Origin of the sequence: Aurantiacibacter sp. MUD61 (assembly GCF_027912455.1) — a bacterium.
In the GTDB taxonomy this organism is placed as follows: Bacteria; Pseudomonadota; Alphaproteobacteria; order Sphingomonadales; family Sphingomonadaceae; genus Alteraurantiacibacter.
In genome coordinates, this window is record NZ_CP115446.1 from 2,497,427 (window position 1) to 2,608,209 (window position 110,783).

At 59.9% G+C, this 110,783-nt stretch carries 120 protein-coding genes and 2 tRNA genes (2 of these 122 running past the window's edge); 76 read left to right on the top strand and 46 right to left on the bottom strand.

Going from position 1 to position 110,783, the window contains the following annotated elements; genetic code table 11:
- The 4 genes in view from O2N64_RS12005 to O2N64_RS12020 are tightly spaced (at most 25 nt apart) and all read left to right on the top strand, a layout consistent with a single transcriptional unit that may run on beyond the window.
- A protein-coding gene (locus O2N64_RS12005; RefSeq protein ID WP_271077825.1) for a YraN family protein crosses the window boundary here: on the top strand, positions 1-227 show its 3' portion. Its footprint begins 124 nt before the window's first position; 227 of the gene's 351 nt are visible here — the last part of the coding sequence; its start codon lies off the left edge, out of view; it ends in the stop codon at positions 225-227.
- A gap of 9 nt (positions 228-236) precedes the next feature.
- A complete protein-coding gene (gshB, locus tag O2N64_RS12010; RefSeq protein WP_271077826.1) occupies positions 237-1,196 on the top strand; it encodes a glutathione synthase in 960 nt (319 codons plus the stop codon).
- A 20-nt stretch (positions 1,197-1,216) separates the two neighbouring features.
- On the top strand, positions 1,217-1,537 hold the full coding sequence (locus O2N64_RS12015; RefSeq protein WP_271077827.1) for a hypothetical protein: 321 nt from the start codon (positions 1,217-1,219) through the stop codon (positions 1,535-1,537).
- 25 nt (positions 1,538-1,562) lie between these two features.
- Positions 1,563-2,177, top strand: a complete 615-nt coding sequence (locus O2N64_RS12020; RefSeq protein ID WP_271077828.1) for a DedA family protein — start codon at positions 1,563-1,565, stop codon at positions 2,175-2,177.
- Here the strand turns inward: O2N64_RS12020 and O2N64_RS12025 are convergent.
- Genes O2N64_RS12025 through rph form a run of 4 tightly spaced genes read right to left on the bottom strand, consistent with a single transcriptional unit; the run spans position 2,174 to position 5,573 of the window.
- Entirely contained in the window at positions 2,174-3,073 is a 900-nt protein-coding gene (locus O2N64_RS12025) for a tyrosine recombinase XerC (RefSeq protein WP_271077829.1), read from the bottom strand. The genes O2N64_RS12020 and O2N64_RS12025 overlap by 4 nt on opposite strands.
- Entirely contained in the window at positions 3,070-4,221 is a 1,152-nt protein-coding gene (gene hemW, locus O2N64_RS12030) for a radical SAM family heme chaperone HemW (RefSeq protein WP_271077830.1), read from the bottom strand. The genes O2N64_RS12025 and hemW overlap by 4 nt, the downstream gene beginning before the upstream one ends.
- Before the next feature lie 12 nt (positions 4,222-4,233).
- Positions 4,234-4,863: an RdgB/HAM1 family non-canonical purine NTP pyrophosphatase gene (gene rdgB / locus O2N64_RS12035; protein WP_271077831.1), complete on the bottom strand. Its 630-nt coding sequence runs from the start codon at positions 4,861-4,863 to the stop codon at positions 4,234-4,236.
- Positions 4,860-5,573 carry a ribonuclease PH gene (gene rph / locus O2N64_RS12040; RefSeq protein ID WP_197921314.1) on the bottom strand — a complete coding sequence of 238 codons (714 nt, stop codon included), beginning with the start codon at positions 5,571-5,573 and terminating at the stop codon, positions 4,860-4,862. Before rph ends, rdgB begins: the two co-directional genes overlap by 4 nt.
- Positions 5,574-5,627: 54 nt before the next feature.
- Between rph and hrcA the strand changes: the two genes are divergently transcribed.
- The gene (gene hrcA / locus O2N64_RS12045) at positions 5,628-6,671 is read left to right on the top strand and encodes a heat-inducible transcriptional repressor HrcA (RefSeq protein ID WP_271077832.1); all 1,044 of its coding nucleotides are present in this window, start codon (positions 5,628-5,630) and stop codon (positions 6,669-6,671) included.
- A gap of 9 nt (positions 6,672-6,680) precedes the next feature.
- Positions 6,681-7,283, top strand: coding sequence for a nucleotide exchange factor GrpE (grpE, locus tag O2N64_RS12050; RefSeq protein ID WP_271077833.1), 603 nt, complete (start codon positions 6,681-6,683; stop codon positions 7,281-7,283).
- Between the two features lie 75 nt (positions 7,284-7,358).
- Here the strand turns inward: grpE and O2N64_RS12055 are convergent, their stop codons facing one another.
- The 5 genes from O2N64_RS12055 to O2N64_RS12075 form a co-directional block, all read right to left on the bottom strand.
- The gene (locus tag O2N64_RS12055) at positions 7,359-8,192 is read right to left on the bottom strand and encodes a hypothetical protein (RefSeq protein ID WP_271077834.1); all 834 of its coding nucleotides are present in this window, start codon (positions 8,190-8,192) and stop codon (positions 7,359-7,361) included.
- Positions 8,193-8,506: 314 nt separating this feature from the next.
- Positions 8,507-9,673 (bottom strand): indoleamine 2,3-dioxygenase, encoded by a 1,167-nt coding sequence (locus O2N64_RS12060; RefSeq protein WP_271077835.1) that lies wholly within the window; start codon positions 9,671-9,673, stop codon positions 8,507-8,509.
- Between the two features lie 85 nt (positions 9,674-9,758).
- Positions 9,759-10,340 (bottom strand): hypothetical protein, encoded by a 582-nt coding sequence (locus O2N64_RS12065; RefSeq protein ID WP_271077836.1) that lies wholly within the window; start codon positions 10,338-10,340, stop codon positions 9,759-9,761.
- Positions 10,337-10,762, bottom strand: coding sequence for a vgr related protein (locus O2N64_RS12070; RefSeq protein WP_271079659.1), 426 nt, complete (start codon positions 10,760-10,762; stop codon positions 10,337-10,339). The genes O2N64_RS12065 and O2N64_RS12070 overlap by 4 nt, the downstream gene beginning before the upstream one ends.
- A 77-nt stretch (positions 10,763-10,839) precedes the next feature.
- Positions 10,840-11,355 (bottom strand): copper chaperone PCu(A)C, encoded by a 516-nt coding sequence (locus O2N64_RS12075; RefSeq protein WP_271077837.1) that lies wholly within the window; start codon positions 11,353-11,355, stop codon positions 10,840-10,842.
- A gap of 169 nt (positions 11,356-11,524) precedes the next feature.
- On the opposite strand from O2N64_RS12075, the gene dnaK reads away from it, so the two are divergent.
- Positions 11,525-13,465, top strand: a complete 1,941-nt coding sequence (gene dnaK / locus O2N64_RS12080) for a molecular chaperone DnaK (RefSeq protein WP_271077838.1) — start codon at positions 11,525-11,527, stop codon at positions 13,463-13,465.
- A 71-nt stretch (positions 13,466-13,536) separates the two neighbouring features.
- Positions 13,537-14,673, top strand: coding sequence for a molecular chaperone DnaJ (gene dnaJ, locus O2N64_RS12085; RefSeq protein ID WP_271077839.1), 1,137 nt, complete (start codon positions 13,537-13,539; stop codon positions 14,671-14,673).
- 23 nt (positions 14,674-14,696) lie between these two features.
- Here dnaJ and O2N64_RS12090 read toward each other — a convergent pair whose 3' ends face one another.
- The gene (locus O2N64_RS12090; protein ID WP_271077840.1) at positions 14,697-17,009 is read right to left on the bottom strand and encodes a patatin-like protein; all 2,313 of its coding nucleotides are present in this window, start codon (positions 17,007-17,009) and stop codon (positions 14,697-14,699) included.
- Between the two features lie 109 nt (positions 17,010-17,118).
- Here O2N64_RS12090 and radA point away from each other — a divergent pair, with 109 nt between their 5' ends.
- From radA to O2N64_RS12150, 12 genes are all read left to right on the top strand, one after another.
- Complete coding sequence (gene radA, locus O2N64_RS12095) at positions 17,119-18,486, top strand: DNA repair protein RadA (RefSeq protein WP_271077841.1); 1,368 nt, start codon at positions 17,119-17,121, stop codon at positions 18,484-18,486.
- 12 nt (positions 18,487-18,498) lie between these two features.
- Positions 18,499-19,020 carry a CvpA family protein gene (locus O2N64_RS12100; protein ID WP_271077842.1) on the top strand — a complete coding sequence of 174 codons (522 nt, stop codon included), beginning with the start codon at positions 18,499-18,501 and terminating at the stop codon, positions 19,018-19,020.
- Positions 19,017-19,448, top strand: coding sequence for an iron-sulfur cluster assembly scaffold protein (locus O2N64_RS12105; RefSeq protein WP_271077843.1), 432 nt, complete (start codon positions 19,017-19,019; stop codon positions 19,446-19,448). Before O2N64_RS12100 ends, O2N64_RS12105 begins: the two co-directional genes overlap by 4 nt.
- Before the next feature lie 30 nt (positions 19,449-19,478).
- Entirely contained in the window at positions 19,479-21,110 is a 1,632-nt protein-coding gene (locus O2N64_RS12110) for an MFS transporter (RefSeq protein ID WP_271077844.1), read from the top strand.
- A gap of 47 nt (positions 21,111-21,157) precedes the next feature.
- Positions 21,158-22,417: a hypothetical protein gene (locus tag O2N64_RS12115; protein ID WP_271077845.1), complete on the top strand. Its 1,260-nt coding sequence runs from the start codon at positions 21,158-21,160 to the stop codon at positions 22,415-22,417.
- Complete coding sequence (gene alr, locus O2N64_RS12120; RefSeq protein ID WP_271077846.1) at positions 22,414-23,469, top strand: alanine racemase; 1,056 nt, start codon at positions 22,414-22,416, stop codon at positions 23,467-23,469. The genes O2N64_RS12115 and alr overlap by 4 nt, the downstream gene beginning before the upstream one ends.
- Positions 23,470-23,546: 77 nt before the next feature.
- Positions 23,547-24,125: a polyhydroxyalkanoate synthesis repressor PhaR gene (gene phaR, locus O2N64_RS12125; protein ID WP_271077847.1), complete on the top strand. Its 579-nt coding sequence runs from the start codon at positions 23,547-23,549 to the stop codon at positions 24,123-24,125.
- Positions 24,126-24,227: 102 nt separating this feature from the next.
- Positions 24,228-25,769: a proline--tRNA ligase gene (gene proS, locus O2N64_RS12130; RefSeq protein ID WP_271077848.1), complete on the top strand. Its 1,542-nt coding sequence runs from the start codon at positions 24,228-24,230 to the stop codon at positions 25,767-25,769.
- A gap of 29 nt (positions 25,770-25,798) precedes the next feature.
- Positions 25,799-26,389, top strand: a complete 591-nt coding sequence (locus O2N64_RS12135; RefSeq protein WP_271077849.1) for a DUF805 domain-containing protein — start codon at positions 25,799-25,801, stop codon at positions 26,387-26,389.
- A gap of 62 nt (positions 26,390-26,451) precedes the next feature.
- Positions 26,452-27,900: a M28 family peptidase gene (locus tag O2N64_RS12140; protein ID WP_271077850.1), complete on the top strand. Its 1,449-nt coding sequence runs from the start codon at positions 26,452-26,454 to the stop codon at positions 27,898-27,900.
- Between the two features lie 18 nt (positions 27,901-27,918).
- The gene (rnr, locus tag O2N64_RS12145; RefSeq protein WP_271077851.1) at positions 27,919-30,201 is read left to right on the top strand and encodes a ribonuclease R; all 2,283 of its coding nucleotides are present in this window, start codon (positions 27,919-27,921) and stop codon (positions 30,199-30,201) included.
- A 45-nt stretch (positions 30,202-30,246) separates the two neighbouring features.
- A complete protein-coding gene (locus O2N64_RS12150; RefSeq protein WP_271077852.1) occupies positions 30,247-30,762 on the top strand; it encodes a peroxiredoxin-like family protein in 516 nt (171 codons plus the stop codon).
- A 114-nt stretch (positions 30,763-30,876) separates the two neighbouring features.
- Here the strand turns inward: O2N64_RS12150 and O2N64_RS12155 are convergent, their stop codons facing one another.
- The gene (locus O2N64_RS12155) at positions 30,877-31,329 is read right to left on the bottom strand and encodes a universal stress protein (protein WP_271077853.1); all 453 of its coding nucleotides are present in this window, start codon (positions 31,327-31,329) and stop codon (positions 30,877-30,879) included.
- A gap of 144 nt (positions 31,330-31,473) precedes the next feature.
- Here O2N64_RS12155 and O2N64_RS12160 point away from each other — a divergent pair, with 144 nt between their 5' ends.
- From O2N64_RS12160 to O2N64_RS12185, 6 genes are all read left to right on the top strand, one after another.
- The gene (locus O2N64_RS12160) at positions 31,474-32,775 is read left to right on the top strand and encodes a pyruvate dehydrogenase complex dihydrolipoamide acetyltransferase (protein WP_271077854.1); all 1,302 of its coding nucleotides are present in this window, start codon (positions 31,474-31,476) and stop codon (positions 32,773-32,775) included.
- 20 nt (positions 32,776-32,795) lie between these two features.
- A complete protein-coding gene (locus O2N64_RS12165; RefSeq protein WP_271077855.1) occupies positions 32,796-32,984 on the top strand; it encodes a hypothetical protein in 189 nt (62 codons plus the stop codon).
- Between the two features lie 131 nt (positions 32,985-33,115).
- On the top strand, positions 33,116-33,487 hold the full coding sequence (locus tag O2N64_RS12170) for an acyl-CoA thioesterase (protein ID WP_271077856.1): 372 nt from the start codon (positions 33,116-33,118) through the stop codon (positions 33,485-33,487).
- Positions 33,488-33,664: 177 nt separating this feature from the next.
- The gene (gene lpdA, locus O2N64_RS12175; protein ID WP_271077857.1) at positions 33,665-35,080 is read left to right on the top strand and encodes a dihydrolipoyl dehydrogenase; all 1,416 of its coding nucleotides are present in this window, start codon (positions 33,665-33,667) and stop codon (positions 35,078-35,080) included.
- Positions 35,080-36,012: an aminotransferase class IV gene (locus O2N64_RS12180; RefSeq protein WP_271077858.1), complete on the top strand. Its 933-nt coding sequence runs from the start codon at positions 35,080-35,082 to the stop codon at positions 36,010-36,012. The genes lpdA and O2N64_RS12180 overlap by 1 nt, the downstream gene beginning before the upstream one ends.
- Positions 36,012-36,746, top strand: coding sequence for an HAD family hydrolase (locus O2N64_RS12185; RefSeq protein ID WP_271077859.1), 735 nt, complete (start codon positions 36,012-36,014; stop codon positions 36,744-36,746). The genes O2N64_RS12180 and O2N64_RS12185 overlap by 1 nt, the downstream gene beginning before the upstream one ends.
- Positions 36,747-36,785: 39 nt before the next feature.
- Here the strand turns inward: O2N64_RS12185 and O2N64_RS12190 are convergent, their stop codons facing one another.
- Together O2N64_RS12190 and O2N64_RS12195 are read right to left on the bottom strand one after the other, a co-directional pair.
- Entirely contained in the window at positions 36,786-37,229 is a 444-nt protein-coding gene (locus O2N64_RS12190; RefSeq protein WP_271077860.1) for a potassium channel family protein, read from the bottom strand.
- A 99-nt stretch (positions 37,230-37,328) separates the two neighbouring features.
- Positions 37,329-37,418, bottom strand: a tRNA-Ser gene (locus tag O2N64_RS12195).
- Between the two features lie 135 nt (positions 37,419-37,553).
- On the opposite strand from O2N64_RS12195, the gene O2N64_RS12200 reads away from it, so the two are divergent.
- From O2N64_RS12200 to mazG, 10 genes are all read left to right on the top strand, one after another.
- Positions 37,554-38,588, top strand: coding sequence for a lytic murein transglycosylase (locus O2N64_RS12200; protein WP_271077861.1), 1,035 nt, complete (start codon positions 37,554-37,556; stop codon positions 38,586-38,588).
- Between the two features lie 67 nt (positions 38,589-38,655).
- Positions 38,656-39,609 carry an SPOR domain-containing protein gene (locus O2N64_RS12205; protein ID WP_271077862.1) on the top strand — a complete coding sequence of 318 codons (954 nt, stop codon included), beginning with the start codon at positions 38,656-38,658 and terminating at the stop codon, positions 39,607-39,609.
- Positions 39,610-39,666: 57 nt separating this feature from the next.
- On the top strand, positions 39,667-40,800 hold the full coding sequence (locus O2N64_RS12210; RefSeq protein ID WP_271077863.1) for a D-alanyl-D-alanine carboxypeptidase family protein: 1,134 nt from the start codon (positions 39,667-39,669) through the stop codon (positions 40,798-40,800).
- On the top strand, positions 40,800-41,432 hold the full coding sequence (gene tmk / locus O2N64_RS12215; protein ID WP_271077864.1) for a dTMP kinase: 633 nt from the start codon (positions 40,800-40,802) through the stop codon (positions 41,430-41,432). The genes O2N64_RS12210 and tmk overlap by 1 nt, the downstream gene beginning before the upstream one ends.
- The gene (locus tag O2N64_RS12220) at positions 41,429-42,385 is read left to right on the top strand and encodes a DNA polymerase III subunit delta' (RefSeq protein ID WP_271077865.1); all 957 of its coding nucleotides are present in this window, start codon (positions 41,429-41,431) and stop codon (positions 42,383-42,385) included. Before tmk ends, O2N64_RS12220 begins: the two co-directional genes overlap by 4 nt.
- A gap of 12 nt (positions 42,386-42,397) precedes the next feature.
- On the top strand, positions 42,398-43,954 hold the full coding sequence (gene metG, locus O2N64_RS12225) for a methionine--tRNA ligase (RefSeq protein WP_271077866.1): 1,557 nt from the start codon (positions 42,398-42,400) through the stop codon (positions 43,952-43,954).
- A complete protein-coding gene (locus tag O2N64_RS12230) occupies positions 43,954-44,742 on the top strand; it encodes a TatD family hydrolase (RefSeq protein WP_271077867.1) in 789 nt (262 codons plus the stop codon). Before metG ends, O2N64_RS12230 begins: the two co-directional genes overlap by 1 nt.
- Positions 44,739-45,506 (top strand): MBL fold metallo-hydrolase, encoded by a 768-nt coding sequence (locus O2N64_RS12235; RefSeq protein ID WP_271077868.1) that lies wholly within the window; start codon positions 44,739-44,741, stop codon positions 45,504-45,506. The genes O2N64_RS12230 and O2N64_RS12235 overlap by 4 nt, the downstream gene beginning before the upstream one ends.
- Before the next feature lie 13 nt (positions 45,507-45,519).
- Complete coding sequence (locus tag O2N64_RS12240) at positions 45,520-45,696, top strand: hypothetical protein (RefSeq protein WP_271077869.1); 177 nt, start codon at positions 45,520-45,522, stop codon at positions 45,694-45,696.
- A 138-nt stretch (positions 45,697-45,834) separates the two neighbouring features.
- Positions 45,835-46,596, top strand: coding sequence for a nucleoside triphosphate pyrophosphohydrolase (gene mazG / locus O2N64_RS12245; protein WP_271077870.1), 762 nt, complete (start codon positions 45,835-45,837; stop codon positions 46,594-46,596).
- On the opposite strand, the gene hflX is transcribed toward mazG, so the two are convergent.
- The 7 genes from hflX to dusB form a co-directional block, all read right to left on the bottom strand.
- Positions 46,593-47,864, bottom strand: a complete 1,272-nt coding sequence (gene hflX / locus O2N64_RS12250; RefSeq protein ID WP_271077871.1) for a GTPase HflX — start codon at positions 47,862-47,864, stop codon at positions 46,593-46,595. The two genes, mazG and hflX, sit on opposite strands and share 4 nt — an antisense overlap.
- A gap of 68 nt (positions 47,865-47,932) precedes the next feature.
- The gene (hfq, locus tag O2N64_RS12255) at positions 47,933-48,499 is read right to left on the bottom strand and encodes an RNA chaperone Hfq (RefSeq protein WP_271077872.1); all 567 of its coding nucleotides are present in this window, start codon (positions 48,497-48,499) and stop codon (positions 47,933-47,935) included.
- Positions 48,500-48,674: 175 nt separating this feature from the next.
- Positions 48,675-50,051, bottom strand: coding sequence for a nitrogen assimilation response regulator NtrX (gene ntrX, locus O2N64_RS12260; protein WP_271077873.1), 1,377 nt, complete (start codon positions 50,049-50,051; stop codon positions 48,675-48,677).
- A 16-nt stretch (positions 50,052-50,067) separates the two neighbouring features.
- The gene (locus tag O2N64_RS12265; protein WP_271079660.1) at positions 50,068-52,218 is read right to left on the bottom strand and encodes a sensor histidine kinase; all 2,151 of its coding nucleotides are present in this window, start codon (positions 52,216-52,218) and stop codon (positions 50,068-50,070) included.
- A gap of 145 nt (positions 52,219-52,363) precedes the next feature.
- On the bottom strand, positions 52,364-53,773 hold the full coding sequence (locus O2N64_RS12270; RefSeq protein WP_271077874.1) for a sigma-54-dependent transcriptional regulator: 1,410 nt from the start codon (positions 53,771-53,773) through the stop codon (positions 52,364-52,366).
- A complete protein-coding gene (locus O2N64_RS12275; RefSeq protein WP_271077875.1) occupies positions 53,770-54,864 on the bottom strand; it encodes a two-component system sensor histidine kinase NtrB in 1,095 nt (364 codons plus the stop codon). Before O2N64_RS12275 ends, O2N64_RS12270 begins: the two co-directional genes overlap by 4 nt.
- Complete coding sequence (gene dusB, locus O2N64_RS12280) at positions 54,861-55,883, bottom strand: tRNA dihydrouridine synthase DusB (protein WP_271077876.1); 1,023 nt, start codon at positions 55,881-55,883, stop codon at positions 54,861-54,863. Before dusB ends, O2N64_RS12275 begins: the two co-directional genes overlap by 4 nt.
- 74 nt (positions 55,884-55,957) lie before the next feature.
- On the opposite strand from dusB, the gene O2N64_RS12285 reads away from it, so the two are divergent.
- Both O2N64_RS12285 and O2N64_RS12290 read left to right on the top strand, forming a co-directional pair.
- Positions 55,958-57,118, top strand: coding sequence for a bifunctional 2-C-methyl-D-erythritol 4-phosphate cytidylyltransferase/2-C-methyl-D-erythritol 2,4-cyclodiphosphate synthase (locus O2N64_RS12285; protein WP_271077877.1), 1,161 nt, complete (start codon positions 55,958-55,960; stop codon positions 57,116-57,118).
- A gap of 4 nt (positions 57,119-57,122) precedes the next feature.
- Positions 57,123-57,620, top strand: coding sequence for a CinA family protein (locus tag O2N64_RS12290; RefSeq protein ID WP_271077878.1), 498 nt, complete (start codon positions 57,123-57,125; stop codon positions 57,618-57,620).
- Here O2N64_RS12290 and O2N64_RS12295 read toward each other — a convergent pair.
- Both O2N64_RS12295 and lipA read right to left on the bottom strand, forming a co-directional pair.
- Positions 57,581-58,042, bottom strand: a complete 462-nt coding sequence (locus O2N64_RS12295; RefSeq protein ID WP_271077879.1) for a type II toxin-antitoxin system RatA family toxin — start codon at positions 58,040-58,042, stop codon at positions 57,581-57,583. The two genes, O2N64_RS12290 and O2N64_RS12295, sit on opposite strands and share 40 nt — an antisense overlap.
- Entirely contained in the window at positions 58,042-58,992 is a 951-nt protein-coding gene (gene lipA, locus O2N64_RS12300; protein ID WP_271077880.1) for a lipoyl synthase, read from the bottom strand. The genes O2N64_RS12295 and lipA overlap by 1 nt, the downstream gene beginning before the upstream one ends.
- 83 nt (positions 58,993-59,075) lie before the next feature.
- Here lipA and O2N64_RS12305 point away from each other — a divergent pair, with 83 nt between their 5' ends.
- The 4 genes from O2N64_RS12305 to O2N64_RS12320 all read left to right on the top strand — a co-directional run bounded on the left by O2N64_RS12305 (position 59,076) and on the right by O2N64_RS12320 (position 61,586).
- The gene (locus O2N64_RS12305) at positions 59,076-60,059 is read left to right on the top strand and encodes a sodium-dependent bicarbonate transport family permease (RefSeq protein ID WP_271077881.1); all 984 of its coding nucleotides are present in this window, start codon (positions 59,076-59,078) and stop codon (positions 60,057-60,059) included.
- A complete protein-coding gene (locus tag O2N64_RS12310) occupies positions 60,056-60,364 on the top strand; it encodes a P-II family nitrogen regulator (RefSeq protein ID WP_271077882.1) in 309 nt (102 codons plus the stop codon). The genes O2N64_RS12305 and O2N64_RS12310 overlap by 4 nt, the downstream gene beginning before the upstream one ends.
- The gene (locus O2N64_RS12315) at positions 60,364-61,002 is read left to right on the top strand and encodes a carbonic anhydrase (RefSeq protein ID WP_271077883.1); all 639 of its coding nucleotides are present in this window, start codon (positions 60,364-60,366) and stop codon (positions 61,000-61,002) included. The genes O2N64_RS12310 and O2N64_RS12315 overlap by 1 nt, the downstream gene beginning before the upstream one ends.
- Before the next feature lie 77 nt (positions 61,003-61,079).
- Positions 61,080-61,586, top strand: coding sequence for a hypothetical protein (locus O2N64_RS12320; protein ID WP_271077884.1), 507 nt, complete (start codon positions 61,080-61,082; stop codon positions 61,584-61,586).
- Here the strand turns inward: O2N64_RS12320 and O2N64_RS12325 are convergent.
- Positions 61,583-62,206 (bottom strand): ferric reductase-like transmembrane domain-containing protein, encoded by a 624-nt coding sequence (locus O2N64_RS12325; RefSeq protein WP_271077885.1) that lies wholly within the window; start codon positions 62,204-62,206, stop codon positions 61,583-61,585. The two genes, O2N64_RS12320 and O2N64_RS12325, sit on opposite strands and share 4 nt — an antisense overlap.
- Before the next feature lie 29 nt (positions 62,207-62,235).
- Between O2N64_RS12325 and O2N64_RS12330 the strand changes: the two genes are divergently transcribed.
- Both O2N64_RS12330 and O2N64_RS12335 read left to right on the top strand, forming a co-directional pair.
- Complete coding sequence (locus O2N64_RS12330; RefSeq protein ID WP_271077886.1) at positions 62,236-62,946, top strand: NYN domain-containing protein; 711 nt, start codon at positions 62,236-62,238, stop codon at positions 62,944-62,946.
- Positions 62,947-63,005: 59 nt separating this feature from the next.
- Entirely contained in the window at positions 63,006-63,815 is an 810-nt protein-coding gene (locus O2N64_RS12335; RefSeq protein WP_271077887.1) for a DUF1206 domain-containing protein, read from the top strand.
- Positions 63,816-63,827: 12 nt separating this feature from the next.
- Here O2N64_RS12335 and O2N64_RS12340 read toward each other — a convergent pair whose 3' ends face one another.
- Both O2N64_RS12340 and mutL read right to left on the bottom strand, forming a co-directional pair.
- Positions 63,828-64,328, bottom strand: a complete 501-nt coding sequence (locus tag O2N64_RS12340; RefSeq protein ID WP_271077888.1) for a hypothetical protein — start codon at positions 64,326-64,328, stop codon at positions 63,828-63,830.
- The gene (gene mutL, locus O2N64_RS12345) at positions 64,328-66,142 is read right to left on the bottom strand and encodes a DNA mismatch repair endonuclease MutL (protein ID WP_271077889.1); all 1,815 of its coding nucleotides are present in this window, start codon (positions 66,140-66,142) and stop codon (positions 64,328-64,330) included. The genes O2N64_RS12340 and mutL overlap by 1 nt, the downstream gene beginning before the upstream one ends.
- Positions 66,143-66,325: 183 nt before the next feature.
- On the opposite strand from mutL, the gene O2N64_RS12350 reads away from it, so the two are divergent.
- From O2N64_RS12350 to O2N64_RS12395, 10 genes are all read left to right on the top strand, one after another.
- Entirely contained in the window at positions 66,326-67,372 is a 1,047-nt protein-coding gene (locus O2N64_RS12350) for a rod shape-determining protein (RefSeq protein WP_197921264.1), read from the top strand.
- A gap of 31 nt (positions 67,373-67,403) precedes the next feature.
- Complete coding sequence (mreC, locus tag O2N64_RS12355; RefSeq protein ID WP_271077890.1) at positions 67,404-68,300, top strand: rod shape-determining protein MreC; 897 nt, start codon at positions 67,404-67,406, stop codon at positions 68,298-68,300.
- The gene (gene mreD, locus O2N64_RS12360; RefSeq protein ID WP_271077891.1) at positions 68,300-68,854 is read left to right on the top strand and encodes a rod shape-determining protein MreD; all 555 of its coding nucleotides are present in this window, start codon (positions 68,300-68,302) and stop codon (positions 68,852-68,854) included. The genes mreC and mreD overlap by 1 nt, the downstream gene beginning before the upstream one ends.
- 4 nt (positions 68,855-68,858) lie before the next feature.
- Entirely contained in the window at positions 68,859-70,886 is a 2,028-nt protein-coding gene (gene mrdA, locus O2N64_RS12365; protein WP_271077892.1) for a penicillin-binding protein 2, read from the top strand.
- A complete protein-coding gene (rodA, locus tag O2N64_RS12370; RefSeq protein WP_271077893.1) occupies positions 70,883-71,995 on the top strand; it encodes a rod shape-determining protein RodA in 1,113 nt (370 codons plus the stop codon). Before mrdA ends, rodA begins: the two co-directional genes overlap by 4 nt.
- Before the next feature lie 123 nt (positions 71,996-72,118).
- A tRNA-Lys gene (locus tag O2N64_RS12375) sits at positions 72,119-72,194 on the top strand.
- 58 nt (positions 72,195-72,252) lie between these two features.
- Positions 72,253-72,738, top strand: a complete 486-nt coding sequence (locus tag O2N64_RS12380; protein WP_271077894.1) for a DUF6680 family protein — start codon at positions 72,253-72,255, stop codon at positions 72,736-72,738.
- Between the two features lie 97 nt (positions 72,739-72,835).
- A complete protein-coding gene (locus O2N64_RS12385) occupies positions 72,836-73,066 on the top strand; it encodes a hypothetical protein (RefSeq protein ID WP_271077895.1) in 231 nt (76 codons plus the stop codon).
- A gap of 136 nt (positions 73,067-73,202) precedes the next feature.
- Complete coding sequence (locus O2N64_RS12390) at positions 73,203-74,024, top strand: hypothetical protein (RefSeq protein ID WP_271077896.1); 822 nt, start codon at positions 73,203-73,205, stop codon at positions 74,022-74,024.
- Positions 74,025-74,083: 59 nt separating this feature from the next.
- Positions 74,084-74,437 (top strand): thermonuclease family protein, encoded by a 354-nt coding sequence (locus tag O2N64_RS12395; RefSeq protein WP_271077897.1) that lies wholly within the window; start codon positions 74,084-74,086, stop codon positions 74,435-74,437.
- An 82-nt stretch (positions 74,438-74,519) separates the two neighbouring features.
- Here O2N64_RS12395 and O2N64_RS12400 read toward each other — a convergent pair whose 3' ends face one another.
- The 9 genes from O2N64_RS12400 to O2N64_RS12440 form a co-directional block, all read right to left on the bottom strand.
- Positions 74,520-75,086, bottom strand: a complete 567-nt coding sequence (locus O2N64_RS12400; RefSeq protein ID WP_271077898.1) for a hypothetical protein — start codon at positions 75,084-75,086, stop codon at positions 74,520-74,522.
- A 233-nt stretch (positions 75,087-75,319) separates the two neighbouring features.
- Complete coding sequence (locus O2N64_RS12405; RefSeq protein WP_271077899.1) at positions 75,320-76,609, bottom strand: phage major capsid protein; 1,290 nt, start codon at positions 76,607-76,609, stop codon at positions 75,320-75,322.
- A 135-nt stretch (positions 76,610-76,744) separates the two neighbouring features.
- Positions 76,745-76,963, bottom strand: a complete 219-nt coding sequence (locus tag O2N64_RS12410; RefSeq protein WP_271077900.1) for a hypothetical protein — start codon at positions 76,961-76,963, stop codon at positions 76,745-76,747.
- A 117-nt stretch (positions 76,964-77,080) separates the two neighbouring features.
- Complete coding sequence (locus O2N64_RS12415; protein ID WP_271077901.1) at positions 77,081-78,433, bottom strand: AAA family ATPase; 1,353 nt, start codon at positions 78,431-78,433, stop codon at positions 77,081-77,083.
- Positions 78,430-78,720: a hypothetical protein gene (locus tag O2N64_RS12420; protein WP_271077902.1), complete on the bottom strand. Its 291-nt coding sequence runs from the start codon at positions 78,718-78,720 to the stop codon at positions 78,430-78,432. Before O2N64_RS12420 ends, O2N64_RS12415 begins: the two co-directional genes overlap by 4 nt.
- A 167-nt stretch (positions 78,721-78,887) precedes the next feature.
- Positions 78,888-79,085: a helix-turn-helix transcriptional regulator gene (locus O2N64_RS12425; protein ID WP_271077903.1), complete on the bottom strand. Its 198-nt coding sequence runs from the start codon at positions 79,083-79,085 to the stop codon at positions 78,888-78,890.
- 63 nt (positions 79,086-79,148) lie between these two features.
- Entirely contained in the window at positions 79,149-79,562 is a 414-nt protein-coding gene (locus O2N64_RS12430; RefSeq protein WP_271077904.1) for a hypothetical protein, read from the bottom strand.
- Positions 79,555-80,715, bottom strand: a complete 1,161-nt coding sequence (locus O2N64_RS12435) for a tyrosine-type recombinase/integrase (protein ID WP_271077905.1) — start codon at positions 80,713-80,715, stop codon at positions 79,555-79,557. The genes O2N64_RS12430 and O2N64_RS12435 overlap by 8 nt, the downstream gene beginning before the upstream one ends.
- The gene (locus O2N64_RS12440) at positions 80,705-80,917 is read right to left on the bottom strand and encodes a hypothetical protein (protein ID WP_271077906.1); all 213 of its coding nucleotides are present in this window, start codon (positions 80,915-80,917) and stop codon (positions 80,705-80,707) included. Before O2N64_RS12440 ends, O2N64_RS12435 begins: the two co-directional genes overlap by 11 nt.
- 390 nt (positions 80,918-81,307) lie before the next feature.
- Between O2N64_RS12440 and O2N64_RS12445 the strand changes: the two genes are divergently transcribed.
- Positions 81,308-82,264 carry a M48 family metallopeptidase gene (locus O2N64_RS12445; RefSeq protein WP_271077907.1) on the top strand — a complete coding sequence of 319 codons (957 nt, stop codon included), beginning with the start codon at positions 81,308-81,310 and terminating at the stop codon, positions 82,262-82,264.
- Positions 82,265-82,270: 6 nt separating this feature from the next.
- On the opposite strand, the gene O2N64_RS12450 is transcribed toward O2N64_RS12445, so the two are convergent.
- Positions 82,271-82,789: a flavin reductase family protein gene (locus tag O2N64_RS12450; protein WP_271077908.1), complete on the bottom strand. Its 519-nt coding sequence runs from the start codon at positions 82,787-82,789 to the stop codon at positions 82,271-82,273.
- 104 nt (positions 82,790-82,893) lie between these two features.
- Here O2N64_RS12450 and ribB point away from each other — a divergent pair, with 104 nt between their 5' ends.
- Complete coding sequence (gene ribB, locus O2N64_RS12455) at positions 82,894-84,144, top strand: 3,4-dihydroxy-2-butanone-4-phosphate synthase (protein ID WP_271077909.1); 1,251 nt, start codon at positions 82,894-82,896, stop codon at positions 84,142-84,144.
- Positions 84,145-84,150: 6 nt separating this feature from the next.
- On the top strand, positions 84,151-84,570 hold the full coding sequence (ribH, locus tag O2N64_RS12460; RefSeq protein ID WP_271077910.1) for a 6,7-dimethyl-8-ribityllumazine synthase: 420 nt from the start codon (positions 84,151-84,153) through the stop codon (positions 84,568-84,570).
- A gap of 118 nt (positions 84,571-84,688) precedes the next feature.
- Here ribH and eno read toward each other — a convergent pair whose 3' ends face one another.
- Positions 84,689-85,978, bottom strand: coding sequence for a phosphopyruvate hydratase (gene eno, locus O2N64_RS12465; RefSeq protein ID WP_271077911.1), 1,290 nt, complete (start codon positions 85,976-85,978; stop codon positions 84,689-84,691).
- Positions 85,979-86,124: 146 nt separating this feature from the next.
- Here eno and O2N64_RS12470 point away from each other — a divergent pair, with 146 nt between their 5' ends.
- From O2N64_RS12470 to O2N64_RS12490, 5 genes are all read left to right on the top strand, one after another.
- A complete protein-coding gene (locus tag O2N64_RS12470) occupies positions 86,125-86,679 on the top strand; it encodes a hypothetical protein (RefSeq protein ID WP_271077912.1) in 555 nt (184 codons plus the stop codon).
- Between the two features lie 27 nt (positions 86,680-86,706).
- Positions 86,707-87,153, top strand: coding sequence for a phage holin family protein (locus O2N64_RS12475; protein ID WP_271077913.1), 447 nt, complete (start codon positions 86,707-86,709; stop codon positions 87,151-87,153).
- Positions 87,146-87,559 carry a hypothetical protein gene (locus O2N64_RS12480; RefSeq protein WP_271077914.1) on the top strand — a complete coding sequence of 138 codons (414 nt, stop codon included), beginning with the start codon at positions 87,146-87,148 and terminating at the stop codon, positions 87,557-87,559. The genes O2N64_RS12475 and O2N64_RS12480 overlap by 8 nt, the downstream gene beginning before the upstream one ends.
- Positions 87,556-88,059, top strand: coding sequence for a hypothetical protein (locus O2N64_RS12485; protein ID WP_271077915.1), 504 nt, complete (start codon positions 87,556-87,558; stop codon positions 88,057-88,059). Before O2N64_RS12480 ends, O2N64_RS12485 begins: the two co-directional genes overlap by 4 nt.
- A 90-nt stretch (positions 88,060-88,149) precedes the next feature.
- The gene (locus tag O2N64_RS12490) at positions 88,150-88,383 is read left to right on the top strand and encodes a DUF4170 domain-containing protein (RefSeq protein WP_271077916.1); all 234 of its coding nucleotides are present in this window, start codon (positions 88,150-88,152) and stop codon (positions 88,381-88,383) included.
- A 73-nt stretch (positions 88,384-88,456) separates the two neighbouring features.
- Here the strand turns inward: O2N64_RS12490 and greA are convergent, their stop codons facing one another.
- From greA to carA, 5 genes are all read right to left on the bottom strand, one after another.
- Positions 88,457-88,924 carry a transcription elongation factor GreA gene (gene greA, locus O2N64_RS12495; RefSeq protein WP_197921249.1) on the bottom strand — a complete coding sequence of 156 codons (468 nt, stop codon included), beginning with the start codon at positions 88,922-88,924 and terminating at the stop codon, positions 88,457-88,459.
- Positions 88,925-89,020: 96 nt separating this feature from the next.
- Positions 89,021-92,350: a carbamoyl-phosphate synthase large subunit gene (carB, locus tag O2N64_RS12500; RefSeq protein WP_271077917.1), complete on the bottom strand. Its 3,330-nt coding sequence runs from the start codon at positions 92,348-92,350 to the stop codon at positions 89,021-89,023.
- Positions 92,350-92,922 carry a hypothetical protein gene (locus tag O2N64_RS12505; protein WP_271077918.1) on the bottom strand — a complete coding sequence of 191 codons (573 nt, stop codon included), beginning with the start codon at positions 92,920-92,922 and terminating at the stop codon, positions 92,350-92,352. The genes carB and O2N64_RS12505 overlap by 1 nt, the downstream gene beginning before the upstream one ends.
- Entirely contained in the window at positions 92,923-93,657 is a 735-nt protein-coding gene (locus tag O2N64_RS12510) for a hypothetical protein (RefSeq protein ID WP_271077919.1), read from the bottom strand.
- Positions 93,657-94,835, bottom strand: coding sequence for a glutamine-hydrolyzing carbamoyl-phosphate synthase small subunit (carA, locus tag O2N64_RS12515; protein WP_271077920.1), 1,179 nt, complete (start codon positions 94,833-94,835; stop codon positions 93,657-93,659). Before carA ends, O2N64_RS12510 begins: the two co-directional genes overlap by 1 nt.
- Before the next feature lie 155 nt (positions 94,836-94,990).
- On the opposite strand from carA, the gene O2N64_RS12520 reads away from it, so the two are divergent.
- The 6 genes from O2N64_RS12520 (at position 94,991) to O2N64_RS12545 (ending at position 101,403) form a co-directional block, all read left to right on the top strand.
- On the top strand, positions 94,991-95,440 hold the full coding sequence (locus O2N64_RS12520) for a GatB/YqeY domain-containing protein (protein ID WP_197921244.1): 450 nt from the start codon (positions 94,991-94,993) through the stop codon (positions 95,438-95,440).
- 117 nt (positions 95,441-95,557) lie between these two features.
- On the top strand, positions 95,558-96,292 hold the full coding sequence (locus O2N64_RS12525; RefSeq protein ID WP_271077921.1) for a hypothetical protein: 735 nt from the start codon (positions 95,558-95,560) through the stop codon (positions 96,290-96,292).
- Between the two features lie 31 nt (positions 96,293-96,323).
- Positions 96,324-98,213: a DNA primase gene (dnaG, locus tag O2N64_RS12530; RefSeq protein WP_271077922.1), complete on the top strand. Its 1,890-nt coding sequence runs from the start codon at positions 96,324-96,326 to the stop codon at positions 98,211-98,213.
- Positions 98,214-98,223: 10 nt separating this feature from the next.
- Positions 98,224-100,245: an RNA polymerase sigma factor RpoD gene (gene rpoD / locus O2N64_RS12535; RefSeq protein WP_271077923.1), complete on the top strand. Its 2,022-nt coding sequence runs from the start codon at positions 98,224-98,226 to the stop codon at positions 100,243-100,245.
- Between the two features lie 31 nt (positions 100,246-100,276).
- A complete protein-coding gene (locus O2N64_RS12540) occupies positions 100,277-100,834 on the top strand; it encodes a hypothetical protein (protein ID WP_271077924.1) in 558 nt (185 codons plus the stop codon).
- A gap of 20 nt (positions 100,835-100,854) precedes the next feature.
- Positions 100,855-101,403: a pseudouridine synthase gene (locus tag O2N64_RS12545; RefSeq protein ID WP_271077925.1), complete on the top strand. Its 549-nt coding sequence runs from the start codon at positions 100,855-100,857 to the stop codon at positions 101,401-101,403.
- Here the strand turns inward: O2N64_RS12545 and O2N64_RS12550 are convergent.
- Both O2N64_RS12550 and O2N64_RS12555 read right to left on the bottom strand, forming a co-directional pair.
- Positions 101,400-102,638 (bottom strand): aspartyl protease family protein, encoded by a 1,239-nt coding sequence (locus O2N64_RS12550; RefSeq protein WP_271077926.1) that lies wholly within the window; start codon positions 102,636-102,638, stop codon positions 101,400-101,402. The two genes, O2N64_RS12545 and O2N64_RS12550, sit on opposite strands and share 4 nt — an antisense overlap.
- 70 nt (positions 102,639-102,708) lie before the next feature.
- Positions 102,709-103,161, bottom strand: coding sequence for a methyltransferase family protein (locus O2N64_RS12555; RefSeq protein WP_271077927.1), 453 nt, complete (start codon positions 103,159-103,161; stop codon positions 102,709-102,711).
- A 110-nt stretch (positions 103,162-103,271) separates the two neighbouring features.
- On the opposite strand from O2N64_RS12555, the gene rpiB reads away from it, so the two are divergent.
- From rpiB to O2N64_RS12595, 8 genes are all read left to right on the top strand, one after another.
- Entirely contained in the window at positions 103,272-103,703 is a 432-nt protein-coding gene (rpiB, locus tag O2N64_RS12560; RefSeq protein WP_271077928.1) for a ribose 5-phosphate isomerase B, read from the top strand.
- An 11-nt stretch (positions 103,704-103,714) separates the two neighbouring features.
- Positions 103,715-105,022, top strand: a complete 1,308-nt coding sequence (gene glyA, locus O2N64_RS12565; RefSeq protein WP_271077929.1) for a serine hydroxymethyltransferase — start codon at positions 103,715-103,717, stop codon at positions 105,020-105,022.
- A 2-nt stretch (positions 105,023-105,024) separates the two neighbouring features.
- Complete coding sequence (locus O2N64_RS12570; RefSeq protein WP_271077930.1) at positions 105,025-105,255, top strand: hypothetical protein; 231 nt, start codon at positions 105,025-105,027, stop codon at positions 105,253-105,255.
- Positions 105,256-105,261: 6 nt separating this feature from the next.
- Positions 105,262-105,753, top strand: coding sequence for a transcriptional regulator NrdR (gene nrdR, locus O2N64_RS12575; RefSeq protein ID WP_271077931.1), 492 nt, complete (start codon positions 105,262-105,264; stop codon positions 105,751-105,753).
- Positions 105,737-106,468, top strand: coding sequence for an RNA methyltransferase (locus O2N64_RS12580; protein ID WP_271077932.1), 732 nt, complete (start codon positions 105,737-105,739; stop codon positions 106,466-106,468). The genes nrdR and O2N64_RS12580 overlap by 17 nt, the downstream gene beginning before the upstream one ends.
- Positions 106,469-106,530: 62 nt before the next feature.
- The gene (locus O2N64_RS12585) at positions 106,531-106,848 is read left to right on the top strand and encodes a hypothetical protein (RefSeq protein ID WP_271077933.1); all 318 of its coding nucleotides are present in this window, start codon (positions 106,531-106,533) and stop codon (positions 106,846-106,848) included.
- 155 nt (positions 106,849-107,003) lie between these two features.
- Complete coding sequence (gene rpsD / locus O2N64_RS12590; RefSeq protein ID WP_271077934.1) at positions 107,004-107,618, top strand: 30S ribosomal protein S4; 615 nt, start codon at positions 107,004-107,006, stop codon at positions 107,616-107,618.
- Between the two features lie 112 nt (positions 107,619-107,730).
- The gene (locus O2N64_RS12595) at positions 107,731-107,904 is read left to right on the top strand and encodes a hypothetical protein (RefSeq protein ID WP_271077935.1); all 174 of its coding nucleotides are present in this window, start codon (positions 107,731-107,733) and stop codon (positions 107,902-107,904) included.
- A 6-nt stretch (positions 107,905-107,910) separates the two neighbouring features.
- Here O2N64_RS12595 and O2N64_RS12600 read toward each other — a convergent pair whose 3' ends face one another.
- The 3 genes in view from O2N64_RS12600 to tgt are tightly spaced (at most 60 nt apart) and all read right to left on the bottom strand, a layout consistent with a single transcriptional unit that may run on beyond the window.
- Complete coding sequence (locus O2N64_RS12600; protein ID WP_271077936.1) at positions 107,911-108,183, bottom strand: chorismate mutase; 273 nt, start codon at positions 108,181-108,183, stop codon at positions 107,911-107,913.
- Between the two features lie 60 nt (positions 108,184-108,243).
- Entirely contained in the window at positions 108,244-110,223 is a 1,980-nt protein-coding gene (locus tag O2N64_RS12605; protein WP_271077937.1) for an alpha/beta hydrolase family protein, read from the bottom strand.
- Between the two features lie 31 nt (positions 110,224-110,254).
- On the bottom strand, positions 110,255-110,783 hold the end of the coding sequence (tgt, locus tag O2N64_RS12610; protein ID WP_271077938.1) for a tRNA guanosine(34) transglycosylase Tgt. Its footprint extends 614 nt past the window's final position; the window shows 529 of its 1,143 coding nt (coding positions 615-1,143); the start codon falls outside the window, past its right edge; its stop codon occupies positions 110,255-110,257.

Sequence of the window (110,783 nt, forward strand, 5' to 3'; positions counted from 1 at the left end):
TCATCGCGAAACGCGCCGGAATAGTGGCCTTCGTTGAGGTCAAATGGCGCACGAAGAAAGCCGATCTCGATCATGCGATCGACGAATACCGCCTTGCTCGCGTGGCTGCCGCCGTTGAAGCAGTGGCTCACAATTATGCGACAGAGGGTGAGGACATCAGGCTCGATGTAATCCTGCTTGCACCCGGCTCCATGCCGCGCCACATCGTGAACGCCTGGCAACCCTGAGGAACCCGCATGTCATTACGCGTCGCCGTCCAGATGGACCCGCTCGAAAGCATCAATATCGCCGGGGATTCCAGCTTCGCGCTGATGCTTGCGGCGCAGGCGCGCGGCCATTCGCTGTGGGAATATGACGTCAAGACGTTGAGCTGGGAGGACGGCAAGGTCTGCGCCTGGGCACGGCCGGTCACCGTTCAGCGGGTGGAGGGAAACCACTTCGACGCTGGCGAGCGCACCAAGCTCGATCTGGCCGAGGATATCGACGTGATCCTGATGCGGCAGGACCCACCGTTTCACCTCGGCTATATCAGCGCTGCGCTGCTCCTTGATCGGCTCAAAGGCAAGACGCTCGTCAGCAATGATCCGCGCGAAGTGATCAACGCGCCCGAGAAAATGTACGTGCTCGATTACGCGCATTTCATGCCGCCGACACTGATCACTCGTGTGCTCGACGATGTGCGCGATTTCCAGAAGAAGCATGGCGCTGTGGTGGTCAAACCGCTGCACGGCAATGGCGGCAAGGCAATCTTCAAGATCGATGCCGATGGCACCAACATTTCGGCCCTGTTCGAAGTGTTCAACCAGACATGGCCCGAACCGCACATGGTGCAGCCATTCCTTCCCGGCGTATCCAAAGGCGACAAGCGGATCGTGCTAGTGGACGGCGTGGTGGCGGGCGCGATCAACCGCAAGCCGGGCGAGGGCGAGTTTCGCTCCAACCTCGCACAGGGCGGCTCAGCCGAAGCGACCGAACTCACCGCGCGCGAGCAGGAAATCTGCGATGCCATGGGGCCAGACCTGAAGCGCCGCGGTCTGACTTTCGTTGGCATCGACGTAATCGGCGGCGAGTGGCTGACCGAGATCAACGTAACCTCTCCTACCGGCATTGTCGCCATCGACAAATTCAATAACACCGACACCGCCGCGATGATCTGGGACGCATTGGAAGCACGTCACGCCACGATGACATCGTGAAAAGGGCGTTCTGCAGCTCTTTGACATTCATCCTTTTGTTGTCTGGATGTGATCGCGTCGATCCCCTTGCCGTGGTCGCGCAACCAACCGGGCAGCACAGCTATCATCATTATCTGGTGGGAAACGACAGCCGGATTATTTGCGTCCTGCCTGACGGGGATACGAATTGCAGCGTGGCGTCGGCCGATGTGATCGTCACCTCGATTGAAAATGTGGATGACGTGCAACCGAACTGGGCGGCGCAAGACAAATTGGAAATAAGGGTGAGAAGTGGGGTCGTCGAACAAAGACGTACTGCGTCAACTGACGGTTCCATACGTATCGTTGTGAGGGAGAACTGATCGGCTTCCTGCGCGTTGGTCACCCATGCACGAGCTCGTCATCGATCTGATTGCCCGGAGCGGCTATTTCGGCATCTTCCTGCTGATGGTGCTGGAAAACGTCATTCCACCCGTGCCCAGCGAAGTCATCATGGGCATCGGCGGTTTGCTGGTCGATCGCGGAGACATGGAATTCTGGCCACTTTTGCTGATCGGCACGACCGGCACAGTCGTTGGCAATTACTTCTGGTATTGGTTGGGCGATAAATATGGTTACGAACGGCTCGAGCCCTTCGTCGACAAATGGGGCCGCTGGCTGACCGTCGATTGGGAACACATCGCCAAAGCGCAGGTGTTCTTCGCCCAACGCGGACATTGGGTTGTCTTCGCTTTGCGCTTCAGCCCGTTTCTCCGCACGATCATCTCGCTCCCTGCGGGACTGGTCCACATGCCCAAGTGGAAATTTATCAGCTTTACCTTCGCCGGATCGCTGATCTGGAACGCGGCCCTGATCGGCGGCGGCGCGTGGCTGGGAAGCCAGCTGCGCGAGTCACAGGACGTGCTGGGATGGATCATTATCGGCCTGATTGTCCTGACAATCGTCGGCTATGTCTGGCGCGTGATGACCTGGGTTCCGCGAGCAGAGCGGGACGAGAGTTAATCGCTCTCGCGCGGATGGGCTGAGCGATAGGCATCGAGCATCTTGGCCGCGTCGACCTTCGTATAGATTTGCGTAGAGCCAAGGCTCGCGTGGCCGAGCAATTCCTGAAGGCTCCTGAGGTCAGCTCCCGATCCCAGGAGATGCGTTGCGAAGCTATGCCGCAAGGCGTGGGGCGTCGCAGTGTCTGGGAGGCCGAGCCCTTTGCGGGCGCGCGCCATCGCCTTTTGCACCATGCCCTGGCTCAGCGCACCGCCTTTGACGCCGCGAAAGAGCGGTCCATTATCGACTAGATCGAACGGGCATTCGCGGGCGTATTTCTCCACCTCGTCACGCACGATGGGGAGCAATGGCACGACGCGCTGCTTGTTGCCCTTGCCGGTGACCACCAGCGTTTCACCCAGCGGCAGATCGCTCCCCTGCAGCGAAAGAGCCTCGGCAATCCGCAATCCGGCACCATACATCAGCAGCAGCACGGCGGCATCGCGAAAACCCGTCCAGCCATCCTCCGCCATATCGGCAACGGTTTCGACCATTGCCGTCGCTTCATCGGGAGTTACGGGACGCGGCAGACCCTTCTTGATACGCGGGCCACGAATGCGGGGGGCAGTGCCGGGATCGGCACCCACCTGCTCGCGTGCATAGGCGACGAAGCTCTTGAGCGCCGACAATTCGCGGGCAGCAGAAACGTTGCCGAGGCCTTCGGCTCTCCTGCTCGCCAACTGACCGCGCAAATCCCGCGTGGTGAGCGTGGCGACGCCGTCCCAATCGTTAAGTTGCAAGCGTCCGGTCAGCCGCGCCGCTGCGCTGACATAGGCGCGGACCGTATGCGGAGATTTACGCTGTGCGACCGCAAGATGCGCGCGCCATTCCTCGATCAGGTCCGGCGCGTCGCTCATGCCGCTACCAGATCGTCCGCGACGATCCGCGCGAGCAACGCATCGAGGACGATCATCCCGTCCATCGTCACCCTGATCCGCTCACCATCGCGCTTGAGGTATTCGAGCTTCTGATATTTTGCGATCTCATCCTGATTGACGAGAGCGTCCACGCTTAGACCGAACCGGGCCGAAAGCTCTGAAAGATCCACACCTTCGGCAAGTCGCAGCCCCATCAGCAAAGCTTCGGAAGCCTGCTCACGAACACCAAGCGCGCGCTCCTCCTGCAACCCGCTGGCATTGCGCGATATGGCGGACAGAAAATTCTCCGGCTTGCGGTGGCGCGTCGTGGCAAAACCGCCGCGCCGCCCATGTGCGCCGGGCCCGATGCCGACATAGTCCTGGTAGCGCCAATAGGTGAGGTTGTGCTGGCTTTCTTCACCCGGCCGCGCGTGATTGCTGATCTCATAAGCCGGAAGGCCTGCATCGCTGAGGACTTCGCCTGTCAGGATGAACAGGTCGGCAGCCTCGTCATCATCCAGCGGAGTGAATTCACCGCGCCGTACCATGGTCGCAAAACGCGTATTGGGTTCGATTGTGAGTTGGTAAACCGAGAGGTGCCCGGTTCCCAAATCGAGCGCCTTGCAGAGCTCGTAGTTCCATGTGTGATGATTGTGGCCGGGAAGGGCATAAATCAGGTCAAAGCTGACGCGGTCGAAGGCCTTCTGTGCCGTCTGGAGCGCTTCAAGCCCCTCCTCGGCGCTGTGCATTCGCCCCAGGAATTGCAGCGATTCATCACGAAGAGACTGCACACCGAGCGACACGCGATTGACGCCAGCAGCCGCAATGTCGGCAAAATTCGCGGCCTCTACCGAAGACGGGTTCGCCTCCAGCGTAATCTCGATATCGTCCTCATATCCCCAGAGCTTTTCCGCTTCTGATAGCAGCGCATCGACAAGGGCAGGCGGCATCAGCGAAGGCGTGCCACCGCCGAAGAAGATCGACCGCAGCTTTTCTCCGCCAGCAAGCGCGGCCTCATGCCGCATGTCTGCCAGCAGCGCATCGCGCCAGACGGTGTGATCGACCTGCTCCCGGACATGCGAGTTGAAATCGCAATAGGGGCACTTTGAGACACAAAACGGCCAGTGAATGTAGAGTGCGCGCGCCATCAGGCAGCGATACTAGCTGCCGAACTGGTCCGCGACCAGTTTCGCAAAGGCGTCGGCGCGGTGGCTCATCGCGTGCTTCTGCTCAGGCTCCAGCTCGGCAAACGTCTGCTCGTGGCCCTTGGGCACGAAAACCGGATCATAGCCGAAGCCGAGCGTCCCACGCGGAGGCCACGTCAGATCGCCATCGACGCGGCCTTCATAAACCGCATGCTCGCCATCGGGCCAAGCGAGCGCAAGCACGCAGGAAAACCACGCATCGCGCGGCGTATCGGCACCCTTTGCCTGAAGCAGCCCTTCGACCTTGCCCATCGCCATGTACCAGTCACGGCCCGGCTCGCCTTCGAACCACTGCCGCTCGGCCCAATCGGCGGTGTAGACACCAGGACGGCCATCGAGGGCTTCAACCGACAGACCACTATCATCGGCCAGCGCCGGTAGTCCCGCAGCCTCCGCCGCTGCACGTGCCTTGATGAGGGCATTGGCGACGAAGGTCTTGCCGGTTTCCGGTGGCTCCGGCAGCCCGAGCGATCCGGCGGAAATACATTCCAGCCCAAAAGGCGCGAGGAGGGCGGAAATCTCCTTCAGCTTGCCCGCATTATGCGTGGCAATCACCAGTTTTCCGCCTCCAAGCTTGCGGCTCATTTCACTGCCTCATCCTGTGCCTTGAAGATTTCGTCGCAACCCATCTGGGCGAGACGGAGCAGTCGCAGAAGACCTTCCTCATCATATGTCGCGCCTTCTGCCGTGGCTTGCACTTCAGCGATCTGGCCGCCTTCGATCAGCACGAAATTGGCATCGGCATCAGCATTGGAATCCTCGGCATAGTCGAGATCGGAAACCGGCGTGCCCTGATAGATGCCGCAGGAAATCGCGGCGATCTTGGCGGTAATCGGGTCTTCCTTGATCGCACCTTCTGCGAGCAGCTTGTTCACTGCGAGGCGAAGGGCGACCCATGCCCCGGAGATCGATGCTGTACGCGTGCCCCCATCGGCCTGGATGACATCACAATCCAAAGTGATCTGGCGTTCACCGAGCTTTTCCAGATCGACCACTGCACGAAGGCTCCGGCCAATCAGGCGCTGGATTTCCTGCGTCCGGCCGCTCTGCTTGCCACGTGCGGCTTCGCGCGAGCCACGCGTGTGGGTGGCGCGCGGAAGCATGGAGTACTCACCGGTCACCCAGCCAGTACCCTTGTTGCGCATCCACGGCGGGACGCTCTTTTCGACACTGGCCGTGCACAGGACGCGCGTATCGCCAAAGCTGATCAGGCAGCTACCCTCGGCGTGCTTGGTAAAGCCGGTTTCAATCGTAATGGCGCGCATTTCATCAGGCGCGCGGCCGGAAGGTCGCATGAGAATCTCCAAAAGTTTGCGAAGCGAGCCCTAGCGACTAGATAGGGCCGTGTCATGACTTCCCCGCCAATCTCAGAAATTACGGACCGTGCCCGCGATATTTTCCGTCTCGTCGTGGAGGATTATCTGGCGAGCGGCCAGCCGGTGGGCTCGAAAGCGCTGGCGCAGCATGACGGTGTCAATCTTTCGCCCGCATCGATCCGCTCTGTCCTGAGCGAGCTGGAGCAACTTGGCCTCCTCGCCGCGCCGCATACCAGCGCCGGGCGGATGCCAACGACGCATGGCCTGCGGATGTTCGTCGATGGCATCATGCAGGTTGCCGAGCCCAGCGCCGAAGAGCGCGCTGCCATCGAGAAGCAGTTGGCGCAGCCCGGGCCGATCGAGGAAGCGCTCGAGAAAACCAGCTCTATTCTGTCGGACATCTCCGGGGCCGCCGGGATGGTCATGGTGCCCAAGCGTGAACCGCGTCTGGCGCAAATGCGGCTCGTTTCGCTCGATGCGCGTCGCGCGCTTGCGGTGCTGGTGGGCGAGGACGGCCAGGTCGAAAACCGCGTGCTCGATATCGGTTCGGCGGTCTCTGCCAGCAGTCTTGAAGAGGCAAGCAACTATATCTCCGCGCATCTCGCCGGTCGCACACTCGCAGAATCCGCAGCGGCGATGCAGCAGGAAATCCGTTCCGGCAAAAGCGCGCTCGATGAAGCGTCGGCCAGCCTCGTCGAAGCGGGGATCGCGGTGTGGAGCGAAGACAGCGCCAATCGGCCCGTTCTGATTGTTCGCGGTCAGGCGAATTTGCTCGATGAGAGCGCGCTTGGCGATCTCGACCGCGTACGGCAATTGCTAGATGACCTCGAAAACAAGCAGTCTATCGCAGAACTTCTCAATTCTGCGAGGGAAGCGCAGTCCGCGCGAATCTTCATCGGATCGGAAAACCGGCTTTTCGCCCTTTCCGGTTCCAGCGTCATCGCTTCACCCTATCGCGATCGCGACGGCAAAGTGGTGGGAGTTCTGGGTGTCATCGGGCCTACGCGGTTGAATTATGCGCGCGTCGTTCCCATCGTGGATTTCACCGCCCGATCGCTGGGCAAGAGAATCGGTTAGCAAGGCACAATGACAGACAACGACAACGCGAAGAACGGCAAACATCATGACGAAGCGGTCGAAAAGGAACTGGAGGGCGTGCCCGAAGAGTTCCTGTCGGATGACGACGACGCTGATGATGACGAAGCTGAGGGCAGCATTGCCGATGCGCTGGCTGCACTGAAAGCCGATCTGGAGGCGGCCAAGCAGGATGTGCTCTACGCAAAGGCCGAAGCGCAAAATGTGCGCCGCCGTTCGGAGAAGGAAGTTTCCGATGCGCGCAATTATGCCGCCACCGGTTTCGCGCGCGATATTCTCAGCGTTGCTGACAATCTCGGCCGCGCGATCGATGCCGTGCCGAAGCAATTGCGCGAAGACGACAAGTTCAAAGGTCTGGTAGCCGGTATCGAAGCAACCATGCGAGAGCTGGACAAGGCCTTTGCCAATCACGGTATCAGCCGCATCGCGGCGATGGGCCTTCCGCTCGATCCCAACCAGCATCAGGCGATGCTGGAAGTACCAACCGACGACGCCGAGCCGGGCACGATCGTTCAGGAAATGCAGGCCGGATACATGATCCGCGACCGCCTGCTTCGTCCAAGCATGGTCGGGGTGGCGAAGAAGCCGGACTGATTCCATCATATTAGCAAGCAAAAAGGGCGGCTCTCCCTTTGGAGGCCGCCCTTTTTGTATCGGTGAGACTTGCGCCTATTCGGAGTAGAGCTCCGAAATATTCAGCTCTGCCGATTCCATGTCGGTGCTGCCGTAGGTGCCCACCCAAATCTGGTAGCGGCCAGAAAGTGGAGTTTCGAAACGAACGCTGGGGTTCAGGCCTTCGCCGCTATCGTCATCGCAGTAATAGCTGCCGTTGGGGGCGCGGATGACGAGCGTCGTATCGGCCATCGAGTCGACCGACAGGTAGAGCGGGAAGGTGCCCGAAGTGTAATCAAGGTTCACGTCAGGAGACGATGCGATATAGCCTCTGCAGCCCGATGCAATCTGCGATGCATCGCGGCTACCGCCGGAGGAAAGGCGAACAGTGTATGGATCGGGAGCGAAGCCCGCCGACAGACGGACAGTTTCGTAAATCGCGTCGGAACCGCCGGACTGCGGTCGCGTAATGGGCCGCGTGGTTGTGCCGGAGCCACCACCCGAACTCAGTTCAGAGATGTGGATTTGCGCTTCGTAATTCGCCGCTTCGCCGTAATTGCCGACCCAGATTTCGTAGCGTCCCGACATGGCCGGATCGAAGCGGAGCATCGGGTCGAGCCCGTCGCCGGAGTCATCGTCGCAATACCAGCTTCCGTTCGGCGCATTCACGACAAGCGTCGTGTCCGAGTCCGATGTTGCCGAGAGGATCAGCGGCAACGTTCCTGCTTCGAAATGCAGCCGCACATCCGGACGCGTCGCAATATAGCCGCGGCACCCATTGCCCAGGTCACGGGCATTGGTCTGGCCACCGGACATAATGGGGATAGTGTACGGATCTGGCGTAAAGCCACCATTGAGCCGCACCGTCTCGTAAGTTGGATCAGCGCTCACATCCTGTGCCTGTACGGCAGTGGCGCCAAGCGAAAGCGCCAGCGCTGTCGCCGTTGAAAAGGCAAGTGCGGATTTTGAAGCAGAAATCATCATATCCCCCAATCAGATAAGTCTAACGATATATGCGCCCTTACGCGCCAGCATAACCATCATGTCGGCTGACGCAATCCGGGGGTTAACCAAAAATCGGTTAGCCGCGTATGAACCAGATTTTGCGCGAATTGCCTCTGAGAGTTTGAGAGCAATTGCCTGTGACTACCGTCCCAGCTTGAAGGGAATGGGCGGACCAGAAACGCCCGCCCAGCACCTTGATCCTATCTTACAAGTTGCGCCGCATTTTCATCGCGGTGCTTCTTCAGATACCGCATGAACGGTGTGCCGCCCGTGCCCACATCCGGATCGTTCCCTACAATGCTGCCAGCCTGCTTGTTGATGTAGCTCGCCGCATATTCGAGATGGCGTGTGCGGAAGCGGGCGGATTGGTTGAGGCACGCGTTGAAGGCGTCCTTCAGGCTTTGCTTGCCCGATTTGCCGACAAAATCCCGCAAGGTCGATTGCGCAGCCAGATCCTCGATAAACTTGCGATGCTGGACCGGACGATAGGCGTGAAGCTCGTCGAGAAAGTGCTTCAGCGGATCATCGCTATGGCCAACCTGGAACAGCGCATCCATTGCCGGAACGATGGAGCTTTGCGAGCCGGTCTGGCCACGCAGGGCCTGCGGTTTCTCGCCAAGCTTCTCGACACCCTCATAGATAAGACCGCCACTCTCCAAAGCGGGATTGTTCGCCCAGCCATGGATATAAGGGCGCACACGATGGAAATAGACATACGGGTCACAGCGCTCGGTCATCCGCGCGAAATGGGTGTAGATGCGCTCCCACGCTTCATCCATTTCAACAAGCAATCGCTCGGCTTCGGCTTCATCGCCTTGTTTAGCGACAGTCACCAGCCTCGCTGCGTTGTCGAGGAGGACACCCGCCTCGGCTTCGATGGCGACATGGATCATGACAAACCAGTTCTCGTCATCGCCGCCGGCAAAGTTCTGATACATGTAGATGTTATCGAGCGTAATCGGGCCCGACTTGTCGAGCCGCGCCCAATTGTCGAGTACATAAGCGGAATAGGGGAGCAACGGAGCTTGACCCAGGCGATCCGCAATGGCGACCATCGGTCGGGCGAGATTGGCCGGAAGATGCGGGGGAGGGGTGGCTTCGCCCCATACATAGGCCTGCACGAGGAAGGAGTAGTGCACCATCGCGGTGCGGACTTCTTCTTCGGGGGCTTCCTTGGACCAATCTTCCAGGCCCGGATCATCCAGCTGGTCCAGCCAGTGTCGTACGCGGCCGGTCGATAGCAGGCCGGAGAGGTTTCCGGCGGCCTCGACTACGCTCGCGAGCTGCGAGGGAAGAGTGACCTGATCGATTTCGTAATGCGAAAGATAGCCGCGCTCGCGCGACATGCCGTAGTGTTCAAGCTCCATTGTTGTGACTCATGGGCCGGGCGCGGGTTGGGCCGCCCGGACACCAAGTTGGTATCAATTGAAACCGGTGCTCTCAAGAGAGCGGCTAGATGATCAGGTAGAGAACCAGATATCGCCCAATCAGGGCGACGAGCAGCACCGCCTGTATGTGCCTGTTTCTGAAAATCATTGCAGCGCCCATCATTGCAACGAAGAAAATCGTCAAAGACGCACTTCTGGTGGAAAAAAGCACCTCTCGGATTTCAGAAATCGTGATGAGATAGGCCCATTGGACGAAAACAAGGGCTATCAGGATGCCAAAAATAGTGCGCGAGACGCGGAAGTAGTGCGTGTCGAGATCGCGAAACCGCTCCGGATCGGCGGGAAAGACGAGCCGCGCGGCAAGATAATATGCGCTCGCAAATGCCATTACGCCCAACAGCATTTGCGGGGACACTGTGACAAGCGGCCTGACTGTCCATGCGAACATCCAGAAGCTCATCAGATCGACCATCACGAAGATGGCCATCAAGGGCGTGAGCCAGCCGATGCGAAAGCCCGCATCGTCACCTTCGGCATCACGGGCGAATTCATATTCGAGCGCGCGTCCAAGCCCGCCCAGCAGTTCGACCAGCGAGAGCCCGAGGATAAGCGCGTAGAGTACGAAGATGAATTCGAAATCGGTCATGCAGCAGTCGCGCCGGGGAAGTTTACCAGCGCATCATATGCGCCTTTGCTCGCCACTCCGGGCAGCTTGGCACCGCGCCTGAGAAGGAAAGCATGCTCGACGATGCGCGCCTGCTGCTCGATGCCGTATTGCTCCAGCTTCCAGCCGGGCTTCAGCGCGTAATCGTATCGCGCCCAAGGCATGCGGCGGGTGACGAGATACCAGTCGCCGCGCGTCTGTGTCTGCCAGACATGCGTCATCTCATGAATAAACAGCGCCTGCCGGTAGAGCGGGGCAGTTGCGAAATCATCGCAATAGACATCGCCCAGCGGGTGGAAATGAATGTGGCCGCGTGGAGCCATGGTCACCCGCTTGGGCTGGAAGAAAGCCCATTTGCGACGGCGGATCAGGACTTTGGAATAGTCGATCGCCGTGCCGAACATGCTGCGGGCAAGATCAATCTCGCCCGGAGTGAGGGGGCGCTCGCCGCCTACAGGGCAGGCCTGCGCCCCCGCAATGCTCAAGCCTCTTCCTCTTCCTCACGCGGATCGGTGCCGGCCGCGTAAAGCGTAACGGGGAAGCTGCACTTGTCACCGCCCACAAAGGTGAGAGTGATTTCGCTTTCACTGCCGGCTTCTAGTCCATCAGACATGCCCATGATCATCACGTGCTTGCCGCCCGGTGCAAATTCCAGATCTTCGCCCGGCTCGACACGCTGGGTGAAAAGCTCCTGCATGTCTTCTTCCATGCTCCATTCCGCGGTTTCGTGCAGCATGGCGCTTTCCGAACCGATCATTTCGGCAGACCGGATGGTCACTGCGTCCTCGTTAGTATTGCTGATCGTGAAATAGGCCGCAGCCGGATTTCCAGCCACTGCAGGCATGGCCAGCCAGCCATCGGCCACCGAGACGCCGGGAGGGCAATCGCTCTCGGCCACTTCGGTCGCAGGTTCTTCGGTTTCGCCGCCGCAGGCAGCCAGGCTCAGCACGGCGAGCGAGGCGGTAAGGGCGGGCAATATACGTTTGTGGTTCATCATGATCCTCTCCTGAACTTTGCCGAATTTCTAGGGCCTCAGGTCCCTTGTGCCAAGCAAAAGCGCACCTATATCCGCCCTCGTTACACAGCTTTTTAGAGCTGCCGAGTGGCTTTGCCGGACTGGCGGGAGGCCGAGCGTGCAGCGTCCAATATGAAAGAGATGGGGAATTATGAGTAAGATTATCGGTATCGACCTCGGTACGACCAACAGCTGCGTTTCCGTAATGGAAGGCGGCAAGCCCAAAGTTATCGAAAATTCGGAAGGTGCGCGCACCACGCCTTCGATCGTTGCATTCACCAAGGATGGTGAGCGCCTGATCGGCCAGCCTGCAAAGCGTCAGGCCGTCACCAATCCGGACAATACGCTGTTCGCAATCAAGCGCCTGATCGGCCGCCGTTTCGACGATCCTACCACCAAGAAGGATATGGACATCGTCCCCTATGACATCGTCAAGGGCAAGAATGGCGACGCATGGGTCAAGGCGGGTGGCGAAGAATATTCGCCGAGCCAGATTTCGGCTTTCATCCTGCAGAAGATGAAGGAAACCGCTGAGAGCTATCTTGGCGAAACGGTTTCCAAGGCCGTGATCACGGTTCCGGCATACTTCAACGATGCGCAGCGTCAGGCAACTAAGGACGCAGGCCAGATCGCAGGTCTGGAAGTCGAGCGTATCATCAACGAGCCGACCGCTGCCGCACTTGCCTATGGCATGGACAAGGAAGACGGCAAGACGATCGCCGTTTATGACCTTGGTGGCGGTACTTTCGACGTCTCCATCCTCGAAATCGGCGATGGCGTGTTCGAAGTGAAGTCGACCAATGGCGATACCTTCCTTGGCGGTGAAGACTTCGACAACGCGATTGTCGAATATCTCGCAGACCAGTTCAAATCCAAGGAAAACATGGATTTGCGCAAGGATAAGCTCGCGCTGCAGCGTCTGAAGGAAGCTGCTGAAAAGGCCAAGATCGAGCTTTCCAGCAGCCAGCAGACCGAAGTGAACCTGCCGTTCATCACGGCACGCATGGAAGACGGCACCTCCACGCCGCTGCACCTTGTCGAAACCATCACCCGCTCGAAGCTCGAGCAGCTGGTAGGCGATCTGGTGAAGCGCACGCTCGATCCGTGCAAGAAGGCTATCGAAGATGCTGGCGTTTCCAAGGACCAGATCGACGAAGTGATCCTGGTCGGCGGTATGACCCGCATGCCCAAGGTCCGCGAAGTCGTGGAAGAATTCTTCGGTTCCAAGCCGCACACCGGCGTGAACCCTGATGAAGTCGTCGCCATGGGTGCTGCCATCCAGGCCGGCGTCCTCCAGGGCGACGTGAAGGACGTGCTGCTGCTCGACGTGACCCCACTTTCGCTGGGTATCGAAACGCTGGGCGGTGTGTTCACCCGCATGATCGATCGCAACACGACGATCCCGACAAAGAAAACGCAGGTCTATTCGACGGCTGAAGACAATCAGAACGCCGTGACCATCCGCGTTTTCCAGGGTGAGCGTGAAATGGCGGCGGACAACAAGCTGCTTGGCCAGTTCGACCTAGTCGGCATTCCGGCTGCTCCGCGCGGTGTCCCGCAGATCGAGGTCACCTTCGATATCGACGCCAATGGCATCGTGAACGTGTCCGCCAAGGACAAGGGCACGGGCAAGGAACAGCAGATCCGCATTCAGGCCTCGGGCGGTCTCAGCGATGCTGACATCGACCAGATGGTGCAGGATGCCGAGAAGTTTGCCGATGAAGACAAGAAGCGCCGCGAAAGCGCCGAGGTCCGCAACAATCTCGACAGTCTCGTCCATGCGACCGAAAAGCAGCTCGAAGAAAACGGCGACAAGGTTGACGCCGCGATCAAGAGCGATGTCGAAACGGCTGTTGCCGAAGCCAAGACTGCGCTGGAAGGCGACGATGTCGAGGCGATGAAGGAAAAGAGCCAGAAGCTCACGGATGCCGCCATGAAAATGGGTCAGGCAATCTATGAGAAGTCTCAGGCTGAAGGTGCCGATGCCGCCGCAGATGCCGCTACATCCGGTGACGACACGTCCAAGCCCGCAGAGGACGAGGAAGTTGTCGAAGCCGAGTTCACCGAAGTGGATGACGAGAACAAGTCCTAATCGGACGATGGAAAAGCTGACCGCCACCGTTGCATCCTGCAGCGGTGGCGGAACGCTTTGGGGACGGGACTATGTCAGCCGCTGAAATCGATTTTTACGAACTGTTGGGCGTTGATCGAGGTGCCGATGGCGCAACGATCAAATCCGCCTATCGCAAGCTCGCCATGAAGTATCACCCGGATCGCAATCCGGGCGATGCCGAGGCCGAAGCGCATTTCAAGGCCATCAGCGCAGCCTATGACATCCTGAAGGATGATCAGAAGCGCGCGGCCTATGATCGCTATGGCCACGCCGCCTTCCAGAATGGCGGACCGGGCGGCGGCGGAATGGGCGGCCAGGATTTCAACGATCTGGGCGATATTTTCGAAACGATTTTCGGCAGTGCCTTTGGCGGCGGTGCAGGTGGCCCCGGTGGCCGTGCGCGCCCGCGCCGCGGTGCGGATCTGCGTTACGACATGCAGGTCAGCCTTGAAGAGGCATTCGACGGCAAGAACACCCAGATCGAAGTCGAAGTCTCCAGCACCTGCGACACCTGCTCCGGCTCGGGCGCAGAGCCGGGCACATCGCGCCGCCGCTGCGAGCTGTGCCATGGCGCCGGAAAGGTCCGCGCCAAACAGGGCTTTTTCGTTATCGAGCGCCCGTGCCCCAATTGCAGCGGCGCTGGCGAAGTGCTCGAAAGCCCGTGCAAGCCCTGCCGGGGCGAAGGCACGGTCGACAAACTTCAGACGCTCGATGTCGATATTCCGCCCGGCGTCGACAATGGCACCCGCATCCGCCTTTCCGGCAAGGGCGAAGCAGGTCCGCGCGGTGCGCCATCAGGCGACCTCTACATTTTCGTGCATGTAAAACCGCATCCGGTTTTCGAACGCGAAGGCACTGCACTTTTCACCCGCGTTCCGATCAGCTTCACCAGCGCTGCACTCGGCGATACGATCGATATTCCCGGTCTCGATGGCGAGACCCACTCCATCGATATTCCGTCAGGCATCCAGTCGGGCAAGCAATTGCGCAAACGCGGGGCAGGCATGCCGGTGCTTCAGGGCAGGGGGCGGGGCGATCTCGTCGTGGAAGTGCAGGTCGAAACACCGACCAAGCTTTCGGCTCGTCAGAAGGAAATCCTATGCGAATTCCGCGAGACCGAGACCGGCGATGAATGCCCGCAAAGCCGTGGTTTCTTTGAAAAGATCAAAGAGGCGTTCGGAGGGTAAATCTTCGCCGTATCGGGGGAACATCACCCCAACTTGGCCAGAATTTCCTCGCGCATCGCTCGCACCAGTCCTGATCGGACCAACCCGCGCTCCTCCTCCTCATCGCAGATTGCCAGAAAGGCATCGCGCTTGAAGGCGAGGCATTCGGTTGCGTCGAACCCCCCGGGCACGGTTGAGCAAACGAGATCGATCATCCGCTCCGCGCCGTGGAAGCGGCCCCACAGATAATCGTTCTCTCGATAAAACCGGCTGAAAAACGCGCCGAAATTGAAGAATTCTGTCCCGCGCAAAGTCGCCTCAGCCCCCCCTTCACGGAGGCTTGTAGCATCGTCCGGACTGATGCGATCGACTTTCACCGGATCGAATTCGTTGAGCCCTTCATTGCGTAGCAGAGGAAGTGTGGCGACGTCGTAGAACGGAAAACCAAGATAGGTAAGGAGAGCCTTGCGCCGCAAATCCTTGGGCATGGCCTCCAAGGCATCGGCCAGGATCTGCTCCGCCTGAATGTCGACTTCGCGCAATGATCGCCTGCGCGCCAACTCATCCAGGACCCGGTCGGGATCGCTCATTGCCGTGTCGGCAATCTCGACAAAGTCCGCGCCAAGGCTGTCCGGGTCTTCCCGTTCATAATACAGGGCGAGCGCGCGGTAGACTTCCTCGCGCGCGCTCTCGAGATCAGCGTCGGGGATATCGGGATCGGCGTCCCATTCGCGGGATAGTCGCCTTGCCAACAAACGTAGGCGCCGCACGCGGAATGCCAGATCGTGATCGCGCAAGAAGGCGATCGCTTCCGGACTTGCGCCTTTTCCGGGACCGTTCAGATTCGCGAGGCCGCGCGCCTCGATCGCCTGACGCAGGCGGATTGCGATGTCATCGGCGTCCGGATGATCCGGTTGCGGCGCGATATCGTGCACCAGATCCGCGATACGATCGATAATGCCGGAGAGCTTCGCCTGCGCGTAGGAGTGGAAAGCGTAATCCGCCCGCTCTGCTGCCGCCTGCTGCGCTTTCGCGCGCCAATTCGCGAGGCGTTTCAGTGTGGGCTTGTCGAAGAAAAGCGTGCGGCCAAACAGCTTCTCGACCACCGCCTCCACTTCAGGGCGTAGCGCTGCGACCATTTTCTGCAAGCGAAGCGCCTCACGCGATTGCGCCTCCAGTTCTTCGAGATTGTCCCTGATCGGCTGCTCACGCGGGATAGTGCTGAGCGAGCCAACGATGGCCGCGAAAAACCCGATGGGCCGCACAGTCTCATCCCGCTTTGCAAGCTTCCGGCGCGGGGTCGGGTCGATATAGACGAAGCGTCGGTCGACTTCCCGTTGCGCAGGGCGCTTGTCCAGACCCGCCATTGCGCCTGAAAAGGGAGCGTTTACCAGCACAGACCCGTCGATCAGCGCCGCATGGTGCGTCGTGCCCTGTTCTACATGGCTAGGCATGATCCGTGACAGAAAGGCGTCGCGATTGGTCCAGTCATCGCCAGCGAGACGATCAATCTCACCGACTTCAAGCGGAGGAAACGCGCCCGGAAAGCTCGCCGTTGCGCGCGCCGCGAATGTCAATTCGTAAAGCTGCGCCAAATCCTCGCCGCCAGCAAAAGGTGTGTGCGCGCGAAAGCTGATCGGCATGCGATGCTCGCTTTCCTCGACCATCGGCGGGCTGTTCAAGCGCAGCAATTCGCGTCGACCGCGATAGTCCGTTGCGGTGACCAGCAGATCCAGCGGGTGATAGGGCGGCAGGAGCGGCTCTTCCGCTGGCAGAGCGTTCATCGCCTTCAGCGCGTCATGCAAAAGCTTCGTAAAACCAGGCCCTGAAAATGGCGGTTCGAACCAGCGGCCGCGCACCAGCGAAGAGAGTTTGCGCCGCACTTCAGAGCGCGTCTCTTTCGCGACGCTTTCGTTCACCGCATTGCCGGGCCTATTGGTGAGGTACCAGACGAGCGGGCGCATGAAGGGCTTTGCACCCAAATCGGACCACGGCCGCGCCTCCTCGGCCACCAGCTTCTCGACGTCGGCATTCTCCAGCCACAGCTCGGTCAGCGGCTCCAGACTGCGCCCGGAATGGATCGCCTGCGCCAGGAACACGGCATTGATCCCGCCAGCACTCGCACCGGTGATGATGTCGGCAAGCATGCGCAGGCGCAGCCCTTCATCGGCCTCGATCCGTTCAAGCAGGCGTTGGTAGACGCCCTCCACCCCGCCAGAAGAACCATTCCCCGCCGCATGATGCGCGCGGCTGGCGCGGGCAAGCTTCCAGATTTCCTTGGTAACGCCGTGCATATAGACGGCCAGACTGACCCCGCCATAGCACACCAGCGCGATCCTGAGTTCCTTCTGCCGCATCGGAGGCTTTGTGGCAGAAGCCAGACGCATTTCAAAGGGGCTGGACGAAGCTATCCGCCACTGCGCCGCACCTCTTGCGTTCCACTTCTGTTCTGCTTAAACGAATCCCATGGCAAAGCCCAAAAAACGCTTCATCTGTACCGAATGCGGCAGCATTTCCCCGCGCTGGCAAGGCCAATGCGGCGACTGTAGCGAGTGGAATACTCTGGTCGAAGATGCGCCGGAAACGAAGTTCGCTGCCAAGCATGATTTGTCGAGCGGCGGGCGCTCGATCCAGTTCGAAAGCCTGGATGCGTCGACCAAACCGCTCGATCGCCGGACGACCGGCCTTGCCGAATTCGACCGCGCGCTCGGCGGAGGACTGGTGCCCGGATGCGCCATCCTGATGGGCGGTGAGCCGGGAATCGGGAAATCGACACTTTTGCTTCAGGCTGCGGCGGCGATCGCAAAGACCGGCGGCGATGTCGTTTATGTCAGCGGTGAAGAGGCGACGGGGCAGGTGCGGATGCGCGCGAAGAGGCTTGGCCTTGCCGATGCTCCGCTCAAATTGGCGGCAGCCACCTCGGTTCGCGATATTCTGACTTCGCTGGGCAAGAACGGCACGCCCGATCTGCTGGTGGTCGATTCCATCCAGACGATGCATTCGGACATGATCGAAGGTGCCCCCGGAACGGTTAGCCAGGTCCGCGCGAGCGCGTTCGAGTTGATCCGCTACGCCAAGGAGACGGGCACCTGCCTCGTGCTGGTCGGCCACGTCACCAAGGACGGAAACATCGCAGGGCCACGTGTGCTGGAGCATATGGTCGACACGGTCATGAGCTTCGAGGGTGAGCGAAGCCATCAATATCGTATCTTGCGCAGTCTCAAGAACCGCTTCGGCGCAGTCGATGAAATCGGCGTGTTCTCGATGGAAGGGCAGGGGCTGGCCGAAGTGTCCAACCCGTCCTCGCTATTCCTGTCGGGCCGAGAAGAGCCGATTGCGGGCAGCGCCGTTTTCCCCGCGATTGAAGGCACGCGCCCGGTGCTGGTCGAGATACAAGCACTGATCGTAAGGTTGCAGTCGGGTGCGACACCGCGCCGCGCGGTGGTCGGCTGGGACAATGGCAGGCTCGCCATGCTGCTTGCCGTGCTCGAATCGCGCTGCGGGCTGAGTTTTTCCACGGCAGAGGTCTATCTGAATGTCGCGGGCGGCTACCGCCTGAACGATCCGGCAGCCGATCTCGCGGTTGCCGCAGCTCTGGTTTCTGCGCTGGCTGATAAGCCACTGCCTGCCACGACAATCTGGCTCGGCGAAGTTGCGCTTTCCGGTGAAGTGCGGCCGGTCGCGCACTCGTCCTTACGCCTTCGGGAGGCGGCGAAGCTTGGCTTTACCCATGCCAGTGGCCCGCTGGATGGAGGCCATGACGTCAAAACACTGAACTACACGAATGTTGGCGGCGTCAGCTCACTCGTTGACCGGGTTATGGCATCAGCCTAAATCGGCGGCACTATGACGGGTTTTGATATTATTGTGTTGCTCATTGTGGGGGTGGGCGCGATCGGCGGCTTCATGCGCGGTTTCGTGCAGGAAGTGCTTTCGCTTGCGGCGTGGTTTCTCGCGGTATTTGCCATCCGCTATCTGCACACCGACCTGACGGCCGCAATCCTCAACTTTATGGGTTCGCCTGTCACCGCGAGCATTTTCGCCTTCGCGCTGCTGCTGCTGATTCCCTATGCGGCGATGAAGCTGATTGCGCGTGTCGCAGGCCGCAGCTCGCGCAATTCGGTGCTCGGCCCGATCGACCGCGTGCTGGGCTTCGGGTTCGGAGCGGTGAAAGGTGTCGTGATCGTCGTCATCGGTTTTTCTCTCTTCGTGCTGGGCTTCGACAGCTATTGGGGCGCGCAGGGCAGGCCGCTGTGGATTTCGGAAGCGCGCACTTACCAGCTCGTCGATTCGAGCTCTCGCGCAATGGTCCAGATCGTAGCCGAACGGCGCGCACGGTTGCTGGGTGAGGGAGAAGAGGCCGAGTGAGCGCGGAAAAGCTCTATACGCCTGCGATGCTGGCCGCCGCCGTACAGCTTGCCGATTATCCGCCGATCGCCGGCGCCAGCCTTCATGGCGAAGCGCGTTCGGCCACCTGTGGCTCTGAAATTGTGCTCGACGCTGAAACGGACGCGGATGGCGCGATTTCGGCTGTGGGCCTGAAGGTGCGCGCCTGCGCGGTGGGACAAGCGGCTGCCTCACTCTTTGCTCAGCATGCGCAAGGTCGAGGCCTGGCCGATATCGAGCGCACCCACACGGACCTGACGCGTTGGCTGAAAGATGGTGTTGCGATGCCGGAATGGCCGAGCCTTTCGCTGATTGCAGCCGCGCGGGATTACCCCGCCCGGCACGACGCCATGCTCTTGCCGTGGAAGGCGGCCATTGCGGCTCTTTCCAGTGCCCCCGCATCAAGCTAATCCACCGGGCAAACAGTTTTGGGGGTCCGCATGGCCGACGCAGCCGCAATCGAACAACACGAACCGAGCGCGAAGGAAATTCGCCTCGTCATTGCCGCCAGTTCCGCTGGCACTGTCTTCGAATGGTATGATTTCTTCATCTACGGCACGCTCGCCTACATCTTGAAGGACGCGTTTTACGACGTCGACAATGATACGCTGGGCCTGCTGCTGGTATGGTCGACCTTTGCGGTCGGCTTTGCCTTCCGACCCATCGGCGCAATCCTGTTCGGCTACCTGGGCGACAAGCTGGGGCGCAAATACACCTTCCTTGTCACGGTGACGCTTATGGGAGTTGCGACAGCGGGGGTCGGTTTGATCCCAACGGTAGCGACCATTGGCGTGGCTGCCCCGATCATCGTCATCTGCCTGCGCGTATTGCAGGGGCTTGCTCTGGGCGGCGAATATGGCGGCGCAGCGATTTACGTCGCGGAACATGCACCGCCGGAAAAGCGTGGCTTCTACACGAGCTTCATTCAGGCAAGCGTCGTCGGTGGCTTTGTCCTGTCGATTATCGTCGTGCTCGCCTGCCGCGCGCTCATTTCGGAAGCGGATTTTGTCGAGTGGGGATGGCGCATTCCCTTCCTGCTGTCGATCCTGCTGCTCGTCATCTCGCTGTGGATGCGATTGATGTTGTCGGAAAGCCCGGTCTTCCGCGCCATGAAGGAAGCTGGCGAGACGGCCGGCAACCCCTTCGTTGAAAGCTTCACCTATCCGGGCAACAAACGGCGCATTTTCATCGCCCTGTTCGGCGTAACAGGGGTGCTCACCACGATCTGGTACACCGCCTTCTTCTCCAGCCTCTCGTTTCTGCGCGGTCCGATGCGGCTTGATCCCGGACTGGTGGAGTGGATCCTGCTGATTGCCGGCAGCATCTCGATGGCGTTCTACATCGTGGTTGGAAAATGGTCGGACAGGGTGGGACGTAAGAAGCCGATCATCATCGGCGCGCTGGCGGCACTTGCACTGCTGTTCCCGATTTTCTGGACCATGGGCTCGCTCGCCAATCCGGGGCTGGCGCAAGCGTCCGAGGACAATCCCGTCGTCGTCACCGGCACCGCATGCACCACCGACCCGTTTGCCGACCTGTTCGATCGCGAGCAAAGCGACTGCGGCAAGATCCTCGAAACCCTTACCGCAAGCGGCGTGAGCTATAATGTGGAGGAAGGTGGCGAACTTGGTCTCAGCGTGTCTGGCGATCCTGTAGCGATTGCGCCCGAATGGCTGGAAAGCGGCAATGCGCGGCGCGATGGAATCATCGCCGAACTCGGCCAGCGCGGCTTCGATTTTGAATACCAGACACCGCCAGTTGCAAACATTCTCGGCATCATCGGGCTGCTGCTCGTTCTGGGTGTACTCTCGGCGCTGACCTATGGCTCGGTTGCCGCGCTGCTGACCGAGATGTTTCCTGCGAAAATCCGCTACAGCTCGATGTCGATCCCATATCACATCGGCGCCGGGTATCTTGGCGGTTTCCTGCCGCTGATCGCCGGAATTATCGTCGCCCGCTCAGGCGATGTCTACGCCGGGCTCTGGTATACCTGGGCTGTGGTCGCGTTCGGCGTGATTGTGGCTTGGTGGGGTCTCAAAGGCGGGCCACCTACCGAATTTGAGGACAGTTAAACCATATGCGTTTGCTTCTTTCAGCGGCAATTCTGCTTTCTGCTTGCATGGCGCAAACGGTCGCCGCTCAAGATGAGCCTGACGATGCGCCAGCTACGCCGCCCATCCGCACCAGCCCTGCGCCGCCGCCCAGGATTGCGCCTCCGCGCCCCATAGCTCCGCCAACACCAAGGCAGATGGTAGCGCCAGCCTACATGTACGAGGATTACGAGGCGTATTGCATGGATGGACGCCAGGCGGTCAGCATGGTCGCCTATGGCGGGGACCGCGCGGTCTTCGTGGCGAGCGACAACAAGCCCGATCTGATCGCCGAATGCCTTGATGGATACCAGATCGCCCGGGTGCGCCCGGTCGAAAACATCTCGAGCGCACTTATGATGCTGTCCTTCCGCCCGTTCTCCCCGTTATGGGAGCAGATGGAAGGCGAATGGGGTGAAGATCTGGGCCTCTTGCGCGCTGAGCTGGAAGTCGCTGCGCGAAACGCGACTGATCCCGGCCTTGGCCTTTCGATGGATAGTGACATCGCGCGTGATATCGCCCGCGCCCGCAGTCTGCGCGCCATCGGCTACACGGAAGAAGCCCGCGTCATTTTCGACCGGTTGGCGGAGCGTATCAATAGCGGCAGCGAATCCAGATTGCGGCGGCTCGAATTCGAACGCGCGCTTGTCGCATCCTATCAGGCAACAACCGCACAGATGCTCGGCTCTGTCGATGAGGCGGCGCGCATCATGGGTGAGTTCCTGGAAGAGTTCCCTGAAGACAGCGATTATCGCCTCAACCCGGAGATAAACTACGCCGCTTTCCTCGCGGAGGCGGGCGATTACCGCGCCTCATACCGCGTGATCGTTCCGGCCTATGACGCATTTCGCGGGCAAGGATACGATCCTGAGACCTATACGCTGGGAGGGGCCGACCGCGAATTTGCATGGATTATCGCGTGCAACCGCTGGAACATGGACAAGGAAGAGGCCGCGCAGCCCTTCATCGACATCGTGCAGAATGCACCCGAACAGCCGCGCGACGAATATGTAGCCAACGTGCCGCGCTCGACACGGATTCTGCGGCGCATGTATCGCTGCATCGGAGATGCGGATGGCTGGTACGCGCAATTTGGCGATGGCTCCTTGCCGGCGCTGGACGAGGCGTGGACGATGCTTCAGCCTGCCTATGGCGGTGAAAACGCGCCATTACCCGACTGGCAAATGCCGGAACGCACATCGGCGCGCTATAACGAGTTGTATCGTCATCTGCCGGAAACCTATGCGCCTGCTCTGCGCAATTGGCGCGATAGCGAAGACGGCGAGTGACCTCGGCAAAGCTCCCTCCCGCCAGCTTGCGCCTGCGGCTCGACCGCGAGGCGCTTGCCGACAATTGGCGCTATCTCGATAGCCTTTCTGCCGCGTCGACCGCGACGGGAGCAGCCGTAAAAGCGGATGCTTACGGTCTCGGTGTCGATGCGGTGATGCCGGTCTTGCAGGAGGCCGGGGCGCGCAATTTCTTCCTCGCGCACTGGAGCGAAGTGCCTGCCGCGCTCGAGCATGCCGACGGCCCATCACTCAGCGTCCTGCATGGCGTCAGGACACCCGACGAAGCGCGATTTGCGCGAGAAACGGGCGTTTTGCCCGTCATCAATTCGGTGCGCCAGGCAGCTTTATGGAGCGAAGTGGGCGGAGGCGCGTGTCATCTGATGATCGACACGGGCATTAATCGTTTAGGCATTGCCCCGGCGCAGACTTCCGATCCGGCTATAGAGGCGCTGGACGTCGACATCGCCATGTCACACCTCGCCTGCGCCGATGAGGACAGCCCGCACAATACTGCGCAGCTCGAGCGTTTTCGTGAATGCGCGAAGGGTGTGAGCGCACGCGGGCTCAGTCTTGCCAACAGCGCCGGTATTTCGCTTGGCTCCGACTATCATTTCGACCTCACCCGACCCGGCATCGCACTGTATGGCGGCGCACCCGTTGGCGAGATGCACGGCAAGATAGCGCAGGTCGCTTTCCCCGAAGCTGCGATCATCCAGATCCGCGATCTCTCGCCGGGAGACAGCGTGGGCTACAATGCCATGTGGACGGCCGACAGACCTGTCCGCGTCGCGACCGTCTCTATCGGCTATGCCGATGGCTTCCTGCGCGCTCTTGGCCCTGATGGAGCGCTGCAACATGGCGGAGACACGCTGCCGATCCTGGGCAAAGTGTCGATGGATATGATCATCGTGGATGTGACGAATAGCGATGCATCGGAAGGCGACTTCCTCACCATACCATTTGATTTGCCTGCGCTTTCTGCTCGCAGCGACCTCTCGCAGTATGAATTGCTCACCGTTTTGGGTGGCCGTTTCGACCGCACCACCGGCTAAGTTTATGCCGCAATTGCAAAATGTATGTTGCGGGTGCTAAGAGGACGGGTCGCACAATTCGCAGGAGTGGGCCTTTCATGGCTGAAAAGGACAAGTCCGATAACGCAAGCGTTATCATCAAAAAGTACGCCAACAGGCGGCTCTACAATACCAGTTCGTCGAGTTACATCACGCTGGATAACCTTGCCGAAATGGTGCGCGATGGCGTGGATTTTCAGGTCGTGGATGCGAAGTCGGGCAACGATATTACCCATTCGATCCTGACCCAGATCATCATGGAGGAAGAGGCCAATGGGGAGCATATGCTGCCTGTCAGCTTCCTTCGCCAATTGATTGGAATGTATGGTAATTCCATGCAGGCAATGATGCCGTCCTATCTCGAAGCTGCCATGGCCAATTTCCAGACCAATCAGGCATCGCTACAAGAAGCCTTCAAAAGCAGCATGGGCGGAAATGCCTTTGCCAAGATGGCTGAAACCAACATGGCGATGTTCGAAGCGGCGACGAAGGCTTTTATGCCCGGCGCGCAGGCAGCGGGCAGCGAGGCGCCGGCACCATCCAAACCAAGCGGCGAGCCAAAGGGCCGCGAAGAGATCGACGCGCTCCGCTCGCAAATGGCTGAGATGCAGCGCAAGCTGGACAGTCTCGGCGAATAAAACCTCTTTCGCTTACCCTCCCGTACACGACACTCGACACAGGCCCGCAATGGGTCCAAATCGACTTACGTTTCGCAATTACTGAACGAGGCACTCTGCTTCATGTCCAATATCCGCCACGCCCTTAACATCAAACGCGAAGAAGATTTTGCGCAGTGGTATCAAGAGGTTATCTCTGCCGCCGACATGGCCGAGGAATCCGGCGTGCGCGGATGCATGGTGATCAAGCCGTGGGGCTACGGCATCTGGGAGCGCATGCAGCGCCTGCTCGATGACCGGATCAAGGCGGCTGGTATCCAGAACGCCTATTTCCCGATTTTCATTCCGCTCAAGAATTTTGAGCGTGAGGCAGATCATGTCGAAGGCTTTGCCAAGGAAATGGCGGTCGTCACGCATCACCGGCTGATTGCTGATGGGGAGGGCGGTCTCGTCCCCGATCCCGAAGCCAAACTGGAAGAGCCGCTCGTCGTAAGGCCTACTTCGGAAACGATCATTGGCGATGCGATGAGCCGCTGGGTACAAAGCTGGCGCGATCTGCCGCTGAAGCTCAATCAGTGGGCCAATGTTGTGCGGTGGGAGATGCGCACGCGCATGTTCCTGCGCACAAGCGAATTCCTTTGGCAGGAAGGCCACACCGCCCACGCCAACGCCGATGGAGCGCGCGAAGAAACCATGCGCGCGCTCGAAATGTATCGCGCCTTCGCCGAAGAAGACGTGGCCATGCCAGTGATCGCAGGCGAAAAGCCGGAGAACGAACGTTTCCCGGGCGCCAAGGAAACCTGGTCGATCGAAGCGATGATGCAGGATGGCAAGGCGCTGCAGGCGGGCACCAGCCACTACCTCGGCACCAGCTTCGCCGATGCCTCTGATATCCGATATCAGGACGCAGAGGGTGGCCAGCAGCTGTGCCACACGGTGAGCTGGGGCATGTCCACCCGCATGGTCGGCGGGCTGATCATGACCCATGGCGATGACGACGGCCTGCGCGTTCCGCCCAAGCTTGCCCCGCATCAGGTCGTGATCCTTCCCATGCTCCGCGACAAGCCAGAGGATGCAGAGCTGATCGACTATTGCGAGCAATTGCGCGCTGCACTGGCCAAGAAATCGACTCTGGGCGAGCCGCTTCGCGTCCTGCTCGATACGCGTCCGGGCAAGGCAGCCGCAAAGCGTTGGGATTATGTGCGCAAGGGCGCTCCGATCATCATCGAAGTCGGCGGCCGCGATATGGATAATGGCGTCGTCAGCCTGCTGCGCCGCGATAGCTTGTGGAACAGCGAAAACGGCAAGCCTGCTTTTCAGACACCCAGCCGCGAGGAAGCAGCGGAACAGATCCCCGCGATGCTGGAGGATATCCAAAGCTCGCTGTTCGGGTCGGCGAAAGATCGGCGGGATGCGAATATCACCCGCGGCATCACCGAAATGGATGCGCTGGCGGAGCATTTCCGTGGCTCCCGCTATCCCGGCTGGGTCGAAGTGGAATGGTCCAAGCCGACCGGCGCTGAACTCGAAAAGGTCGTCGAGCAATTGAAGGCGCACAAGCTCACCTTCCGCAATGTGGCGATCGGCGCAGAACCGGTCAGCGGCACGTGCATCTTTACGGGGGAACCTGCGAAAGAGCGGATTTACGTCGCCAGAGCCTATTGATAATCTTCGCCCAGGACGGGGAGATCATCATGATTCAGGCCATTAAATACAATCTCGCGAATTTGACCAATTTCAGCGGGCGCGATGCGCGCTCCACCTTCTGGTGGTATGTGCTCTTCATCGTCATCGCCCAGTTCGTGGTCGGCCTGCTGGCGAGTATTCCGCTGATTACCGCCGGCGTCGGCACAGCCATGGACGCGGCGCAATCCGGCGCCGATCAGGCGACCATGCAGGCCGAAATGATGACGAGCATGGCCGGCGCCATGGATACCGCCATCTGGGTTGGCGTCGCCGCCGAAATCGCCGTCGTTCTTTTGCTTGTCGCTTCCTTTGTCCGCCGTCTTCATGACAGCGGCAATTCTGGCTATTGGGCGGCCATCCCGGTCGTCACGCAATTGGCGGGCGTCTATGGCGAGATCACCATGGTGGACCGCGCAAAAGAGCTGATGGTCATTTCCGCCGATCCCTCGCGCATGGACGAAATGCAGGCTCTGCAGGCAGAGATGATGGCCGCACCGCTCACTTGGGTCCCTTATATCGGGCTAATCGTGATCATCGTATTCGGCGTGATGAAGTCCGAGCCCGGCGCGAACAAATATGGTGGGCCGCCTGCGGTTTAAGCGCGCAAATACCATCGAAGGGCGGCTTGCATGTCGCTGCGATTGCGCGCAGACTTGGCCGCATGCGTAGATCAATTCTGACTGCGGCCTTCGCTGCCGCTCCGCTCGCCCTCTTTGCTGCAACTCCGCTCAACGCACACGATCATGATCATGGTGATGATCGTGATGAGGCGCAGATGGCAGACGATCCGGGAATAGAAGTTTCGGAAGAGCGGCTGCGGGCGGACATGGATACAATCGTCGGCTTTGGCACGCGTCATACGCTGTCTTCGCAGACCGATCCGGAGCGCGGCATTGGAGCTGCGGTCAATTGGGCGCTTGCGGAATTCGGGCGGATTGGCGCGGGCTGCGGCGGCTGTCTGGACGTAATGCCGGTCGGGCGCGTGGTCGAGGCCGACGGACGCCGGATTCCGGAGCCAACCCTCATCCGCAACGCCGTCGCCATCCAGCGCGGGACAGAACGCCCCGATGAAGTCATCATCGTGCAGGCCCATTACGACAGCCGCGTCACCGATGCGATGAACGCGACTGACGATGCACCCGGCGCCAATGACGATGGCTCGGGTAGCGTCATGGTGCTGGAGGCAGCGCGCATCCTGTCGCAGCGCGAATATCCCTCCACAATCATCTATGCTTTGCTGACGGGCGAGGAGCAGGGCCTTTATGGGGCGGGCATCCTCGCTGACTGGGTCGCCGAACAGGGTATGACCGTGAAGGCCGTGCTCAACAATGACATGATCGGTAATAGCTGCGGATCGGACGGTTTCTGTGACGCAGAACACGTACGCGTTTTTTCGGAAGGCCTACGCGCCGATTCCACGCCGCAACTCCGGGCGGCCCAGCGCCGCTTCGGTGGTGAAAACGATTCACCCGGCCGCAATCTCTCCCGCTGGCTGAACTCGGTGGCCGAAGATTTCCCCGACGGCATGCAGGTCCGCCAGATCTGGCGCACGGATCGCATGGGGCGGGGCGGGGACCAGATCCCCTTCCTCGATCGCGGCTACCCGGCAGTCCGCGTGACCGTGGCTGTCGAAGATTACGAACACCAGCATCAGGACCTGCGCGTCGAGGATGGCATCACTTACGGTGACACGGTGGACGAGCTGGACTTCGATTACCTCGCCCGCAGCAGCGTGCTCAATGTCCGCGCGTTGGACCGGCTTGCGAGAGCGCCGATGCCGCCGCAGGTCACCGCCGATGCTGCAGTGCGTACCGACACTATCATCGAGTGGCAAGGCGTTGAAGGGGCCACCCATTATCAGATCGTCAAAAGGCGTACGCATGAAAGCGACTGGCGCTGGGGCGAAGCCGCAATCCTCTCGTTCGAGACTCCGGTCGGCGACAATCCAACTCCGATGGCAGAGCGCGAATTAAGCTATACCGCACCCCTGCGCGGCGATGACTGGATATTCGGTGTCGCATCCTGCAGCTTCGGGCCCGTCTGCAGTCCGGTCTCCAGCGCGGTCCCCGGCGGGGCTTTCTATCCGCTGGAGGGTGACAGCGAAGACTAAGCCCCCATATAGCGGGGCATGAACAAAAATAAGAACAACAGGAAGTTCCAGGGACTTCCGAGCAAGGACCAGGTCCTTGAATTCATCAAGAACGCAGACGGCCCCGCGGGAAAGCGGGAAATCGCAAAGCATTTCCGCCTGAAAGGGCAGGAGAAAATCGCGCTCAAGGCGCTGCTGAAGGACATGGCCGAGGAAGGCCTGATCGACGGCAGGAAAAGCGCCTATCACCGCATGGGTGGCCTACCCAAGGTCACCGTGCTTCGCATCGTCGAAATCGACGAGGGCGAGCCCGTCGCCATCCCCGAGAGCTGGCAGCCGGACGATGCAACTCCGCCGCCGCGCCTTCGCGTCATCGAGAAGAAGAAACAGGCTGCCCTCCGCGTGGGTGACCGCATCCTCGCGCGCACTGAAGAGGCCGGAAAAGGCCATATCGCCCACCCCATGAAAAAGCTGCCTTCACAGGAAGGCGCGATGCTGGGCGTGATCGAGATCGACAAGAGCGGGCAGGCCTGGCTTGCCCCGGTCGACAAGAAGATTCGAACCTCCGCCAAGGTCAGCGATCGCGGGCAGGCGGAGGAAGGCCAGTTGGTCCTCGCCGAACCTGCCGGACGCGGGCGCAACTCCTCGGTCAAGGTGATCGAAGTGCTCGGCGATCCGCTCGCGCCAAAGAGCTACAGCCTGATCGCAATTCACAAATACGGTATCCCGCATACTTTCCCGCAGGAAGTGCTCGACGAGGCTGCACAGGCTGCGAAAATCCCGCTGAGCGAGGACCATCGCGAGGATTTGCGCGATCTTCCCATCGTCGCGATCGATCCCAAGGACGCGCGCGACCATGACGATGCGATCTGGGCCGAGAGTGACGGGAAGGGCGGGTTCAACGCGCTCGTCGCTATCGCCGATGTCTCCTACTACGTGCGCCCGGGCAGCAAGCTCGACCGCGAGGCGAGAAAGCGCGGCAATTCGGTTTATTTCCCCGATCGCGTCGTGCCGATGCTGCCTGAGGTTTTGTCCGCCGATGTCTGCTCTCTCAGGCAGAATGAAGATCGCGCGGCCATGGCCTGCCATCTCAAAATCAACGCCAAGGGGCAGGTGACCGATTGGCGCTTCACCCGCGCCATCGTGCGCATACATCACAACATTCCTTATGAAGACGCGCAGGCGCAGATCGACAGCGGCGAGGCGAGCGGTCCGATCAATGCGCTATGGGCATGCTGGAAAGCGCTTTCGAGCGCGCGGTCGGACCGTGATCCGCTCGATCTCGACCTGCCCGAACGCCGCGTCGTGCTGAACGATCAGGGCAAGATCGAGGAAATCGCCGTGCGCGAGCGGCTCGATGCCCACCGCGTGGTCGAAGACTTCATGATCGCCGCCAATGTCGCTGCAGCCAAGGCGCTGGAAAGCAAGACGCAGCCGGTCGTCTACCGCGTCCACGAACCGCCGACGCGCGAAAAGCTGATCGCGCTGCGCGAATATTTCGACAGCATCGGCAAGAAGCTGGCGCTCGGCCAGGTCATCACCCCCGGCCTGTTCAACCGCATGATGAAAGACGTCACCGATGCGGGCGAAAAGGCTCTGGTGATGGAGGCGGTGCTGCGCAGCCAGACGCAGGCTTATTACGGGCCGGCCAATGCGGGCCACTTCGGCCTCGCGCTTGGATCCTACGCGCATTTCACCTCGCCCATTCGCCGCTATGCAGACCTTCTGGTCCACCGCGCGCTGGTCGACGGCTTCGGGCTGGAGCAGCCTGCGCCCAAGGGCAAGATACCCGATAGCAGCGGCTTGTCGGATCGGGATCGCAGCGATCTCGGCAAGATCACCGATGCGATCAGCATTACAGAGCGCCGCGCGATGGAAGCGGAGCGCGATACCATCGACCGCTATGTCGCCGCATGGCTTTCTGCGCGGGTGGGCGAGGTCTTCAACACCCGCATCACTGGCGTGACGAGCTTTGGCTTTTTCGCTACGATCGTGGGCCTTGGTGGGGACGGGCTGGTGCCCATCAGCACGCTGGGCCGCGAATACTTCCGCCATGATGAAGGCGCGCAGGCGCTGATCGGCACCGATAGCGGCACCACCTATACAATGGGTGACACGCTGGAGCTGCGCTTGGGCGAGGCCAATCCGCTGACGGGCGCTCTCAAGTTCGAGATTCCCGATGGCGACGGCGGTGGCCAGAAAGTGGAGCCGCGCGGCAAGCGTCCGGACACAAAACCGCGCCGCGACAAGAAGGGCAAGCATCAGGTCGGCAAGCGCGGTCGCCCCGGCAATGTCCGGCATCAGGGACGCAAGCGGAAATAGGGAACGCGAATGCTGGCCGGCCATTGATTATGAAAGGAGAATTTCATGATCAAACCCGGCCAGAAAACGCCTGACCTCGAACTGCCGCTGACGATAGGCGCACAGTTTCACCTGTCGAAGCAAAAGCCCGATAATTACACCATGCTGGTGTTCTATCGCGGCAAGCATTGCCCTGTCTGCAAGAAGCAGCTTGAGGAAATCGGCGGCCGCATGGACGATTTCGTTTCCCGCGGGATCAATGTCTTCGCCATCTCGATGGACGACAAGGATCGCGCCATGGTGGTCGATAGCGAATGGGAAACGCACGATCTTCCGCTCGTCTATGATCTTACCGAAGATCAGGCCCGCGAATGGGGCCTCTACATCAGCGAAAAGCGTGAAGGCAGTGAAGAGCCGGACACATTCAGCGAGCCGGGTATTTTCATCCTGAAACCCGACATGACACTGCACCACGCAGCGGTCCAGAACATGCCATTCGCCCGCCCGCAAATCGATGACCTGCTGAGCGGGCTCGATTACGTGATGGAGAACGATTATCCCACGCGCGGCACATTAACCTGACCAACGCGCTACTCGGTTCGCTTGGCGAACCGCAAGGCCGACTGGCCGCCCGCAGCGGGCGCAGCTTGCCTGCGCGTCTAGCGAGGACGAACCCGCGGATGCGGGTTCGCAAAATCAAGAGAGCCTGTCGATTTCTTCCTCGGACAAGCCGCCTGGGATGATGAACAGCGGGCAGGGCAGGCTCCCGGCCTTGTGCGTGAAATGCGTTACCAGAGGGCCGGGTGTGCCTTCCGCCGCGGCACTCAGCACCAAAGCCGCAACTTCAGGGTGATCGCCGAGATATTCGGCGATTACCTTTTGCGCGTCGCCCACGCGCACGGCAATCTGCGGCATTTTCCCGCTTTCATAAGCGAGCTCACCCGCCGCGCTGCTGGCGAGCACTTCGGCCCGGTCGCGCGCCTCTTCCTCGATGGTCGCCTGCACGCCGCCAAACGCATTGAACGCCTGCGGCTGGACGAGCGCGAGCAGGTGAACCATGCCCCCTGTCTTCGCCGCACGGCGCGCGGCAAAACGCAGCGCCACTCGCGCTTCTTCCGTCTCGTCGATAATCGTCAGATAAACGCGCATTCGTATTTCCCTCTCCGAACCGTTGGATATTCAGGGAAATCACGGCATGTGCAAGTGAACCTTGCCCCGCGCGGCCAAATTGGCCAATGAACGGCTGCACGAAAAGAGCAAGAAACCAAATTTGTCAGGGAGCGTACTCCGCACATGCCGATTGCCATCAAGATGCCCGCCCTTTCGCCAACCATGGAAGAAGGGACTCTCGCAAAATGGCTGGTGAAAGTGGGGGACAGCGTCTCCTCCGGCGACATCATGGCCGAGATCGAGACCGACAAGGCAACGATGGAATTCGAAGCCGTGGATGAGGGCGTGATAGCCCATATCCAGGTGGAAGAAGGCACTGAAGGCGTGAAGGTCGGCACGATCATCGCGACGCTCGCCGAAGATGGCGAAGAAGTGAGCGATGTGGAGCCTGCCGGCGATGGCGCATCGGCTCCCGCACCCGCGCCAGCCGAGAAAGACGAAGCTCCCGCCGAGCCCGCGAAAGCTGAACCGCGCGAAAGCGCAGAGCCTGCACGCACGCCTGCCCCGGCAGCATCTTCGGGCGACCGCGTCATCGCATCGCCGCTCGCCAAGCGCATCGCCGAGCAGAAGGGGCTCGACCTTTCCGCGATCAAGGGCAGTGGCCCCAATGGCCGCATCGTGAAAGCCGACGTTGAAGATGCGAAACCGGGTGCAGCTGCTCCGGCTCCTGCCCCAAGCGCTCCAGTCCCTTCACCGACGCCTGCACCAGCTCCGACGGAAGCACAGGATTTCGGCATTCCGCACGAGGTCGAGAAGCTGTCCGGCATGCGCAAGACCATCGCGCGCCGCCTGACCGAATCCAAACAGCAGGTTCCGCATATCTACCTGACGGTCGATATCCGCCTCGACGCGCTGCTCAAGCTGCGCAGCGAGCTTAATGCCGCGCTCCAACCGCAGGGCGTGAAGCTCTCGGTCAACGATCTCATGATCAAGGCGCTGGGCAAATCGCTCGAAGCCGTGCCCGCCTGCAACGTGCAGTTTGCTGGCGACACCATGCTCAAGTTCAAGCGCGCCGACGTGTCGGTGGCCGTCAGCATCCCCAATGGCCTGATCACTCCCATCGTTACCGATGCGGGCAGCAAGGCGGTGAGCAAGATCAGCACCGAGATGAAGGACCTCGCCACCCGCGCGAAGGACGGGAAGCTGGCCCCCGAGGAATACCAGGGCGGCACCGCGAGTCTTTCCAACATGGGTATGTTCGGCATCAAGCAGTTCGAAGCCGTCATCAACCCGCCGCAGGGCATGATCATGGCGATCGGTGCAGGCGACAAGCGTCCCTATGTCGTCGATGACAGCCTGCAGATTGCCAGCGTAATGTCTGCCACCGGCAGCTTCGACCACCGCGCCATCGACGGCGCAGACGGCGCGCAGTTGATGAAAGCCTTCAAGGAAATGATCGAGGCACCGCTGGGGCTGGTGGCGTAAAGCAAGGATGACGAGCTCGAATGGACATCCTGCTGCTCATAGTAGGTATCCTCTGCATCATAGTGGCGGGTGCCCTAATACCTATTCTCGTTGTGGGCTCCCTCTTCAAGAAGATGGAGCATGGTTCGAAGCGCGGCGGAATTATCGGCAACTTCTTATTCGTCGGTTTGCTAATGGGCTTTGGTATCTTTCTCGTATCGAGCCACTGAAATGCTCATGAAGGGGCTGATTGGATGCGCGTCACACGTGTGTTGCGAACTGTCGTCATCTGGCTCGGCTTGCTTGCTTTGGCATTCGTCGGAGTGCTTTTCATCGGTTTTGGCTACCTCTTCGGTCTGTGATGACTAATCGTAACCCCGCCATGCGCGTCACCGCGATGCCTGCCGACGCCAATGCCTATGGCGACATCTTCGGCGGCTGGCTGATGAGCCTGATGGACTCGGGCGCGGGGCTTGTCGCTGCTCGCCGGGCGAAGGGCAGGGCGGTCACCATCGCGATGGATGGCGTCACGTTCCACAAGCCGGTGAAAGTGGGCGACGAAGTCTCGGTCTACGCCGAAATCACCAAGGTCGGCACCAGCAGCATAGTGATCGCCACCGACGCCTACCGCCGCGAGCGCCATTCGGAAGAGGAAGAGCTGGTGACCTCTGCCAAATTCACCTTTGTTGCGATAGACGATGGGGGCAAGCCCCGCCCGGTGGCTGCGGCATGACTTCAGCGCTCTTTCCTACACCCATCTTGGCAGGCCATGTCGATCGCATGACCGCTCTCGCTGGCACCCCTAAGAAACCAATTTCAGGCGTGAAATCCGCTCCGGAGAAATTCCTCCCCTGGACACTGTCACACCTGTCACACCCTTTGAACGAAACCACTGAAAGCAGGACAGCAAATGGCTGACAACTCATACGACGTCGTCGTTCTCGGATCGGGCCCTGGTGGCTATGTCGCGGCAATCCGCTGCGCGCAGCTGGGGCTCAAGACCGCCATCGTGGAGCGCGAGAACCTGGGCGGAATCTGCCTCAACTGGGGCTGTATCCCGACAAAGGCGCTGCTTCGCTCGGCAGAGATCCTGCATTATGCCCAGCACGCCAAGGACTATGGCCTGAAGATCGCGGGCGAGATTGAGGCCGACCTCGAAGCCGTGGTGAAGCGCAGCCGCGGCGTCGCCAAGCAGCTCTCCAGCGGCATCGCGCACCTGATGAAGAAGAACAAGATCACCGTCCACATGGGCGAGGGCACGCTGACCGGCGCGACCAGCCTGACGGTGAAGGGCGACAAGGGCGAGGAGAAGCTGACCGCCAAGCATGTGATCGTCGCCACCGGCGCGCGGGCCCGTGACCTCCCGTTCGCTCCGGCAGACGGCAAGAAGGTGTGGACCTACCGCACCGCCATGACGCCGCCCGAAATGCCGAAGAAGCTGCTGGTCATCGGATCGGGCGCCATCGGGATCGAGTTCGCCAGCTTCTACAACGACATGGGCGCGGATGTGACCGTGGTCGAGATGCTCGACCGCATCGTGCCGGTGGAAGACCACGAGGTCTCCGCCTTCCTCAACAAGAGCCTCACCAAGCAGGGCATGACGATCATGACCGGTGCGGGGGTCGAGGACCTGAAAGTGACCGGCAAAGGCGTGACGGCCAAGATCAAGGACAAGGACGGCAAGGTCCATACGGGCGAATACACGCACTGCATCACCGCCATCGGCATCCAGCCCAATACCGAGAACATCGGAATCGACAAGCTCGCAGAGATGGATCGCGGCTTCATCCAGATCGATCCCTATGGTCGCACCAAATCCAAGGGCCTCTGGGCTATCGGCGACTGCACACCCGGCCCGTGGCTGGCGCACAAGGCTTCGCATGAGGGCGTGACCACCGCTGAAGCCATCGCGCAGGAACTGGGCAACAAGGACGTGCATCCGCACCCGCTCAACCGCTCTGCTATCCCGGGCTGTACCTATTGCCACCCGCAGATCGCCAGCGTCGGCATGACCGAGGCGAAGGCCAAGGAAGCCGGTCACGAGGTGAAGGTCGGCGTGTTCCCCTTCATCGGCAACGGCAAGGCCATTGCTCTGGGAGAAGCGGAGGGCTTCACCAAGACCGTGTTCGACGCGAAGACCGGCGAGCTGCTGGGCGCGCACATGGTCGGCGCGGAAGTGACCGAGATGATCCAGGGCTACACCATCGGCATGACGCTGGAGACGACCGAAGCGGAGCTGATGAACACCGTCTTCCCTCATCCGACGATCTCTGAGTCGATGCATGAAGCGGTTCTGGGCGCATACGGCAGGGCGCTGCATATCTGATGGTCGAGGGGAAGGGCACTCACAGCTACCTCCCCGATCCGCGCAATGCGGACATCCTGATTTGCGTCAATGGCGAGCACTTCGCGCGCGACGCAGCAAAGGTCAGCGTCTTCGACAGCGGCTTCATGCTGGGCGATGGCGTGTGGGAAGGGTTGCGGCTGCATGGCGGCAGGCTCGCCTTCCTCGACCAGCATTTCGAGCGGCTGTGGCGCGGGGCGAAGGCCATTCATATGGACCTTGGCGTCACGCAGGATGAACTGGAGCGGCGGCTCTATGCTGTGCTGGATGCGAACGGGATGGATGGCGAGGGAGTGCATGTCAGGCTGATGTGCACGCGCGGTATCCGCTCGACGCCCTATCAGGACCCGCGCGTCGTCATCAGCCCTGCGACCATCGTGACCATCCCCGAATGGAAGGAACCCGCGCCCGAAACAGCGACGCGGATGCTCGATCTGTTCACCGTCCACGTGCGCCGTGGCTATCCCGACGTGCAGGACCCGATGCTGAACTCGCACAGCAAACTCAACTGCATCACCGCCTGCATCCAGGCGGCGCAGGCGGGGGCGGACGAGGCGCTGATGCTTGACCCGCACGGCTTCGTGGCGACGTGCAATTCGACCCACTTCTTCATCGCCAAGGACGGTGAGATCTGGACAAGCAGCGGTGATTACTGCCTCGACGGCATCACCCGCGGAACGGTGATCAGCGTGGCGCGCGAAGCGGGCATCACCGTGCGCGAACGCAACTTCTCCCTCACCCATGTCTATGGCGCGGACGAAGCCTTCACCACCGGCACATTCGCCGGGGTCGCTCCGGTCGGTACGGTGGACGGGCGCGTGCTCGGCACCGAACGTGGTCCGATGGTCGAGCGCCTCCAGCAGATCTATCTCAAGCGGCTCGCAGAGGATGTCGCAGGGCGAGACAGGCCCTGATGACAATCCGCATCGCCATGTGGTCCGGCCCGCGCAACATATCGACCGCGATGATGCGCAGCTTCGGAGCTAGGCCCGACTGCGCGGTTTCCGACGAACCGTTCTACGGCGCGTTCCTCAGGGACAGCGGTGAGGATCATCCGCTCGGCGCGGAGACCATCGCGGACATGGATTGCGACTGGCATTCGGTGCTGGCTACCCAATCGGGCGAAGGGCACGGAGGCAAGCCGATCTGGTATCAGAAGCATATGCCGCACCACATGGTCGGGCCCATCTCGATCGCCGATATGCCAGAACACCGCCATGCCTTTCTGATCCGCGCCCCCGAACGGGTCGTTGCCAGCTATCGCAAGAAGAACGAGCTTCGCCGGGCCGAGATGCTCGGCTTTGCGCAGATGCGCCGCTACTTCGAGCTGGAACGGGAGCGCAGCGGTGCGATACCTCCGGTGGTCGATAGCGATGCGATCCTGCGTGACCCGACCGGCGTGTTGTCAAAGCTCTGCGAAGCGCTCGGCATCGCGTGGACGCCCGCCATGCTATCTTGGGAGAAAGGCCCGCATCCCGAAGATGGCGTATGGGGCGTGCATTGGTATGATGTGGTCAACGCTTCCACGGGGTTTGGTCCGCCGCCCGCCTCCGAACCGCAACTTGAAGGCGAATACCTCGCCGTAGCGGAGCAATGCCGGGCGGATTACGAGGCGTTGGCTCAGCTCGCTATCTGTGCGGAAAAGTGAGCTTTCCTACGCTACCGATAATGGTTCACACGACTGCTATTAAGGCTTGCGGTGGTGTTTTCCCGGCCGCAGATGCCAAAAACGCTCCATGTAAAGATAGGTGATCGAGGCCGTCCAACCGATCATGACCAGTCCGACAAGCGCTTCGATCCCGCTTAGCAAACGGACGGCTCCTGTCGGATACAAATCGCCGATACCCAGCGTCGTGTAGCTGGTGATCGAAAAATAGAAGGCATCGCCGAAATCATGGCCCGAAGGTCCGTCGATTGAACCAAGTTCGCTCCATTTCTCAATCACGTAGAAGGCAGTCGCGAATAGCAGGATATGGATCATGTGCGATGCGATCGCCGCGACCAGCATGGCCACAATCCTGGCTCGCGGCGGCAATTTGAGGTGTGGAAGTCGCGTCGAGGTCTGCCGCAACACCTCATAATGCACCGCGATGGATGCTCCAACAAGTAGCAGGGCGAGCAGCAGCGTCACCGGATTCGCATCTCCTCTCGCATTTGCAGAGACTGGCGCATGGGCTGCTATAGTCCGCACCGCGACCCGCCATCGCCAAACGTCTGTGGCGTCTGTCGCTGGCGGATGGGGTGGGATTCGAACCCACGAAGGGCTTGCACCCTTGCCGGTTTTCAAGACCGGTGCATTCAACCGCTCTGCCACCCATCCGACCGAGCGGAAGGCGAGCTAGCGCGTTTGTGCGCGCTTGTCACCACACCATTCTGTCGCAAATGCGAGTCTGTTGGGCGCAGAGACCAAAAGAGGGCATTCCCAAGTCACTGAAAGCTGGCATAGAGTAACCACATGATCACAAAGCACCTCCGCCACATCGGTATCGCCCTTTCCACCAGCCTGCTGCTCGCCGCTCCGCTGCATGCGCAGGATCAATCATTCAACAGCTATCTCGATGAAGTGGGTGAGCGAGCGCGGGCAGAGGGGGTGAGCCAGGCGACGATTGATCGCGTATTCGCCGGCCTGACGCCGCACGCACGTGTGCTTGAGCTTGACCGCGAGCAGGCTTCCTCTGGCAGCAATGTCAATCCGGCAACCGGCTTTGCGTGGATGAGCAGCTATCTCCGCCGCCACAACACCGCATCGCGCATCAATGGCGGACATCGCACGCTGGCTCGCATCGGGCCTTTGGCTGCCGAAATCGAGCGCGAATATGGCGTGCCTGCGGAAATCGTCGTTGCCATCTGGGGTCATGAGACCGCCTATGGCCAAGTCATGGGCGGCTTCGACTTGCCACGCTCACTCGCCACACTCGCATGGGACGGGCGCCGCCGTACGCTGTTTGAGCGTGAGCTGATCGACGTGCTTAAGATGGTCGATATGGGCGTTCCGCGCTCGCAATTGGAAGGCAGCTGGGCTGGTGCATTCGGTAATGGCCAATTCCTCCCCAGCGTCTACCTGCGTCTCGCTGTCGATGGTGATGGTGACGGGGACCGGGATGTCTGGACATCGGATGCCGATTCCGTGCATTCGATAGCCAACTACTTCCGCGATGCAGGCTGGCGCACAGGGCAGCCGTGGGCAGTGCGCGCATTCGTGCCCAACAGCCTCGATCGCGCCGCTATCGAGAACAATACCGCCGCACCCGTCTGCCCTCGCGTGCACGCTCGCCACAGCCGCTGGATGACAGTGCGCGAGTGGCGCGAAATGGGCGTGCAGCCGCGCGCGCCGATCGATGATGACGTCATGGCTTCGCTGTTCGAACCGGACGGTCCGGCAGAGCCCGGCTACCTCTTAACTCAGAATTATAGGGTTATCCTCGAATATAACTGCTCGAACTATTACGCGATGAGCGTGGGGTTGCTTGCAGATGAGATTAGCCGATGACCGCCGTTTACCTCTCCTTTTCAGGGGAATAGCGACTTCTGCCCTGGCGGCAGGGCTTGCCGCCTGCGTGTCCGGGACCGCCGGATCGGTCAATTCGGTAAGCAGCGCTCAACTGCCGGTGAGCCAGCAAAACGGACCGTCTGCGGATTATCCGATCACGGTGGGCGAGCCCTATGTGGTCAACGGGACGGAATATGTCCCGCTCGACACGATGAACTATGATCACGTCGGCTATCTGACTGTCGATCAGGGCGCGCGCGGTATTACCGGGACGCACCATACGCTGCCTTTGCCAAGCTATGTTGAAGTGACGTCGCTGGAAACCGGCCGGACGATCCTTGTGCGTCTCGAACGGCGCGGACCGATGGACTCGAACAATCTGCTTGGTCTTTCTCCGGCTGCACTGGAACAGCTAGGCGCTGGATCACAAACGCCGGTTCGTGTTCGCCGCGTCAATCCGCCAGAGGCAGAACGCTTCGCCTTGCGTTCGGGCGAGGCTGCTCCCGAGCGCATGGATACACCCGCATCGCTTCTGACTGTTCTGCAGCGCCGCCTTCCTGAATCAGGTGCGGCATCCCTACGTCCCGACGCACGGGCAGCTTCGCCCGCTGCACAAGTTCCGGCACCCGTCGTTGCAAGCAATGACCAAGAACTGCCGGCAGTCGCATCAGCGACTTCGCTTCCACCTATCGGCGCAGCGCCCCATGCGGACGAAGGAGCAGGTAGCGGTGAATTTGCAGCCGCCTTCGAAAATGACGACGCGAACGCATCGGAAGCAGCACCGGCACCTGGGCACGTTGAGCAGGCCGCCGAAGGGCGCTTCGTGGTGCAAGCCGCAGCATTCTCGACGAGGGACCGCGCCGATCGCGTTGCCAATACACTCGGCGGAATGGTGACGCAAGCGGGCCGCTTCTGGCGCGTCCGCACCGGGCCTTTCGCGACCCGTGGAGAAGCCGAGGCTTCGCTCGCCAATGTGCGGCGCGCGGGCTATAGCGATGCACGAATCCTGACCAGCGGCTAGGCAAAGGTGCCAATCGCCGCACGGAGTGGCAGATTGGACCTGAAGCGATTTTCGGCAATGGCAATTATGCTGGGCGCATGCGTGCTGCCCGCAACACCTGCCATGCCTGCCCCGGCACCGGTACCCGAAGAAATACCGGTTGGAGTCCTCGTCGATCTGTCAACAGGGCAAACCCTGTTTGCACGCGAGGCGGATCGTCGCTTTGTCCCCGCTTCCGTCACCAAGGTGATGACGGCTTACACCGCTTTCAAACTGATCGAGGAAGGCGAGCTGCGGCTCGATATGCCCTATCTGTATCCCGCTTCGCTGGAAGAGGAGTGGTATGCCGAAGGCTCCAACATGTTCCTGCGCGCCGGTGAGCGGCCTACGATCGCGCAGCTCTTGCTCGGCATCACCACAGTTTCCGGGAATGATGCGAGCGTTGCTCTGGCAACTGCCGCTACCGGGTCGCTCGATAGCTGGATCGCGCTGATGAATGCCAATGCCGAGGCACTTGGCATGCGCAATACGCATTTCGGCTCGGCCAACGGTTTTCCGGACGGCGGAGAAACCTACACCACCGCCAACGATCTCGCGCTGCTCGGCGCGGCGATCACGCGCGAGTATCCCGGCCTTTACCGTCGCTTCTTCGGCCATCGCGGCCTGCGCTGGCGGGATATTGCTCAGTCCAATCACGATCCTGTCACAGGCCGCGTGGATGGCGCCGATGGCATGAAAACCGGCTACACCAATGAGGCTGGCTTCACCTTTCTCGGCTCCGCTGAACGCGACGACAGGCGGCTGGTGATGGTGCTCGCCGGTGCGCCCTCCGGCCGGGAAAGAGATGATGCTTCACGCGCGCTGCTCGAATGGGGGTTCGATAATTTCGAGCACACCAAGCTGATCGACCGCGGTACGATCGTGAGTTCGGCTGCGGTACAGGACGGTTCGGCAGCGCGGGTCAATCTACGCCTTGAGAGCGATCTGGCAGTTGCTCTGCCCAAGGATATCGACGTGGATAGCTGGAAGATCGAGACCGTTTACCGCGGGCCCCTGCAGGCCCCCATTGCAGCGGGTGACTCGGTGGCGCGATTGCGCCTCACAATTGACGGAGAAAGCGTGCTGGAAGCCCCTCTGGTCGCTGCAGCAGATGTGCCGCAGGCCAATCTGTTTCAACGCATCGCCAATGCTTTTGTGAGCTGGGTGCAGTAATGCGCGGTACATTCATCAGTCTGGAAGGCGGCGAAGGCGTCGGCAAATCGACACAGGCAAGCCTGTTGTCAGAGGCTTTGGAGATGCGCGGCCTTACTGTTCTCCAGACCCGCGAGCCGGGCGGCACACCCGGCGCGGAGGCGATCCGTGGTCTCCTGCTTGACAAGCAGTTCGATTGGGACGTGGCCGCCGAAGCCTTGCTCTTCGCGGCCGCGCGATCGGATCATGTGGCCAACGCCATTTATCCGGCCTTGCATGATGGCAAATGGGTCGTCTGCGATCGCTTTATCGATTCCTCGCGCGCGTATCAGGCGGGCGGAGATGATCTGTCGGACGATGCAATCCTCTCGCTCCACACCATCGGCTCATATGCTTTGATGCCGGATATTACCTTCCTGCTACAGGCAGAGAGCGAAGATATCGCGCAGAGGCTTGCCGAGCGGGACGGCGACAATGCAGACCGTATCGGCGGGCGATCTGCGGCCTATCACGCCCGCGTTGCGCAGCGTTTCCGCGATCTCGCAGCGATGGACCCGGAGCGATTTGTGCTGATCGACGCCGCTGGGTCTCCCGAAGAGGTTCACACGCGCATCATGCGCGCGATGGCGCCGTTATTGGGCGAAGGCGGATGAGTTATATCGGTCATGAAGAGGCGTGGGCCACGTGGCGCAGCGCAATGTCTGGCGAACGGATGCACCATGCCTGGATCCTGTCGGGTCGCAAAGGCGTCGGCAAATCGGCTTTCGCTCTTGCTGCTGCCCGCGAGCTGGTCGCGGAAGAGGACGTTGTTCAGCCCGCCGGCGATCATCCCGATATCCTCTACACCTCGCACCCTCCGAAAAATGATGCGGAGGAGAAGAAGCGCGCCGATGGCAAACCCTTTGAGCTGGCGCGCAACATCAAGATCGAGCAGATTCGCCAGCTTCAGCAGCGCCTGAACACGCGCCCGACACTCGGCGCGCGGCGCGCTGTGATCATCGACCCGGCAGACGACATGGAAGCGCCGACCGCCAATGCTTTGCTCAAAAGCCTAGAAGAACCGCCGCAGGGCACGTTTTTCCTGCTGATTGCACATCGCATCGGACGCCTGCTGCCGACGATCCGCTCACGCTGCCGCATCCTCGCTTTCCCGCGAATTTCGGATCAAGACATGCGCGCCGTCCTCGCCCGGGAAGCGCCGCAGGCGAGCAATGAAATGCGCGACGCGGCCATGGCAGCAGCTTCGGGCTCGCCCGGTGCAGCGATCGATTTCGTGGAGCTTGACCTCGGCAAAATACACACGCTGATGCAGCAGATTGCTGAGCGCGGCGATCCCGATTTCGCCCTGCGCGGACAGCTCGCAGGTGCAATGGGCGCGCGGCCCAAGCGGGAGAAGCAGCTAGCCGCTATCGAGCTGGCGCGCGCAGTGGTGGCCGGGCATATGTCGGGCGTTGGGCACGATCAGATCCCCGCGCTGGTTGAGACCCACGCCGAGTTGGTCCGGCTCGCCGCGCAGGCGCCGACCGCCAATTTCGACGCCGGGCTGCTGATCATGGAAATCGGCACTTTGCTAAGCAACCTTGCAGCCGCCCGGAGTGCAGCCTAGGGAAACGCGCAAATGGCTGATCCCTTCTATCTTACCACCGCGATTCACTATCCCAACGGCAAGCCGCATATCGGCCATGCCTATGAGACGATCGCTGCCGACGTTCTTGCACGTTTCCACCGCCAGATGGGCCGCGAGGTGCGCTTCCAGACCGGGACCGACGAGCACGGGCTAAAGATGGCGCAAAAGGCGCGCGATCTCGGCATCACGCCGCGCGAGCTGGCGGACGAAATGTCCGGCTATTTCCGGGATTTGTTCGACAAACTCGATATTTCCTACGACCGCTTCATCCGCACCAGCGAAGACGTACACCACGCCGCGAGCCGCGAAATCTGGAAGAGGATGGAAGCCAAAGGCGACCTCTATCTCGACCGGTACGAGGGATGGTATTCGATCCGCGATGAAGCCTATTACGACGAGAGCGAGCTGATCGAAGGGGAGGGGGATGAGAAACTCTCGCCCCAAGGCACGCCCGTTGAGTGGACGGTTGAGGAAAGCTGGTTCTTCCGCCTTTCCAATTATCAGGACAAGCTTCTGGCGCTCTACAATGAGCAACCGGGCTTCATTCGCCCGGATAGCCGCCGCAATGAAGTGATGCGGTTTGTTGAAGGCGGTCTGCGCGATCTGTCCGTCAGCCGGACGAGTTTCGACTGGGGCGTGAAGGTACCGGGCGCGGAAGACCACGTCATGTATGTGTGGGTAGATGCGCTCACCAATTATCTGACCGGTCTGGGCTTCCCCGAAGAAACCGAGGAGATGGCCATATTCTGGCCTGCCGACCTGCATCTGATCGGCAAGGATATTACGCGGTTCCACACGGTCTATTGGCCCGCTTTCCTCATGAGCGCCGATATTCCTTTGCCGAAGCAGGTGTTCGCGCACGGCTTCCTGCTCAAAAAGGGGCAGAAGGAAAGCAAGAGCCTCGGCAATGTGACCGATCCGGCCGAGCTGGCAGACCGTTATGGCGTCGATGTGCTCCGCTATTTCCTCCTGCGTGAATTCAGCTTCGGGCAGGATGGCAGCTATTCACATGAAGCCATTGTAAATAGAGCAAACTCCGAACTCGCAAACAGCTTCGGTAATCTGGCCCAGCGCACGCTTTCGCTGATTTTCAAGAACTGCGAAGGCGAATTGCCGGCGCTCGACAATTTGCAAGCGGACGACACGGAATTGCTCGATCAGATCGAGAAAGCGTGCAAGACGGATCTGCCTCAGGCTTTCGAAGCGCTGGCGTTCTCGCAAGGGCTCGAGGCGTGGATGAACGCCGTGTTCGCCTGCAACGCCTATATCGATGTGCAGGCACCCTGGGCATTGAAGAAAACCGATCCGGATCGCATGAGGACTGTGCTGGCGACGCTTTATGTCTGTATTGCGCAGCTTGCTGAAGCGGTCGTTCCGGTGATGCCAGGGTCGATGGCGAAGCTTCTCGATGCCATGAATGCCGATGCGCAGAAGATAGATACTGTCTGGTATCGCGCATTATCGCAGAGCGATTTCCGTCTTGAAAAGCCGCAGGGCCTCTTCCCGCGGCTCGAACTTCCTGAGGCCGACGAAGGGCAGGGCGACTGATGCTCATCGATAGCCATTGCCATCTGGTTTATGAGGGCCTCAAGGAACGTCAGGCTGAAGTTCTGGCCAATGCCCGCGCGCTTGGTGTGCAGGGTTTCCTCAATATCTCGACGCGTGAAAGCGAATGGGGCGATGTGATCGCGGTCGCCGAGCGCGAAAACGACGTGTGGGCGACCGTCGGCATCCATCCGCATGAGGCCGATCAACATGCAGATCTGGGCCGTGACATACTCCTCAAGGCGACCGAACACGATCGGGTAATCGGAATCGGTGAAACGGGTCTTGATTACTACTACGACAAGTCCGACCGGCAGGTTCAGCAGGACCTCTTCCGCATGCATATCGGCGTCGCGCGGGAGACCGGCCTGCCGCTGGTAATCCATACGCGCGATGCGGATCAGGATACCGGCGACATCCTCGAGGATGAAATGGGGAAGGGGGCCTTCCCCGCCCTGATCCACTGCTTCACCGCCTCCCCTGCATTCGGCCGCCGGGTTCTGGAGATGGGACTCTCGATCTCGCTTTCAGGTATTATCACTTTCAAGAATGCGAAAGAACTACAGGAATTTGCGAAGGAAATTCCGACCGACCGACTTCTGGTAGAAACCGACAGTCCGTTCCTTGCTCCAGTCCCGCATCGCGGCAAGACAGGCGAACCGGCGTTCGTTCGCAACACCGCCGAATTCGTCGCGGACTTGCGGGGCGAAAGCCTTGAGGAACTCGGCGCGACCACCACGGCGCACTTCTTCAACCTGTTCAGCAAGGCGCGGGACGGGGTGCCTGCGTGAAGCTGATCGTCCTGGGCTGCGGCACATCGACCGGCGTACCGCGTATCGGCAATGACTGGGGTGCATGCGACCCGCGCGATCCGAAAAATCGCCGGACCCGCGTATCAATCGTGGTAGAAAGCGATGCTGGCAATAGGCTGCTCGTCGATACGTCGCCCGATTTGCGCCAGCAAATGCTGGCAAACGAAATCGACAGGCTGGATGCGGTCTTCTGGACGCATGATCACGCCGATCATTGCCACGGCATCGATGATTTGCGCCCATTTCGCTTCGGCAGATCCAGCGGACTTCCCGGTTTCGCTTCGAGCGCGACGATCAGCCGCTTAAAGCCGCGCTTCAGCTACGTTTTCAAGGGCGAGCACGGCTATCCCAACATCGTTGAGCTAAACTCGCTCGACAATTTGCGGATGTTTGCCGGATTTGGCGTGGAAACCATCGAAATGCCGCACGGGCCGATTGAATCGACCGGATACCGCTTCGATGCAGACGGAAAATCAATCGGTTACGCCACAGACTTTAGCGAACTGACCGATGCGATGATCGCTTTCTTTGCCGATGTCGACATTCTGGTAACCGACTGTCTGCGCCGTCAGGCACATCCGACGCATGCCAACCTCTCGACCGCGCTGGAGTTCGCCAAACGCACAAAGGCGCGCAAAACCGTCCTGTCGCATCTCGACAAGAGCATGGATTATGCCACGCTGAGCGAAGAAATTCCCTCCGGCGTGCTCGTCGGATACGATGGGATGCATTTGAAAGCCTGACGGAGCTCTGACCATGGGATCAGCTGACGGAGTGCAATTGGTTTCGCTGATTGCGATGGCAGGCTGGCTGGTGCTGGTTCTGTTCGCGTACCGATCTTACAGGGTGGATACCGGGAAGACGATCAGAATGGCGCTTACCTGGGCCGCGATCTTCGCTGGCGTCGCAATCTTTTTCAGTCTCGTAACGTGAATAAGGTGTCAGGTAGTCACGACATCGCACTGAATCTGGTGAGCTCTCGTAGCTCGGAGAGCACTCACGCGCTTAACATAATATATATTATCAATCCGACTTCTTCGTGTAGCTGACCGAAAATGGCGACCCCCTCTCATGTCTGAACAACTCAACCGCCTGCTTTCCATCATGGCGCGGCTGCGTGACCCGGAGCATGGTTGCGAATGGGATGTTGCGCAGACATTCGAAACAATCGCGCCTTATACGATAGAGGAAGCCTATGAAGTCGCCGATGCGATCGAGCGCAGCGATATGGATGAGCTTCGCCGCGAATTGGGCGATTTGCTGCTCCAGGTCGTCTTCCACTCCCGCATGGCCGAAGAGAATGGTCATTTCGCTTTCGAAGATGTCGCACAGGCAATCTCAGACAAGATGGAAGCACGTCATCCGCACATCTTCGGCGATGAGGGTGGCCAGATGGACGGAAAGCGCTGGGAGGATCTGAAAGAGGCGGAGCGGGCAAAAGAAGGCGCGACAAGCGCGATGGATGGTGTTGCCAGTGCTTATCCTGCCCTGCTCCGCTCCGAGAAGCTGCAGAAACGCGCCGCGCGCGTCGGCTTCGAATGGGATGATATAGAAGGTCCGCGCGCAAAACTATTGGAAGAATTGGACGAACTTCATTCCGCAAACGAAGACGACAAGCTGACCGAGGCGGGCGATGTACTTTTCGTAGCCGTCAATATCGTGCGCCGATACGGGGTGGATGCAGAGCAGGCTCTCAAAGCGGCGAACTCCAAATTCGAACGGCGGTTCCGCGAAATGGAGCGTTTGGCTGAGCAGGACGGCGATGATTTCGCCACGCTCTCGCTTGGAGAGCAAGAAGCCTATTGGCAACGCGCCAAGCGCTCAATCGGTTAAGCGTCCAAAGCCTCGAACCGGCCATGCTCTTTCTCGGTCAGGCGAACCTTGACCAGCCTCGCCGGACCTGAAGCGCCCTCTTCCAGTTCTTCCTCGCTCAACACCTCGCCATGGGCGTGCAGCCATGCAATCCGCGCTCCATCATGCGCAGGTAGCGTGAAGCTGTATATCCGGGCGCCTTCCGTCAGGACCGCGCCTAGGCGTTGCTGAAGTTCAGTCAGCCCCTCGCCAGTCATCGCTGAGATGGGAATAATCGCATCGTCGCTTTGCGCGAGACCGCCTAGCTCCGAATTCGCATCCTCGTCAAGCAAGTCCCACTTGTTCCAGACTTCGAGAACCGGGGCATCCACACCCTCCCCTACTTCATCCACGACGCCGAGATCATGGAGGACAGAGAGCACCTGCCGCTTCTGCTGGGCACTGTCAGGATTGGCGATATCGCGGACGTGCAGCACAATGTCCGCTGCCGTCACTTCTTCGAGCGTTGCGCGGAAGGCCGCCACCAATTGGGTAGGCAGATCGGAAATGAATCCGACCGTATCGGACAGAATGGCTTTCTCGACACCGGGCAGGTTAATCGCCCGCATCGTTGGATCGAGTGTGGCGAAGAGCAAGTCTTCCGCCATGACGTCAGCACCGGTCAAGCGGTTGAAAAGCGTTGACTTTCCGGCGTTTGTGTAGCCAACAAGCGCAACGACGGGCCACGGCGCCCTGCCACGTCGCTTGCGATGCAATTCGCGGGTCTTGCGGACCTGCTCCAGCTCCCGCCGAAGCTTCGCCATGCGATCGCGGATCATGCGGCGGTCAGCCTCAATCTGCGTCTCACCCGGGCCGCCGAGGAAGCCGAAGCCACCACGCTGACGCTCGAGGTGAGTCCAGCTGCGCACCAGACGGCTTGCCTGATAGTCCAGATGCGCGAGCTCGACTTGTAAACGGCCTTCCGCCGTTGCTGCCCGCTCCCCGAATATTTCGAGGATGAGACCGGTCCGGTCGATCACCTTGCGGCCGATTTTCTCTTCGAGATTGCGTTGCTGGATGGGCGATAGCGCCCCGTCCACGATGACCAACTCGGCATCGTGCAAGGTGCAATCGGTGGCGATCCGCTGGACTTGGCCCTCACCGAAAAGCGTGTTTGGCCGGATGTCCCGCACGTTCAGTATATAGGCTTCGGCCACGACGATCCCGATCGCAAGCGCGAGACCCTTCGCCTCTTCAAGACGCGCGTCAGGGTCTTCCTCGCTACGCTGGCCGCGAATATCCGGGCACACGACAAGGGCACGCGCCCCGCGCGTTACCTCGCCTTCGATGTCATCATCTACAATCAGGCTACTTCGCCTCAGTCTTCGCTGTCGTCGTCATCGTCATCGTCGAACCCGTCCTCGGTCAGATCGACCTGAGTGGCGGGCTGGATGGTCGAGACAGCGTGTTTGTAAGCAAGCTGGACGTAGCCTTCGCGCTCCAGCAGCATGCAGAACAGGTCGTATGCGGCAATGCGGCCCTGCAGCATCACGCCATTGACCAGAAACATCGTCACCTGGACCCCGGCATCGCGGACGCGGCTCAGGAAAATGTCCTGCAACAGGCGCTGCTTGCGGTTTCCGTCGAAGCCCGTGTCGAAACTGTCGGCATCGACCGGATTGCTCGGCATGATCGTCGAAATCGCATGCTTGTAGACAAGTTGCGACTGACCGTCCCGGCGCAGCAGGATGGAAAAGTTATCGAACCAGGTTACAATTCCCTGCAGCTTCACGCCCTTCACCAAGAACATGGTGACGGGCATCTTTTCGCGCCGCAAATGGTTCAGGAACAGATCCTGCAAATTACCCGTCTTGGACGGCGCAGCAGGCGCTCTTTCCTTTTCGGCTTCTGGCCGAGGCCGGGGGGTGAGTGTTCCTTTGGCCATTTATCTGACTCCGTTCTTGTTGGCAGTCCGATCGTTGTCGAACTGCATTCTGGCACTGCGGATGGGCAGCACCGCTTGTCACACAAGTGCAATATATCGCACAAAAATGCGTAAGTTTCGAGACAGATATGTGGGTGAGCGAAGTCTGCTGCGCAAGAGCCCTTCAATAGATCACTTAGTCACCATTGTTGCGGTCGTTCATTCCCAGCAATTTCAGCTTCCTATGCAGCGCTGATCGCTCCATCCCGATGAAACCCGCGGTCTTGGAAATATTGCCCGAAAAGCGCCGTATCTGGATGCGCAGATACTCTCGCTCGAAGCTTTCGCGCGCTTCCCGCAGCGGAACGCCCATGAGGTTCGACATGCCGCTGCCGCTGTCCGACGAGCCGCCGGTAATCTCTTCGGGCATCATTTCTGGCGTGATCGTTTCGAAATCTTCGCGCGGTGCGAGGATCACGGTGCGCTCTATGACATTGCGGAACTGGCGTACATTTCCGGGCCAATCGTATGCCTGCAAGGATGCCATCGCTTCGGGCGCAATATTGGGCGGCGTGAGGCCTTGTTCACGGGCGTATCGCGTGAAGAAGTGCTCGGCGAGAGCCGGAATGTCATCGCGCCGTTCGGAGAGCGGCGGAATTTCGATCGGGACGACGTTCAGCCGGTAGAACAGATCCTCGCGGAACCGCTTCTCTTCGATTTCCGTCAGCAAGTCCTTCGCTGTCGAAGATACGACGCGCACATCCACACCGACTTGGCGATTACCGCCCACGCGGACAAAGCTCTGATCGGTAAGGACCCGCAGGATCCGAGCCTGCGTGTTCTCCGGCATATCGGCGACTTCATCGAGGTAGAGAGTGCCACCATCGGCAAGTTCGAGCAGGCCGGGCCTGATCAGCTTGCCATCGGCCTCTTCGCCGAACAATTCATGCTCGAATCGATCGGGTGTAATGCGGGCCGAATTGACCGAGACGAAGGCTTTGTCAGCGCGCGGGCTCCAGGCGTGCAGCAGGCGCGCGGCGACTTCCTTGCCCGCTCCCGCAGGTCCGCTCACCAGCACACGGCTGCCGGTGTTGGCGACACGTTTGAGAGTGGCGCGCACTTGGTTGATGACAGAGGAATTGCCGGTGAATTCGTCGGGTGACGTCATGCCTTCACGAAGGCGCTCGTTCTCCCGGCGCAGACGCTCGGTCTCAGTCGCGCGCTCTACCAGGTGGAGCAGTTTCTCTGCCTCGAACGGCTTTTCGATAAAGTCCATCGCGCCGCGACTGACTGCGGACACCGCTGTATCGACATTGCCGTGGCCGGAGAAAATGATGACCGGCAGACCGGGCTCGCGGGCCTTGATCGCATCGAGCACTTCCAGACCATCGCGCGGAGAGCCATGTAGCCAAACGTCGAGCAGCACCAGGCTGGGCCGCCTTTCATCGACCATGGCAATAGCGCTCTCGCTGTCTCCTGCCGTGCGGCACTCATAGCCTTCGTCACTCAAGACGCCGGCCACAAGGTCGCGAATATCCCGCTCGTCATCGACTACGAGGATATCGAGTGCCATTCAGTGCTCTCCCACTTCAATCATCTGCTGCTTCTGTGTTTTCGATATGGTCGGCCGGATGCACTGCGAAGCGCAGCCGTACGAGGGTGCCCCCTCCCTCACCCGCCGCCGAGAATGTGATTTCGCCGCCGTGCTCTTCGACGATCTTCTTCACGATCGCGAGACCAAGGCCCGTGCCCTTCTCTCGCGTGGTGACATAGGGTTCGATGACATTGACACCGCCTTGCGGGAGACCGACGCCATTGTCCCTAACTTCAATCTGCATGAAGTCGCCCGGCATGGTGACGCTGAGATCGATGCGCGCGCGCCAATCAATCTCGGTCTCTTTTGCCTTACCTTCAATGGCTTCGGCTGCATTTTTGAGGACATTTGTCATCGCCTGCCCGAATTGGTGACGATCGCATTCGATCGTGCGAATGCCTTCATCAGCGAAGAAGGTATAAGTGATTTCCGGATGCGCGACTTCCTGCAGGAACAGTGCCTGCCGGACGAGGTCCACCGCATCTTCCTGCCGGAAAACAGGCTTTGGCAAACGCGCAAAGCTGGAGAATTCATCGACCATCTTCCGCAAATCGCCGACTTGGCGAATGATGGTGCCCGTCAACTCATCGAACAGCGCGCCATCTTTCTCGATCTGCTTGCCGTAGCGGCGCTTGAGCCGTTCAGTAGCGAGTTGGATTGGCGTGAGCGGGTTCTTGATCTCATGGGCGATACGCCGTGCGACATCGGACCAAGCAGCCTGCCGCTGATCGAGCAATTGGCGGGTAATGTCTTCGAAAGTGATCACCATGCCTTCAGTCGCCGGTGACAGCTGTACAGCGAGGGTCAGCAGCTCCGTGCCCCGGCTGAACTGCACGATCTCGCTCATCGAGCCCTCGCTGACGAGGCGCGCGAATTCGGGAACGGCTTCGGCCAGGTCGCGGCCCACCGCGTTCTCTGCGCTGTCTTCGAATAGCAACTGCCGGGCCGAGCTGTTCATCAGCTGGATCCGGCCTTCCGGGTCGACCGAGAGAATGCCTGCGGTGATCGATTCCAGCACGGCCTCGATAAATGCGCGGCGTTCGGCCAGCTGGTGATTGGCCCCGATCAATTCATCGGTCTGACGCTCGATTTGCGAGGACATCCGGTTGAACGCCCGCCCAAGCAGCCCGATTTCATCCTGCTTTCCAATCCGACCGGAAACGCGCATCGCGTAATTGCCGCTGCCGATTTCTCCGGCTGCATCGGCGAGCTCGGCAAGCGGCTTCACCTGCCTGTCTGCAAACCGCAGAGCCGCCCACACAGCAATTCCCACGAGTGCGAGGCTGACTAGGAATAGCGCGATGTTGAACTGAAGTTGGAGAACACGGGCGCGAGAGGTCAGGTCGGCGTAGGAGTCTACAGTATCTTGCGCTTGTAAATACAGGCGCGTCGCTTGCGGTTGAGCATTTCGAGCGACGTACAAATACGCGTCCGATGAGCGGTCCAATAGGGTGATGGCTTCAATCCGATCGAGCGTTGCGCGAGCGACGAATGCCGCTCCATCATCCAAGGCTTCCATGTCCTCAGGTGCAACGCGAAGGCGCTCTCGGTTGTCTTCAGGATCAAGGATAAAGACTAACCGCGCGTCTCCGTCCTGCGAGCGACGATAGATACTAGCCTCGCTCAGCTCGCGCATAAAGGTTTGCTGGAGGACTTGATCGTAAAATTCAGGGCTAACTACCGACAGTCGCTCAAGAATATATCGCATGTCGCTGGACATGGCGACGGCGTTCATTCCGACAGTGCGCTGATTATCGTTGTAATAACTTTCGGCAAGTTCGCCGGCATCCTCAATTACGCCTCGTGAGCTTCCGGTGAACCAGAAATCGACCCCCGATTGAAACAGGATTGATGCGAACACGGCCACGAAAAGTGTGGGGATCGCAGCAATAAGCGAAAAGAAGAAAACCAAATTGACGTGTAAACGGGAGGTTGTGCCGCCCGCTCGACTGATAGCTATGCGTCGCCCCCAAAGGACGACGATACCGAGAGCGGGAATTAGGGTGCCCAACAAGAGTGCTGAAGCTTGCTCCGATGGCAACAACTCATTGCTATTCGACAGACCGGCTATCGTCAGATAGGTCGCCACCCCCATCGTCACCAGCGTCATGGCGCACACAACTTCCAGCCAAAGGAAGAGATTCATCCGCCGCGCGGCAAGTTGGGCGCGCCGCCACCAGCGCGATCTCTTTTGGGCGGAACTCGCCGTATCAGGGGCAGTCGTGCTGGCCACGTTGCAAGCTTACAACAGCGCTGTTGCAGCTTTGCAAGGGGTTTCTCTCCCGCCGTCCTCAGCTTCGGCTGAACTGGTCCGGATCGATGTCCAAATCCTGCAGCCGTTTGCGCAGTGTGTTGCGGTTGATGCCGAGTAGTTGTGCTGCTTTCAGCTGATTGCCACCTGTTGCCTGCAAAGCGTGTCTGAAGACCGGCCTCTCGAGCTTCTCGGAAGCTTGCTGGTAAAGCATCCCATCCGCAAAATTCTGTGCACTGAGCCACCCGGCGATCTGATCTTCAATATCGCCCGATGGGTCCACATCGGCAGTCTGAAGGCTGGTATCGAGCAGGCCGGAGACGGTCTCGGCATCAATCACATCGTCGCGGGATAGCAATGCGGCGCGATAGACCAGATTGCGCAGCTCGCGCACATTTCCTCGCCAAGGCTGCTCGCCAAGAATGCGCACGGCTTCGTCCGAGAGAGTTCGCGCAGGCAAGCCCTCTGTAGCGGCCAGTTTCAGGAAGTGTTTGGCGAGCGGCTCCACGTCACCCGCGCGGTCACGAAGCGGTGGAAGCTGGATTGGCACCACATTGAGCCGATAATAGAGGTCTTCGCGGAAAGAACCCTCTGCAATCATCGGCGCAAGATCGCGATTGGTCGCTGCAATGACGCGAACATCGACGGAAATCTCCTGACTGCCGCCAACACGCCTGATCCTCCCGGCCTGCAGCGCGCGCAGCAGCCGTGTCTGTGCCTCGGCAGGCATATCGCCAATCTCGTCCAGGAACAGCGTGCCGCCATTGGCCTGTTCAAACTTTCCGATATTGCGCGTGGTGGCGCCGGTGAAAGCGCCTTTTTCGTGGCCGAAAAGCTCGCTTTCGATCAATTCGCGCGGGATCGCCGCCGCATTGACCGCGACGAATGGCCCGGTCTTGCGACTGCCGAGCTGATGGATTGCCTCTGCGACAAGCTCCTTGCCAGTCCCGCTCTCGCCAAGCACCAGGACGGACAGATCATTGTGCAGCACGCGCGTGATGAGGCGATAGACATCCTGCATCGCCGCGCTGCGTCCGATGAGCGGAAGACCATCGCCGACATCCTCCAATTCGGCCGCGTTCTTGCCGAGAGAATCTGCCGCCTGCCGCGCCGCCCGGACCACTTCGTTGAGGTCGAAGGGCTTCGGAAAATACTCGAACGCGCCCCGATCCGTCGCGCGCACGGCCGTGTCGAGCGTGTTCTGTGCAGACAGGATGATAATCGGGAGGTCAGGATACCTCGTGCGCACCTCACCAAGCGTTTCGATCCCGTCGCCATCGCTCAGCATGACGTCAGTGAGCATGACGTCGAACTGCCCGGCTGCCAGCGAAGAATCCCTCCCCGCCACGCTATCCTGCGCTTCCACAGTAAAGCCTTCCGCTTCCAGCCCTGCGCGAATGACCGTCGCAATCGCGGTATCGTCTTCGATCAGCAGCGCGCGCCGCGTCATGTCTTTTCTCCGTTTGGCTTTGCGACCGGCAGCTGGATGCGAAAATGCGTCCATCCGGCGGCATCATCGCGTTCATGACTGACCCTCCCATTCATGTCGCGAACGAGTTTCTGCACAAGTGCCAGCCCCAAGCCCTGCCCGTGCGCTTTGCTGGAAACGAAAGGCTCGAAAATGTGATCGCGCAAAGCCGGGTCCACGCCCGAGCCATTGTCGCTTACGCGAATTTCGATCGGCAATTTGATGGATCGGCCTAGGCGGATGACGTTGGTCACCACTCCGCCTGCGAAACGGGTGCGGATGCGAATTTGCGGCGCGACATTCTGGGACGCGGCGTCCCGCGCATTGGCGATCAGATTGACCAGAACCTGCACCAACGCACCGTCATTGGCGAGGACAGGCGGCAGGGAGGGATCGAATTCCTCTTTCCACGCCACTGCGTCATCCGCCGTCATCTTGACCGATGAGATCGCCTTGCGGATCGCCTCATGCAGATTGACCGGCGCAACGGGCTCACTTTGTTCCCGCCCGAGCCGCTGCATCCGATCTATGAGTTGGGCAATGCGATCGACCTCCTGAATAACGAGATGCGTCAGGGGGGCCTGCTTTTCTGTCGCCTGCTTTTCCAGCAATTGCGCCGCGCCGCGAATGGCCGCCAGCGGATTCTTGATTTCATGTGCCAACACCGCCGGACCACGCAGCACTGGGCGCCTTTCCTGCTCTTCGAAACGCTCACCCTGGCTCGCATCCGAAAGAGTGATCATGCGCCAGCCGGGATGGGAGGCCATGGTGGAAACGGTCAGATTGGTGCGCCAAGGGCGCTCGTTGATGGTGACGTCGAGACCGCGCGCAACCAGCTGCGCCTCCGGATCTTTCAGCCTCTCGGCAAGATCGCTTTCACTTAGGCCAAGGACGTCGAGCAGCTCTCGTCCGCAAAGCCGCGTGGCACTCGCGCCGAGCAACACTTCACCGGCCGGATTGACCTCAGCAATGTGCAAGTCGGGCGAAACGAGTACCAGAGCGAAACTTAGGCCAGCGATCTGATCGCTTGGTCCGGGCGGCGGAGTGGCAGCGGCGGATGCCTCCTCGCTCACGCGGCGCGGCGCCGGATGAAAGGCTCGTAAAAGCGCTCAAGCTCGCCGAGAACCTGGCCCGCATCGTCGATGAAGTTGACCTTGTTGCGGAAGTCGGCGCTGCCATGCAGGCCTTTGGTATACCAGCCCAGGTGCTTGCGAGCGATCTTCACGCCCACGTCCTCACCATAATGCTCCAGCATGCCATTATAGTGTTCAATCAGCGTGTCGTACTGCTCGGAGAAGCTGGGGCTTTCGAGAACTTCGCCGGTCTGCCACCAATGCATCACCTGCCCGAGCAGCCACGGCTTGCCGTATGCACCGCGACCGATCATCAGACCGTCCGCGCCAGATTGCTCGAGAGCCTTGGCGGCATCGGGGATCGAGCAGATGTCTCCGTTGACGATGACGGGAATATCGACCGCGTCCTTCACCGATTTGATGAAAGACCAGTCGGCGCTGCCTTTATACATCTGGTTGCGCGTTCGGCCGTGCACGGTGACGAGCTTTACTCCGAGGTCTTCGGCGATATGGGCGAGTTCGGGCGCGTTGAGGCTCGCATGGTCCCAACCCATCCGCATCTTGACCGTTACGGGCACATTCACGGCCTTTACCGTCGCTTCCATCAACTTGGTCGCCAGCGGGACTTCGCGCATCAGTGCACTGCCGGCGAATTGTCCCACGACCTTGCGCACCGGGCAGCCAAAATTGATGTCGATAATGGCCGCGCCCTGATCCTCGCTCAGCTTGGCAGCATCGGCCATGCTCTGCGGGTCGCAACCGACCAGCTGCATTGAGACCGGATCTTCGCTTTCGTGCCAGCGCGCTTTCTGGATCGACTGGCGTGTTTCGCGAATGGCCGCCTCGCTGGCGATCATCTCGGTCACATTGAGGCCAGAGCCATAGCGCCGCACCAGCTGGCGGAACGGCATATCGGTCACGCCCGTCATCGGCGCGAGCACGACCGGGCAATCGATCTTGATCGGACCGATTTCGATCGGCGTGACAGCCGGCGGGGTGGGATTTAACGTGTCGCTCATGATGGTGCCTAATATTTAGGCAGGCGCATAGTGGATTGCGAGGCGCGGCTCAAGCAGGTAGCGGGCTTGGCGCAATGCATAGCAATTCGGACAAAGCGACCGGCTTCGGCGCCATCATCGTGGCAGCAGGCAAAGGACTACGCGCGGGGCAACCCTTCCCGAAGCAATTTTCGCAGTGGAAGGGGCAACCGGTGCTGCGCCACTCCGCCAGCGCGTTGGCTGAAGCTGGGGCTTACCCGATTGTGGTCGCTATTCCCGAAGGTGCCGACGAGATTGCAAGTGAAGCACTGTCTGGCATTTCGGGCGTTGTGCTCATCACAGGCGGCCCGACGCGGCAGGACAGCGTGCGGCTTGCGCTCGAAGCCATGCAGCAGCACCAGCCGGCAAACGTCCTGATCCATGATGCCGCGCGTCCGGACTTGCCACAGGACGTGATCATGCGCCTGCTTGTAGCTCTGAAGACATCGCCCGGTGCTATCCCTGTGCTGCCGGTCGTCGACAGCATGATCCGTGCGGATAACGGCTTGATGGCGGGCGACGCCAAACGTGATGAGTTACGCCGGGTGCAAACACCTCAGGCCTTCCGCTATGATGCCATCCTCGCAGCGCACCGAGCCTGGCAGGGTGAAACCAATGCCGGGGACGACGCACAAGTGTTCCGCGCCGCAGGGCACGATGTTGCGCTGGTCGACGGCGATGAACGCCTGAAGAAACTGACTTTCGCCGAGGACTTTATGGAGCAGCAGTCACCCTTCCCCCCAATTCGCGTTGGCAATGGCTTCGATGTGCACCGCCTCGCCGATGGCGAAGAGCTGTGGCTGTGCGGGATCAAATTGGAGCACGACAAAGGCCTTGCTGGGCATAGCGATGCCGATGTGGGCTTGCATGCCGTAGTCGATGCGATTCTTGGAGCCTGCGCGCAGGGCGATATCGGGGACCATTTCCCGCCCAGCGATCCACAATGGAAAGGCGCGCCTTCATCGCGCTTTGTCGAGCATGCCGTGAAAGTCGCCGCCGAGGCTGGCTGGCGAATTGGCAACGTCGATTTGACCCTCATCTGCGAAGCGCCGAAGATCGGTCCCCACCGCGAAAACATGCGGGCAAAGCTGGCCGATTTGCTGGGCATTGGCGTCGACTGCGTCAGCGTTAAGGCGACGACGACCGAGCAGCTCGGATTCACTGGCCGCGGCGAAGGCATAGCTGCGCAGGCAAGCGCCACTCTGGTGGCAGGATAGTTCTATGACTGAGACGCTTCTTCCTGACGAAATTTACAAACTCGCCCAGAAGGTGGTCGAAGAGAATGCAGCCAAGGGCCGCAAGGTTGTGCTGGCGGAGAGCTGCACCGGTGGCCTGGTCGCAGGCGCTATCACCGAAGTCGCCGGCAGCTCAGCGGTGCTCGATCGCGGCTTCGTCACCTATTCGAACGAGGCGAAACAGGCGGACCTCGGCGTGCCGCTCGATATCATCGAAGCTTTTGGTGCTGTTTCCGTAGCAACCGCCTTCGCCATGGCGCAGGGCGCACTTGAGCGCAGTGATGCCGATGTCGCCGTCGCGATCAGCGGGATTGCAGGTCCCGGGGGCGGAAGCGAAATGAAACCTGTCGGCACGGTCGTATTCGCCCGCGCCATCCGCGGCGAAGCGGAACCCACAGCCGACGAGCGGTTGTTCGAAGGCGAAAACCGCGCAGGTGTGCGGCGTCAGGCGACGCTTTGCGCGTTGGAATTACTGCTGCCGTAGAGATCTTGCGCGCGGGTTTCGAAAGCCGCGACCATCTTGCGGAATGCGCGGTCGATATATTGGCCGGCTAGCGTTTCGAACATGATGTTCTTGAACGCGAAATCGACGCAAAAATCGATCTCGCAGGCGCCCTCGCCCACGTCACGAAATGTCCAATTGTTGTCGAGGTCGCGCAGTGGACCATCGATGTAGTGGACGTTGATCGTGTTCGGGCGATCTTTCACCACTTTCGAAGTGAACTTCTCGCGCAGCGCCTTGAACCCGACGAGCATGTCCGCCGTCATCTCGGTGTCGCTATCCTTGCGCACCCGCGTCGCGACGACCCACGGCAGGAATTCGGGATATTTATCGACATCGGCCACCAGGTCGAACATCTGTTCGGCCGTGTAGGGCAATCTCTTGGTCTCGCGGATCTTTGGCATCAGCCCGCCTTCGCAGCTGCCTTGGCCAGCTTGGCTTCGCGCGCCGCGCGCATTTCGGCAAAGTCATCGCCCGCATGGTAGCTGGAGCGGGTGAGAGGCGTTGACGCGACCTGCAGGAAACCCTTCGCGCGGGCAATCGCACCATAGGCGTCGAATGCCTTGGGCGTCACAAATTCCTCGACATTGGCGTGTTTCGGCGTTGGCTGGAGATACTGCCCCATGGTCATGAAATCGACATCGGCGCTGCGCATGTCATCCATCACCTGGTGTACTTCGAGCCGCTGTTCGCCGAGACCCAGCATAATGCCGGACTTAGTGAAGATCATCGGATCGTGGCTCTTCACTTCTTCCAGCAGGCGCAGCGAAGCGTAGTAACGTGCGCCCGGGCGAATGGTGGGGTAAAGACGCGGCACGGTTTCGAGATTGTGATTGTAGACGTCGGGCCCGGCTTCACAGATTGCCTCGACAGCAGGGCGCATCTTGCCGCGGAAATCGGGGGTGAGGATCTCGATCGTGGTGCTGGGTGTCTCGCGGCGAAGCGCCTTGATGACCTTTACGAATTGCGCGGCACCGCCATCGGGCAGATCGTCACGATCCACACTGGTAATAACGATGTGCTCCAGCCCCATCTTGCCCGCAGCAACCGCGACATTCTCCGGCTCCATCGGATCGACGATCCGGGGCATGCCGGTCTTTACATTGCAGAAAGCGCAGGCGCGCGTGCAGACATCGCCGAGGATCATCACCGTGGCATGCTTCTTCGTCCAGCACTCACCGATATTGGGGCAAGCCGCCTCTTCGCAGACCGTGTTCAGATTGAGATCGCGCATCAGCTTACGCGTTTCGTGATAGCCCTTCGAAACGGGGGCCTTCACACGAATCCAGTCAGGCTTGCGCTGACGGGCCGGACGATCGCCTTCGGGCTGCGGAGGATTGCTGAGATCGGTCATTTCGCAGCCCACTTAGGGAACAGTCCGGATAACCGCAATGGGGACGCTTGCCCTCATTCGTATGCTGGCATAAGCGAGCCATCATGGACGCAGTCGGCATACAGGCACTCACCTCTCCGGTCGTGCTCTTTTTCGTATTGGGCTTGCTGGCGGCATTTGCCCGCTCAGACCTCGCCATTCCGGAAGCCATCGCCAAAGGCATGTCGCTTTACCTTATGGCAGCGATTGGCCTGAAAGGCGGGATTGAGGTCGCAGAATCGGGCCTTGATGGCACCGTTCTGGCCGCCCTTGCCGCAGGTATCGGCGCAGGCTTCGTCATGCCGCTTTACGCCTACTGGGTGCTCAAAGGCTTCGGCAAGCTTGACCGGATCAATGCCGGCGCTGTCGCTGCGCATTACGGCTCGATCAGCGTGGTTACCTTCGTGACGGCGGTCGAAATTTTCGAGCTGCAGGGCAATCCGCCAGAGGGTTACATGGTTGCCGTGATGGCGAGCATGGAAAGCCCCGCCATTTTGGCCGGCCTCTTGCTGGCGCGCGGCGCGGGCTCTGAAGATGGCCAGAGCACCAAGGAACTGCTGCACGAGGTGATGTTCAACGCATCTGTAGTCCTACTTCTGGGTGCCTTTGCGATTGGCTGGATTGCAGGGCCCGAAGGGTTTTCGGACGTAGAGCCCTTCTTCGGCGCGATGTTCAAAGGTGTGCTCTGCATATTCCTGCTCGACATGGGGCTGATCGCGGCGCGGCGCGTGATGGATTCGCGCGCGCTCACCTGGCGACTGGTGGCCATCGCGATTGCCTTGCCGCTCGTGAATGGGGTCATAGGAACGGCGCTGGGTGTGGGCATCGGGCTCGACACCGGTTCGGCCGCCGCACTCGGCGTGCTGTGTGCGAGCGCCAGCTATATCGCTGTGCCTGCAGCGATGCGGCTTGCCCTGCCTGAAGCTGATCCCGGCATCTATCTCACAATGTCCCTGTCGATCACTTTCCCTTTCAACGTCCTTATAAATATTGCCCTGATCGGTGCGCTTGCAGCGATACTGACCGGTGAAGGAGCAGCGATCCCATGATCGAGACCGTTATCCGCAAACGTATCGAAATCCTCGCAGATCAGGCGCAGGCCAATCGCGTGACCAAAGCGATCGACGAGGCAGGCATCACCGGCTGGACTATCACCCCCGTTACCTCTGGGAAGGGGCGCGATGGGCGCTGGCGCGAGGAGCGTGTGATGGGCACGGACAAGGTCTTCATCCTCACAATTGCGCCAGAGGACAAGGCGATGGCCTTGGCAGAATCGCTCGCCCCCGTACTGACGCAGCGCGGACTGCTGCTCACCATGTGGGATGTGCAAGTTATCCGCGGAGATCGCTTCTAATGCCTGAATTTCACGAATTGTTGCACGGTTATCGCCGCTTCCGCACGGAGGGATATCCGAAACAGAAGGCGCGCTATGACAAGCTCGTAGATGAAGGACAGCATCCCAAACTGATGATCATCAGCTGCTCGGACAGCCGCGTGGATCCTGCGCAAATTTTCGATGTCGATCCGGGCGAAATATTTGTCGTTCGGAATGTCGCTGCGCTGGTTCCGCCTTTCGAAACGACGCCGGGACAGCACGGTGTGTCAGCTGCAATCGAATTCGCTGTGCAGGTCCTGAAAGTGCGGCAGATTGTGGTGATGGGTCATGGCCGGTGTGGCGGCTGCAAGGCTGCGCTTACGCAGGAATTGCATGGCAACGTACCTGGCGAAGGTGGCTTCGTTGCCAACTGGGTGCACCTGCTCGACGATGCCCGTGCGCCTGTGGCCGCAAAGCATGGGATCGAAAGCCGTGAGGCTGAGCTAGAAATGGAATTCGCAGCAGTTGGCGTAAGTATAGAGAACCTGAAGACCTTCCCCTTCGTGCGCGAAGCGGTCGAGCGCGGCGAACTGAAACTTCGGGGAACGCATTTCTCCATCGCCGAGGGCGTGCTCTATTTGCGCGATGAAGAGAGCGGTGAATTCGCACCTGTCTGATAGATTGCTATTGCGAATTATTCGCAAGACGCTTACAGCACCTGCGAATACTACCCCCCCACTCTCAAAGGAATTTTATGCGCAAGCTTATTCTCTCTGCCGCACTCGCAGGCACCGCCCTCACACTCGCCGCCTGTTCGCAAGAAACCGCCGAGGTGGAGCCGGTTGATGAAACTGTAGAGACCGCCGAACCTGCTGATACATCCGCCGATGCCTCGGGTGTCGTCGATGCCAATACCGCAACGGCAGACGACCTCGCAGGAATTGCCCAGATCGACGAGGAACTTGCTGCGGCAATCGTGGCCGGACAGCCCTATGCCAACGCCATGGATTTCAACGCCGTGTTGATGCAATCCCTGACCGAAGAGCAGGCTGCTGCAGTGCGCGAAGTGCTTTTCGTGCCGGTCAACCTGAACGATACGTCATCTGAGGAACTCGCGCTGATTCCAGGCATCGACGAACGGATGATCCGCGAGTTCGAGGAATATGCTCCGTATGACGATATGGCCGAATTCGACCGCGAAATCGGCAAATATGTCGATGAGGAAGAGGTCGCGCGTTTCCGCCAATACGTCACGCTTTAACGGCGTTGCAGAGCCCAACTTGAAATCCAGATGGCGGCCAATATCCCGATGTGGATATAGGCCGTCATCGGATCGAATGCCGTAAGTGCCCAATGCACGAATGTGAGCACCGCAGCGGGGTAGACGAGCCGGTGCAGACGTTTCCATGACCGCTTGAGCGCGCGCATGCTCGCATCGTTGGAAGTGACGGCGAGCGGCAGGAAGAGTGCCAGCGCCAGCCAGCCCGTCAGATACTGCCACTCAGCAGCTTCGGCGAGCACTCTTCCAACTTCAGCCTTGTTCCAGAGATATACGCTCGTGTGCGCCGCCGCATAGGCAAAACTGGCGACGCCCAGATCGCGGCGATGGCGTGCCAGAAATTGCACCCACCCCTGCTTGCGAAAGGCTAGCCTCAGCGGCGTTACCGCAAGCGTAATAAGCAGCAGCCAAGCCGCCCAGTCCCCGCTTTCGCCGATCGCATGACCATAGCCGTAGCTCTCGGGCGTGAGCACCCAGCGCAGCACGATGGCCGCGAAAGGTGCGGCGAGGATCAGCCACAGAAGCAGACGTTTGGGCGGCAACGACATGGTGTGCCCATCGCCGAGGCGTTTTGCCACGTCAATCGCCGTCTTCACTTGCATAGCTCGCGCTCCGCCTGCATTTACGCGCCATGCCAGAAGCCAATCTCAAGAATATCGCGCTGCTGATCGATGCAGACAACGCCAGCCACGCGGGAATCGACCCCGTGCTGACCGTTCTCGCCGAACTCGGCCAGGTCAATGTCCGCCGCGCCTATGGCAATTGGGCCAAGCCAGCCCTGTCTAATTGGAACAAGATCACCCACCGCTTTGGCATTCAGCCGATGCAGCAATTCGATCTGACCAAAGGCAAGAACGCCACCGATATCGCCATGGCTATCGATGCCATCGACCTGCTTAATACCGGCAAGGTGGACGGGTTTGGGATCATGTCTTCCGACAGCGATTTTACCCCGCTCGTTACGCGGCTGCGGCAGGACGGACTCATCGTCTACGGCTTTGGCGGTGCGAAAGCGCCTGATGCCTTCAAATCTGCCTGCACGCGCTACATCGATGTCGATCAGCTCATCCGCACCAATTCGCGCGACGACAAATCGCAGTCGAACGACACTATCGACCAAGACCTGATCGATTTGCTGGGTGACGCCTGGAAAGCGGCAAGCCGCGATGATGATGGCTTCGCGCGTTTGCATGAAGTGGGCCAGATCGCCGGCAACCGCTCGAGCTTCGACGTTCGCAACCACGGTTTCAAGCGATTGTCCGACATGATGCGCGCCGCCAGTGACAATTTCAAAATGGAACGGCGAGACGACAAACAGCTTTACGTCAAACGATTGCGATAATCTCGGCACCAAATCGCCGGAAGGCCGTTAGTCGCCCATACAGTAACAGGGACGATGAAATGGTCGACAAATCTGAAAAATTCAATTGGTTGGTGCGTGTAGGCTATTTCAGCCGCGCCATCCTTTATGCGACGCTCGGGATTGTCGCGCTCACCAGTGCGAGCAAAATTGCCGAAGGCACCAATGGGATTTTCCAGGCGGTGAAGGATTTCCCCGCGGGCACGGCAATCCTGTGGCTGATGGTCGTGGGCTTGATCGCTTATGCGCTGTTCCGCTTTTCATCGACCTTCTTCGATATTGAGAATAACGGCACCGATGCAAAGGGCTGGGGCAAGCGCCTCGGCCATGCGGGAAGTGCCATCGGCCACCTCGCACTCGCGTGGTCTGCCTATCAGTTTGCCAGCAGCAGCGGCGGCGGCTCCGGCGATTCCGGTGGCGGCGCGCAAGAAGCGGCCTCGGGCGTATTGTCGGTGGAGTTCGGCGGTGCGGTAATTGGCATTCTCGGTGTGGCTTTCGGCATCGCTGCGATCTTCCAGATCAAGAAGGGCCTCAGCGGCGAATTCATGCACCGCATTTCGGGCGCTGCGCCTGATGCAACGCGTTGGCTCGGCGGCGCCGGCTATGCTGCGCGCGGCGTGGTCTACGGCGTAATCGCCTGGTCGCTTATCCAGGCCGGTTTCATGTCTGGCGGCGCGGAGCAGATCAAAACGCTGGGCGATGCCGTGGCATCACTTGCGGGTGAAGGCATTGTGTTCACGTTGGTCGCGGTTGGCTTGCTGCTCTTTGGCCTCTTCAGCCTCGTGCTTGCTCGCTATCGGATCATCCCCGAACTGGGTGACGATGGCCGCGTGCCTCAATTCAGAACCTGATTTAGGCGAGTGTCAGACGCCGCAACTGGCTGTACCTGTACCGGTGTAGACCACCCGATCGAACCGGTCGTACAGCCACATTGTGCCTTCGTAGGTCATGTCCTCGATCTCGCCTTCTTCGACGACATCCTCGATTGCGAGCCGCAACGTGTATTCTCGGCCATTATATAGAGTGCGAGTATTGGAAGGCAGTTCGCGCGATCCCGGGTCAGCAGCAAAGCGGACCATGTCGCCATCGATCTTCATAAAGGCATCCGTTTCGCGAGCGATTACCCGCACCCCCATGCTTGTACCGGGCGCGTAGGCACAGGCCTGGCCCAGCAGGTCGTTCGCCTCCATATCGGGATAGCTGATCGTTTCCGGAACGACCTCTTCAAGCGGTGGCCCGGCATCATTCGCCTCGCGGACGCGTTCGGAAATCGCCGCATCTTCAGCTGCCTGTTGCTCTTCACTAAGCGCCCCGTCGCAGCCAAGAAGCAATCCGGCCAGCACTGCCACACCCAAGACCCGCATCAATGCCTCCCGAAAAGTTTCTCGACGTCTTCCATCGACAGTTTCACCCAAGTTGGCCTGCCGTGGTTGCACTGACCTGAACGCGGTGTCGCCTCCATCTCGCGCAGAAGAGCATTCATCTCCGCAACATTGAGCACCCGACCTGCTCTCACAGAACCATGACATGCCATCGTCGCCAATACATGCTCGATCTTTTCGGTGAGTAAGAGTGAAGAACCATGGCTCGCAATATCGTCGGCCAGATCACGGAGCAGTGCCTCTGGATCGGCCTTTTTCAGCACGCCGGGAATCGCGCGGACAAGCATCGCATTGGGCCCGAACCTCTCGATGATAAGCCCGAGCTTTGCGAAGTGGTCGATGTGTTCCTCAAGCCGGTCACAATCGGCTTCTTCGAGTTCGACCACCTCCGGAATCAGCATCGCCTGACTTGCAGCGACTTTCTCGCCCGCACCTGCTGCGCGGAGCCGCTCCAGCACGATGCGCTCATGCGCTGCGTGTTGATCCACAAGCACCAGACCATCGGCTGACTCGGCGATGATATAGGTATTGGCGACCTGCCCGCGCGCTATGCCCAATGGGAAGCGCTCAGCATCTTCTGGAAGCGCCTCAGCCGCCTCTGCCCTGCCCTGCGGCGCTGCAAGCGTTTGCGTATCTCCCGCCCATTCAGCGCGCGCCTCCGCCAGTCGATGCTGTGGCGGCGCCGACCAATCGCGCCCCGAGAATATGGAAGCTAAGGCTGGCGCTGGCTCACGATTTAGCGGCTCAGACTGCCAGCGGCCCATCGCGCCCGAGTCCGGCGCCTGCGCACTTCGCCGATCGCCGGTGGAAAGCGCATTGCGCAATCCGCTCACGATAAACCCGCGCACGGCAGCGGCATCGCGAAAACGGACTTCTGTCTTGGCCGGATGCACATTGACGTCCACATCGGCGAAAGGAACATCGAGGAAAAGAGCGAGCACAGCGTGGCGATCGCGCGCCAGCATTTCTGCATAGGCGCCGCGCACCGCCCCAGTAAGAAGCCGGTCTTTCACGGGGCGGCCATTCACAAAAAGATATTGATGATCGGCCACGCCGCGATTGTAGGTCGGCAGACCGGCGATGCCGCTAAGCCGCATCGTGCCTTCACCGCTTGGCCGCTCCAGATCGATGACCACACCATTGTCAGCCAGCTCGCGTGCGACGATCTGCGCGACACGTTGTGGGGCGTCTTGACCCTCCTGCACTGCGAAAATGCGCCTCTCGCCATGCTCGAAGGTGAACGCGATATCCGGCCGCGCCATCGCGAGCCTGCGCACCACATCATGGCAGGCGGCGTATTCGCTGCGCGGGGTGCGCAGGAATTTGCGCCGCGCTGGGATCTTGCCGAACAGGTTTTCGACCCGGACTCGCGTGCCGGGAGGCAGAGCCGCTGGACCCTCTTCCACCAACGTCCCGTGATCGACGACCTTGCGCCAACCATCTTGGCTGCCGGTTGGCCTGCTCTCGATTGTCAGCTTGGCGACACTGCCGATCGAAGGCAGCGCTTCGCCGCGAAAGCCAAGTGTGGACACTTGCTCGATCGCTTCGTCTGGCAATTTGGATGTCGCATGCCGCTCCAACGCAAGCGCCATCTGCTCCGGCGACATACCGCATCCGTCATCGGTGACCTGTATTGAACCCAGTCCGCCTTCGACAATCGAAACGGTGATGCGGGTCGAGCCAGCGTCGATCGCATTCTCCACCAGCTCCTTGAGCGCGGAGGCCGGGCGCTCGACCACTTCGCCTGCGGCAATGCGGTTGACGAGAGTCTCTGGAAGGCGGCGAATTTGCGGCATTTGCCCACCCTACAGGTCGCTTCTCGCAATTTCGAGGCGAACCGGGGCAAAACTGCGACCTTTTCGACAAATTTTTTGGCCTTTCTCGCGGTGGCGCGTTAAGGGGCGTGACTTTCCGCATTTCCAACAGAGTTCGGACTGAGTCGCCGAGCGACTGCGGCAATTCTTATTACGGGTTTTTCGATGAGTTCCTTTTTTTCCAATCTCTTCAAATTCGGTTCGCAGAACATGGCCATCGACCTCGGTACGGCCAACACGCTGGTTTACGTACAGGATCGCGGCATCGTGCTGAACGAACCTTCCGTGGTCGCCATCGAGACGACTGCCGGTGTGCAGCGCGTGAAAGCTGTTGGCGACGATGCGAAGCTGATGATGGGTAAGACGCCGGACAATATCCAGGCGATCCGCCCGCTGCGCGATGGCGTTATCGCCGACATCGAAATCGCCGAAGAGATGATCAAGCACTTCATCCGTAAGGTGCATGGCCGCAAGACGCTGCTCCGCTATCCGGAAATCGTGATCTGCGTTCCCTCTGGCTCCACTTCCGTGGAAAAGCGCGCCATTCGCGATGCCGCCAGCAATGCCGGTGCATCCGAAGTGTTCCTCATTCTCGAGCCGATGGCTGCGGCAATCGGTGCAGACATGCCCGTGACCGAGCCTGTCGGCTCCATGGTCGTCGATATCGGCGGCGGCACGACCGAAGTTGCCGTCCTGTCGCTGCGCGGCCTTGCCTACACCACGTCGGTGCGTACCGGCGGTGACAAGATGGACGAGGCGATCGTCTCCTACGTTCGCCGACACCACAATCTGCTGATCGGCGATGCGACGGCAGAGCGGATCAAGAAGGATTATGGCGTGGCCACCGTGCCGGATGATGGCGTTGGCGAGACCATCGTCATCAAGGGACGCGATCTCGTGAATGGCGTTCCCAAGGAAATCAATATCAACCAGGCACATGTGGCAGAGGCCTTGTCCGAACCCATCGGTGCTATCGTCGAAGGCGTTCGCATCGCCCTTGAAAACACTGCTCCTGAACTTGCGGCTGACATCGTCGATCAGGGTATCGTCCTGACTGGTGGCGGCGCGCTCATTCGCGGGCTGGATGATCACATCAAGGAAGAAACCGGGCTGCCTGTCAGCATTGCGGAAGATCCGCTCACATGCGTGGCACTGGGCACAGGCCGGGCAATGGAGGACCCGATCTACCGCGGCGTCCTGATGACCGCCTAAGAGGCAATTTAGTAAGGGGGAGCGGGCCGCAATGGCACCGCCGTCGGCGCAGACATCTGGCTCAAACAAGAAGGCGCAGCTTGGCCGCTTCGCTGGTTATGTTTTTGCGAGCGCAGGAGCGCTGATTGGCGCGCTGTTGCTGATCATTTCCCTTTGGCGGCCCGAAGCCTTTTATGGCCTTCGATCCATGGCCACCGATGCCGCCTCACCTGCCGGTGAAGCAGGCGCGGCAGGCCGGGTCGGCTCACGCAGCTTTTTTGAGGCGATCGCAGGATATTACGACGCCGGCTCCCGCAATGCTGAATTGCAGCGCGAAAACGAGATCGCCCGCGTGCGCCTCGCGGAGATGCGCGCATTGGAGCAGGAAAACGCGCGGCTGAAAGCCTTGCTCGATCTGGCCGAGGGTGAAATCACGCCCGTTGCCACCGGTCGATTGATTGGTTCAAGCTCCACTAGCACGCGCCGCTTCGGATATCTGGGTGCAGGTCAGGATGACGGCGTCCAGGTGGGTATGCCGGTAAGCTCTCCGATGGGACTGGTTGGCCGTATCCTCGAGGCGGGCAATTCGACTTCACGCGTCCTGTTGCTGACCGATGTCGAAAGCATCGTACCCGTGCGCCGGGCGACTGACGATGTGGTGGCCTTTGCCGAGGGTCGCGCAGACGGATCGCTGCGCATTCGCCTTATCAATCTCGGCATCAATCCGCTTGAGGAAGGCGATATTTTCGTGACCTCCGGTGCGGGTGGCCTGTTCCGCCCCGGTGTCGCAGTCGCGATGGTTTCCGAGATCACGGATGACGGCGCAATCGGGCAATTGCTCAGCAATCCTGCGGCGACGGACTTTGTGGTTGTCGAACCAATTTTCGAACCCGAAGCTATCGAAGCCGCGCAAGCGCCCTTGGCAATCGAGCAGGTTGAAGACGACTGATGGAGCGGCTCAATCCGAACGCACGGCGAGATCAGTTCGGCAGCAAGATCAATCGCGATCACTCCCCGGTCCTGGCATACGGCCTGCCTTGGGTGACGATCCTGCTGGCATCCTTGACGCCGCTTCTGCCCATCATTGCGTCCGCTCCGCTCGTGCCCCCGCTCGGGTATCTTTTCCTGCTCGCTTGGCGCGTTCTCCGCCCTGGCCTGCTGCCTATGTGGGCTGGCTTGCCATTGGGCTTTTTCGATGATCTTTATTCAGGACAACCTCTCGGATCAGGGATTCTGCTTTTCTCGCTCACAATGATTGCGCTCGATCTGATCGAGGTTCGTTTTCCGTGGCGTGGTTTCTGGCAGGACTGGGGCGTCGCCGCGATTTTTTGCGTCCTTTATCTCATCCTCTCCGCACTGTTTTCGGGTTCAGCGCCCAACTGGATTCAGCTTACCCTCATCTTGCCGCAGATATTGATCACCATCATGCTATTCCCGGTGGTCGCGCAAATCGTGTCGCTTCTAGACCGCGTCCGTTTGACGCGCGTGCGGCGCATTGGGTGATCGCATGAGCCAGAAGATCACTTCCAACACCCTGAAAGATCGTTTTACGCGGCGCAGCTTCGTGGTGGGAGCGGTGCAAGGCGGCATCGGCTGCCTGCTTGCCGCGCGCATGGGCTACATTGCCGTTGCCGAGAATGAAAAATACGAGATGGAAGCGGAGAGCAACCGCGTAAATCTCTCGCTCATTCCTCCGCGCCGCGGGTGGATTTTGGATCGCAACGGCTCCCCCCTCGCCTCCAACCGCGCCGATTTCCGCGTCGACATCATTCCCGAGCGGATGCGCGATGCCGATCAAACGGTGGCGCTGCTGAGTGAGCTGCTGAACTTCACCCCGGCAGAGCGCGAAGATCTTCGTTTCCGCTTGGAAGAAAGCCGCGGGTTCGCTGCCGTTCCAGTGGCCAACAATCTCGGCTTCGAAGAATTCGCTGCTGTCAGCGTGCGCCTGCCAGAACTGCCCGGAGTTGTTCCCCAGCGCGGCTATTCCCGCTTCTATCCGACCGGACCATCGGTGGGCCATCTCCTCGGCTATGTCGGTGCCCCCAGCCGGGAAGAGTATGAGGAAGAGCCGCAGCCACTGCTCCTCACACCCGGTTTCAAGATCGGCAAGGACGGCGTCGAGCAACAATTCGAAATGGAACTGCGAGGGGTTCCCGGGGCGCGCCGTGTCGAAGTGACCGCATCGGGCCGGATCGTGCGCGATCTCGAGACTCGGGACGATATTCAGGGCGATCCGATCCGCCTGACGATCGATGGCCCTCTGCAGGACTACGCCGCGCGTCGTCTTGGTCTGGAGTCCGGTTCGGTGGTCGTGATGGATTGCCTGACCGGCGACCTGATGTGCATGGCGAGCATGCCGAGCTTCGATCCGAACAGTTTCTCGGACGGCATCGGCCGCCTCGAATATTCGATGCTCAGCGAAAACGACCGCGTGCCGCTGCGCAACAAGGTTCTGCAGGGTCTCTACCCCCCTGGCTCCACCGTGAAGCCGACCGTCGGCATGGCGCTGCTGGGCGAAGGGGTCGATCCCGATGAGACAGTTTTCTGCGGCGGCGGCCTGCGCGTGGGCAACCGCGTTTTTCGCTGCTGGAACCGCAGGGGCCACGGGCAGACAGATCTCGCCAAGGCCATCTATCAAAGCTGCGATGTTTATTTCTACGCCATGGCACAGCGCACCGGAATGTGGCCGATCGCCGATGCCTGCAAGAATTACGGCATGCAGCAGCAGTTCGATCTGCCTGTAGTGAGCCAGTTCTATGGCACCGTCCCCGATCCCGATTGGAAGATGGAAAAATACGGGCGCGAATGGCAGGCCTTCGACACCGTGAACGCCACAATCGGCCAAGGCTATATGCTGGCCTCGCCTCTTCAGCTTGCGGTTATGGCAGCGCGGCTTGCAACTTCGGAAAAGGTGACGCCGCGTCTGCTGCTCAATTCCAACGTTCCGCAGTTTGAGGGCATGGGCGTAAGCGCGGAATACAAGGCTTACATCCGTCAGGCGATGAGCGATGTGGTGAACGGCCCGGGCACAGCCGGTCGCGCGCGCCTGCCAGTCGAAGACGTGCTGATGGCCGGCAAGACCGGGACCGCTCAGGTCGTCGGCCTCAACATATCCGACGGTCGCAGTGGCCCCTGGCGCTACCGCGATCACGGCCTTTTCATATTCTTCGCGCCGTTCGATAATCCTCGTTACGCAGGCGCGGTCGTCATCGAGCATGGCGGGGGATCAGGCGCCGCCTACCCCGTCGCGCGCGACGTCATGACATTCCTGTTCGATCCAACGCGCGGTCTCGAAGCGCTGCATGCTCTGGAAGAGCAATGGGGCGGAACCGCGCAGGAGAGGCTGGACAGACAGTATGCCCAATATGCGGCCGCTGCTGGTGTAGACCTGCCCCCTGCCCCGCCGCCCGTCACGCTGGCTCGCCAGGTCGATGCGGAGGCACGCGCGGCTGCTGCAGAGCCAGATGCTCCTGCAACCGACGCCTTCGTTCCGCGTGAAGAGGCCAATCCGCGTTCAGAGGATACGGTGACATGAGAGGCGCAGTCACGCTCCCCGCGCCCATCGCCGAGTTCCCTTGGCGCGTTGTGATCCCGTTGATGATGCTTGTCGCATTCGGTGCTGCGGTGCTGCATTCGGCGGCAGGCGGATCGTTCGATCCATACGCATCGTCACATCTTATCCGCTTCGCCGTATTCCTCGTCGTGGCGCTGGTGATCTCCTATTTCCCGCGCGAATGGGCGAGCTATATGGCGATACCTGCGTATATAGCCGTGCTGGTGTTGCTCGTCGCAGTGGAGGCGATAGGGCAGCTTGGTGGCGGCAGCCAGCGTTGGCTGGAGCTCGGCTTTATGCGCTTGCAACCCTCGGAAGTGATGAAGCCGGGCATCGTCCTTATTCTCGCGGCATATTATCATGCGCTCCCCGCTGCCATGATCGGCACTTGGCGCGCGATTGCCATTCCGTTGGGTTTGATCGCATTGCCTATGGCTCTGGTGCTGTTGCAGCCTGATTTGGGCACTTCGCTGGCAATCGCATTTGGCGGCATTGTGGTGATGTTCCTGGCTGGCATTCCGCAGAAGTGGTTTATCGGCGGAGGCGTGGCAGCGATCTTCGCGATCCCTCTGGCGTACACTTTCGGCCTCAAGCCCTATCAACAGCAGCGTGTCCTCACCTTCCTGGACCCGGCGAGCGATCCGCAAGGGAGCGGCTATCACATCATCCAGTCGCAGATCGCCATCGGATCAGGCGGCATCTCGGGCAAAGGCTTCGGCGAAGGTTCGCAGAGCCAGCTCGACTACCTGCCCGAACCGCACACCGATTTCGTTTTCGCGACGATGGCAGAGGAGTGGGGACTGATCGGCGGACTTTTCGTCCTCGTGATTTTCGGCATTATCCTGCGGTGGGGGCTGATCGTTGCGCGCGGTGCGCAGGATCGCTTTTCTCGACTGCTGGCCGGCGGCCTGACAGCGACGATTTTCTTCTACGTGGCGGTCAATTTGATGATGGTGATGGGCCTTGCGCCCGTGGTGGGAATCCCCCTCCCCTTCATGAGCCATGGCGGGTCTTCGATGATGACGAACATGCTGTGCGTCGGCGGATTGATGATGGTCGAACGCTGGAACCGGCAGTCGATCAGGACCTGAATCCGCGCCGCATTCAAACTACCCCTTTTCAGCGTGAGAAAACTCGCTATATGAGCGCCTCCCAGCGATTCGACGGACCGTCTTTCGTTGAGATCATTTGCCCGGCAAAGCCCGGTCAGGAATGGACGCATAGCTCAGTTGGTAGAGCAGCTGACTCTTAATCAGCGGGTCCTAGGTTCGAGCCCTAGTGCGTCCACCATCTTTTCAAAGACTTAGCAGTTTCCTCGTCTCAATTAAGGTAACGTATAGGTAACTCTATGACTTTCTCTGATTGGCTCACTCTCATCGCCATAGTAGTTGGGCCGGTCGTAGCCGTCGGGATAACATTGGTTGTCCAAGACTACCGAGAGAAACGAGAAAGGAAATTGATTGTCGCTCGGATGCTAATGGCTACCAGACATCTCCCCGGCGATCCCAATTACTCCACTGCCGTAAACCTGATCCCGATTGAGTTCGCCAAAGAAGCCTCAGTCATAGCTGCATATACCGAATACAAGAGAGCTGTAGGGCAGGACCAGCCCGTCATGCCAGCCCATGTGGCGCGCGTAGATACGGAAATCAGCACCGCGCAGGTCAAAATGGTCTCAGCCATTTTGCAGTCATTGGGGATGAAAGTTTCCGAAGCCGATCTTGCTGTCTCAGCCTACGCGGCAGACGGAATGGTCAAACGCGACAATCTGTATCTAGACTCGCTAAGAGCTCAGCTACGTATTGCTGAAGCTTTGGAAAAGGCTCAAAACTAGCCCGCAGACACCGCGACAAACGCCGCCCACCATAGCAAGCAAAGAATCAGCACCGTGCGGCCTTGCCAAATGTTCTTCTTCCGTTCCATTTGCGCAGATGGTCCGCCACAAACTCGATTCGGTCAACGCCTTTGCTCGGCAAGGCTATGACTTGCGCATTCGCTGCATGGCCTGCGAGCATGTCAAAGACGCAAGCGCAGTCGAGATGATGCTAAAGCTTGGCGAACGCCGCCTCTCTATGTCGATAGAAGCCTTAGAGGATCGCCTGAAATGCCAGACTTGCGGCGAACGGCGCGCGCATATCTCGCCAGTGCCGATAGACTTCTAGGGCATTCTCCGCAGATCCACTCGCTTGACACCTCTCCACCGTTTTAGCGGCTACTTTTTGCTGGAATTCCTGCCACCTATCAGCCAACTTCATTGCCAAGAACGAATTTGGGGATTCGTCGAAAAGGGGGAAACTCATGAAGATAAAATCACTCGCTTTTGCTTCGGCGCTTTTCATCGCTCCATCGGTATTCGCGCAGGATACAGTCCCGATTGAAGCAACGGCACAGGAAGGCGCTGAGGCTGCGATTGCCGACCCTGTAACGATACCAGACGACGGTGCATTTAGCGACGCGCTGGCCGACGACGCAGCCAATACCGAAGCGAATTCTTCGCCCAATGCTATCCTGCCGCTTGGGACCGAAGTCATCCTTCGAATGAATGAGCAGGTGACCACCAGCGGCAATGAATGGGAAGAAGGCGACACATTCACCCTCGTAGTCGATCAAGATGTGATGCACGGCCAGTTCGTGGTCATCCCCGAGGGCAGCGAAGCGCAAGGCCGCATCACCAGCCTTTCCAGTCGCGGCGCATTCGGCAGGTCTGGCAAGATGGATATCGAACTTGAATTCATTCGTGTCGATGGTCGCCAGATCGCTATCAATGGGAGTTACCGCCAGGAAGGTGACGGGGCGACAGTTGCCACGCTGGGCGCTGTCTTTGTTGCGGGACCATTTGGCGGATTTGTGACCGGTGAAAGCGCCAGCATCCCGAATGGTCGAGAATTATCCGCGACCATCGCAAACGCTCTGGAATTGAATGTTCCCGCAGATCGCGTAGAAAACACTCCGCAGGTTTCCGAAGTCGATTCCGATTGGCGGACCTATCACGAATTCACAGATCGCAGTTTGTCGCCATCAGGCCGGGTCATGCAAGCTCGCCAGATGCGTGATGCCGCGATCGAAGAGGCTCAACTGACACCAGCGGGACGTGTCGCTATCATTGGCATAGTTGAATGAAGTGGTTGTTCGAGCTTCCGATGATATTGCATTGTTGCGATGCACATTTGCTTTGAACGATGCTTGAAGCCCTAGCCCTTGCCATTATGCCAATATGCCCCGCATCGGGTGTCCGCATCACATGCGTTCACGATGGCGATAGCATAGTGGTAGAGCGTGAGCGCATTCGCCTTGCCGACATTGACACGCCGGAGCTGGATGGCCGGTGTGCTTATGAAAGCCGCCTTGCGATCCGTGCGCGGGATAGGCTGGCACAGATACTGTCAGACGGGTTTCAGATCCACCGCGAGGGTGAGGACCGATATGGGCGGACGCTTGCCATAGTAACAGTTAACGGGCGCTCAGCGGGTGATATGCTCGTTGCGGAAGGGCTGGCAAGAACATGGAGCGGTCGGCGTGAGCCGTGGTGTTAAACTTGCGACCGATGCCGATTACCCCCGCTCCAGTAAGATTTCTGAGCTCTGGAGATGTCCACTGCGCTGTGCCTTTGCGAATCTAATCATTTCCGGGTTGGGTTAGAATGACCTCAGAAGGTGTTTCCTCCATCCGCTTTTTTATTAATCGGCGCTCTGCTGATTCTAGCATCCAGCTTGCGAAAAAGCGGGCTGCGAGCCCCAGACCAAATAGGATCGCAATGTTGCCGAGTACACTCCAAGTTGCAGAGAATATGGCTGCTAGAATCCCGGTGATGACAACGCCAAAGCCGAAAAACAAGACACCTATTACAACGGCGATCATGCCCCATTCGATATAAGTGAAAGCCAAGCAATAAAGCCAAGCGCAGACGGTAAAGATCGTAGACGCCACTCCCAAAAGGCTTCCGGTTAGAAACCTCGCACCGGGGATCGCAGCCAGAAGAACAAGTACGATACTGGCGAGGACGGCTATCCCAATTACATCAGGTATCCAGTCCAAAGCCCAAACACTAAACTCGGCAGCGCCAAATAATAGTAAAACTGGGATCGCAATGACCGCTAGCATCAGCAGGAGACCGCCCACGGTCCCGCCAATTCCCTTTAATTTTTCCCCCACCATAGCTGTTCCCCTGAATAAGAAAATCAAGGCGCAAACTTGTCAGAGAGCGTCGACAGCCGCAAGCCTAACGCCTTCAATTTCTGACAGATTGATAGAGTGGAGGAAGGCCTCTCTAGCGCCCGATCCGATCCTTGCTTTGACAGATCGCTTGGCCGCCATACTCTAAGATCCGCTCGGGGTTCGGGGGCGCAGCCCTTCGACTGGCCCCCTCCCCTCATCTTTCCAGCGGTGAACCTTGCAAGTAGCCGCCGGAAAGAGAATTACGCCGGGGTAATGCCGGTCAGTTTCGCGAAAGCCTTGGGCTGTGCGAGCTGCACATCGGCGCGAAGCCATGCGACAACCAAAAGCTGGCCAGTTTCGGCAAGCGTCTGGTCGAAGACCCGAATTTCGAGCTGGTGGCGCATTCCAAGCATAAGCTGGGTGTAGTCACCCATCACAATCGAGCTTGCGTTCGACGCTGTGCCCTGCGTCTCATCCACGGGCGCGCCCGTCGTCGAAAGCAAGGGAATGCGCGCAATGGCATTCGGCACCGTCAGCGGGTTGCCATCCGCATCTTTCAGCTTCGCCAACGCAATCTCAGTGCGCGGGTTCATAATCATCGCGGTAGGGTCGGCTGCGTTGCTATTCTTGATCTCGAAAAGCGCATCGAGCGGCTTGTCATAGTCGGCAAGTGCTGCGCCATTCGTCGCCATCGCAACTGCGTTCACGCCAGTGGTATTGAACACGCCGGTCGGCGCGTTGCCGGTCCCGTCACCCCAGATTGCAGCATAATCCAGCTCTTTCGCCATCGTGCCGGCAAATGCCTGCTCGATCATCGCGCCTACGTTAATCGAATCCTCTGCCAGTTCGCGCGATAGCTTGATCTTGCCTGCCAGTGTCTTGGCTGTGAAGGTAACGCGCTCGAAGGTAGGATCGCCCTCGGCAATGGCCGCGTTCTCAGCGCGCCACGCAACATCGGGATCGCTGGCAAGGCGAGCGATAGCCAAAGTCTCGCTTGTCATGGGCACAGTCATTGCGCCCGCCTGCACGGCTACAGAACGCGCCCGCATCCGGTCGATGAAGTTCTCGGCAAGCGGGGTCGGCACAGTGAAGCCGCCAGCGCTATCCGTGCCCTCGGCAAGCGCGCGCTTTTCTTCTTCGTTCCGCGCGCCTGTAATTTTTGCGCGAACAAGATCGCCAACGCTCAGACCATCGGAGCGGCTGGAAAGCTTTTCATTGCGCGAAAGCACTTTGACAGGATTGCCCTTGTCATCGCGCCATTCTGCACCACCATCGAAGCTGCGGGCTGCGCCATCGTCGATTCCAGGCGCTGTGCCATTGCCGCCAGGGCGGCGCGCTTCACGCTCTTGCGCGTCGGTTGCGTTGAGCCGCTCTTCTTCAATGTCGAGATTGAGAATGTCGTATCGACACATGACTTCATCGTGAGCGCGCTCCAGCTCGCTCGATCGCTTTGGGTCCGTGTTGTCTTTGATTGCGTGCAAGGCTTCGCGGGCCTCACGCATCAGGTCGCCGCGCTGGCGTTCAAGTTCGATAAGTTTTGCGGTTTTCATTTTCCGTCCAGTTCGTCTGCGGGACGGATCGCAAGCGTATGCCAAGGCCGTCCCTATGTGGTGAGCGGGATAACAAGCACCCGTGGGCCTCGGCATAGCCGGATGGAATTGCGGTAATATAATACCGCTCAAAAGTCAAGAGCTGAGTAGCTGCGCTTCGCACCTATCCGCAATGTCGCGCAGTCTTTCCACAGCCTGCGCAGGCCCAATCTGTCGCGCGATGACTTCCACCATTGCCGCACCGGCCACGTTCGCTGCGTCGTCTCGATCTAGGCCGAAATTCTCGAAGGCATCCAAGACCGAAGTCGATACAGCGTGAGCCGCGCCTGCGAATTGTTCTTCAGATATTTTCATGTTTCCTCCTGTGGAGCCTCGCGCGCGCGCGCGGGGGAAAAACGGTGTTTGCATTGAAGTTCTATTCCCCCGCCGGTTTCCAGACTGAGGTTCTGAGAAACTTGAACACCCCTTCCCTCATTGCTTGCACCGGTCACAGCCAGCGTCTCCGCAAGCAGGGCAAATTCCAGTTTCGGGCGCGGGCGGCTCATCAGGAGCCGCGCCCGTTATATACGTAGTATATAGGTGGTCGGTGCGTGCGGCCTTTTCGCCTTGGTCGGTGGCGGTCAGTGCAGGTGGTTGGTGCGGGTGGTCGGTGCACTTTTCGGCAGGGCTTTCGACTGCTCGAATGCCGTATTTCCACGCGCGGTTTTCACGCTGCCACAGCTTAGCATCCAGTTCGATCGCACCAATGGCCAAAAGCCTTTCGTGGGCGCGCTTGAAGGCTTCTTTGCCATAGCCCTTGCCTTCCGGCATTTTGCAGAAAACGGCAGCAAAATAGTTAGTGCCGGTGTTTTCCGACACGGCCCTTTTGCGTTCTGTCGCCGCTGCAAGGCAGCGCAGGTAGGCCGCGTTCTCGCCATTTGCCTTAGCTGCCTCCGCCAGTTCCCTTGCGGCATCCGGCGGCAGGTCTTCATCCCTCACAAATGCGAAGTCGTGCCAGCGGAATTCGACGCTCTTGCCCAATCGTGAGTAGTTCGCTTTCGCCAAGGCCAGTGTGCGGGCATCGGGGTCGAGACAGTTCCCATGTTCATCCTGCACCCTGTCGATGTGGATTTGCGAGCGAACCGCATTCAGCCAAGCCGTAGATCCGCTGTAATTGTCTCCGCTCTTGTTCGGGTGCCCGATTAGCAGGATCGTAACCCTGTAGGTCTGGACCAGTTTATAGAGGAGATTGACGAAGCGGGTGACTTGCCCTCGGTCATTTTCATTCCCGGCGAACAGGTGCGCCACATTGTCGAGGATGACGAATTGCACACCAGCCCTGCCGATGGTCCGGGATAGCAGCTTAAACGTATCTGCGATCTCCAGAGTGCCGTCGTGGTTGAACGTCGCAAGTTCGTTGGCTTGCTGCCCGCGAATGCTGGAAAGCAAAAGATTTTCGCTCAGATCGGGCGCGCCGATGGCCTGATTGATTTTGCGCTGCCGACGGTGCAATTCGTCGTCGTCATCCTCGCAGGTAACGTAGAGCACGAAGTTGCCAATATCTTGCAACCTGCCAGTTGCTGCCCCCAACATTGGTTTCCGGGCGGCAACGCAAGTCGCCAGTTGTTGCGCGAATAGGCTTTTGCCAGCGCCGCCGGGGCCGGTGAATAGAGTTATTTCGCCTTCCGGAATAAGCCCTTCCAGCACCCAATCGCGCGGCGGCGGAGGTGGACCGTTCAGGCGGGCCATGTCGAATATGGGCAGCGTCTCGCCGTCATCGAAACGTGCACCGGTCGGCTTCGCCAGTTCTTGATCGAATTGTTTGATTGATTGTTGCGCGTTCATTCGCCGCCCTCCCGCTCCAGGTGGTCAGCTAGGAATGCCGCGTGCACGAGGTTGCGACAGTAGGCGACAGCTATTTTGAGACGGTCGGCAGACACGTCGGCAAACACCATCGCGCCTGCCAGTTCGTGTGCGTCGGCTGCATGGTGCAGGGCCGTGCGGCTCCACACCTTCCCGCGAAGGTCGGCAGCGTAGTCACGCGCCACCAGCAAGGCCGTGCGTTGCTCTAGTTCTTCACCATCGGCACAGTTGGGCACGAATTGGCGAACGTGGAATGCCAGATCAGTCATCGCGCATCCCTCCCTGTCCAATAGGCAAGGTTGCGAAGCCAATTCAGGCGGGCCGCTACAGCGGGTTTTAGTTGAATTTCGGGGTGATCTCGCGTAAGGATCGGATTGTTCGCCGCAATGGACATTCCGGCCCCTGCGCTCCTCTTCGGGAGGCGGGGGCTTTCCATTTAAGCAGACTCTCTTTCAGCCAAGCGGGCCTCGGTCCACTCTTCAATTTCGGCTGCATCCCATGCCACTGCGCGGCCTTCGGGTCCGCCTAGCTTCACTGGCTTTGGGAAACGCCCCTCAGCAATCATCGCGTAAACCGTAGATCGCGAGTATGGCACGCGCTCCAAAACGGTCGGAAGTCGGAGAAAAGTTGTCATTGGCTGTCACCGTCAGTTGTTGGACTGACAGCTTGATTAACCAGTTTGAAAACGGACAGCGGCCTAGGTGTCCGGACTTTTTCTCCGGTGCCGATTCCACTGCCTCACTATTGCGTCCGCCTTGCCCATGCCCTCCCGTTCGCATTGTGCGGCTGCACCTTGGAGGCCGAGTTTCGGCCTTAGTTCCTTCAATCGGGCAAAGCGCCTTTCCCGCAAGGGCTCGTGCGTGGCGTTAGTCAACAGGGCGGCTTCTTTAGCCGCGTCCGCAATCTTTTTGCCGCGCTGAGCATCAAGGCGCATTCCAGTTTCAACATGATCTCTTGAGAGCTGCCAAAGCGCTTTGGCGCGCTCGATTTTGTCGATGCGCTCTTCGCTTGAGAGGATCGGGCTATTTGCCGCCTGCTCACATTCACGGGCTTGCCGCTCGCATTCCTTTGCCAGCGCGATATACTTTTCGCTAACGGTCGGCTCATCCATTGATCTGCACCACATTGTCGCCGGTCGCTATACCAAGCGCTCTTTCGACTTCCGATGCCCACGCATCGAGCGCATGGCGCTTTTCCGGCGCGTAGGAATGCAAAGCGTAAACCTGCGCAGTCACACCCTGCAACGCGTGATTGAGGACGCGGGAGACGGTGGTCTCGGCAATGCCAAGCCGCACCATGTGCGTTGCCGCTGTCCTGCGTAGATCGTGAAAGCGCCACGGCTTCAATTCTTCGCCTCGGCTAGCGAGATATTTGTCAAGACGTGTCTTCGCCTTGGCAAAACCGCTTATCGGCGTTTCGCCGGTCGTGGTAAAAACGTAATCGCCAAGCTGCGGCTGCGCTTTGATTATCGCAATCACCGCTGGCGATAACGGGACAAGGTGAGCGCGGCTTGCTTTTGTGCTGTCCGCTGTGAGGGTCCACGTTCCCGCCTCTAGGTCGAGGTCAGTCCACCGCATCCCTGCAACCTCAGCGCGCCGCTGAGCGGTCAGGAGCAACGTTTGAAGCCACGGCCCCATCGGATAGCCTAGAAGCGCCCCAGCGCGCCACACAGCGGCGATTTCGGGCATATCCAGCACCCTGTCGCGCGGGCGCTCCGCTTTGGGTTTCTCGATGCCCTCAATAGGCGATGCTTCCAGCCAATCGCGGCGCAAGGCATGGCGGAAAATGGTCCTCACAAGAGCAAGTATGCGGTTCGGCAAAACCTTGCCTTCCAGTCCGTCGAATAGATCCCTTGCATCGGCGCGTTTGATTGTGGTGATCTTGCGGTCCCGCCAGTGAGGCAGGACGTGCAATTCGAGCTGGCGCTCTTGCTCTGGCGCGTTCCGGTTTTTGGGCTTCGCAACGGTCTCAAGCCAGTGCTCGGCAACCTGCCCGAATGTCCGGTCCAGCCCTTCCGTGCTGCCACTAGCCTCTAGCGCCTCAATCATGCCCTCGGCTTTATCGCGCGCCGCTGCCAGCTTCATTTGAGGATAGGTGCCAACCTTGCGATTGATAACCTTCGCCCCCAAACGCCTGCGCAGGGTCCATGTCTTCTTTCCGCCACTGCCAACACGAAGGCGAAGGCCAGTCACTTTGTGATCGGGATATTCGCGCTGCCCGCTGGCAGGGGGCTTGATCGCAGCAATTTTCGTGTCAGTCAGCATTTTGCTGCGCCCGAAATGCAATAACGTTATTCACCGCTTGCTGTTCAAACGCTTTTCGCGCCTCTCTTTGGATTGCTCTCGCAATGAACATGCTTTGGTTAGCGTCGAGTGCCAGCTCAATCAGCTTCGATCCACTTTGCACTGAGACCGTCACGAAACGCCCGTCAAAATTGGCGGTCGGCACCTGTGTTGCTATGTCCATCTTGTCGTTCCCTCTATCTAGGGTTTCGATAGGGCCAGGGTGGAAGTGTCAGCTTCCCCTTGGCCCGCCTGTTACCTGATCGGCAATAGGTAACGATTTAGGTAACTCAATGCCGGATAATAGGCAACACCTTTGGACGTTACCGGAGCGCATTTACGCATAGGAGGGCTTTAATCGGACCTTGCTGGAAACCGTTTGACGTGACTCTTAATCAGCGGGTCCTAGGTTCGAGCCCTAGTGCGTCCACCACCTTCCTCTTTTCAATAGAATGCTGCTTGGGCATAGCAACCATCGTGGCTGCGCATTTGGTGGTTCCAACAAAGCCTCGACTAGGCTGACGCGCTGGTGCATGCCGCAGCCATGGTCAGACTTGTATTCTCCCTCTTGTTGATGGCTTTACTTGCCGTTGCAGCGCCGAGTGCAGCGATCGCGCGCGACCAGTCCGATTGGCAGGCGCTACAGGTGCAGGACTTGCGTCTCGCCCGCGTTGCGGATCGCATCATGGTCGCGAATGCCAATTTGTGCCGCAACCAGATGCCAATCACCGGGATGATCCTGCACAGCGCGGACCAATATCCTTCGGCAAACTATGATGAGCGCTTCGCGAACGGCCCGCTGGCGATTGCCGCGGTGTCACCGGATTCCCCCGCCTTTGCAGCGGGTCTGCGAGGGGGTGACACTATCATCGCGATCAACAGCTCACCCATTGCGGACTTGCCCCGCCCGGAAATTGGCAATTTGCGCGAGGCAGGCTTCAATTTGCTCGCCCAGCAAAATCCGACCAGCCCGCTCAGCGTGCAAGTGATGCGTGCAGATGGTACTCACGACATCGTTATTCAGCCCGAAGCAGGATGCAGGAGCCTGGTCGAGATTTCGATCGGGGAAGGGTCAAGAGCACGCAGCGATGGGCGGGTGATCCAGATACGTTACGACTTTGCTGAGCAGATGACAGACGATGAACTGGCGGCAATCTTCGCGCACGAGCTCGCACATACAGTCCTCGAGCACCGCCGGCGCAAGGAGGCCGCCGGGATTTCGGTCGGAGTGCTCGGCGAATTGGGCCGAAACCAGCGCGCAAATCGGGAGGCCGAGGTGGAGGCGGACAGGCTTTCGGTCCATCTGCTTGCGAACGCCGGTTATGATCCCACGATTGCCCCCGCCTTTTGGCGCACCGGCATCGGACGCGACCTGAGCAGTGGCATCATGGGGAGCTGGATTTATCCGTCAACGGGTGCGCGGGCCGACCTGATCGAGCGGGAAATCACCATGTTCCTCCCCAATCTGCGCGGGCCGAGCTGGCCGGGCCATTTGCTCGCTCTGCGTGATCGCAGCTTCAGCCGCGACTGAGAGGGATCAATCCCTGCGCGCCTTCTCCGGCGCTTCGCTGATGTCGATATAATTGCGATCGAAATAGGTCAGCGGCGTGGCGTCCTGGCGATGGCTGGCGGCAATCAGCTCACCGACAAAGATTGTATGAGTGCCGAAGACATGCCGATCCGCGACCGTGCAGATGAGGCTCGATTGCGCACTGGTCAGGACGGGAACGCCGTGCTGTTCCTGCCAGTCCCCAACCGAAAATCGGTCCGCTTCGGGAATCATGAAGTGCTCCGCCACATCGCGATTGGAAAGGCCGAGCACATTGATGCAGAAGCGCTGCGCGTGCGTAATCGGCTCATGCAGCGAAGCACCGCGGTTGATACAGGCGAGCAGCGATGGCGGGGAGAAACTCAGCGAGCTCACAGCCGTCGCCAGGATGCCATAGGGCTGGCCATCATGAATGGTAGTGACGGCGTAGACCGTGGCGGCGACATGGCGCATCGCCTCGCGAAATGAATCGGTAAGCTCCATCTCGCTCTTTCCTACAGCATCCATGCCCGCTTAGTGGAGGGGGTTTTGTCGCGGCGCAAGGGCCAATTCCGAAGCGCAATGTGATGCGCAACGGTTGCAATCACATTCTGGTGTGATAGTGGCGCCACATGAGTGATCAAACTATCGAAAAAGTTCGTCAGTTAATTGCCGATGGCAAAATGACCCGCGCCGGTCTTGCCCGGGCCGCAGGACTCCACGCCAATACCTTGCGCGATTGCGCCGAAGAGGGCTGGAACCCGACAAGCGACACGTTGGGGAAGCTCGACCGGTTCCTCGAAGAGAATGATGACACGCCCGTGCTCGTCGGGATTGAAGAAATCATCGACGAGGCCCGGAATGGCCGCATGTATATCCTTGTCGATGACGAGGACCGCGAGAACGAAGGCGATCTCATCATTCCTGCGCAAATGGCCACTCCTGCAGCGATTAACTTCATGGCGACCCACGGTCGCGGCCTGATCTGCCTCTCGCTCGATCGCGCCCGCGTGGATGCGCTCGGCCTTGAGCCGATGAGCCGCAACAACAAGGAAAGCATGCAGACCGCCTTCACTATTTCGATCGAGGCGAAGGAAGGCGTAACCACCGGCATTTCCGCCGCCGATCGCGCACGCACCGTATCGGTCGCGATCGACAGCACCAAAGGGCCTGACGACATCGTGACGCCGGGTCATGTTTTCCCGCTGACCGCGCGCGACGGCGGCGTGCTGGTACGCGCCGGCCATACCGAAGCGGCAGTCGACATTTCCCGCCTCGCCGGCCTCAATCCCTCCGGCGTGATCTGCGAGATCATGAATGAAGACGGCTCGATGGCTCGCCTCGACGACCTCATCACATTCGCCCGCAAGCATGGCCTCAAGATCGGCACGATCCGCGACTTAATCGCCTATCGCATGCGCAACGATCACCTTGTCGAGCGCGGCGACGAACGCGCTTTCGAGAGCGATTATGGCGGACAGTGGCGCATGATCACCTATCGCAATACGGTCTCCAATAATGAGGCCTACGTGCTGCAGAAGGGGCATGTGTCGCCGGACGAACCCACCCTCGCCCGCGTCCATCCGATCTCGGTTTTCGACGACGTGCTGGGTGAACCCGGCCCACGCAAACGCACTTTGCAGCGCGCCATGCAGGCGGTCGGCGAACATGGATCTGGCGTGATCGTGATCCTCACCGGCCGCGTCGGCTCAAGCAAAAACTGGACCTCGGAAGACGAGCTGCGCAATGTCGGTATCGGCTCGCAGATCCTTGCTGACCTGGGCGTGCACGACATGATCCTGCTCACCAATTCCCAGCCCAATGTTGTCGCAATCGAGGGCTATGGCCTCAACATTGTCGGCCACCACCCCATCCCGGAGTAATCATTCATGGCCCACTTCCTGATCGTCGAAGCGCGTTTTTACAGCCACCTCAATGACATGCTGATCGAGGGCGCGAAAGGCGCTCTAGAAGCGGCAGGCCATTCCGCCGATGTCATCACGGTGCCTGGAGCGCTCGAGGTGCCCGGCGCGATAGCCATGGCTGCGGAGAGCGACCGCTATGACGGCTTCGTTGCCATTGGCGTAGTCATCCGCGGGGAAACCTACCATTTCGAAATCGTCGCCGGGGAAAGTGCCCGCGCGATCATGGCGCTGACGATGGACGGCATCGCGATCGGCAACGGTATCCTCACAACCGAGAACGAAGAGCAGGCTATCGTCCGCGCCGATCCTGCGCAGAAAAACAAGGGCGGCGAAGCAGCCGTGGCCGCTATGCGCTTGCTTGAGCTGCGCGATCAGTTCGGCTGAACGATCACATAGCGTCACACCGAAGTGTGACGCTGTAGGAACTAGGGACAAATTTGCCGTGACGGGAACGGCCCTGAAAGGGACAGCAAAGGTCCTGCAGGGGCCCTAAAGCCCCCGATCAGGCGCCGGCCAGCTTCCCGAAGCACGCCCGGCCCGCGTAATGTGCGCTATCGCCCAGCTCTTCCTCGATCCGGATCAGCTGGTTGTATTTCGCAAGCCGGTCCGACCGCGCCAGCGAACCGGTTTTGATCTGGCCGCAATTGGTCGCGACCGCGAGGTCCGCAATCGTCGCATCCTCGGTCTCGCCCGAACGGTGGCTCATCACACTGGTGTAGCCAGCACGGTGAGCGATATCGACGGCTTCCAGCGTTTCCGTCAGCGTGCCGATCTGGTTGACCTTCACTAGCAGCGAATTGGCTAGGCCCTTGTCGATGCCCATGCGCAGGCGATCGGGATTGGTGACGAAAAGATCATCCCCCACCAGCTGCACCTTGTCTCCGACCATGTCGGTGATGGCTTTCCAGCCTTCGAAGTCGTCTTCACCCATGCCGTCTTCGATCGAGAGGATGGGGTAATCATCGCACAGCTTGGCGAGGTATTCGGCCATTTCGGTCGGCGAGAGCGAGAGACCTTCGCCCGAGATCTCATACTTGCCGTCGCGGAAGAATTCGGTCGCTGCGCAGTCCAACGCCAGCACCACATCGTCACCCGGCTTGAAACCGGCCTTCTCTACCGACGCCATGATGAAGTCGAGCGCGTCGCGCGTGCCTGCGAGGTTCGGCGCAAAGCCGCCTTCATCGCCCACAGAAGTGGCGAGCCCCTTTTCTGAGAGACCCTTCTTCAGCGTGTGGAAGATCTCGCTGCCCCAGCGCACCGCTTCTGCCAGCGAGGATGCGCCGACGGGCATCACCATGAATTCCTGCACGTCGATGGGATTATCGGCATGTTCACCGCCATTGACGATGTTCATCATTGGAACCGGCAAGACATGCGCCGAAACGCCGCCGATATAGGCCCAAAGCGGCATCCCGCGCGCAGCCGCCGCAGCTTTCGCCGCCGCCATGCTGACGCCGAGAATGGCATTCGCGCCAAGCTTGCCCTTGTTGGACGTGCCGTCGAGCGCGAGCATCGCCATGTCGATATCGCGCTGGTCTTCGGCATCGAGCCCCAGCAGCAAATCTGCGAGCGGGCCATTCACCGATGCGACCGCCTTGGTCACGCCCTTGCCGAGGTAGCGATCCTTGTCGCCATCGCGCAATTCCACGGCTTCATGCGCGCCTGTCGAGGCACCGGAGGGAACCGCCGCGCGGCCCATGCTGCCATCTTCAAGAAGGATATCGACTTCAACCGTCGGATTGCCGCGTGAATCGAGGATTTCGCGTCCGTGAATGTCGATAATGGCAGTCATGCAATTGGCTCCTGAAGATGTGTTTTGCCGCGTCCTATATCTCGGAACCTTGCACTGCAACATGCGTTGATATCTTGAACGCGGGTGTTTTGCACCCATAATACACCATGAGGGAAGTCCCCTTCAGCACTGGAAAGGGAAATTATATGCCAGCCAAGAAAACCACCAAACCGAAAGCGCAGCCGAACAAGGCTACTGTCGCAGCAACCGAAAACGCCACCGAAATCGCGGGCGCACCGGCAACTGCAGAAACCGCGAAGACCTCTGAAGCCAAGACGCGCTTCAACGCCGCCATCGAAGAAGCGAAGGCTGGCGGCAAGGCACTGACCGACGAAGCAAAGGTCCGCGCTGGCGAATATCGCGAGCAGGCCCGCGCACGCGGTGAAGATTGGGCGACCGATGCCAAGACCAAGGCCGGTGAACTGGCCGTAGAAGGCAAGCACAAGGTCAGCGAAGGCCTTTCCGGCCTGTCGCGCGTAATCGACGAAAATGCCGGTACGCTCGATGAAAAGCTTGGTGCCAAGTATGGTGACTACGCACGCAGCACCTCGCGCGCATTGCAAGAGAACGCACAAAAGCTCGATCAGAAGAGCCTTGACGAGCTCGCCGATGACACGCGCGAGTCGATCCGCAAGAGCCCTGTCGCAGCTGTCGGCCTTGCCGCAGTCGTCGGCTTCTTCTTCGCCCGCCTGTTCCGTTAATTCACGGTGCAAGTAAGGGACGAGGACATGACAGTCCCGCCCCCGGCGCGCGACACCAAACTCGCGTCGGAAATCAGCGGGGACGAGACGCCGCCCGCATCCCCATCGCAAGATGCGGCTGCGGCGCGCGGCTCTCTTTTCGATGATGTAGAGGCGTTGATCGACGATGCCCGCACCTATGTGGATGCGGAGCTATCATATCAGAAAACGCGTGCCAGTTTCGTCGGCGATCGGGTCAAGAAAACGATCGCTTTCGGCATTGTCGCCGCGTTTTTTGCTGTGCTCGCGACGATCGGCCTGACGGTAGGTCTTATCATCGCGCTCACTCCGCTTGTTACGGCTTGGGGAGCGACGGCGATCGTTGTGCTCGCATGGCTGCTCGTCGCGTATCTGCTGGCACGTAAAGCGGGCAACGCGTGGGGCGAAGCGTCATCGGCAATGAGCACGCCAAGCGAGGAGACCGCCAATGGCTGACCTGAAGCGCCAGCTTGAGGAAGACCTTGCACTGCGCGATCTCGCGAAACACCTCGTCAAGCGGGACGTGGAGAACATCAAAGGCGACGTAGAGCAAAAAGGTCTCGCTTCTCGTTTCGCCGACCGCATGAAGGAAGGTGCAGAAGGCGCTCTCGATGAGAGCACGGACTTCGTGAAAAGCAACCCGGGGCGCGTCGGCAGCGTCGCGGGTCTCGGTATCATCCTGTTGATTGCGTGGCTGTTCCGCGAACCTTTATCGGAATTTTTCGATGAGCTTCTGAAAAAGCTGCATCTCGATGAACTTGCGCCGGGCAGCTCGAAAACGCGGGGGGAAGAACTGGCAGAGGCATTGGACGACCATGCATCTGCTCTCGCAGACAAATTGAATATCGGAGAGAACCTATGAGCGACACCAAAAGCGACACCAAAAGAGAAGAAATCAAGGCTCGCATCGCCGCCGCTCACGCACGTGAGGAAGAGCGCAATGGTCAAAGCCTGACCGAGCGAGCGACTGAAACCGCGACAGACGCGGCAGACGCTTTCACCGGCTTTGTGAAGAAGCACCCGATCGCAGCTGCCGCTGGCGGAGTAGCACTGGGCATCCTCATCGCAGGCATGTTTAAGGGCCCTCGCCGCGCCGCAGCACGTGGCGGAGCCAAGGCCGTTGGCATCGCTGCCATGGGCGCGGAACTCGCCAGCGGATTCGCCAACCAGCTGATGGAAGACGCGCAATTGCTCGGCCGCGAAGGAAAGCGCCGCGCAGAAGACGCATTCGATAGCGCCGGTGACACCGCCCGTTCGGTCGGTCGCAGTGCTTCGCACAAAGCGGGGGACGCGACCGACGCCGCGCGCATTGCTCGCCGCGAAACCGGCAAGGCCCTCGCCCGCGCGCTTGGCCGCCGCTGATCGACCAACAAATCCACTAAACACCCTTGCGCGTCCTGTCGGCATTGCCGATAGGGCGCGCAATTCATTTCAACAGCAGGAATATCGACGATGTCGGAAAACCACGAAAATCAGCTCCTCCATATGGTCATGGGTGGCCGCGTCACCGATCCGCGCGGCGCCGAATTTCAGGATTTGAAAGACATCCACGTCGTCGGCTTCTTTCCCAGCTATGCCGAAGCCGAAGACGCCTGGCGCGGATGGGCACAGCGTACGGTCGACGATGCCGAGATGAAGTATGTCATCGTGCACCTGCACAAGCTGTTCGAGCCGGATCTGACGTGAGACTGACCTGCTCCGTCAAATAAAAAAAAGCCCCGCTTCGGCGGGGCTTTTCGTGTCTGCATTCGGAAGCGGATCAAATGAACTCGATCTTCTCGATCAGGTAGAATTTGTCGCCGCTGGGCACGGTAACCTCGACTTCGTCGCCAAGGCTCTTGCCGATCAGTGCGCGCGCCAATGGGCTTTCGTAGGAAATACGGCCCTGCTTGGCATCGCTCTCGGCCTGACCGACGATCTGGTACTTCAGCGGCTTGTCGTCTTCATCGAGAACCGTGACGGTCGCGCCGAACACGACGCGGTCGCCCGAAAGCGTCTTCGGATCGATGATCTGCGCGCGGCTGGTCTTGTCTTCCAGATCTGCAATCTGTGCTTCGACCTGGCCCTGGCGTTCCTTGGCGGCATGATATTCGGCATTTTCCGAAAGGTCACCATGCGCACGCGCTTCCTCGATCGCGTCCACGATCTTGGGGCGCTCTGCCCGCAATGCCTTCAGATCAGCGGTCAGCTTTTCATAGCCTTCGGCCAGCATCGGCACTTTCTGCATCTCAAAATCCTGTCTTGTCTGTGTCACCCGTCAAAACGAGCCTGCCCCGCCCGTTAGGCGGTGGAATGTGGCCGATTGTGATGGGAGAGTTCGTATCTATTCGGCGCTATAATAGTCCTGCAGGCTGCGAACTGCAAGATCAGCGGCATTTACCGATACAATTGCGTTCGCCGCCGCTGCCGAAGCCGCCGCCGTTGTATAGTAAGGAACCTTCATTTCCAGAGCGGACGCGCGGATGGACTGGCTGTCCTTGTGGCTCTGCCAACCCTCCGTCGTATTGAAGACAAGCGCGATTTCGCCATCGGAAATCTTGTCGACGATATGCGGGCGCCCTTCGGCAACCTTGTTGACGCGTTCTACCGACAGCCCTTGCTCGACGAGATAGCTCTGCGTGCCGCCGGTGGCGACAACGCGGAAGCCCTTGTCGATCAGCTGGCGGACGGGCTCCACGATATGTGCCTTGTCGCTGTTTTTGACCGAGACGAAGAGCGTGCCGCTTTCCGGCAGGTTCGATCCTTCGGCGATCTGCGCCTTGGTGTAGGCGGTCGCGAAATCCTTATCGATACCCATGACTTCGCCGGTCGATTTCATTTCCGGCGTCAACACCGGGTCCGATCCGGGGAAGCGATTGAATGGGAAGACGGCTTCCTTCACCGCCACATAGTCAAGCTCGCGCTTGATTGTTGGCAGGTCTGCCAGCTTCTCGCCCGCCATGACGCGCGCGGCGATTTTGGCGATTTGCGAACCGGTGGCCTTGGCGACGAAGGGCACCGTGCGGCTCGCACGCGGGTTCACCTCGATGAGATAGACCTCGCCATCCTTCACTGCGAACTGCACGTTCATCAGGCCGCGCACTTTCAGCGCAATGGCGAGCGCTTCGGCCTGCCTTTCCAGCTCGCCAACAATTTCGTCGGGCAGGCTGTATGGCGGGAGCGAGCAGGCGCTGTCGCCAGAGTGGACACCGGCTTCCTCGATGTGCTGCATGACGCCGGCGACGACGACCTGCTCACCATCGCACAATACGTCGACATCGCACTCTATGGCGTCGCGAAGATACTGATCGACCAGCACGGGGCTGTCTCCCGACACCTCCACCGCGGTGGCGATGTAATTGTCGAGCTGCGCCTCGCTATCGACGATCTCCATCGCGCGCCCACCGAGCACGTAGGACGGACGCAGGAGCACGGGGTATCCGATATAATCGGCCCGCGCTGCCGCCTCATCCCGGCTATAGGCGATGCCGTTTTCGGGCTGCTTGAGCTTCAGCTTGTTTACGAGCTTGGCAAATCGCTCGCGGTCTTCGGCAAGGTCGATCGCATCGGGGCTGGTGCCGAGGATCGGGATACCCGCTTCCTCCAAAGCCCCCGCCAGCTTGAGCGGCGTCTGGCCACCGAATTGGACGATCACGCCTTTCAGCGTGCCTTTGGAATGCTCGACCCGCAGGATTTCGAGCACGTCCTCTGCGGTCAGCGGTTCGAAATAGAGGCGATCGGAGGTGTCATAGTCGGTCGAGACCGTTTCCGGATTGCAGTTGACCATGATCGTTTCATAGCCCGCGTCGGCCAGCGCGAAGCAGGCGTGGACGCAGCAATAATCGAATTCGATGCCCTGCCCGATCCGGTTCGGACCGCCGCCAAGAATGACGATCTTCTCACGGTCGGAGGGATCGGCCTCATTCTCCGGTTCGCCGAAGCTGGGCGCTTCATAGGTCGAATACATGTAGGGCGTGATCGCCTCGAATTCGGCCGCGCAGCTGTCGATGCGTTTATAGACCGGCAACACGCCGAGCTTCTGGCGCAGCTTGCGCACTTCGTCCTCGCTCGTGGCGCCGGCCATGGCGCGCAGAGCGTCATGGAGCAGGCCGGAGCGCTTCGCCTGCGTTTCACCCATGCCGCCGGCAACGCCGACCGAGCGCACCGCCAGAGTGGCGAGCCGCTTGTCGGAGAAACCCATGGCTTTCAGGCGCCGCAACTCGTCTGCTGTGTTCGGCAGGCCGTTCTGCCCGATCATCGCCTCTTCGTAGATGATCTCTTCGATGTGCCGCAGGAACCACTTGTCGTAATGCGTGATCGCGTGGACTTCATCGACGGTAAAGCCTTCGCGGAAGGCCTGGCCGATGTTGAGAATGCGGTCCGGGGTCGGCTGCGAGAGCGCAGCGGTCACCACTTCGCGGCTCACACCTTCGAGGCGCGGGACGCGGTTGAAGCCATCGAGATCGGTTTCGAGGCCGCGCAGCGCCTTCTGCATGCTCTCCTTGAAGTTGCGGCCAATCGCCATCACCTCGCCCACCGATTTCATGGCGGTGGTAAGGAGATTGTCGGTGCCCTTGAATTTCTCGAACGCAAAACGCGGGATTTTGGTGACCACGTAATCGATCGTCGGCTCGAAGCTGGCAGGCGTTGCGCCGGTGATTTCGTTGGTAATTTCGTCCAACGTGTATCCGACAGCCAGCTTCGCCGCGACCCGCGCGATGGGGAAGCCGGTAGCCTTCGATGCAAGCGCGGATGAACGCGACACGCGCGGGTTCATCTCGATCACGATCAGGCGGCCATCCTTCGGATTGACTGCGAACTGTACGTTCGAACCCCCTGTTTCCACACCGATTTCCCGCAGCACATTGATGCTGGCGGTGCGCATGATCTGATATTCCTTGTCGGTCAGCGTCAGCGCCGGCGCGACAGTAATAGAGTCGCCTGTGTGTACGCCCATCGGATCTACATTCTCGATACTGCAGATGATGATCGCATTGTCCGCCTTGTCGCGGACGACCTCCATCTCGTATTCTTTCCAGCCGAGCAGGCTTTCTTCGATCAGGACTTCGGTGGTGGGGCTGGCATCGAGGCCGCTGCGCACGATACGCTCGAACTCACCCTTGTTATAGGCGATGCCGCCCCCGGTGCCGCCCATGGTGAAGCTCGGGCGAATGATCGCAGGTAGCCCGGTTCGCTCGAGCACTTCCAAGGCCTCGTCCATTGTGTGCGCCACGCCGCTGCGCGCGCTTTCGAGGCCGATCTTGTCCATCGCCGCGCGGAAACGCTGGCGGTTTTCGGCCTTGTCGATGGCATCGGCCTTCGCACCGATCATCTCGACGCCGTATTTCTCCAGCACGCCCTGTTCTTCGAGCTTCAGCGCGCAATTGAGCGCCGTCTGGCCACCCATGGTGGGCAGCAGCGCATCGGGGCGTTCCTTGGCGATGATCTTGGCGACGATCTCGGGCGTGATCGGCTCGACATAGGTCGCATCCGCCATGTCCGGATCGGTCATGATCGTGGCGGGGTTGGAATTGACGAGGATCACGCGATACCCGTCTTCCTTCAGCGCCTTGATCGCCTGCGTGCCCGAATAATCGAATTCGCACGCCTGGCCGATGATGATCGGGCCAGCGCCGATGACGAGGATCGAGGAGATGTCTGTACGTTTGGGCATTATTCTTCGGTCTCGTCCTCAGTGGATTCTTCGTCTTCGTCGTCGGTTTGTTCGATGGCGCTCTGGCTGAAAGTGACCTGGCGGATGGTCGCGCCTTCAGGAGCACCCTCGCAGCCGGCACGCAGAGCTTCATCGAATGGCAGGGCTTCCGCGCTGCGGAGGCGGAGGATGCGGATGGCGCCCGCCTGGAAGAATTCCGCGTCCCACCGCTGTTCGGATGCAAGGAATTCTTCGGACGCCGCAGGCGCGCTGCTGCCTTCATTGAAAATCAGCTGGGCGCTACCCTCCCGCTCGCGCAGATCGGCAATCAGCGCGTCGACCTGCTCGTCAGTCAGCCCGCCAAGATCGTAGGAGAATACGGAGCGGACAGGGTTGTCCCCCCAAACCTCGCGCCCTTCTGAAAAGCCCTGCAGGCACTGCTCAACGACGCTCGCCGCCTCCTGCTCGGCGACCGTTGCTTCCTCGGTGGAAGCGGTCGATGAGCTTGTGGGCTCGGGCGAAGGAGCGCTCTCGCTGCACGCGGTTAAGGCGAGCGCTGCGGTGAGGGTGAACACGTGAAAATTGGTTTTCATTTAAAATCCAGGCAGACCAAGAATGTGCAGAATGAGCGTGAGCAGCGCCGAAGCAGCGGCGCCAATTGCATGATCGCCATATCGTTCCTTGAGTTCGTCCAAACTCGCGATCATTGTGACTTTAAAAATGTCGAGCTTAAACTCGCCTGCGCGAAGCAATTCACGCCCCGCGCTTATCTGACTCGCGAGCCTCTCCTTCAGCCCCGGATGTTCTGGAATCCCGTTGTCTTTTTCAAGCTTTTCAAGGAGCTCGCCTGTTGGCTCGTCTATTTCCTTGAATTGGTTATGCGAAAGAGAGACTAGTCGATCCGCAGCAGGGGCGAGGCTTTGCTCGGGGACATCAGGTTCTTCTGGAGCATTTTCGATCTCCTGATCGAGGTCGCCCCAAAATTCCGCACTTTGAAAGGCAAGATCCACCAGCCTTTCGCCACCGCTCAAAACATAAAGTAAACCGTGCTCTGGATCGGTCTCCTTTAATTTGTTCAGACGATAGGAAACGCTCCATCCAGTCGATGGAGTGATATAATCTCCAGCGTATTTGTCGCTCGTGATTTGAATAAAGCCGTAGCGCTCAAGATGTTTCGCGAGAAAATTCAGCCGACTTTCATCCAAATGGGCGGGATAAGTGTCTTCGACTACGGCCTTAAGGTCGTCTAAAGTCTCAAGTGCAGAGTTATCAGCTTGCCGCATAAGGCTTACCGCTGAGCCGATCAGGTAATCACTTGGATTAGCCATCACCCCAACATCCCCACGAACTTCTCGAACAGGTAGAAGCTGTCCTGCGGGCCGGGCGATGCTTCCGGGTGATACTGCACGCCGAACGCTTTCTTGCCGCTAATCGAAATCCCGCAGTTCGAGCCATCGAACAGCGACACATGCGTCTGCTCGACGCCCTCTGGCAATGTATCCGCATCCACCGCAAAGCCGTGGTTCATGCTGGTAATCTCGACAAGGCCGGTGCTCTCACCCCAGCCCTCGCCCACGCGCTGGACCGGGTGGTTCGCGCCGCGGTGGCCCTGGTGCATCTTGGCGGTCTTCGCGCCAGCCGCCAGCGCGAGCATCTGGTGGCCGAGGCAGATGCCGAACAGCGGCACGTCCTTGTCCAGCAGCGCCTTGATCACCGGCACCGCATATTCCCCCGTCGCCGCCGGATCGCCGGGGCCGTTGGAGAGGAACACGCCATCGGGATCGAGCGCCATGATGTCTTCGAGCGAGGTCTTCGCCGGGACAACCGTCACCCGCGCGCCTGCCTTCACAAGGTTGCGGAAGATATTGTCTTTCGAGCCATAGTCGATCGCGACCACGTGCGGCTTTTCCTTACGCGGGGCGCGGCCATAGCCCTTGCCCAGCGTCCAGTATCCGCCTTCCCAATTCTCCTGCTTCTCGCGGCTAACGCGCACGGCAAGGTCCATGCCTTCCAGGCCCGGCCATTCCTGCCCGCGCTGGAGCAGCGCATCGAGATCGAAATTGCCATTAGGATCGTGCGCGATCACCGCATTAGGCGCGCCTGCACTGCGAATGCGGCGGGTGAGCGCGCGGGTATCTACGCCTGCGAGGCCAATCTTGCCCAGCTTCGCCATCCATTCGACGAATTCGGCTTCGGAGCGGAAATTGCTCTGCACCGTCACATCCTCGCGCACGATGCAGCCGACCGCGCTTTCGACGACGCTTTCGATATCCTCATCATTCGTGCCGACATTGCCGATATGCGGGAAAGTGAAGGTCACGATCTGCGCCGCGTAGGAAGGATCGGTCATCACTTCCTGATAGCCCGTCATGGCGGTGTTGAAGCAGACTTCACCCACAGCAGAGCCGGTCGCGCCGAAGCCCCTGCCCCAGACAATCGTGCCGTCGGCAAGAACCAGAACACCCGTTGCTCCCTTGGGCGCAGGCGAAGAGGCGAGAAAGGCCATGGTGGCTCCCGTGAATCAGTTGGACCGGCAATGTGTGCTAAGTCCCAGCGGCTAAGCGCCCGTGCCCCTCCCGTCAAGCGGAACACTTGGCTTATTTGGCAGGCAGCCTACATGGAGCGCGAAACATCCACAGATTCGCATTGGGAAACGAAACGATGCTGCGCGACACGATCAAGACCGAAACCGTCACTGCCATGAAGGCAAAGGACAAGGAACGTACCGCCGCGCTGCGCCTCATCTCGGCCAAGATCAAGGATCGCGATATCGAAATGCGCGGCAAGGATGTGCCGGATGACGATGCGATGGTGATCGACGTGCTGCAGAAAATGGCCAAGCAGCGCCGCGAAAGCATCCAGATGTACGAAGACGGCGGCCGCACCGAACTCGCCGCGCAGGAAAAGCAGGAACTCGCGGTGATCGAGGAATTCCTGCCACAGCAGATGAGCGAGGCGGAAACCAAGGCCAAGATCGAAGAGATCAAGGCCGAACTCGGCGCCGAGGGCATGAAGGACATGGGCCGCGTGATGGGCGAGCTGAAAAAGCGCCACGGGACCGAGCTCGACATGGGCCGTGCGAGCGGCTGGGTGAAGGAATCGCTGAGCTAAGTCCTACCTTCAGGTTAACCATCAAAATGTCGGTTAACCGGAACCGGCGATCATAGCCGCGGGTTTTCGTGATCAATACCAGCGCCCGAAAGGCGCGATGATTATGAGGAATTGCACATGAAACGCCGTTTTGCCCTGCCCGCTGCCGTCTCTGCCCTGACGCTCGCCCTCGCGGCCTGCGGTGATGAGCCGGCAGTCGATGAGACGACAGAACTCGCCGCAGAAGACGAGGACGTGGAAGTCGCCGCCCAGTCGCGCGATGTGACGGACTTTGCCGATCTGGAGCTTGGCGCGAAGATCGTCGGTCCGCAGGGGCCGGAAGTGAAATCGCGCATGGTGAATGCAGAGGCCGCCTTTGCAGATATCACCTCCTACGTCGCCTGCCCGCTCGGCATGGACCCCTGCGATCCGGCCACCGCGCCCGAAGGCACGATCTTCACATACGTCCACATCGTCTATCCGGGCGAGGACAACGACCCCAGCACAGGCAGCGGCGATGGCAATGACAGCTCCGATGTCGAGACCATGGAAAGCTTCCGCATGACCATGCCGAGCCACGGCTTCACCGGCGTTGCAGGCTATTCGATTGCCGAGTCCGAGGCTGCAGTCGGCGAAATCGGAACGATCGTCATTTCGTGCCATGAAGATGGCATCGCCTGGACCGTTGAGGAAGGCGATGGCGGCGACCAGTGGGAACAGGCCGAACCCATTACCTTCTTCTGGCAGAGCACCCTGCCCCCGGCAGGCCCCTCCGAGGCTTACGAAGTCTTCGCCAATTACACCGCCGCACAGGGCCCCGGCCCCTATCCGGCAGCCGATGAAACCGTGACAAACGCCTGCGCCGTGGGTTGAAGGAATCGCGCCATGCGCCCAAGGATGGGCCATGGCGCTTTCCCCACAATGGCTGGATGAACTCAAGAGCAGGATTACCCTCTCCACGCTCATCCAGCGCGATGTTAAATTGCAGCGCGCGGGGCGTGAGTGGAAAGCGTGTTGCCCCTTCCATAACGAGGCGACACCCAGCTTCTACGTCAACGACCAGAAGGGTTTCTACCATTGCTTCGGCTGCCAGGCCCATGGCAGCGCGATCGACTGGATGATCGAGCAGCGCGGCCTGCAATTCATGGATGCGGTGAAGGAACTTGCGGCGGAGGCCGGGATGGATGTCCCCGCCCCTGACCCACGCGCTGCCGAACGCGCGGAAAAGCGGGCGAGCCATCATGATGTCATGGAGGCAGCGCAAAACTGGTTTGTCGCTCGGCTGGCGTCCGATGAGGGCATTGGCGCGCGGCAGTACCTAGAGCGGCGCGGCCTTTCCCAGCGCATGATCGAGCATTTCGGCTTCGGCTATGCGCCCGATGACAAGACCTCGCTCAAAAAAGCACTCAGCCAGTTTGACGAGAAAATGCTGGTCGAGGCTGGCCTGCTGATCGAGGTCGAGGACAAGATCCCCTATTCGCGCTTCCGCGGTCGGGTGATGCTACCAATCCAGGATGCCCGCGCGCGTGTCATCGCCTTTGGCGGGCGGATCCTCGAGGACCGCGATGGCGTCGCGAAATATCTGAACTCGCCAGACACCCCTCTCTTCGACAAGGGACGCAATCTCTACAATCTCCACCGTGCAGGGCCTGCTAGCCGAAAGTCTGATCGGGTGATTGCTGTCGAAGGCTATATGGACGTGATCGCGCTCGCACAGGCAGGCTTCGAAGATGCCGTCGCGCCCATGGGTACCGCCCTCACAGAGCATCAGGTCGAATTGCTTTGGCGCATGGCGGATAAGCCGGTGCTCTGCTTCGATGGCGATGCCGCGGGCAAACGCGCAGCCATGCGCGCCGCGAGCCGCACCCTGCCCCTGCTCCGCCCCGGCTACTCCCTGCAGATCGTGCAACTGCCCGCCGGGCTCGACCCCGATGACCTCATCAAGCAGCAAGGCGCAAAGGCGATGGAGCAATTGCTCGGCAATACGAAGTCGCTGCTCGACCTGATCTGGGAGCATGAGAAAGACGCACAGCCGCTCAATTCGCCGGAGGACAAGGCGGGGCTCAAAGCGCGGCTGATGGATCATGTCGATACGATCGAGCATCCCGACATCAAATCGCTCTATCGCCGAGAGCTGCTCGATCGCTACGGCGCCTTCGCTTTCCCGCCCAAGGAGTTCAAGCGCGGCGGATTCCAGCGCGGCGCAGCCTTTGGAAAACCGCAGATACAGCGCGCTTCTCCCGAAGTTGTCGGACAATTGCGCCGCGCGGCCGGTGGGGCCTTTCGTGACCAGCTGACGCAGGCGGTGCTGCACGGTCTGCTGCGCCACCCGCGCGAGATCCATCGCCACGCCGACGCTCTCTTGAGCCTCAGCAAGAGCGATCATCGCATGGCCGAAACTGTGGATTTCCTGCTCGATAACGCACAAGCGCTTGAAGCTGGGCGCGAATTGCCCATATCACCTTCAAAGGTCCTGCCACCGCCGCCGGATAAAGCCCGTTTCTCCTTCCTCAGCGAAGGTTCCGATCCAGGCGCCGCGAGGGAGGAACTGGCTGAAGCCGTTTCGCTGCTGGTTGAGAAACCGGCAATCGATGCGGCAATTGCTGCAGCCACCAAACGGTTCGATTCAGACCCCGAAGGGGCATTTGCGGAGCAGCAACGGCTTCGCAAACGAAAGCTGGAAATCGAAACGCGTCTGGGGCACATGGCAAGGAAACGTGCTGCCGCGCAGGCAGAGGCAAATTTATCGCCGGGTGAAAGTGATCCCACCACAGGCGAACAGGAAACGGATTGACGATCTGAATATGGCTTCCACCGCGAAAAAGAAAAAGCAGACCGAAGACGCTCCGCTGATCGATTTGAACGAATCTTCGCTCAAGAAGATGATCGCGAAGGCAAAGCGCAAGGGCTACATCACCTATGATGAGCTGAACGAAGCGCTGCCCAGCGACCAGATGAGCGCCGACCAGATCGAGGACATCCAGACGGCCCTGTCCGATATGGGCGTGCAGATCGTCGAAAGTGCGGAAGACGCCGAGGAAGATGACGACGGTCCGGAGGAGATCGCTCCGACCGGTTCGGAATCGCAGGATGCGGCCGCCAAGAAGAATGTTCCCGAAAAGAAGAAGTCGACCGCGAGCGAAGGCCGCACCGATGATCCTGTGCGCATGTATCTGCGCGAAATGGGCGCGGTGGAACTGCTCAGCCGCGAAGGCGAAATCGCCATTGCCAAGCGTATCGAGGCTGGCCGTGACACGATGATCATGGGCCTGTGCGAAAGCCCGATCACTTTCCACGCCATCATCATGTGGTCCGAAGCGCTCAACAATGAAGAAATGCAGCTGCGCGAGATCCTCGATCTCGATGCGATGCTGTCCAAGGAGCCGCCCGTCGACAAGATGGAGGAAGGCGCTGAAGACGACGACGATGGCGAGATTTCGGAAGAAACCGCCGGCCCCACCATCCGCGACGATGACGAAGATGACGACGAGGATGAGGACGGCGACGACGAGGACGGCGAAGGCTCGTCCAAGAAGGATGATGACGAGGATGAGGACAACACCATGTCCCTCGCCCAGATGGAAGCGGCGCTGAAGCCTGATGCCATCGAACGCTTTGCCCGCATCACCAGCCTGTTCAAAAAATTCGAAAAGCTGCAGGCCGAACGCGTCGACGTGCTCGGCGCTGGCGAAGCTTTCCCGAAGGCCAAGGAAAACAAGTACGAAAGCCTGCGCGAAGAACTGACCGCCGAAGTCGAAAGCGTGCAGTTCCACGCGACGAAGATCGAATATCTCGTCGACAATCTTTACGCCTTCAACCGCCGCCTCACCGCCCTCGGCGGCCAGATGCTGCGCCTGGCAGAGCGCCACAAGGTGAAGCGCATCGACTTCCTGCAGTCCTATGTCGGCAATGAGCTTGACGAAGGCTGGATGAAAGAAAAGGCGAAGAAGGATAAAAAGTGGGCCGCTTTCGCCGAGAAAGAGGCCGACGCAGTCGAGCGCATTCGCGCCGAGATCGCCGATATCGCCAGCCAGACCGGCATGAGCCTTACCGAGTTCCGCCGCATCGTGAACATGGTGCAGAAAGGCGAGCGTGAAGCGCGTATTGCCAAGAAGGAAATGGTCGAAGCGAACCTGCGCCTCGTGATTTCCATCGCCAAGAAATACACCAATCGCGGCCTGCAATTCCTCGACCTGATCCAGGAAGGCAATATCGGCCTGATGAAGGCGGTCGATAAATTCGAATACCGCCGCGGTTACAAGTTCAGCACCTATGCGACGTGGTGGATCCGGCAGGCGATCACCCGCTCGATTGCCGACCAGGCGCGCACGATCCGTATCCCGGTCCACATGATCGAGACGATCAACAAGCTTGTACGCACCAGCCGCCAGTTCCTGCACGAGCAGGGCCGCGAGCCGACGCCCGAGGAAATGGCAGAGCGCCTGTCCATGCCGCTCGAAAAGGTTCGCAAGGTGATGAAGATCGCCAAGGAGCCGATTTCACTCGAAACACCGATTGGCGACGAGGAAGATTCGCACCTCGGTGATTTCATCGAGGACAAGAACGCCATCATTCCTGTTGATGCGGCGATCCAAGCGAACCTCAAGGAAACCGTGACTCGCGTGCTCGCGTCGCTCACCCCGCGTGAAGAACGCGTGCTGCGCATGCGCTTCGGCATCGGCATGAACACCGATCACACTCTGGAAGAAGTCGGCCAGCAATTCTCGGTGACCCGCGAACGTATCCGCCAGATCGAAGCCAAGGCGCTGCGCAAGCTCAAGCACCCGAGCCGTTCGCGCAAGATGCGGTCCTTCCTGGATCAGTAGACATCGGCCATTGATTTCCAAGGGGATCACCATGAAAATCGTTTCCGCTCTCGCCGCCGCGGCGTTCACCGTGGCTTTGCCTTCGGCTGCGCAGTCGCAGGAAGCTCCCTCTGCCGCCAGCGAAACGATAGAGATGCAGCTCGCGCATCAGATCCTCGACACCGCCTATCCTGAGGATGTCCGCGAGCCGATGTTCATGGCTGTCAGCGAACAAATGGAGCAGCAGGTCATGGCTTCGGTTATGCAACAGGTCGGGGATGCACCCGCCGGGGCTCGCGCAGTAATACGCGAGTGGCAGGCTTCTATTACAAGCGAACAGCGCGAAATCCTCCGCCGCCATGTTCCCTCGCTAATGCAGGCATGGGCCGTATCTTATGCAAGTATTTTCAGCGAGGAGGAATTGCGCGACATCCTCGCATTCGTGCAAACCGATAGCGGTGCCAGTTTCATGCTGAGGACGAACGATGTGATCTCCGATCCCGCGTTCGCGACAGCCAATCAGGCCTACATTAATGAGACTATGGCCCTTATGCTGGAACGCATGCCGGATCTGATCCAGGGCTTGGTTGCAGCTAGCGAGACGGATTAGGGAGTGCGGGCCAAAATGCCATGTCCCGCCTGATCCTTTTCAACAAACCGATGAACGTGCTGTCGCAGTTCACCGACCGTGGCAGCCCGACCGCGCGTGCGACACTCTCCGACTTTATCGATGTGCCGGGTGTCTACCCCGCAGGCAGGCTCGACCGCGATAGCGAGGGGCTGCTGCTTCTCACGGATGACGGGCGGTTGCAGGCCCGGATCGCCGATCCGAAGTTCAAGCTGGAGAAGACCTACCTCGTGCAGGTGGAGGGTAAGCCAGACGACGCCGCGATCCGCAAGCTATGCGATGGCGTGGAGCTAAAAGACGGCCGCACCCGCCCTGCCCGCGCCGAGCGCATCGCCGATCCGCACCTCTGGGAGCGCGATCCGCCGATCCGCTTTCGCAAGAATGTGACCGACAGCTGGCTCCGCCTCACGATCCGCGAAGGCAAAAACCGTCAGGTGCGACGAATGACGGCAGCTGTAGGCCATCCAACTCTGCGGCTGGTGCGCTGGAGCATTGGCGAGTGGTCGCTGGAAGGTCTCGCTCCCGGCGATTGGCGCGAAGTCCCGGTCTAATCACCATCTATGCGTATAGTCGTCGGAGCATCTTCGCCCGGCCGCAGAACAGTGATCGTCCGCGCATCACGCAGCAGATCGGTGTCGACGAACCGGTGCATCGCATCGCAGCGCCCCGTTTCATCCAGATCGGCGAGATTCATATCGTCCACCGCAAGGACGGTGTCGCCCAGCGTCAAACCCGCAGCATGCGGCGCGCTTCCCTCGAAGATTTGCGATACCACGGCAGCGCCATCGCGAAACGTAATGCCATATCCAGCGTGCGGTGGCCGCAGTATGGGCTCTGGAAGGGGATCGAAGACAGCCCAGGACCCAGGATAATTCAGCGTGACACGATAGCGGTCCAGCATTGCCACACCCAAGAGATTTGGTGGGACGGCGCGGTTCTCGGCCGGCACGTTCGACAGAGTGGTCCCGCCCAGCACCAGACCGTCAAAACCGAAGCGCAGCAGCGATGTCTCCTCGCCCTCACCGCCCGCTGAAACGCCCATAGATCCGCGCCCTTCGCGCAGCGATCCATCGGTAATCGCTTCCCTCACCTCCACGCTCTCCAACATGTCGTCGAATATCGCGATCCCGGCCCCGCTGCCGGTGTCGAACAGCGCGCGATCTGCGATGTCGCCGATGCGATATTCGATGACCGGCGGATGCGGGTAGCCGGACTGCACCATACGCGCGCTTATCCTGCCAGACGGGGAATATGAGGGCGTATTCTGCGGCGCGCTGATGCGGATGTGGCTATTGGCCGCGTCAAATTGCCATATGGATTGAGGGAAGATCTCGGAGCCGATCACCCCGCCATCGAAAACGCATGATCCCATCTCGACCGTGGTAAAATCGTGTATGAGGACCGGCACGTCGTGAAATGTCGTTCCGCCAAGCGTGATCGTCTCGGCGATGGCGAATTGCATCTCCACAATCGCGCCATTGGCGTCTCGCCCGCGATTTGTGGCGATCGGCTGGAGGCCGAGTTCTTCCGCAAATTGACGGGAGATCACCGTGGGCGATCCGGTATCGAAGATGAAGCTTCGCCCCTCGCCATTCACGCTGGCTTCGATCACCATCTTTCCGAAGCGCCGCTCAAAGGGGATCGTGCTGGACGGCTCTGCCCGCTCGATTTGCAGCGGAGTCTGCAACAATTCGGCGAGATTGATCTCAGGGCCAGCATCTTGCCCCTGCGCAGGCGCAACCAGAAGCGCCAAAGCACAGACCATCGATGACGCGAGAACTTTCATTGATGCCTCCCTCTCCGCAGGGCCATAAGCCATGAAAGAGGTGAACCGTGCCTGTCCAAAACTCGGAAGGCTAAATCCACCGCCGGACTTTTTGCCGATAGGCCGCGAATTGCGCTCCGAATTTTTGCTCCAGCGCGGCTTCTTCGGGGATGATCTGGAACCCTGTAATATAGGCCACAAACAGCGCCACGCAGGCCACGCTCGCATAATTGCCCAGCCAAAGCCCCCATCCGAACAGCAACAGTGCCATGCCCAGATACATGGGATTGCGGCTAACGCGGTAGAAGCCGGAAACGACGAGCTGCTCGGCACGATCCGGCGCAAGCGGGTTCACCGTCGTCTCTGCCCGGATGAACGCCGCGACCGATATCAGTTCGATCATCAAACCGACCAAAACCAGCGCCGCCGCGACGATCCTGTGCCCCGCAAACGCAAAGCCGAGCGACGGCACTGCGCCCGCGACCCACCACATCAGCAATGCCGTGAGGAAACCGATTATCGGAGGCGGGATGCGATTGTTCATGGCCTGCGACGCCCCTCCTGTGCGCCAATCGATGCATCACAGACCTTTGGCGGTGCAAAATCAACGCCAAAAGGGTGGAGAGAATCGCTTCCCTTCCCTATGGCGGCCCCATGCGTATCGCCATCGCCTCAGACCATGCCGCAACCGAGCTGAAAGCCGAATTGCGCGACTGGCTTATCGAACAGGGTCACGAAGTGGCCGATCTTGGAACCAATCCGGGCGAAAGCGTCGACTATCCGGACTATGGCTTCAAGCTGGCAGAGGTCGTCGCGGACGGCACGGCAGAGCGCGGCATTGCATTGTGCGGCAGCGGGATCGGCATTTCCATGGCGGTCAATCGCAATCCCGCAGTGCGCTGCGCGCTCGTGTCGGAGCCGCTTTCGGCCGCCCTGTGCCGCGAACATAATGATGCGAACTGCATCGCCATGGGCGCGCGTCTGACGGGCGTTGAAATGGCGAAAGCCTGCGTCACCGCATTTCTCGAAACCGAATTCGCCGGCGGCCGCCACCAGCGCCGCGTGGACAAGCTCGCCAATTCATAAAGGCTGACATCATGGCTACCCAGGAAATCACCGCGCCCAATATGGATCGCTTCTGGAATGACGATCTGGCGACTGCCGATCCCGATATCGCCGCGGCGATCGACAAGGAACTCGCCCGCCAGCGCGACAAGATCGAGCTGATTGCGAGCGAGAACATCGCCAGCAAGGCAGTGCTCGAAGCGGCAGGCAGCGTCTTCACCAACAAATATGCCGAAGGCTATCCCGGCAAGCGATACTACGGCGGCTGCGATTATGCCGACGTGGTCGAGAACCTTGCGATCGAGCGGGCATGCGAGCTGTTCGGGTGCAATTTCGCCAATGTACAGCCAAATTCGGGCAGCCAAATGAACCAGGCCGTGTTCCTCGCGCTGCTGCAGCCGGGCGACACTTTCATGGGTCTGGACCTCAATTCGGGCGGTCACCTCACCCACGGCTCTCCAGTCAACATGTCGGGCAAATGGTTCAATCCTGTCGCCTACGGTGTCCGCAAGGACAGCGAAGAGATCGACATGGATGAAGTCATGGCGATTGCGAAGGAGCACAAGCCCAAGCTCATCATCGCTGGCGGCACCGCCTATTCGCGTATCTGGGACTGGGAAGCCTTCCGCAAGGTTGCCGATGAAGTCGGCGCTTACCTGATGGTCGATATGAGCCACATATCCGGTCTTGTCGCAGGCGGCGCGCATCCCTCGCCTTTCCCGCATGCCGATGTGGTGACTTCCACCACGCACAAGAGCCTGCGCGGCCCGCGGTCCGGCATCATCCTGTGGGATGACGAGAAGTACACCAAGCCGATCAACATGGCGGTATTCCCCGGCATGCAGGGTGGCCCGCTGATGCACATCGTCGCGGCCAAGGCGGTTGCTTTCCGCGAAGCGCTTCGCCCCGATTTCAAGGATTACGCGCATGCCGTGGTCGAGAATGCCCGCGCGCTTGCTGCGAGCATCGAGGACAACGGCCTGCGCATCGTATCGGGCGGCACGGACAATCACTCCATGCTCGTCGACCTCACCCCGATGGATGTCACCGGCAAGGCAGCGGAAAAGGGCCTCGATCGCGCTTACCTCACCTGCAACAAGAACGGGATCCCGTTCGACACGCGCAGCCCCTTCGTGACGTCAGGCATCCGCCTCGGCACGCCCGCCGGCACGACACGCGGCTTTGGCGTGGACGAATTCCGCAAAATCGGTGCTATGATCGTGCAGGTAATCGAGGGCCTGAGTCGCAATGGCGATGAGGGCGATGCTGAGGTGGAAGAGCGCATTCGTCGCGAAGTCGGCGAGCTGTGCGCAGGCTTCCCCGTTTATCCAGGAATGTAATCATGGCGAATGATCCGCGCAGAACCGATGACGATATTGACCGCTACATCCTGAAGGATGCCGTCGAAGAGGCGAAGGCGATTGGCCGCGAAGGGATGCAGCATCCCTCCACTAAACCAGTGCTTATTGGCGGCGCGGTAGGCGCTGTGGCTGGCGGGCTGCTGCTCGGCGCGTGGCCCATTGGCCTTGCTGCAGGAGCAGGCTTCATGCTCTACAAGCGTGTGAGACCGTAACTCTCCATGCGATGCCCATTCTGCGCGCATGAAGACAGCCAAGTCAAAGACTCGCGCCCCACAGAAGACAACACGGCGATCCGCCGCCGTCGCCAGTGCGAAGGCTGCGGCGCGCGATTCACGACATTCGAGCGCGTCCAGCTGCGCGACGTAACCGTCGTAAAATCGGGCGAGAAAGGCGGCGAGCCTCGCCGCGAGCCCTTCGATCGTTCCAAGATCGAACAGTCGGTCGCCCTCGCCTGCCGCAAGCGCGATATCGAACAGGAACGGATCGACCAGCTCGTGTCCGGCATTCAGCGTCAGGTCGAAACAGCAGGCGAAAGCGAAATTCCCGCGAGCCGCATAGGCGAAATGGTGATGGACGGCCTGCGCCAGCTCGACAGCGTTGCCTACATCCGCTTCGCCAGCGTCTATCGCGATTTCAGCGAAGCAAAAGACTTCCAGGAATTCGCCAGCACCGTGCAGGAAGCAGGCGGCCGCGATGTCGGGGGTGAGTAACACTCCGGTCATCGTGCTCGTCCGCCCGCAGCTTGGCGAGAATATCGGCAAGGCGGCGCGGGCTATGCTGAACTTCGGCTTTGCCGAAATGCGCCTTGTCGCGCCGCGCGATGGGTGGCCCAATCCGTCCGCAGGCCCCGCAGCGTCGGGTGCCGACGTGGTGCTTGAGAATGCCAAGGTCTTCGACACCACGGCAGAGGCAGTCGCGGATTGCGCGCATGTCTACGCGACAACGGTGCGCAAGCGCGGTGTGACCAAGCCGGTTCTCACACCGGAAAATGCCGCACGCGAAGTGGCGCAGCAAACCGGCAAGAGCGCCTTCCTCTTCGGGCCGGAGCGGTCCGGCCTGGAAACGGAGGATGTGGCCCTCGCCCGCACGATAGTCACCGCGCCGATCAATCCGGAGTTTGGCTCACTCAACCTCGCACAGGCGGTGATTCTTGTCGCATACGAGCTATCCAAGACCGCGGATCTCCACATTCCCACCGAAGAGGAATTGCTTCCCCCTGCCCCGCAGGATGAGTTGGAAGGCCTGATTACCCATCTGGAAACCATGCTGGAGCCGAAAGGCTACTTTTTTCCCAAGGATCGCGCCGAAGCCACAAGGCGCACGCTGCGCGGCGTAATGACCAAGCCGGGCTGGAACCATCTCGAAGTGCGCACTCTGCGCGGCGTCTTGTCAGCCCTGGAAAAGCCGCCGCGCAAGACGGATTGAGAGGTTCAGTCGGAGTTCAGCGGGAAGAGTGAAGTTTAATCGCCTGAAATAAAGGGGTGATTATGATGAGCCTTCTGACGATCGTTGCCGCGAGCACCGTCGCACTGTATCCGGTCGAGCTGTCCGACCCGCTTCTCACTGCCGACGACACTTTTGTTTCAGAACATGCCCGCCTGCTGGTGGGAGAGAACAATCTCGGCATCCTGCACTGCCTCGATACGGATGAAATGCGCGGGTTTGAGCGCATCTGCCTGACCAGCGATGAGTGGCAGCAGATTTTCGATCGCATCGCGCAGAACGCATCTGCAGATCAGCGGCAAAGTACGATCGGTCTCAGCCAATGGCGCGCCAACGGCCGCACCACCTCGCTCACCCCTTGACTTTACGCCTCGCGCAGCTAAATGCGCGCCTTAGCTGAAATTGGCCCCGCACCCCGGTGAAGCGGTGGCCGCATCATGGAACTCGCCATGGTGGTGCGATGCCGGGTTGAATGGTCGTCATGTGGGCGATCCAGTGAATTGAAAGGAATCGACTTATGTCGAAGCGTACACGTGCGAAGCACAAACTTGACCGCCGGATGGGTGAAAACATCTGGGGTCGCCCGAATTCCCCGGTTAACAAGCGTTCCTACGGCCCCGGCCAGCACGGTCAGCGCCGCAAGGGCAAGATGTCCGACTTTGGCCTGCAGCTGCGCGCCAAGCAGAAGCTGAAGGGCTATTACGGCGACGTTACCGAGAAGCAGTTCAAGGCAACCTACAAGGATGCGAGCCGCATGAAGGGCGACACGGGTATGAACCTGATCGGCCTGCTCGAGCGTCGTCTCGACATGATCGTTTACCGCGCCAAGTATGCGCCGACGATCTTCGCCGCTCGCCAGCTCGTTTCGCACGGGCACATCAAGGTCAACGGTGTGAAGTGCAACATCGCCTCGCGTCGTTGCGACGTGGGTGACGTGATCTCGCTGGGTGACAAGGCCAAGGAAATGGCGCTGGTCATCGAAGCACAGAGCCTGCCCGAGCGTGAAATCCCCGACTATGTGGTCGTGGACGGCAACGACAAGGTTACTTTCAGCCGCGTTCCGACGCTCGATGAAGTGCCTTATCCGGTGCAGATGGAACCGAACCTCGTGGTCGAGTTCTACTCGCGCTGATCCGACGCGGATTTGCGACAAAAAGGGGCGGTCCTTCGGGGCCGCCCTTTTTCGTTTCAGCTTGTCGCAATTTCGGGAACTTCCCCGCGTTTTGAGCTATTTACGTTTTGCTATGACCCAATATCGCTTCGTAACCGAAAAGCGCCAAGGCAAATGGTATGACCGCCTCAGTCAGGCGCAGGCCTATGCCGAGCGCATTGGCGCAGGGTTTCTCGATGCAAAGGGACGTTTCGTCGCCTATCGCGGGACGATTCTGGAAAAGCGGGAAAAGCCGCTCAGCGCCTGAGCAGGCCTAATCGCGTACCCGGTCCCATTCGTCGAATTCGTAGGCGATCGAGCCTTCGACGAGAGTTTCCCAGATATCGGCAATGACCCATTCCGGGATGCCCGCCATGCGCGCTTCTTCCACCGCAGCAGCGATAACCGAAGCCTTGCGGTCCTCATCGCGCACCGTGTCGCGGCTCGGTTTGATGCGAGCGGCGGCGCGCATATAGCCAAAACGCGTGGCCAGCAGCGCAACAAGCTCGCGATCGATCGCGTCGACGCCTTCGCGCACGTCCTTCATCGTGGCGCATTTTTCCGGAGCAATGGGCAAAGAGAACAGCCTTATCGGTTTCGATTGAGACTATTCGCCTAGATGCTCGGCAAGGAAGCTGTCAATCGCCAGCAGCATGTCCCGGCGCACTTCCCCATGGTCGAGATAATGATCGTATCCGTCGAACTCGAAATAGGTCACATCGGCGCCCGCATCCTGCAGCCGGTTTTCCATTCGGCGTGACTGTCCATGATCCACGTTGATATCATCCGTGCCGTGAAACAGAAGGACCGGGGACCGGAAGCTTCCAGCGTTCTCAGCCGGACTGCCTGCATCGACATGGGGACCATCGCCAACGAAACGGCGCACCACCTGGAAATTGGTGTACGCGCGGGCCTGCTCCACAAGCAATTCAAGATCGGTCACCGGCGCGATGCCAACCACCGCCTGATACAGATCGGGATCAAGCACCTGCGATTGCAGCGCCGCATAGCCACCATAGGACCAGCCCACCACGCCCAGCCGCTCAGGATCGGCGATACCTTCCGCAATTAGCCATCGGCCCGCATCATTCACATCGCCGACCGCGGTTTCCCATTCCTGAAAACCGTTGCGACCGAACCAATCCTCGCCATAACCGGCCGAACCGCGGAAATTGGGCTGAAGCACAGCATAGCCCCGCGCGGCAAGGAACTGCACCATCCAGTCAAATCCCCATTCATCGCGCGCGCCGGGGCCGCCATGCGGCATTACGACCGCGCCGATCGGTCCCTCTGTTCCGGCAGGCATCGTCAGATAGCCGGGGATCTGGGTGCCGTCAGCGGCGGGAAAGGTGATCGCGCGCATCGGCGCCATCTCCAATTCGGAGACGTGGTCGCGAAAAGGCAGCAAGGGCGACATCGACATGGAGTCACGCTCAAGCAGATAGGTCATACCGGGATCGACATCGCTCGATGCGACCACGAGAAGCGTGTTTTCATCGGCAGAGGCATCGGCAATTCCGATCAGCGGATTGCCCGGCAAGGCGTCCCGCAACTGGCCCGCCAACCTTTCCAATGCCGGGTCGAAATACTCTACCTGTCGCTTTTCCGTGGCGTAGGTCACACCGACAACGCGCCGCTGACGTCCGATGCGAATAAGCCCATCGACGTCCACATCGTCACGTCCCAGCACAAGCTCCGGCGTGCCGCTGCCATCCAGTGGAACCCGATACAGGGCATCGAATCCGTCGAGGCTTTGGAGACCGAAAGCCGAATTGCTGGCAGCATCGACCGCGATGGGGCGGAAATTCGACAGATCACCTTCAAACGCGATCCACCGGTTTGAGCCGGCTTCGCGGTAGTAATATTCGGTTTCGCCTGTCAGCCGGCCGACATTGTTCCGCAGTCTGCGTATCTTGAGGCGGATTTCGCCATTGTCATCTGCGATATAGGCAGAGGCGAATTCGTCGGGGGTCTCCACCGTGCGACGACGATTGCGGCTGACATCCACCATTTCGACGCCGAGCCCGGTGTCGGTATTGGCCAGACGCGTGCCACGCGTATCCTCTTCGAGGAACTGGCGCGTCATGAGAATGCGGTTTTCCTCGCCTTCGACATCGAGCGAAACGACCGAGCCTCCGTCCTGCATGATGCCATAGGATCGCGCTGACCGGCGTGAAGTCAGCAATTGCGCATCTTCTCCTTCGATTGCCGGGATCGACAGCATGCGGGAGTAATAGATCGGCGTGCTGCCATCGACCCGGGTGAAGCCGATGATCTCGCATACGAGCCATTGCTCATTCGCCCAGTCGCACTCGGTCAGTTCAGCGTCGGGCTCATTCAATGTGCTGAGCAGGCGCGGCTCCGCAGTGCCATTGAGATCGATGGTGTAGAGCAGTTCTGCCGTACCATTGTTGGATGTGATGTAGGCAATCTGTGCGCCCGATGGCGACAGGCTGATGTCCAGCACGGTGGGGCGTGCCCCGAAACGTGCCGCCAGTTCTTCAGCTTCACTCGTCTGCGCGAAAGCAGGCGCACTCAGCGCCAGCGCGACAATGGAAGCGGCGGCCCCCAAGGCTCTGATTGTCATACGAATCCCCTTTTTCGGGGAGCCTAACGCGCTACTTTTCTTTTTCAAGGTAGTCGCGGCGGAAGTCCTTGGCGAAGCTGGAGAACGCGCCCGCCGAAATGGCATCACGCATCGCCTGCATCAACTGCTGATAGAACCAGATATTGTGCTCGGTCAGCAACATTGCGCCGAGGATTTCGCCGGACTTGTGGAGGTGATGGAGATAGGCGCGCGAGTAGTTGGTGCAGGTGGGGCAATGGCAGCGTTCGTCGAGCGGGCCGGTATCTTCCTTGTGCTTTGCATTGCGCAGATTGACGGGGCCACTCCAGGTAAAGCCCTGCCCGTTGCGACCTGAGCGGGTTGGCAGGACGCAATCGAACATATCGACGCCGCGCTCCACCGCGCCGACCAGATCATCGGGCTTGCCGACACCCATGAGGTAACGCGGCGCATCCTCTGGGAGCATACCCGGCGCATAGTCGAGCACGCCGAACATGGCCTCCTGCCCTTCCCCCACGGCGAGACCGCCTATGGCGTAGCCATCGAATTCGATTTCGCGCAGCGCTTCTGCGGACTGGCCA

Excerpts from the sequence above, each read along its gene's own strand:
- O2N64_RS12430 (WP_271077904.1), bottom strand. The coding sequence starts at position 79,562 with ATGGATGAGCCGACCGTTAGCGAAAAGTATATCGCGCTGGCAAAGGAA.
- rpoD (WP_271077923.1), top strand. The coding sequence starts at position 98,224 with ATGGCTTCCACCGCGAAAAAGAAAAAGCAGACCGAAGACGCTCCGCTG.
- O2N64_RS12420 (WP_271077902.1), bottom strand. The coding sequence starts at position 78,720 with ATGACTGATCTGGCATTCCACGTTCGCCAATTCGTGCCCAACTGTGCC.
- O2N64_RS12585 (WP_271077933.1), top strand. The coding sequence starts at position 106,531 with ATGATGAGCCTTCTGACGATCGTTGCCGCGAGCACCGTCGCACTGTAT.
- O2N64_RS12065 (WP_271077836.1), bottom strand. The coding sequence starts at position 10,340 with ATGACCGATTTCGAATTCATCTTCGTACTCTACGCGCTTATCCTCGGG.
- O2N64_RS12405 (WP_271077899.1), bottom strand. The coding sequence starts at position 76,609 with ATGAAAACCGCAAAACTTATCGAACTTGAACGCCAGCGCGGCGACCTG.
- O2N64_RS12315 (WP_271077883.1), top strand. The coding sequence starts at position 60,364 with ATGCCTGAATTTCACGAATTGTTGCACGGTTATCGCCGCTTCCGCACG.
- O2N64_RS12425 (WP_271077903.1), bottom strand. The coding sequence starts at position 79,085 with ATGACAACTTTTCTCCGACTTCCGACCGTTTTGGAGCGCGTGCCATAC.
- O2N64_RS12305 (WP_271077881.1), top strand. The coding sequence starts at position 59,076 with ATGGACGCAGTCGGCATACAGGCACTCACCTCTCCGGTCGTGCTCTTT.
- O2N64_RS12155 (WP_271077853.1), bottom strand. The coding sequence starts at position 31,329 with ATGCGCGTTTATCTGACGATTATCGACGAGACGGAAGAAGCGCGAGTG.
- O2N64_RS12170 (WP_271077856.1), top strand. The coding sequence starts at position 33,116 with ATGACTAATCGTAACCCCGCCATGCGCGTCACCGCGATGCCTGCCGAC.
- ribB (WP_271077909.1), top strand. The coding sequence starts at position 82,894 with ATGAGTGATCAAACTATCGAAAAAGTTCGTCAGTTAATTGCCGATGGC.
- O2N64_RS12220 (WP_271077865.1), top strand. The coding sequence starts at position 41,429 with ATGAGTTATATCGGTCATGAAGAGGCGTGGGCCACGTGGCGCAGCGCA.
- O2N64_RS12545 (WP_271077925.1), top strand. The coding sequence starts at position 100,855 with ATGTCCCGCCTGATCCTTTTCAACAAACCGATGAACGTGCTGTCGCAG.
- O2N64_RS12210 (WP_271077863.1), top strand. The coding sequence starts at position 39,667 with ATGGCAATTATGCTGGGCGCATGCGTGCTGCCCGCAACACCTGCCATG.
- O2N64_RS12075 (WP_271077837.1), bottom strand. The coding sequence starts at position 11,355 with ATGATGAACCACAAACGTATATTGCCCGCCCTTACCGCCTCGCTCGCC.
- O2N64_RS12570 (WP_271077930.1), top strand. The coding sequence starts at position 105,025 with ATGGCGAATGATCCGCGCAGAACCGATGACGATATTGACCGCTACATC.
- gshB (WP_271077826.1), top strand. The coding sequence starts at position 237 with ATGTCATTACGCGTCGCCGTCCAGATGGACCCGCTCGAAAGCATCAAT.
- rpsD (WP_271077934.1), top strand. The coding sequence starts at position 107,004 with ATGTCGAAGCGTACACGTGCGAAGCACAAACTTGACCGCCGGATGGGT.
- O2N64_RS12115 (WP_271077845.1), top strand. The coding sequence starts at position 21,158 with ATGGCGCAAACGGTCGCCGCTCAAGATGAGCCTGACGATGCGCCAGCT.
- glyA (WP_271077929.1), top strand. The coding sequence starts at position 103,715 with ATGGCTACCCAGGAAATCACCGCGCCCAATATGGATCGCTTCTGGAAT.
- O2N64_RS12555 (WP_271077927.1), bottom strand. The coding sequence starts at position 103,161 with ATGAACAATCGCATCCCGCCTCCGATAATCGGTTTCCTCACGGCATTG.
- O2N64_RS12595 (WP_271077935.1), top strand. The coding sequence starts at position 107,731 with ATGACCCAATATCGCTTCGTAACCGAAAAGCGCCAAGGCAAATGGTAT.
- mreD (WP_271077891.1), top strand. The coding sequence starts at position 68,300 with ATGGAGCGGCTCAATCCGAACGCACGGCGAGATCAGTTCGGCAGCAAG.
- O2N64_RS12240 (WP_271077869.1), top strand. The coding sequence starts at position 45,520 with ATGGGATCAGCTGACGGAGTGCAATTGGTTTCGCTGATTGCGATGGCA.
- ntrX (WP_271077873.1), bottom strand. The coding sequence starts at position 50,051 with ATGGCACTCGATATCCTCGTAGTCGATGACGAGCGGGATATTCGCGAC.
- O2N64_RS12390 (WP_271077896.1), top strand. The coding sequence starts at position 73,203 with ATGAAGATAAAATCACTCGCTTTTGCTTCGGCGCTTTTCATCGCTCCA.
- dnaG (WP_271077922.1), top strand. The coding sequence starts at position 96,324 with ATGGCGCTTTCCCCACAATGGCTGGATGAACTCAAGAGCAGGATTACC.
- O2N64_RS12525 (WP_271077921.1), top strand. The coding sequence starts at position 95,558 with ATGAAACGCCGTTTTGCCCTGCCCGCTGCCGTCTCTGCCCTGACGCTC.
- O2N64_RS12445 (WP_271077907.1), top strand. The coding sequence starts at position 81,308 with ATGGCTTTACTTGCCGTTGCAGCGCCGAGTGCAGCGATCGCGCGCGAC.
- O2N64_RS12395 (WP_271077897.1), top strand. The coding sequence starts at position 74,084 with ATGCTTGAAGCCCTAGCCCTTGCCATTATGCCAATATGCCCCGCATCG.
- O2N64_RS12150 (WP_271077852.1), top strand. The coding sequence starts at position 30,247 with ATGATCAAACCCGGCCAGAAAACGCCTGACCTCGAACTGCCGCTGACG.
- carB (WP_271077917.1), bottom strand. The coding sequence starts at position 92,350 with ATGCCCAAACGTACAGACATCTCCTCGATCCTCGTCATCGGCGCTGGC.
- O2N64_RS12470 (WP_271077912.1), top strand. The coding sequence starts at position 86,125 with ATGCCAGCCAAGAAAACCACCAAACCGAAAGCGCAGCCGAACAAGGCT.
- O2N64_RS12340 (WP_271077888.1), bottom strand. The coding sequence starts at position 64,328 with ATGCGGGTCTTGGGTGTGGCAGTGCTGGCCGGATTGCTTCTTGGCTGC.
- O2N64_RS12435 (WP_271077905.1), bottom strand. The coding sequence starts at position 80,715 with ATGCTGACTGACACGAAAATTGCTGCGATCAAGCCCCCTGCCAGCGGG.
- O2N64_RS12110 (WP_271077844.1), top strand. The coding sequence starts at position 19,479 with ATGGCCGACGCAGCCGCAATCGAACAACACGAACCGAGCGCGAAGGAA.
- O2N64_RS12540 (WP_271077924.1), top strand. The coding sequence starts at position 100,277 with ATGAAAATCGTTTCCGCTCTCGCCGCCGCGGCGTTCACCGTGGCTTTG.
- ribH (WP_271077910.1), top strand. The coding sequence starts at position 84,151 with ATGGCCCACTTCCTGATCGTCGAAGCGCGTTTTTACAGCCACCTCAAT.
- O2N64_RS12385 (WP_271077895.1), top strand. The coding sequence starts at position 72,836 with ATGGTCCGCCACAAACTCGATTCGGTCAACGCCTTTGCTCGGCAAGGC.
- radA (WP_271077841.1), top strand. The coding sequence starts at position 17,119 with ATGGCAAAGCCCAAAAAACGCTTCATCTGTACCGAATGCGGCAGCATT.
- rnr (WP_271077851.1), top strand. The coding sequence starts at position 27,919 with ATGAACAAAAATAAGAACAACAGGAAGTTCCAGGGACTTCCGAGCAAG.
- grpE (WP_271077833.1), top strand. The coding sequence starts at position 6,681 with ATGACAGACAACGACAACGCGAAGAACGGCAAACATCATGACGAAGCG.
- O2N64_RS12230 (WP_271077867.1), top strand. The coding sequence starts at position 43,954 with ATGCTCATCGATAGCCATTGCCATCTGGTTTATGAGGGCCTCAAGGAA.
- metG (WP_271077866.1), top strand. The coding sequence starts at position 42,398 with ATGGCTGATCCCTTCTATCTTACCACCGCGATTCACTATCCCAACGGC.
- O2N64_RS12510 (WP_271077919.1), bottom strand. The coding sequence starts at position 93,657 with ATGGCTAATCCAAGTGATTACCTGATCGGCTCAGCGGTAAGCCTTATG.
- O2N64_RS12020 (WP_271077828.1), top strand. The coding sequence starts at position 1,563 with ATGCACGAGCTCGTCATCGATCTGATTGCCCGGAGCGGCTATTTCGGC.
- carA (WP_271077920.1), bottom strand. The coding sequence starts at position 94,835 with ATGGCCTTTCTCGCCTCTTCGCCTGCGCCCAAGGGAGCAACGGGTGTT.
- hemW (WP_271077830.1), bottom strand. The coding sequence starts at position 4,221 with ATGGCGCGCGCACTCTACATTCACTGGCCGTTTTGTGTCTCAAAGTGC.
- O2N64_RS12290 (WP_271077878.1), top strand. The coding sequence starts at position 57,123 with ATGACTGAGACGCTTCTTCCTGACGAAATTTACAAACTCGCCCAGAAG.
- O2N64_RS12440 (WP_271077906.1), bottom strand. The coding sequence starts at position 80,917 with ATGGACATAGCAACACAGGTGCCGACCGCCAATTTTGACGGGCGTTTC.
- O2N64_RS12325 (WP_271077885.1), bottom strand. The coding sequence starts at position 62,206 with ATGCAAGTGAAGACGGCGATTGACGTGGCAAAACGCCTCGGCGATGGG.
- O2N64_RS12485 (WP_271077915.1), top strand. The coding sequence starts at position 87,556 with ATGAGCGACACCAAAAGCGACACCAAAAGAGAAGAAATCAAGGCTCGC.
- dnaJ (WP_271077839.1), top strand. The coding sequence starts at position 13,537 with ATGTCAGCCGCTGAAATCGATTTTTACGAACTGTTGGGCGTTGATCGA.
- mreC (WP_271077890.1), top strand. The coding sequence starts at position 67,404 with ATGGCACCGCCGTCGGCGCAGACATCTGGCTCAAACAAGAAGGCGCAG.
- O2N64_RS12605 (WP_271077937.1), bottom strand. The coding sequence starts at position 110,223 with ATGACAATCAGAGCCTTGGGGGCCGCCGCTTCCATTGTCGCGCTGGCG.
- O2N64_RS12025 (WP_271077829.1), bottom strand. The coding sequence starts at position 3,073 with ATGAGCGACGCGCCGGACCTGATCGAGGAATGGCGCGCGCATCTTGCG.
- mrdA (WP_271077892.1), top strand. The coding sequence starts at position 68,859 with ATGAGCCAGAAGATCACTTCCAACACCCTGAAAGATCGTTTTACGCGG.
- O2N64_RS12450 (WP_271077908.1), bottom strand. The coding sequence starts at position 82,789 with ATGGATGCTGTAGGAAAGAGCGAGATGGAGCTTACCGATTCATTTCGC.
- lpdA (WP_271077857.1), top strand. The coding sequence starts at position 33,665 with ATGGCTGACAACTCATACGACGTCGTCGTTCTCGGATCGGGCCCTGGT.
- O2N64_RS12475 (WP_271077913.1), top strand. The coding sequence starts at position 86,707 with ATGACAGTCCCGCCCCCGGCGCGCGACACCAAACTCGCGTCGGAAATC.
- O2N64_RS12160 (WP_271077854.1), top strand. The coding sequence starts at position 31,474 with ATGCCGATTGCCATCAAGATGCCCGCCCTTTCGCCAACCATGGAAGAA.
- O2N64_RS12350 (WP_197921264.1), top strand. The coding sequence starts at position 66,326 with ATGAGTTCCTTTTTTTCCAATCTCTTCAAATTCGGTTCGCAGAACATG.
- mazG (WP_271077870.1), top strand. The coding sequence starts at position 45,835 with ATGTCTGAACAACTCAACCGCCTGCTTTCCATCATGGCGCGGCTGCGT.
- O2N64_RS12165 (WP_271077855.1), top strand. The coding sequence starts at position 32,796 with ATGGACATCCTGCTGCTCATAGTAGGTATCCTCTGCATCATAGTGGCG.
- O2N64_RS12580 (WP_271077932.1), top strand. The coding sequence starts at position 105,737 with ATGTCGGGGGTGAGTAACACTCCGGTCATCGTGCTCGTCCGCCCGCAG.
- O2N64_RS12060 (WP_271077835.1), bottom strand. The coding sequence starts at position 9,673 with ATGGAGCTTGAACACTACGGCATGTCGCGCGAGCGCGGCTATCTTTCG.
- O2N64_RS12270 (WP_271077874.1), bottom strand. The coding sequence starts at position 53,773 with ATGACGCGGCGCGCGCTGCTGATCGAAGACGATACCGCGATTGCGACG.
- proS (WP_271077848.1), top strand. The coding sequence starts at position 24,228 with ATGTCCAATATCCGCCACGCCCTTAACATCAAACGCGAAGAAGATTTT.
- O2N64_RS12070 (WP_271079659.1), bottom strand. The coding sequence starts at position 10,762 with ATGTTCGGCACGGCGATCGACTATTCCAAAGTCCTGATCCGCCGTCGC.
- lipA (WP_271077880.1), bottom strand. The coding sequence starts at position 58,992 with ATGACCGATCTCAGCAATCCTCCGCAGCCCGAAGGCGATCGTCCGGCC.
- O2N64_RS12180 (WP_271077858.1), top strand. The coding sequence starts at position 35,080 with ATGGTCGAGGGGAAGGGCACTCACAGCTACCTCCCCGATCCGCGCAAT.
- O2N64_RS12415 (WP_271077901.1), bottom strand. The coding sequence starts at position 78,433 with ATGAACGCGCAACAATCAATCAAACAATTCGATCAAGAACTGGCGAAG.
- O2N64_RS12600 (WP_271077936.1), bottom strand. The coding sequence starts at position 108,183 with ATGAAGGACGTGCGCGAAGGCGTCGACGCGATCGATCGCGAGCTTGTT.
- rdgB (WP_271077831.1), bottom strand. The coding sequence starts at position 4,863 with ATGAGCCGCAAGCTTGGAGGCGGAAAACTGGTGATTGCCACGCATAAT.
- O2N64_RS12505 (WP_271077918.1), bottom strand. The coding sequence starts at position 92,922 with ATGAAAACCAATTTTCACGTGTTCACCCTCACCGCAGCGCTCGCCTTA.
- greA (WP_197921249.1), bottom strand. The coding sequence starts at position 88,924 with ATGCAGAAAGTGCCGATGCTGGCCGAAGGCTATGAAAAGCTGACCGCT.
- O2N64_RS12310 (WP_271077882.1), top strand. The coding sequence starts at position 60,056 with ATGATCGAGACCGTTATCCGCAAACGTATCGAAATCCTCGCAGATCAG.
- O2N64_RS12090 (WP_271077840.1), bottom strand. The coding sequence starts at position 17,009 with ATGCGGCAGAAGGAACTCAGGATCGCGCTGGTGTGCTATGGCGGGGTC.
- tmk (WP_271077864.1), top strand. The coding sequence starts at position 40,800 with ATGCGCGGTACATTCATCAGTCTGGAAGGCGGCGAAGGCGTCGGCAAA.
- phaR (WP_271077847.1), top strand. The coding sequence starts at position 23,547 with ATGGCTGAAAAGGACAAGTCCGATAACGCAAGCGTTATCATCAAAAAG.
- O2N64_RS12100 (WP_271077842.1), top strand. The coding sequence starts at position 18,499 with ATGACGGGTTTTGATATTATTGTGTTGCTCATTGTGGGGGTGGGCGCG.
- O2N64_RS12330 (WP_271077886.1), top strand. The coding sequence starts at position 62,236 with ATGCCAGAAGCCAATCTCAAGAATATCGCGCTGCTGATCGATGCAGAC.
- dusB (WP_271077876.1), bottom strand. The coding sequence starts at position 55,883 with ATGAGCGACACGTTAAATCCCACCCCGCCGGCTGTCACGCCGATCGAA.
- O2N64_RS12380 (WP_271077894.1), top strand. The coding sequence starts at position 72,253 with ATGACTTTCTCTGATTGGCTCACTCTCATCGCCATAGTAGTTGGGCCG.
- O2N64_RS12320 (WP_271077884.1), top strand. The coding sequence starts at position 61,080 with ATGCGCAAGCTTATTCTCTCTGCCGCACTCGCAGGCACCGCCCTCACA.
- eno (WP_271077911.1), bottom strand. The coding sequence starts at position 85,978 with ATGACTGCCATTATCGACATTCACGGACGCGAAATCCTCGATTCACGC.
- O2N64_RS12295 (WP_271077879.1), bottom strand. The coding sequence starts at position 58,042 with ATGCCAAAGATCCGCGAGACCAAGAGATTGCCCTACACGGCCGAACAG.
- O2N64_RS12200 (WP_271077861.1), top strand. The coding sequence starts at position 37,554 with ATGATCACAAAGCACCTCCGCCACATCGGTATCGCCCTTTCCACCAGC.
- O2N64_RS12265 (WP_271079660.1), bottom strand. The coding sequence starts at position 52,218 with ATGAATCTCTTCCTTTGGCTGGAAGTTGTGTGCGCCATGACGCTGGTG.
- O2N64_RS12410 (WP_271077900.1), bottom strand. The coding sequence starts at position 76,963 with ATGAAAATATCTGAAGAACAATTCGCAGGCGCGGCTCACGCTGTATCG.
- O2N64_RS12490 (WP_271077916.1), top strand. The coding sequence starts at position 88,150 with ATGTCGGAAAACCACGAAAATCAGCTCCTCCATATGGTCATGGGTGGC.
- rpiB (WP_271077928.1), top strand. The coding sequence starts at position 103,272 with ATGCGTATCGCCATCGCCTCAGACCATGCCGCAACCGAGCTGAAAGCC.
- O2N64_RS12520 (WP_197921244.1), top strand. The coding sequence starts at position 94,991 with ATGCTGCGCGACACGATCAAGACCGAAACCGTCACTGCCATGAAGGCA.
- dnaK (WP_271077838.1), top strand. The coding sequence starts at position 11,525 with ATGAGTAAGATTATCGGTATCGACCTCGGTACGACCAACAGCTGCGTT.
- O2N64_RS12285 (WP_271077877.1), top strand. The coding sequence starts at position 55,958 with ATGCATAGCAATTCGGACAAAGCGACCGGCTTCGGCGCCATCATCGTG.
- hfq (WP_271077872.1), bottom strand. The coding sequence starts at position 48,499 with ATGGCCAAAGGAACACTCACCCCCCGGCCTCGGCCAGAAGCCGAAAAG.
- O2N64_RS12480 (WP_271077914.1), top strand. The coding sequence starts at position 87,146 with ATGGCTGACCTGAAGCGCCAGCTTGAGGAAGACCTTGCACTGCGCGAT.
- O2N64_RS12135 (WP_271077849.1), top strand. The coding sequence starts at position 25,799 with ATGATTCAGGCCATTAAATACAATCTCGCGAATTTGACCAATTTCAGC.
- O2N64_RS12185 (WP_271077859.1), top strand. The coding sequence starts at position 36,012 with ATGACAATCCGCATCGCCATGTGGTCCGGCCCGCGCAACATATCGACC.
- nrdR (WP_271077931.1), top strand. The coding sequence starts at position 105,262 with ATGCGATGCCCATTCTGCGCGCATGAAGACAGCCAAGTCAAAGACTCG.
- O2N64_RS12335 (WP_271077887.1), top strand. The coding sequence starts at position 63,006 with ATGGTCGACAAATCTGAAAAATTCAATTGGTTGGTGCGTGTAGGCTAT.
- rph (WP_197921314.1), bottom strand. The coding sequence starts at position 5,573 with ATGCGACCTTCCGGCCGCGCGCCTGATGAAATGCGCGCCATTACGATT.
- O2N64_RS12140 (WP_271077850.1), top strand. The coding sequence starts at position 26,452 with ATGCGTAGATCAATTCTGACTGCGGCCTTCGCTGCCGCTCCGCTCGCC.
- hrcA (WP_271077832.1), top strand. The coding sequence starts at position 5,628 with ATGACTTCCCCGCCAATCTCAGAAATTACGGACCGTGCCCGCGATATT.
- O2N64_RS12550 (WP_271077926.1), bottom strand. The coding sequence starts at position 102,638 with ATGAAAGTTCTCGCGTCATCGATGGTCTGTGCTTTGGCGCTTCTGGTT.
- mutL (WP_271077889.1), bottom strand. The coding sequence starts at position 66,142 with ATGCCGCAAATTCGCCGCCTTCCAGAGACTCTCGTCAACCGCATTGCC.
- rodA (WP_271077893.1), top strand. The coding sequence starts at position 70,883 with ATGAGAGGCGCAGTCACGCTCCCCGCGCCCATCGCCGAGTTCCCTTGG.